Below are 115,343 nucleotides of genomic sequence, written 5' to 3'. Positions count from 1 at the left end.
ATGGAACCTGTGGTTGAAAAAGACGAACATGGCGAGGTAGTACGAGCGGGTATTTATACCTATGGCGAAACCGTACATATGTTTGTTGAACGCAAAAACTACAATGGTGCATTTTTACCAGGGTTTCGTGAGTGGAAATCAGATTACAACCCAACACAAGTAGGATTGAAATATATAGACCACATGGTTGGCAATGTAGGTTGGGGACAAATGAATGTTTGGGTAAAATGGTATGAAGATGTTATGGGGTTTGAAAATTTCTTATCGTTTGATGATAAGCAAATCCATACCGAATACTCCGCATTAATGAGTAAAGTAATGAGTAATGGTAATGGGCGAATTAAATTCCCAATAAACGAACCAGCCAAAGGAAAAAAACGTTCTCAAATTGAAGAATATCTCGATTTTTATGAAGGCGCTGGCGTACAACATATAGCCGTAGCCACCGATAATATTATAAAAGCAGTAAGTGAATTAAAATCGCGAGGTGTAGAGTTTTTGTCAACACCCCCTGAAGCATATTATAAAGCAGTTCCCGAAAGATTGCACGAACACCATCACGAGTTACGTGAAGACATAGAAACGCTAAAAAGTTTAGGTATTATGATTGATGCCGATGAAGAAGGCTATTTATTGCAAATTTTCACAAAGCCTGTTGAAGACAGGCCAACCTTATTCTTTGAAATTATTCAGCGCATGGGAGCTCGTGGTTTTGGAGCAGGAAATTTTAAAGCACTTTTCGAATCTATAGAAAGAGAACAAGCTAATAGAGGCACCCTTTAATAAATACTTGAAATTTGAAAAATCGGTCATATTTTTTGTAGCATCTTATATTCAGATTAAAAGTAAATTAATATTAAGGTTTTCTTATAATTACAAACAGTACAAGTTATTTTTATATTTTTGGAACAGTAATTGCCAATTCCTATTTACAATAAAACATGTAAACACAAGAAGTTAGTTCCAATTACCCAAATAAAATGAAAAAGACACTACTTATAATATCGGCAATAATAATCACACAAATAACTTTTGCGCAACAAGAATCGTCATTTGGCGATGGTGAATGGTTTCAGTTTAAAATGAGCTATAGTGGTTTTTTAAAAGCAGGAAATGCCACACTTAATGTAAAAGAAACAAAGCTTGACAATAAAGATGTTTACCACGTAATTGGAAAAGGATGGACATCTGGCATGATAAAATGGTTTTTTAAAGTAAAAGACCGCTATGAAAGCTATTTTGACAAAAACACATTATTGCCTTATAAATTTATCAGAAACATAGACGAAGGTGGGCATACCAAAGACCTTGAAGTGGAATTTGATCAAAAAAACAACAAAGCCTACGTTAACGATAAAAAACACAAAACAAAAACGGAGTTTACTACCAAACCAAATGTTCAAGACATGGTATCAACGTACTATTATTTGCGTAATAAAATTAATGTAAGTACTTTAAAAGTAGGTGATGAAATACGTACCGATATGTTTTTTGATGAAGAAAATTACGGATTCAAATTACAATATTTAGGAACAGAAATTATAGAAACCGATTTTGGTAAAATAGAGTCTTTAAAATTCAGGCCTTATGTAATGGCTGGTCGCGTTTTTAAAGAAGAAGAAAGTTTAACACTTTGGGTGTCAAAAGATAAAAATAAAATACCTTTGCGTATTAAGGCCGATTTAAGAGTGGGTTCTCTACGTGCCGATTTAGAAGCTTTTAAAGGATTAAAGCACCCTTTTAAAATAGTTGTTGATAATTAAAAGACGTTTTGAAATCAAAAATAAACAATCAACTTAGAGAAAAATACAAGGCAATAAACCAAGATTTAGAAGATTATTTAGAAGGCTTATTACATAGTAAACCTATAAATTATTGGGATTATATCCAAACAGATGCCTTGTTAAATCTCCAGATACAGCGTACCGTTTTTCCAGATGAAATGGTATTCATTATGTATCATCAAATAACCGAGTTGTTGTTTAAAATGGTACTTGTTGAAATTGACCAAGTGGCAAAAAGCAAAGAGTTAACTTCTGAATTATTTACTTCCAAATTAATGCGTATTAGCCGCTATTTCGATATCCTCACATCTTCATTTACTATTATGAAAGACGGTATGGACGTCGATCAATACAATAAATTCAGAACAACTTTAACGCCTGCCAGCGGATTTCAAAGTGCCCAATACAGAAAAATTGAATTTGCATCAACCGAACTTATAAATCTTATAGACAAACGATTTAGAGATACTATAGATAGAAATTCTTCCTATGAAAACGCTTTCGAGCATTTATATTGGCAAGCTGCTGGGAAGAATTATAAAACTGGCAAAAAAAGTTACACATTAACAGTTTTTGAGGAAAAATATAAAGACGAATTTATTAGATTTGCCCAGTTTTATAGCACAAATAATTTATACTCCAAATTTAAAGAACTTCCTAAGGAGGCCAAGGAGAACAAAGAGTTAATTAATGCCATGCGCCATTTTGACTATACAGTTAATATAAAATGGGTGATGGCACATTATAATACTGCAAATCATTATTTAAATATAGGCGGAAAAACTGCCGAAGCAACAGGAGGAAGTGAATGGGTAAAATACATGCATCCAAAGTATCAAAAAAGAATATTTTTTCCGAACTTATGGACAAAGCAAGAAATAGAAGAATGGGGAATAAATATTTAGTAATCGTATTAGCATTAATAAGTATAATTTCGTGCAAAGAAAAAGAGCAACCCATAGAAGAAGTTGCCGTAATAGAAAAACCTGCCGATATCTACGAATTTGGTTTTAATTTAAGCAATTTTGTTGTAAAAAGAGACACCGTAAGAAGTGGAGATAGTTTTGGCGTTATTTTAGAGCGAAACAAAATAGGCTATCCAAGAATTTTTTCAATTGCTGAAAAAGCTAGAGATACTTTTGATATTAGACGCCTTCAAATAGGAAAACCATATACACTGCTGTGTTCCAAAGATTCTTTAGAAACGCCTAAATGCTTTATTTATCAACCAAACCAAGAAGAATTTGTGGTGATAAGTTTTCAAGATTCCATCCATGCATATACAAGCAGAAAACCTATTAAATATGTTGAAAAAACAGTAACAGGTGTTTTAAACAGCAGTATATCCCAAGCCTTAGATAAAAAGGGCATTAGTCCTATTTTAACAAATAAGTTAGCAGAACAAATTTATGCTTGGACCATCGATTTTACTCGACTTCAAAAAGGCGATACTTTTAAAGTTATTTATACCGATAAATATATTGATGATACTATTTATGCGGGCATACATAATGTGAAGGCGGTTGTTTTTAATCACAAAAACACACCGTATTATGCCTTTAGATACCGGACTGATTCTATAAAAAACATATACGAATATTATAATGAAGCTGCTAAAGATTTACGTCGTGCCTTCTTAAAAGCACCCGTACAGTTCAGTAGAATTTCTTCTAAATATAATTTAAACAGACGTATTGCGTATTACGGTTTTGCATTACGTCCACACAGAGGTACCGATTTTGCAGCACCAATAGGAACCCCTATTTTAGCAACTGCTAATGGAACGGTTACTGCATCGCAATACAAGGGTGGTAACGGGAATTATGTAAAAATAAGACATAATTCAACTTACGAAACTCAATATTTGCATATGCAAAAGCGTAAAGTTAATGTTGGGCAGCATGTAAAGCAAGGTGATGTGATTGGTTGGATAGGGATGACCGGAAACACAGGAGGGCCACACGTGTGCTATCGTTTTTGGAAAAACGGAAAAGAAGTCGATCCGTTCAAAGAAAAACTATCAAATTCAGAGCCAATTGCAGAATCTTTAAAAGGTGATTATTTAAATTTTATTAGACCGATAAAGGTTAAATTAGATGCGCTACCTATTTTCGATGATTCAAAGAAAGAACAGGCTAAAACTACTATAACTCAAAAAGAATAGATTATGGCACTACCAACTATCAACCCAACAACAACAAATGCTTGGAAAAAACTTCAAGAGCATTTTAATAAAGTTAGTAACAATCATATGAAAGATTTGTTTGCTCAAGATAAAGACAGGGCAAATAAGTTTACGATTAATTGGGATGATTTTTATGTAGATTTTTCCAAAAACAGAATTACAGAAGAAACCTTAAAGCATCTATTGGAATTAGCCGATGAGGTGAAGTTGAAAGATGCTATTAAAAGTCAGTTTTCTGGTGAAATAATAAATGAAACCGAAGGTCGTGCCGTTTTACACACGGCACTACGCGCACCGAAAGATGCTAATTTTAAGGTAGATAGCGTGAACGTAATGCCAGAAGTATATGCCGTAAAACAAAAAATAGAAGCGTTTACAAATCAAGTTGTGAATGGCGAACTTAAAGGCTTTACTGGAAAAGCATTTACCGATGTCGTAAATATTGGTATTGGTGGATCCGATTTAGGGCCAGCTATGGTTGTAGATGCCCTTCAATATTACAAAAACCACTTAACAACTCATTTTGTGAGCAATGTAGATGGCGACCATGTAAATGAAGTTATTAAAAAACTAAATCCCGAAACTACGTTGTTTGTAATCGTTTCAAAAACGTTTACAACGCAAGAAACACTTTCTAACGCTAACACGCTGAAAGCTTGGTTTTTAAAATCGGCGAATGAAGAAGCTATTGCAAAACAATTCGTAGCGGTATCAACCAACATCCAAAATGTAAAAGCTTTTGGTATTGATGAAAATAACATTTTCCCAATGTGGGATTGGGTTGGAGGCCGTTTTTCATTATGGAGCGCCGTTGGTTTAACCATAAGTTTAGCTGTTGGATATAAAAATTTTGATAGCTTATTGCACGGTGCTAACAAAATGGACGAGCACTTTAAAAATGAAGATTTTAAAACCAATATCCCTGTTGTTTTAGCATTAATCAGTGTTTGGTATAATAACTTTTTTAAAGCTGAAAGTGAAGCTATTATACCATATTCTCAATACCTAAACCAATTTGCTACCTACCTTCAACAAGGTATTATGGAAAGTAATGGCAAAAGCGTTGATAGAAACGGAAACCCAATAGATTACCAAACAGGCACTATAATTTGGGGAGAACCAGGAACCAATTCGCAACACGCATTCTTCCAATTAATACACCAAGGAACAAAATTGATTCCTGCTGATTTTATAGGTTTTACAAAATCATTACACGGAAATCAAGATCATCAAGACAAATTGATGTCTAACTTTTTAGCGCAAACTGAAGCGCTATTAAATGGAAAAACCGAAAAAGAAGTTTTAGCCGAAGGAGCTTCGGAAGCATTAAAACCTTTTAAAGTTTTTCAAGGAAATAAACCAACCAATACCATTTTTATTAACAAACTAACCCCAGAAAGTTTAGGGAAATTAATAGCGATGTACGAACATAAAATATTTGTACAAGGTATTATTTGGAATATATTTAGTTACGACCAATTTGGTGTCGAGTTAGGCAAGCAATTAGCTAGTAAAATTTTACAAGAATTTAACAATAGTACTAGCAATTCGCATGATTCATCTACTCAAAATTTATTGAATCATTATAAGAAAATGTCTTAAAAACACGTTGTAATTCTCATCAAAAATCTTAAAGCATTCATATAAAAAATATGGATGCTTTTTTGTTTTTTTAATTATAAGTGTTTAATATGTTAACAATTACATAATAATCGTACGATATTAATACGTATTTTTGCCTCGACTAATTCAATTAATTAATCTTTATTATGAAAAAAACTACTCAATTATTATTGATGGCTGTAGCGTTTTTGTTCTCTACAGTTATAATGGCTCAAAGTACCGTAACAGGTACTATTGTGGATGCCGAAATTAATTCGCCACTACCAGGTGCGAATGTTGTCGAAAAAGGAACTACCAATGGTGTTTCTTCAGATTTTGACGGTAAGTTTAAATTAGAAACTACTGCAACTACCGGTCAAATTGTTATTTCTTTTGTTGGTTACGGTTCAGTTACTTTAAAATTTACTGGAAGTGCTAATTTGGGAAATATTAAATTAACACCAGACAATTCACTAGACGAGATAGTGATTATTGGATCTGGGGTTATCGATTTGGCTGAAGGAAGGAAAACACCAATTGCGGTGTCTACAATTAAGGCAAATCAAATTCAAGAAAAAACAGGAACTTCAGATTTGCCAGAAATTTTGAAATCAACACCATCTGTACAATCTATACAAGGTGGAGGTTTTGGAGAAGGGCAAATGTTTTTAAGAGGCTTTGACCAAGTTAATACGGCATTTTTATTAAACGGTCAACCAATAAATAGTCCTGAAGACGGAAGAATGTTTTGGTCTAACTGGTCGGGGGTATTAGATGTGGCACAAGCAGTACAAGTACAGCGTGGTTTGGGGTCTTCTAAATTGGCAATATCTTCTGTTGGAGGTACCGTAAACATTGTGACTAAAACAATTGACAGGAAAGAAGGCGGCTTTGTACAACAAATGATTGCTAATGATAATTACACAAAAACAACTGCATCATATTCAACAGGATTAATGGAAAGTGGTTGGGCATTTTCCGCATTATTAGGTCACTGGCAAGGTGAAGGTTATGTTGAAGATACCGATGGGCAAGGACAAACCTATTTTATATCTTTAGGTTACAAGGCTAATGATAATAATATATTCAATTTCATGATAACAGGTGCACCTCAGTGGCATGCAACTTCTGGATTTTATGATTTGGAGACACTTTTAGATAATGGCAGAAAATATAATACGGCATATTCAGGTGTAGATAGTCCAAATTTATTGCAAAGTGGCAATTATCCAACTGGTAGAAATGTTTACCATAAACCCGTTGCTAATTTAAGCTGGGATTTAACTATTAATGATCAATCGTCATTATCAACGGTCTTATATGCATCTGCCGGAAGAGGTACTTTTGCATCCACCAGAACAGGAGGCACGCCCAGAGTTCCGCAATATGCTAGAGGTTCAAACAACAATCATAATTGGTATGGTTTAATAACTAACTATAATAACGATTTAAACGAAAACTTAAGTCTTAATTTTGGTGCAGATGTACGATTATATAATGGAATTCATTTTAGAAGTGTTAATGAATTTTTATCAATAGATTCATTAGGAGCATCGAGTACTTACAATGGAGGTTCTTATCAGGTTACTGAAGTTTTTGGAGGTATTAACCCATGGAATGTGTTCTTTAATACCAATGATGATCACGCCCAACGTTTACACGGTTCTGGAAATTATGATTACGAAGAGGATATTAATTATGCTGGATTTTTTGGACAACTAGAATATTCAAAAGATAATTTTTCAGCCTTTTTTCAAGGGTCTGCCTCCACACAATCTCATGTAAGAACAGAGTATGCTAACGCATCAACTTTAGGGCAATCTGAAGAATCTGAAAAAGTGGATAAGCCAGGTTTTAATGTAAAAGCAGGCGCTTCTTATAATCTTAATAATAGCAATATAGTTTTTGCTAATGTTGGGTATTATTCTCGTCAACCATTTCATAGTGATTTGTTTGTAGATGATAGATCTTCTAATCAGTTAAACCCTTTAGTTGAAGGAAATCAAAAAATTACGGGCTTAGAAGCTGGTTATAAGTTTTTAGGCGATTTAGTATCAGCTAATTTCAATATTTACCATACTACTTGGGATAACAAAATTGATTATAGTTCTAGAGACACAAATGGTGATAATTTTAATGATGAATTTACTACAACAAGCCCATTAAAGCAAGTTCATATGGGTGTGGAATTAGAAGTTTTCACTCGTTTTACTGATAGGTTAAGCATAAATGGATTTGTATCTGTTGGTAATTGGGAATATAATGGAAATATTACGACGAGAATAACTGATGATAACGGAAATGTTGTAGCTACTGGAGATACTAGCTATATTGATGGTGTTAAAATTGGACAAGCAGCTCAATTTACTGCTGGTATTACTGCAGATTATGAAATCTTACCACGTTTAAAAGTTGGTGCTAACTGGAATCAATATGATAATTTATATGGGAATTCTGATTTTTCTGGTGCAGAATTTGCAACCCAAGATAACAGAGGCGCCATTAAATTACCATCTTATGATACGGTTGATACGGGATTATCATATAAAATGCTATTAGGAAAAAATGACGATAAGTCATTACAAATCCGAGTGAATATCAATAATGTTTTTGATGAAGTTTATATAGAAAACTCAAGAGATAATATTCATATAGATTCTGGCGATATTGCTTGGAAAGGTGTTAATGTTGATAATGGCGTAAGATTCGGTTACGGAAGAACTTGGAACTTTAGCATGCGTTACAATTTCTAATCAAATTAAAAGCTGAAAAAACAAAAACGCGAAGCACCCTAGCTTCGCGTTTTTTTATGCTATTTTTTTCCAATTCTTAACTAATAAAAAACAACAAATACATGTTAAAATACACAACCCTAAAGCTGAAAGTGTTTTGCCATAAATAAAATACCCCGTAGCGAATAAAAAGCTGTAAGTCCCAATAATTCCTAAAAAGAATGCTAATATTTTATAACCTATATTTTTAAACTTGCTCTCATTACCATAAACCAAGCTTTCAAACGTTGCTAAGGTTTCAACATCCGATTGTTTTGTTAAAAGCGTTACAACAACCCATCCAACAGTTGTTAAAACAACACCTAAAACTAATTGCATATACCCCGCCATTGTAAACCATGGCACATCTAATTTACCATTTATAAAAAAGACAATAGCTATTATAAAAGAGATAACCATGGCCGCTATTTCGCTAAATGGATTGATTCGTTTCCAAAACCAACGCATAATAAACAACAAGCCTGTTCCCGCCCCTATTTGTAACAGCAAATCGAACACATCTTTAGCCGATTTAATATAAAACGAAAAAAGTGCAGCACAAACCATAAGTAAAACGGTAGAAATTCTTCCAACTAAAACCTTTTGGTTTTCTGAAGCCTTTTTATTTATAAATCTGCCATAAAAATCGTTGACAATATAGGAACTGCCCCAGTTTAACTGTGTTGAAATGGTACTCATAAACGCCGCTATTAACGATGTTAAAACTATCCCTATTAAACCCGCTGGCAAATACGTCATCATAGCAGCATAGGCAACATCATGCCCTTGCATATCTACATTTAAATTAGGGAATGCCGTATTGATACTTTCTAAGGTTGGAAAAATAACCAAAGATGCCAAACCAACTAAAATCCATGGCCACGGACGTAAAGCATAGTGCGCGAAATTAAAAAACAAGGTTGCCCACGTAGCATTTTTTTCATCTTTAGCAGCTAACATACGTTGAGCTATATAACCCCCACCACCAGGTTCGGCACCAGGGTACCAAGTACTCCACCACTGAACAGCAAACGGAATTATGAATAAAGTTATTAACGCTTCAGTATTTGAAAAATCTGGCAGAATGTTTAATTTACTACTTACGTTTGCGTGAGAAAGCAACGTACCCATCCCTCCTATTTCAGGAAGATTTACAATATAAATGGTTGCCCAAACAGAACCCACCATTGCAATAATAAATTGAATGAAATCGGTTATTAACACCCCTTTTAAACCACCTAAAGACGAATAAATTACAACTATAATTGAAGAATACAATAAGGTTTCTACTTGTGAAATTCCTAATAAAATACTAGCAATTTTAGCACCTGCCAAACAAACACCAGCCATGGTAATGACATTAAAAATAACTCCCAAATAAATAGCGCGAAAACCTCTTAAAAAACCAGCCGATTTACCTGAATACCGCAATTCATAAAACTCCAAATCGGTTGAAATTCCCGATTTACGCCATAATTTGGCATAAAAAAAAACGGTTAACATGCCCGTAAGTAACATAGCCCACCAAACCCAGTTACCAGATACGCCATTTTTTCTAACCAGTTCGGTTACCAATCCGGGTGTATCGGCAGCAAAGGTGGTTGCTACCATAGAAACCCCTAGCAGCCACCAAGGCATATTGCGCCCCGATAAAAAAAACTCGGTAGAATCTTTCCCTGCTTGTCGTGATACCCAAACCCCAACAAAAAGAGATAATAGAAAAAAGATAATGATGATTGCAATGTCTAAAACAGAAAGGTTTACCATATAATTTTACATTTTTGCGACTACACTTTTTTAATCACATTTGTAACAATGCCCCAAATTATAAAATTGTTTTCACTTGTAATTTTTATAATGGGATAATTTGGGTTTTCTGGTTGTAACCAAACCCCATCTCTGTCTACTTTTAAACGTTTTACGGTAAATTCACCATCTAAAAAACAAACCGCAATTTTGTTATTTTCGGGTTCTAAACTTCTGTCTATAACCAATAAATCGTTATCGTCTAATCCTGCGCCAATCATAGATTGTCCGCTTACACGTGCAAAAAAAGTGGCTTCTTTGTTTTTTATAAGTTCTCTATCAAGTGATAAGCGCTTTTCTTTAAAATCTTCAGCCGGAGAAGGAAACCCTGCCGAAATACCTGTTTCGAAAAATAAGGCGCCTAAACTATTCGACGCTTCTGGAGTGAAAAAGTTTAGATTATTAGATTGATGTAATATCATTTTATATAATGTTTCTTTTTTGCGTTAGGGATTGAAGCAAGCTACCGTGTAGTGCGTAAAGCCCGACCCTCCCGACGCTTCGGGATGGTAACGCCCTATTAAAATTATTTATTCTGTTTTTAAATTTAGTTCTAATTTTTGAAACCTTAATCTTTGAATAGAAATTATTTCACTTTAATAATATCTTTAATATTAGTGGTGTATCGTGGTGATAAGCGTTCTTGTCGCATTTTCCAGGTACGTTTTAAATCTTGATTACCTATTTTAATTTTATAATCGGCATACTTAGCATTTAAACCATCGATGGCACGCATAAGCGGTTTATGTTTTGGGTTTTCGTGATCAAACAACTGCAATTGATGGTTGGTAGTTGGCACTAAGCCCATAACCACAACGCCTGCACGTTTATATTTTATACCTGTTTTAAAAATACCCGCAACAGCCTTTACCGCTTCTTGACTGATAATTAAACTGGAATCGGTGGGATAGGTTAAACTTACTAGCCTACTGGCACGGTGCTGCTCTAAATCCTTTTTATGCCTATCACTACTTAATACCACATAAATAACATGGCAACTAGAACCTTGTTTGCGTAGTTTTTCGGCACAACTTGTTGCAAAGGTTGAAATGCGCTCTTTTATATTATCGATATCTGAAAAAGTATATTCAAAACTTCGGGTGGTGGCAATGGCCTGTTTCGTTTTAACTTCATCTAACTGCAAGGTAGGAATCCCTTCTAAGTCTTTTTTAAGTTTCCATTCGGTAATCGAGAAGTTTTTACGCACCCAATCGTCTGGAAGTAATACAAAATCTAATGCCGTGTTACATCCTTTTGCTTTCAATCGCTTTGTTAAGCCACGACCAATGCCCCAAACATCTTCAATTTTAATCCATTTTAAAGCTTTAATGCGCTTTTCTTCAGAATCAATAACATAAACACCTTTGGTTTGGTCTGGAAATTTACGAGCTATTTTATTGGCCACTTTACTTAATGCTTTTGTTGGCGCTACACCAACACAGGTTGGGATGCCTGTCCATTTTAAAATACGGGTTCTTATCTCGCTTCCATAATCATTAAAATTATAATTTTCAAAACCTTTAAATTGAATAAAAGCTTCGTCTATACTATATACCTCAACATCGGGCGTGAATTGTTCTAGAATAGCCATAACACGACTGCTCATATCGCCATACAACGGATAGTTGGATGAAAACACTTGTATGTTGTTTTCTTTACAGAAACCTTCCCACTTAAAAATAGGTGCTCCCATGGGCAAGCCAACAGTTTTAGCTTCATCACTACGCGAGATAACACAGCCATCATTATTACTTAAAATAGCAATGGGTTTGTTGCGTAAATTGGGGTTAAAAGTGCGTTCGCAAGACGCATAAAAATTGTTACAATCTACTAGGGCGTACATAAAAGCAAAGATACAATTTTTGCTTACCTTTTTATTTCTTCTAGACCTCACAAGTTTTAAAAACCCGTGAGGTCGTCTTTCATCACTTAAAATAACTTCCCGCTTTCTATAATAGCATGTCCATTTCGTTTATAAGTAACCTTGGTGCCGTTTGCACAAAAATGATACACGGCTTTTACTTTTTGTTCGGAAACTGACAGCAAAATAACATCTTCTACATTACAATCGTAATCTTTTGCTACTTTCTTTTTTACATCATCCATCATGGCCCGCCCTTTTTTTAATTGCGATTGAATTTTGCTATTAAGTGCTGGCTCCACAAAATCTTGTGCTAGGTTACATCTTTTATCGGTGGCTGCTACAAGCTTTTCCTCATCAATATATTCCCAAGTAAAATCTGCTTTTAACCAAACGCGTCTACCTTCTTCGGTTTTTACAATATGGTTGTTTTGGGAAAAACTTATATATGAGATAAAAAACAATAGAAGTAAAAAAAGGGTTTTCATAATATTTAAGAATAGCATGTTATATATTCCAAAAGTACAAATTTTGCATACATTTGTTTTATGAAAGATGAACATATCATTATTTCTGAAAGAAATAGACCTTATTGGCAAATACCTATTGCTTCTTTAATCTTTACATCAGCAATCGGTCTTTTAATATTTTATCTTTACAAAACTGATTGGAGTGATGATCATCTTTTAGACTTAGGTCACAATATTAAATCAGTAATTTATTTATTTGCTTTTGGTGTCGTTTTTTGTTACCAAAAAAGTGTTTATATAGACACTAAAAAATCAAAATTTAGACAAACCTTTGAAGTAGGCCCTATTAAATTAGGCGAATGGAAAACCATTACCAATTTAGAATATGTTTCGCTTTTTCATGAACCTCTCGCTGATGGTAACAAAATTTATGAAATTAATTTATGGTATGAAAAGAACAAGCATTGGGAACTTTACGAAGAGTACGACTATGCTGAAGCTTTTAAAATAGGTTTCAAACTTTCTGAACAACTAAATATTGATTTTTTAGATGCAACAGTACCTAATAATTATAAATGGATAGACAAAAAAGCCTCTAAAGAATCTGGCAAAGTTAAATACTTCGATTAACTTTATGAAACTCCCTAAAAAACTTCAACAAAAACTCGAAAACCGAAAAGAAACCAATGCTTTACGAAAACTTGGAACTGTTTCTAATTTAGTTGATTTTTCATCGAACGACTATTTAGGTTTTTCTAAAAACGACACTATTTTTAATAATGCTCATGATTTTTTAATAGGTCATAATATAAAGCAAAATGGGGCAACAGGTTCTCGATTATTATCGGGAAACCATCCGTTATTCAATACTGTTGAAACTGCTTTGTCAGAATTCCACAACAGTGAATCTGCCTTAATTTTCAATTCGGGGTACGATGCTAATGTTGGGTTCTTTTCTAGTGTACCGCAACGCGGTAATGTTATATTATATGATGAATATATTCACGCCTCTATTAGAGATGGGGTACAATTATCTAATTCTAAGGCTTATAAGTTTAAACATAATGATTTAGACGATTTGAAAAGTCACCTCGAGCGCGGTCGAGAGGTCTCAAAAGATATTGATATATATATCGTTACCGAATCTGTTTTCTCTATGGATGGCACTTCTCCCAATTTGGTTAAACTAGCTCAAATCTGTAAAAAGCACAATGCTTATTTAATTGTAGACGAAGCACATGCCGTTGGTGTTTTTGGTGAACGTGGTGTTGGACTTGTTCAAGAATTAAATTTAGAAAAAGACGTGTTTGCGCGTTTAGTAACCTTTGGAAAAGCCATGGGTTGCCACGGTGCCGCTATTTTAGGAAGCGACCATTTAAAACAATATTTAGTGAATTTTGCTAGAAGTTTTATTTATACTACCGCACTATCCCCTCATTCTTTAGCCACTATTCAAGCTAGTTATAACGAATTATTTATCTCTAAAAGCAAACAAAAACTTCATCAAAACATTCTGCTTTTCAAAGAAGAAATAAAAAACAATAACCTTCAAAATTTATTTATTGAAAGTAATTCCCCAATTCATTGTTGTTTGGTTTCAGGTAATGAACGTGTGAAAGAAGTTGCACAAAAACTTCAAGTCCAAGGTTATGATGTAAAACCCATTTTATCGCCAACAGTTCCGGCAGGACAAGAGCGCTTACGTTTTTGTTTGCATGCCTTCAATTGTGAAGAAGAAATAACAAAAGTGTTAAAACTACTTGCTACTTTTGTAAAATGACAACATACTTCATAACAGGAATATCCACCGATGTTGGTAAAACCGTAGCTTCTGCTATTTTAGTTGAAGCTTTAGAAGCCGATTATTGGAAACCCATTCAAGCAGGCGAATTAGATAATTGCGACACTAAAAAAGTTAAAAGTTTAGTTTCAAATTCTAAATCAAAATTTCACCCGAATGCGTTTGCCCTAAAAACGCCTATGAGTCCGCATGCAGCAGCAGATATTGATGGTATTTCCATAGATATCAAAGAAATTAAAGCTCCAAAAACCAAAAATAATTTGGTGATAGAAGGAGCTGGCGGGTTGTTAGTGCCTATAAATAACACACAAACAGTTTTTGATTTAATACAACCCGATTATAAAGTTATTGTAGTGTCTAGACATTATTTAGGAAGCATTAACCATACACTTTTAACGATAAATCTATTAAAAGAAAAAGGTTTTGATGTTGCCATAATTTTTAGTGGTAATGAGCATAAAACCACCGAAACGATTATCAAAAAAATGACAAACATTCCCGTTATTTACAGAATTGATGAAGAGCCTTATTTTGATAAAAATGTGATTATGGCGTATGCTGAGGAATTCCTGCAAAAGCAGGAATCTCATAATTTCTTTAAAGATTAAATTTGGAACATTAAAAACGAGATTTCCGCTTTTGTGGAAATAAAAAATATGACATTAAAAGACCGCGATAAAAAACACCTTTGGCACCCATTAACGCAACACAAATTGCATCCAGACACCATTGCCATAACCAAAGCTAAAGGTTGTGTTTTAACAGACGAAAACGGTAACGAATACATAGACGCCATTGCCTCTTGGTACACCTGCATGTACGGACATTGTAACGACAATATTACCAGCAAAGTTTCAGCCCAAATGCAGCAACTAGACCAAGTAGTATTTAGCGGATTTACCCACAAACCTGCCATAGAATTATCAGAAGCGCTTATTAAAATTCTTCCACAAAACCAGAATAAAATATTCTTTAGCGATAATGGTTCTACATCGGTTGAAATTGGAATTAAAATGGCATTGCAGTATCATTTTAATAAAGGTGAAAAACGTAACACTTTAATTGCTTTTGAAGATGGATTTCATGGTGACACGTTTGGTGCTATGAGTGTTTCAGGGTTATCGGTTTATAATGGCCCGTTTGAAGATTTTTTTTTAGATGTAAAACGGATTCCCACACCTAATAGCGAAAACCTTGAGGCTATTTTAAACACATTAAAATCAATTGTTGAAACCAATAAAGTAGCCGGATTTGTTTACGAACCTTTGGTACAAGGTGCTGCCGCCATGAAAATGCACAACCCTGATGGTTTAAATGCAATACTCAAATTTTGTAAAGCCCATAATATCATCACCGTTGCCGATGAAGTTATGACTGGTTTTGGTAAAACCGGAAAACATTTCGCGTCACTTCACATAGAAACCAACCCCGATATTATTTGCTTAAGCAAAGCCTTAACCGGTGGTTTGCTGCCAATGGCAATAACTAGTTGTTCACAAAATATTTACGACGCTTTTTATAGCGACGATATAAGCAAAGGTTTATTTCATGGGCATACCTATTCGGCAAATCCGTTGGCATGTACTGCTGCTTTAGCAAGTATTGAATTATTGCTATCAGCAGACATACAAAACAACATACAACGTGTTATAGCTTCACACGAAGTATTCAACCAACATATTAAAAATCACCCCAAAGTAAAAGCAACCCGTCAAACAGGCGTTATTTTTGCACTCGATTTAAATACAGAAATGGCGCGTTACGGTAATCTTCGCGACAAACTATTCAAGTTTTTTATGGATAATGGTGTATTTTTACGTCCACTTGGAAACACCATTTACATTCAAGCACCATATGTTATTACAAAAAAACAGCTAGAAAAAGTTTATAAAACTATTGAAGACGCTTTAAAAATTATTTAGGGCGTTACCACAAGGGTCGCGCTTTCGCAAGTCGCACTCTGCGAGGTGCTCCAACAATTGCTCTATCGCTAACGCAAAAGTGCCAAACAAAGTATGAAATAAAAACAAGAACACGTACTTTTGCCTATAAACCAACAAACTTGCACAAACCAATCTCCATAACGGCTATCGCTTCTATTTCACCACTTGGCACATCACTAAGTGAGGCATGGAACAGTTATAAAAATCCACAGCATCATATTTCAGAAAAAACGTTTCAAAATATAACAGCCTTGGTATCACAAATCCCTGTATCGGCAAAACAAGCTATTGAAACTTTAAAACAATCTGATAATAAATACAAATCGTTAGACGACACCGTTTTATACGCCATTTATGCCTCCAGACAAGCTGTTAAAAATGCAGGTTGGAAGGGTTCAGATAATTTTGGCATCAACATAGGTTCCTCACGTGGTGCTACCCAACTTTTTGAATCCTATTACGACGATTTTTTAAAAAATAATAAAGCACAAACCTTAAGTTCACCCACTACAACGCTGGGAAATATTTCTTCTTGGGTCGCTCACGATTTGCAAACCGAAGGGCCTGAAATAAGTCATTCCATAACCTGCTCCACCGCTTTACACGCCATGTTAAATGGCATTGCATGGATTAATTCTGGTATGTGTACTAAATTTTTGGTTGGTGGTAGCGAAGCACCTTTAACAGCATTTACCATTGCCCAAATGAAAGCTTTAAAAGTTTATGCTAAAACGCCAAGTCTCCTCGAGCGCAATCGAGAGGTCTCAAAAGGTCTCGACTACGCTCGACCTGACAACAGTAATTACTTCCCATGTCGGGCTTTAGACCTTGACAAAACCAAAAACTCCATGGTTTTAGGCGAAGGTGCCTCCATGGCTTGTTTAGAAACTGGAGAAACAAAAAATGCCCTTGCCACTATTAAAGGCTTTGGATATGCAACCGAAATTTTAGAGCATAATATTTCCATTTCCAGTGATGCTGTTTGTTTTCAAAAATCGATGCAAATGGCATTAAAAAATACAAATCCAGACGATGTTGATGTTATTGTTATGCACGCTCCTGGTACTATAAAAGGCGATTTATCTGAATATAATGCGATAAATAAAATATTCAGCAACAAAACACCTGCACTCACTACTAATAAATGGAAAGTAGGACATAGTTTTGGTGCTTCTGGTATGCTAAGTATTGAAATGGCTGTTTTAATGCTTAAACACCAAGAGTTTATTGGAGTTCCTTATTTAGAAAAATATAAAACACCACACCAAATTAAAAACATCCTTATCAATGCCGTGGGGTTTGGCGGTAATGCGGTGTCGATTTTACTTTCAAAATAATGTTGTAAAATCATAAAAAGGTTTTATATTTCATAAATTTCTAAACGTTTTAATTATGACCGATTGGTTTTTTAATTTGGAATTATTTCCAAAAATATATTGGAGCATTGCGCTTTTAGGCTCTTTAATTTTTATCATCATGATGGCTTTAACCTTTCTAGGTGGTGAAACAGACAACCTAGATACCGATACCGAAATAGAATCGGATACAGGCATGGGCTTTCAATTTATAACCTTTAAAAATCTTATTGGTTTCTTTACCTTATTTGGTTGGAGTGGCGTAGCTTGTATTGATGCTGGTTTATCAAAACCGTTAACTATTGTCATTTCTTTGGTTTGTGGATTAATTATGATGACCATTATGGCAGCTATGTTTTACTACATGCGAAAACTTAACGACAGCGGTACTTTAAATTTTAAAAATGCTGTTGGATCTGTAGGTGAAGTGTACTTAACTATAGGTGCAAACAGATCTTCCATGGGAAAAGTACATATTAAAATACAAGGTGCTTTACGCGAATTGGAAGCACTAACCGATGCTGATACCAACTTAAAATCATCAGCTGTTATTAAAGTAAAAGACGTTACAGAAAACGGAATATTAATTGTTGAACTATTAACCAAATAACCATGACCTTATTAATAACTCAAGCCTCTAATTTTGGCTTACCAGTAGCAATTATTTTTGCTGTATTATTTGTTTTTATATTTTTTATTGTTTTAGTAAGGCGCTACAAACGTTGTCCTTCCGATAGGATTTTAGTGGTGTATGGTAAAGTTGGCGGTGGGCAATCGGCAAAATGTATTCATGGTGGTGCTGCCTTTATTGTACCTGTTATTCAAGATTATCAGTTTTTAGATTTAACGCCTATTTCAATAGAGGTTAATTTGGTTAACGCCTTAAGTAAGCAAAACATTCGTGTAAATGTACCCTCTCGTTTTACTATTGGTATTTCAACCGAACCTGGCATCATGCAAAATGCTGCCGAAAGGTTGTTAGGTTTGGGGCAAAACGAAATTCAAGAATTGGCGCAAGAAATCATATTTGGTCAGTTGCGTTTAGTGGTGGCTTCTATGGATATTGAGGAAATCAATTCCGATCGCGATAAATTTTTAACCAATATTTCTGAAAGCGTAGAATCGGAGCTTAAAAAAGTAGGTTTAAAACTAATCAACGTTAATATTACAGATATTGTTGACGAATCTGGATACATTCAAGCATTAGGAAAAGAAGCGGCGGCTCATGCTATCAATGCAGCCAGAAAATCGGTGGCTGAAAAAACCAGAGATGGTTCTATTGGTGAAGCCAATGCGGTACAAGATGAACGCACACAGGTAGCAGAATTACATGCTAAAGCAAAGATTGGTGAAGCCAATGCGATGCAAAATGAAAGAACTCAAATTGCTGCAGCAAATGCATTAGCCATGATTGGTGAAGCTAACGCAAGCCAAAATGAACGCGTACAAACAGCAAGTGCCATTGCCAAAGCTAAAATTGGTGAAGCTGAGGCTTTAAAGGAAGAAAGAATTAAAACATCTGAAGCCAATGCACGCGCTATTGATGGAGAAAATATAGCTAAAATTTCGATTGCAGAATCGGATGCTTTAAGAAGAGAGCGCGAAGCAGAAGCAGAAAAAAGAGCTATCGCTTCTGAAAAAGTACAAGCTGCAAAAGCATTGGAAGAAGCCTATGCTGCTGAAAAAATGGCGGAAATTGCCAGAGCTGAACGTGTACGTTCTACACAATTAGCAGATATTGTTGTTCCTGCTGAAATTGACAAAAGAAAAGTAGAGATTGATGCAGAAGCCGAAGCTGAAAATATTAGAAGAATAGCAAAAGGACAAGCCGATGCTATTTTATTGAAAGCACAAGCAGAAGCACAAGGTTTATATGAAGTATTAACCAAACAAGCTGCTGGTTTAGACCAAATTGTTAAGGCGGCAGGAAACAATTCTAAAGATGCAGTGTTATTATTAATCGCCGATAAATTACCTGAACTGGTAAGAATACAGGCTGAAGCCATTAAAAACATTAAAATTGATAAAGTAACTGTTTGGGAAAATGGTAGTGGAAAAGATGGAAAATCATCTACAGCTAATTTCCTTTCGGGCATGTACCAATCGGTACCACCACTACAGGAAATGTTTAATATGGCGGGAATGGAATTACCTGAATACTTAAAAGGTAAAGATTTAAAAGACAAAAATACCGAAATTATAAAGCCAACACCTAAAAAAGATGTTGATAAACCTGAGGATAAAAAATAAGATAAAATTCCACCGCAAGGTGGAATTTTTTACTTTTACATATATTTGCATCATATGAGCGAGACAAGACACAACTGGACTAAAGAACAAATTTTAGAAATATACAATAAGCCGTTAATGGAACTGCTTTACGAAGCCGCCACCATTCACCGTTTACACCACGACCCAAATACAGTACAAGTTTCTACTTTATTATCTATTAAAACAGGCGGATGTCCTGAGGATTGTGGCTATTGCCCACAAGCAGCACGTTACCATACCAATGTTGAAGGAAACGATTTAATGAGTGTACAGCAAGTAAAAGCACAAGCATTGCGTGCTAAATCTAGCGGAAGCTCACGTGTGTGTATGGGTGCTGCTTGGCGTAATGTAAAAGATGGTGAAGAGTTTGACCAAGTGTTAGAAATGGTACGTACCATTAACAAGTTAGACATGGAAGTGTGTTGTACTTTGGGCATGATTACCGAAAACCAAGCACAACGTTTAGCCGAAGCTGGTTTATATGCCTACAACCATAATTTAGATTCATCTGAAGAATATTATAAAGAAGTCATTTCTACCCGTGGTTTTGAAGACCGCTTGCAGACTATCGATAACGTTCGAAAAACCAATGTAACCGTTTGTAGTGGTGGTATTATTGGTATGGGCGAAAAAATTGAAGACAGAGCTGGTATGCTGGTGGCGCTTTCTACATTAAATCCGCAACCAGAATCGGTGCCAATCAATGCATTGGTAGCTGTTGAAGGCACGCCACTTGAAGACCAAGAACCTATTTCCATTTGGGACATGATTCGTATGGTAGCCACTACCCGTATTGTAATGCCAGAAACCCAAGTACGTTTAAGTGCCGGTAGAACACAAATGACTCGTGAAGGGCAAGCCATGTGCTTTTTTGCTGGTGCAAACTCTATTTTTGCTGGCGATAAGTTATTAACTACACCAAACCCCGATGTAAACGAAGACATGAAAATGTTTGAATTATTAGGGTTGAATCCGCAAAAGCCATTTATTAAAAAAATGCAGCCGCAAACGGTAGAAGCATCAGAATCTCAATACCAAGCATTGGGAGAAAAACCAAAATGGAGCAGACCAGAACATAAAATTGAGCGAAACGAAGTTGCAAAAGCGAAAGCTACTAAGTAACCGTTATTCCATTAAAAGGCAACTAACACTATTATACTTAAAAAAACAAAACCCCTTACTATTTGTTTAGTAAGGGGTTATTAATTTAATTAATTCAAGTTATTGAAATTATATGTAAATTGAAGCAATGAAAAAAATCAAAATTTAATTTGTAACTAATATGAAATGGAAAGGCAAAAGGCAAAGTTCCAATGTAGAAGATCGCAGAGGGCAAAGTAGTCCTAGACAAGGAATAGGAGGATTTAACCCTGCTTTGTTAACACCTTTAATTAGAATTCTTTTTTCTAAAGTTGGACTTTTTATTGTAGGTGCATTTTTGGTGATTTCTTTAATTATGGGTAAAAACCCATTAAGTTTAATAAGTCAGTTGTTAAGTGGTGGGTCTTTAACCGAATCTTCTGCACCTTATACACCAAGTGCTAAAGATGAAGAATTAGCACAATTTTCTTCAACCATTTTAGCGAACACAGAAGATGTTTGGAAAAAACTTTTAAAGAATTATAGAGAGCCTACATTAGTGTTATTCAACGGTTCGGTGTCTTCGGCTTGTGGGTCGGCTTCAAGTGCTACTGGCCCCTTTTATTGCCCAGGTGATGAAAAATTGTATTTAGATTTAAGTTTTTTTGATGATATGGCACGCCGTATGAATGCTCCAGGAGATTTTGCTCAAGCCTACGTCATTGCTCATGAAGTTGGGCATCATATACAAAGAATTACGGGTGTTACCGATAAGATGAACCGTTTAAGAGGACAAGTAAGCGAGGTAGAATATAATAAATACTCGGTGCGATTAGAACTTCAGGCAGATTTTTTAGCGGGCGTGTGGGCGCACCATTCGCAAGCCATGGCAGGTATGATGGAATCTGGCGATCTTGAAGAAGCTTTAAATGCAGCCAATGCCATAGGTGATGATAGACTGCAAAAACAATCTACAGGTAGGGTAGTTCCCGATTCGTTTACGCATGGCACTTCGGCACAGCGTATGCGATGGTTTAAAAAAGGTTTTGAAACGGGCGATTTATCGCAAGGTGATACGTTTAGTGCTACTTCGTTGTAACAATTATTTCTTGAAATATTTAGATTTACTCTGTTTTCTAATACTTACGATTAAGTTGGAGCTTAGCGTATCCGGTGGAAAAAATGCTTCTATAACAGGTAATAAATTATGGCAATAGTTTAATAAAAATTGATTATGGATTTAGGTAAAAAGATGTTTTTTTGTATGTTTTCTGGGCAAGAATCTAAAGAGATAATTTTAAAATCTAATTTTAATGACGATTTTTTCGATGTAAAACTGGGTATTGTTGATTATGATCACCCTATTAAAACAAATGTTAAATTTGGTAATAGATTTTATGATGTTTTGTTTTTTGATGATGGGGTAAATATTGTAGTTTCAAAGAGATTATTTACATTATTAAAAACAAATGAAATAACAGGGTGGAAAACCTATCCGTTGAATATTAAAAATGTTCACGAAAATTATTATGGTTTTCAAATTGTTGGTAGGTGCGGAAAGTTAATGGAGCCAAAAAACGAAGGATTTTATAAAGGATATAAATTTGATGTTGAAACATGGGATTTTTCAGATTTTTTTTCACCTAAAGATACAAGTCTAGTATTTGTTAATCAAAAGTTAAAAGAATTATTTGTTGAAAATGAGATTACAAATATCCATTTGGTTAATATAAAAGATGTTGAAGCTTATACAGATGGCTTATAATCCGCGTTAGGGATAGCAGTGAAAAGCCCATAGCGAGGTACGAGCGAGGACTTGTAACGAATAGCCCGACCCCTTTTTGGGGTAACGCCCAATTAAGTATAAAAAGAGTTGTTGTTCGAATGAGATTGCCACAACTTAAAGGTTTCGCAATGACGTATAAAAACAAAAAAAGCCTCACTAAACAAATAGTAAGGCTTTTTCGAATTATTTAATTTGATTACCATCTTTATCAAAAAAATGATATTCTAAATACGTGTAAGCATCTCTTGGTAAAACTTTAACCCATTTTTTGTGTTCAAAAAACCATTTTGAACGTGTTGATGGAAAACCTTTTGTTAAAAAGGCTGCTATAAAAGGATGTGTGTTTAAAGTCAGCTTTTTATAGTCTTTTTTTAATAGTTGTTCTAGGTCGTGGTTTATTTTTTGCACGATTCCTATAGGGGCTTCAACCTCAGAACCATTACTTATATCATCCGGATTTTCTTCCTTAGTTTTAATGTTCATTTCTGGGCGAACGCGTTGTCTTGTAATTTGTATCAAACCAAATTTACTTGGTGGCAATATTTTGTGTTTAGCGCGATCATCGCTCATTTCGTCGCGAAGATGGTTAAACAGCTGCTGCCTATGTTCAGCACTTTTCATGTCAATAAAATCTACTACGATGATGCCGCCCATATCACGTAATCGTAATTGGCGCGCCATTTCGGTAGCAGCTATTAAATTAACTTCTAATGCTGTATCCTCTTGGTTATTGGCTTTGTTAGACCGGTTTCCACTGTTTACGTCTATAACGTGAAGTGCTTCGGTGTGCTCTATAATTAGATATGCACCTTTTGACATAGAAACGGTTTTACCAAAGGAGGTTTTTATTTGTCTTTCAATCCCGTATTTTTCAAAAATGGGAACGTTAGACTGATACAATTTTACTATTGATTCTTTGTTTGGTGCAATTTCTTGCACATAATCTTTAATTTGAATGTAAAGCGCTTCATCATCTACATGAATAGCAGTAAAGGTATCATTAAATATGTCTCGTAAAATTGACGAGGCTTTATTCATTTCTCCTAATACTTTGCTTGGATGATGTGCTTTGTGTAGCTTTTTACACATTGCCGTCCAACGACTAAGCAAATTTTGTAAATCTCTATCTAGTTCAGCTACTTTTTTGCCTTGTGCTACAGTGCGTACAATAATGCCAAACCCCGGTGGCGTAATGCTTTTCACCAATCGTTTTAGTCGGTCTTTTTCATCTTTGTCTTCTATTTTTTGAGAAATAGAAATACGGTTAGAAAAAGGTACTAAAACAATATATCTACCAGCAATAGAAAGCTCTGAGCTTATTCTAGGGCCTTTGGTTGATATGGGTTCTTTTACTATTTGTACCAATAGCGATTGATTTGATTTTAAGGCGTCAATAATTTTGCCGTCTTTATCAATATCTTTTTCAAATGGGAAATTTTTTAAAGTAAAATCTTTTAGTTTACCTGTGCTTACACTTTTTGTGAATTTTAAAAGGGAAGGTAGTTTTGGTCCTAAATCTTGATAATGCAAAAATGCATCTTTTTCATACCCTACATTAACAAATGCAGCATTTAGTCCAGGAACAGCTTTTCTTATTTTGGCTATAAACACATCACCAACCGAAAAGTTATTACCATCTTCGTCTTTCTGTAATTCAATAAGTTTTCCATCTTTTAATAAGGCAAAATCAACGTGCTCGGAACTAGATCGAATAATCAATTCTTTATCCATTAAGTTAATTTTTATCCATACGTCTAAGTTGTAAAGTTGAAAGTTGTAAAGTTGTAAAGTTGTAAGAGCGTTAAGATAAAATACTTAACAAAAAAACAACCAACGACTAACAACTAACAGCTAACGACTTAACTGTACAGATGGATTAAACAATATTTTTTCACAGGATTTTAATATCCGTGGAGTTCAGAAACACTAAAAGTGTCTAAAAATTTAATGAACTCATTTCAAAGAACTTTGTTGTTTTAAACCGAAAAAAGTAGTTTATATAACTACTTTTTAAGGCTTATTTTTTCTTTTTGTGACGGTTAGCACGTGCACGTTTTTTTCTTTTGTGCGTTGCTACCTTATGTCTCTTACGTTTTTTACCACTTGGCATAAATAGTGTTTTTTTTTGATTAATAATTTATCTAATGCTGAAACAAGTTCCAGCCAATGCGTTTTATTTAACGTCTACATTTGTTTTAACGCCTTCAACAAAAACTTTTGCTGGCTTAAATGCAGGGATATTGTGAGATGGTATTTTTATGGTAGTATTTTTTGAAATGTTTCTACCAGTTTTTTCAGCTCTTGTTTTAATAATAAAGCTACCAAAACCTCTTAAGTAAACATTATCACCACTTTCTAAAGAAGATTTTACTTCTTCCATAAATGTTTCAACAGTTGCTTGAACATCACCTTTTTCAATTCCTAATTTGTCAGAAATTTTTGCTACTATATCAGCCTTAGTCATTTTAATATATTTTTTTAAGTTACTATAAATTTTAAAAGGGATGCAAATATAGGAATTTAAAATTCAATATTTCAAACCTAATTCATTAAAATTTAAGATTATAAACGTTTATTTTTGTTCGAAGCATTTATTTAATTAATGATATTTTCAAAAACTTTAAACAACTGGTATTCAACTAATAAGCGAGATCTCCCTTGGAGACAAACAAAAGACCCTTATTCCATTTGGCTATCAGAAATTATATTACAGCAAACACAAGTGGCTCAAGGCTTGCCATATTACAGCAAATTTGTAGAAGAATTTCCTTCGATTTTTCATTTAGCTAACGCTGAAGAAAGTAGCGTTTTAAAATTATGGCAAGGGTTGGGCTATTATTCAAGAGCCAGAAATTTGCATACCACTGCAAAATATATTGCCCAAGAGCTAAATGGAGAATTCCCCAATACTTATAAGGACTTATTAAAACTAAAAGGTATTGGCGATTATACTGCAAGTGCTATCGCATCTATTTGCTTTAATAAAGTTGAGGCTGTGGTAGATGGTAATGTATATAGGGTTTTGTCGCGTTATTTTGCTATTGATACACCTATTAACTCATCAAAAGGCGCAAAAGAATTTAAACAATTAGCCCAAGAGTTAATTGATAAAAATAATCCGGCCGAGTTTAATCAGGCTATTATGGAATTTGGCGCTACACAATGCAAACCACAAAGCCCTGATTGTTCTGTTTGCCCTTTTAATAAAAGTTGCATGGCTTTTAATACCAATAGAATTAACGAGTTGCCGGTTAAAATTAAATCCGCGAAAGCCAAAAAAAAGTATTTTAATTTTTTGGTGATTATATCTAACAATGAAAGAACCATTTTAGAAAAACGCGAGGGCAAAGGTATTTGGCAAAACTTATATCAATTCCCTTTAATTGAAACAGCGAAAAGTTTAGAGTTTGAAGATTTTAATAAATCCGTTCAAAATCATCATTTATTAAAAGAATCTTCGTTTGAGTTGTCTCTTTATAATGATGATGTTATTATTCATAAATTATCGCATCAACATTTATACACCAAGTTTTGGATTGTAAAAGTTAATGGTTCTTTGAATAACGGAATTCCAATAAATAAAATACACTCATATGCGGTACCTATTTTAATTGGTAATTTTATTGAACGTTTTAATTTTGATTAGTTAATGGTAACAATCAAAATTTTTATTAATTTTAAAAAAACGGAAAGCAAGTATTTAAAATGCAAAGCAATTCAGTAATTTTGCTCTCCTATTAAAAATAGTAATTATGTCTGGAACATTAAATAAAGTGATGCTAATTGGGCATTTGGGCGATGAAGTAAAAATGCATTATTTTGAAGGCGGTGGCTGTATTGGGAGGTTCCCTTTGGCAACAAACGAAACTTACACCAGTAAACAAACCAACGAGCGTGTTTCCAATACCGAATGGCATAACATTGTGGTTAGAAATAAAGGCGCCGAAATTTGCGAAAAGTATTTAAGCAAAGGCGATAAAGTATATATTGAAGGTAGGTTGAAAACCAGAAAATGGCAAGATGAAAGTGGTAACGAACGCTATTCTACTGAAATTCAATGTACAGATTTCACCTTTTTATCTACCAAAAAAGAGAGTGAAGGTAATGCGTCAAATGTTGCAACACCAGCAGCACAAAAACCTGTTGCAAAACAACCTGAAGCTCCGGAACCCATTGGAGGAGAAGAAGATGATGATTTACCATTTTAATAATAAATACCTCAAGATAACGAGGTACTTTGTGTAACTAAAACCATACTACTTGGATCCTGACCCCACGAGTTTTAAAAGTTTGATGATTTCAGTTGATTTTTCAATTGTTTTTGGCGTCGTGTTATTGTTTTTTCTTCTGTTCTGTTCTGCACTTATTTCTGGTGCCGAAGTGGCTCTTTTTTCACTTTCAAGAACTGATATAGAAAAAGGGCTGGAAGCAAAATCGAAACGAATTCAAATAATCACAAGGTTATTAGAGCGCCCTAAAAAGTTATTGGCCACTATATTAGTAGCAAATAACTTTATAAATATTGGCATTGTTATTTTGTTTGCCTATTTAAGTAGCGATTTGTTTTCAGGCGTATCATCACCACTAATCAAATTTGTAATTGAAGTTGTTGTTGTTACCTTCTTAATTTTATTGTTTGGTGAAATTTTACCTAAAATTTACGCCAGCCGTAACAATTTAAAGTTCGCCACCTTTATGGCGTACCCATTAAAAGTTTTAGATGTCTTGCTGTCCCCTTTAAGTTTGCCCATGCGCAGTGTTACCATAGCTATTCATAATAAATTAGGAAAACAAAAATCCAATTTAAGCGTCGATCAGCTATCACAGGCTTTAGAACTTACAAGTGAAGAAGACACCACCAAAGAAGAGCATAAAATACTGCAAGGCATCGTCTCTTTTGGCAACACCGATACTAAACAAGTGATGCGCCCTCGTATCGATATTTTTGCATTAAATATAGAACAGAAATACATCGAAATTTTACCAGAAATAACAAAAAATGGCTATTCGCGTATTCCAGTTTATAAAGACAGTATAGATACTATAAAAGGCATTCTTTATGTGAAAGATTTGCTACCTTACATAGACCGAAAACAATTTGATTGGACCACCTTAATGCGAGAACCCTTTTTTGTGCCCGAAAACAAAAAGCTTGATGATCTAATGGCTGAATTTCAAGAGAAAAAAGTGCATTTAGCAGTTGTGGTTGATGAATATGGCGGAACTTCCGGACTCATTTCTTTAGAAGATATCATTGAGGAAATTGTAGGCGATATAAGTGATGAGTTTGATGATGAAGATTTAACCTATTCTAAATTAGACGACAATAATTTTGTGTTTGAAGGCAAAACGGCCTTAAAAGATTTTTATAAAATTATTAAACTTGAAGACGAAACCATTTTTGAGGGCAATAAAGGTGAAGCCGAAACCATTGCAGGATTTGTTTTAGAAATATCGGGCAGTTTCCCAAAATTAAACAGTAAAATAAATTTTGAAAATTACGTTTTTAAAATTGAATCCTTAGATAAAAAACGGATAAAGCTCGTAAAATTCACTATAACTTAATGAAGCACCATTTTTATTTAGCAGCTATAATTATCATGTGTTTTTCATGTGGTCAAGATTACATTCCAAAACCTAAGGCTTATTTAAGGTTAGATTATCCTAAAGCACAGTATAAAAAAATTAATATAGAAGTCCCTTTTTATTTTGAAACAAACAGCTTAGCCTCTAAAATTAAATATAAAAAGTTAAGAGCAGCGAAAGAAAGTTATGGTATTAATATAGAATATCCAACGCTAAAAGGCACTATTTTTTTAACCTATAAGGCTATAGATGGCGACTCGAAAACCTTAACCGAATATCTTAGAGACGCTCAAAAATTTACTTTAGAGCATACCATTAAAGCAGATGAGATTCCTGTGTTTCCCTATGAAAATAAAGAAAGAAAAGTATACGGTGTGTTTTCTGAAGTAAAAGGGAATGTGGCATCGCCAGCACAATTTTATATTACTGATAGTGTTCAACATTTCTTAGTTGGCTCACTTTATTTTTATGCCAAACCTAATTACGATTCTATTTTACCCGCAGCAAATTATTTGCAAAAAGACATGGTTCAAATTATGGAATCACTTCATTGGAAATAAAAAAGCTCCTTAATTTTTAAACTAAGAAGCTTTTTCTGAAAATGTATTTTATTTCGTTTTTATGCGCTAGCCTTTGTTGCACAACAAGCTTTTTTACATTCACCTGAACAAGCTGTTTTTTCAGCTTCGGTTTTGTTCGTACAACAAGCTTTAGTACAATCTTTATCGCAACTTGTTTTAGTAGAATTAGCACTTTTCATGTTGCTCACTTTGTAAGTGTCAGAAACTTTGGTAACAGTTTTCTCCAATAAAGCAGGCGTTACTTTTGCTTCATCATACTCAACCATGGCTAATTTTTTATCAAAATCAACGGTAGCATATTTCACGCCATCCATTTTAGCAATTTTATTTTCAATAGTTTTTGCACAACCCATAGCACAAGTCATTCCATCAATGGTAAACTCAGCTTTAGCATACGTAGCGTTTGGGTCTATGGTGTTAGCCGTTTCGGTAGCGACGTCAACAGTTTTAACCTCTGGTTTGGTTTCGTTTTTACAATTCATAGCAAACAAAGCTATAACCCCAACCATCAGTATATTTTTTATATATGTCATCATTTCTAGGTATTTAAATTCAAGCAAATTTACTAAATAAAGCCGTTTACTAATTATAAATCTATATTAAAAACACAATAAAATTATTTTTTTACCAAAATTTTCACGAAATTTAATAGCATAAAAACATCAATAGAATAAAATAAACCTATCAAAGCTTATTGATTATAATGATGGATTTATCAACTGAATGTTATTTTCTTAAAAAAACTAAATTTTAACACATGAAAAAAATATCGCTTCCCATTAGGTTTGGATTTGTTACAAGTGCCGTATTAATTGCCTATTTTTTAATTTTAGCATTATTTCATAAGCACATAAACCCGGTATTTAGCTTTTTTAATGCCATTATAACTACTTTTGGAGTTTATGAGGCCATTAGATTAAGCAAACTTGAGAGTCCCGGAACATTTTCTTATGGCGAGGGCTTTAAAACAGGGCTTATTACAGGTTTTGTTGCAACCATACTTTTTACCATTTTCTTCTTATTTTATGCTACAGAATTTAGCCCAGGTTTTTTACCAGAATTACTTAAAGAAATGCATGGTGGTTTAGGGGCCGATGTTGGCTTGGTAACCTTTGTGGTAGCCATTATGGGACTTGCAACTACGGTAGTTGCAACACTTACTGTTATGCAGCTTTTTAAAAACAGTAAAAATCTTGCCTAAAAAAAACAAAACGTTTGCAGATTAATTAATTAGCAGTATATTTGCACCCGCCTTCCGTACAGGTAGGTATATTTTTGAACAAATTAATTAATAAAACGTTACGCTATGTACGCAATTGTAGAGATAGCAGGGCAACAATTTAAAGTTGTTAAAGACCAAAAGGTTTTTGTACACCGTTTACAAACAGAAGAAGGAAAGCAAGTAGCTTTCGATAATGTACTTCTTATTGGTGATGGTGACAATGTAACTGTAGGCGCCCCAGCTATAGACGGAGCTCAAGTAGGAGCAAAAGTCTTAAAGCACCTTAAAGGTGATAAAGTTATAGTTTTCAAAAAGAAAAGACGTAAAGGTTACCGCAAGAAAAACGGTCACCGTCAATCTTTAACTGAAATTGTAATTGAAAGTATTGCTGCTTCTGGAGCTAAAAAAGCCGCCCCAGCTAAAGCAGAGAAAAAAGTTGAAGCTAAAGTTGAAGTTGCTGCACCAAAGGCAGTAAAAACTGAAGCAACTCAAGATTTAAACAGTTTAACTGTTGCTGAATTAAAAGAGATGGCAAAAGCTAAAAATATTGAAGGAATTTCTTCAATGAAAAAAGCTGATTTAATTGCTGCTTTAAGTTAATTTTAAAATATAAAATCGAAATAAAATGGCACATAAAAAAGGAGTCGGAAGTTCGAAAAACGGTAGAGAATCAGAATCAAAACGTTTAGGCGTTAAGATATTTGGTGGTCAAGCTGCAATAGCTGGAAACATTATCGTAAGACAAAGAGGAAACACGCATCACCCAGGTGAAAACGTATATTCTTCAAAAGATCATACATTACACGCCTATGTTGATGGCGTTGTAAAATTCACAAAGAAAAAAGATAACAAATCTTATGTTTCTATTGAGCCTTTCGAGGTTTAAGAACTAATTTTCTTTTAAAAATTTAAACCCTTTCTGGAAACAGAGAGGGTTTTTTATTGGCTTTAATGGAATAATTTACTAACTTAGAGTATTGCATATATAATGCTATATTGTTTCACTTAAATTTGTTGTTATGTTACTCCCATTTAGATCTGAAATTAGAAATTCGCCAACAAGGCAAACCATTAAGATATTTTTGAATGATGAATCTTTAGATGAAAAAATTAAAAATCATCTAGAACATTTTACTGAAATAGAACTTATAGAGATAAATGAGACTGTAGAGCAAAACCATGCCGACGAAAACCTAACCATTTTTTTAAAAGAGGCAGTTGATATTAATCGAATGAAAGCCTCTATCGATTCTAGTTTGTGGTGGTATTTTGAAAAAGATATGGTAGATGAGTAATTAATTATTTTCGCCTACATCTATATAAACCAAAATATCGTTAACACACTTATCCAGTTCAGTTTTAATATCCTTTGCCCAAAACCTAAATACGGTATAGCCCATTTCAATAAGCTGCTGGTTAACCTCATTATCACGCTGCATGTTGCGTTCAATTTTTGGTATCCAAAAACCACGATTGCTTTGTATGGTTTCCTTGCGTTCGTTCCAATTATAACCATGCCAAAATTCGCCGTCAATAAAAACAGCTAACTTGTATTTTTTAATGGAAATATCGGGCTTTCCGGGAAGTGTTTTGTTACTTACCCTGTACCTAACCCCTTTTTTCCAAAGTGCTTTTCTAAAAAGCAGCTCTGGCTTGGTGTTTTTGCCACCAATTTTGCTCATTATTTTTGAGCGCTTTTTAGTGGTGTAAAAACCCGATTCCTCATTAAACCGAGGGACTTTTATTTTATCTTCATTATAAACCATAAAATTTAACAATAAAGAGCGCAGGTTGTAAAATGTGCGGTATCATACAGAAAAACGAAGCTTTAAAAAATTTAACCTTCTAATTGACTGACTTTCAATAAATACTGTTATTTTATAAGTTCGTTAGCCTTATCGTACACCAAATGGGGCTCCCACCCACGGTATAAAAAGTAATCTGTAAACTTCTTTTTTTTCTTAAATTTATTAGGCTCCCTAAGTAAATTCGCTCTTTTTTCGGCTAAGTCATTAAAAAAGTCGATATACTCCCCTTCCGAAATCGTCGCAAGTGCTTGATTTATATTAACTTTGCTTATGTCCTTTTTCTTTAGTTCAAAAGTTAAACGGCGTCGCCCCCAATTCTTAAATTTAAACTTACCGCTTACAAATGTTTTGGCAAAACGTTCTTCGTTTAGAAAGTTATGCTGTAACAGGTGTACCACAATTACATCTATAGCTTCGGGTATCATATACATATCTGTAAGTTTTTGCACTACTTCTTTATGACAACGTTCTTGGTACGCGCAATAATGCTCCAGTTTTTTGGTAGCCTCTTGTACAGTATATGTTTTTTTGGTTTGCTGCATGGTACACCAAAAATAACAATAGAAACAGAAACAATTAGTATAAAAAAATTATAAAAACCAAATCTGCTATACAGCGCTTAGGCTAAGTATAGATTTTAAACTTACAATTATGAAAAAAACTACCCTCGTAAAATCCCTTTCTTTTTTTATAATGCTATTTTGTGCAGTGAACTTTGGGTTTGGGCAATGTGGTACAGAAACAGCAACTTGGAATGGAACCGATTGGAATTGGACAGGTGGTGTTGCTCAGAACACTGTTCCAACAATTGCAACTACTAGTAATGTCATTATTAATGGAGATTACGATACTAGTGCTGGAGGTAGCCAAATTAGTTTTAGTGCCTGTAGTTTAACTGTCACCAATTTAGGGTTATTAAATATTGCCGATAACACATTTGTAGAGGTACAAAACAATATAACTGTTGATGCTGGAGGTTCTTTTATTGTACAGCCATATGGTACAGTTGTTCAAATAGATGATTCTGGAATAGTAACGAATAATGGCAGCATGTCTGTCACTAAAAAAACTGCGCCATTAGCTGTTGCTCTTGAATATACTTATTGGAGTTCGCCTGTTTTTGGTGAAACTATTGGCAACGGGCTTTTTGAAGCAAATGTGAGCAGAAGATATAAGTTTATTGCTCAAAACTTTTTAGACGAAACTGCTGAAACGGGAAATAATAATGCGATAGTTACAGGACAAGATGATATAGATGATAATGGAAATGATTGGCAATGGGTCAATGGTGCTACAGTAATGCAACCTGGAGTAGGTTATGCTTCTACGCACGACCCTAACGTTTTTGTTTTCCCAGGAGTAGGTTATGATTATACTTTTGATGGCCGTTTTAATACAGGTATAATCTATGTACCTGTTTATAGAAATGATGGTTCGACAGCAGATAACAATTGGAATTTTATTGGTAATCCTTACCCTTCTGCAATAAGTGCCTCCGCATTTCTTACTCAAAACAATTACAATGCCTCAACTAATACTGCTGGCACACTAGCTGGCGCTATCTATTATTGGTCTCAAAACACACCTCCTTCGGGTTCTTCTAACGGAAATCAAGCACTCAATTTTGCAACTTCAGATTATGCTATTGAAAATGGCACTGGTGGTAGTGCAGGTGGCGATGGCATCCTTCCTAATGGCTTTATTCCTTCAGGTCAAGGGTTTTTCGTGTCTTTTTCACAAGCTAGACCATCAAGCACCGGTTCAGTAGTTTTTAATAATTCTATGCGTGTTAAAGGTTCTACCGATAATAGTCTTTTCTTTAAAAACTCTAACACAAAAGTTAAAACTAGCAGTATAGCAAATAAAATATGGGTAAATTTAACTTCGGATAATGGTGTATTTAATCAAATACTAGTGGGCTATGTAAATGGTGCAACCAACAATGATGACGATATGTTTTATGACGCTCCAAAAAATTTATCTTCGGGAACTACTGCCCATTTATATACAACCATTGTAGGCTCTAACAAAAAATTTGCCATTCAAGGTAAAGATGTCAACAGCATTAATGAAAATGAAATTATTAAACTTGGGTTTAAAACATCTATTACTGTTGCCACTTTATACACCTTATCTATAGACCAATTAGAAGGCGACTTTTTAAACAGCAATGCTATTTATTTAAAAGACAACTTGCTTAATAAAGTGCATTGTTTATCAACGTCTGATTATACGTTTACATCAGCAAAAGGTGAGTTTAACAACCGTTTTGAAATTGCGTTTAGCAACCAAGCTTTAGCTATTGAAGATGTGCTTTTAAACAAAAATTCACTTAAAATTGTTGAACTAGAAAATGATTATGTGCAGTTTAATACCTCAAACAATTTAAGTATTAAAACGGTTCAAATTTTCGATTTATTAGGAAGAGCATTATACCAATTTAAAGGTGAAACTACTTCTGAAACTTACAGACTTTCAAACTTAAACAACAGTGTTTTTATAGCTAAAGTAACCCTATCTAACGGAGGCGTTATTACTAAAAAGGTGTTTAAAAAATAAGGTCATTGCAAACGCAGTGAAGCAATCTGTTTATTGGTTACGTCATACTCAATGAACGAAGCATTTTTTTTTAATTGGAGAATTAAATAAACTTTGAAATTAACATCATGAGATTGCTTCGCTCCTCGCAATGACATTACAAACTATACTTTAAAGACAAAATAAAGTTTCTACCTGCGGCGGCAATACCAGACGAGTAGGTTTTATAACGTTGGTCTGTTATGTTTTCTAAACTGGCGGTTATGGTAGTCGATTTACTTATTTGGTATTGGCTTCTAAAATTAAGCGTGTACCACGATGGACTGTACGGATTGCCCTTAATATCTTTAGCGTATATATAATCTTTTTCAATTTCTGAAGGTGCTAATTGGTAAAAAGACAACTCGTTGTTGTAAACCGCAAAAGCATCTAGTTTTAGGTTGTTATGTTCCCAAACTATATGGGAATTCCCAAAGTTAGGTGCTGCATGCCTAACCGGTACCTCAATAGCGCCTTCCACTTCAGTGCCACCAACCACACTGTATTGTGAAGTTAATTTTAATTGATTGGTTAAAACTAATTTTAAGCCCATTTCAAACCCATAAATCCATGCTTTTGAAGCATTTTGTATGGCTTGCACATTACTTAATGTGCCATCGTACATTATTTGGGTTTCGCCGTTTAAGGCAAAATCGCGTCGTACTAAAGCATTATCCAAATAGGTATAATAGCTACTTAAATCTAAAACAAATTTTTCGCTAAAATTAAGTTTCAAACCCAGTTCGCCACCATAGGCATACTCCGATTTTAAGTTATTGTTCGGCACGACTACAGAACCCGGTTCGGAATCGAACACTTTGCCAATATCGTCTATATTTGGTGCTCTAAAGGCTGATGAGGCGTTTAATTTCCATTGCAAAATGGCATTGGGCGACCAACGGATGCCCGCTGTTCCTGTAAGCGCGGATGATTCGTTATTAGAGGTATTAAAAGGCAAATTTAAGTACAGGTTGTTTTCTGAAAAATCGGCTTTAGAAATGATGTGGTTAAAACGCAACCCCGATTGAAATACAAACTTTAAATTGGGTTTGTATTTAATACTTGTATAAACCGCGCCCGATTGCCAACTAGACCCGTTAGGGTATCTTGAAACGGTTGGAACTATTGTGTTAGTGCTTATATTTTCTTCTTCACCATGAGACATCACATTGTTGTAAACGTATTCCACCCCATAAAAAAGTTGGGTTTTAAGCGCTAGGTTTTTTTCAAAATCTAAATTAAAAGAATATGCATCCACCGCTTCATCTCGTAAATTTCTGGTGGCAGATTGAAAATCTCTATCTGCCCTACTCTCTTGAAAATTTTGATAGGCTACTGTAGCTTTTATTTTATCGTATAAATTGGAATTACTACTTAATTTAGTTATTTGAAGGTTAGACATAAACCAGTTTTGTGGACCATAATTCCATTCTGCCGACCGTAATGTACCGTTTCTATAACGAATCAATCGGTCGTATCTGGAATAATCGGAAGTGGTGGTGTAATACAATCCCAAATCAAAACTTAAATTGTTTTGAGGTTTAAAATGTACTTTTTGTAATACGTTTAATTGCTGGTAACCTGTTACCTTTTGCACTAAAGGATTGTTGTTTTGTATAATAACATCGCCACTATTGGTTGCTAGGGCAAATTCGGGTCGTAAATACTCGGTAGGACCGTGTTTTCCCATGCGTAAATCGCCAAAATCGTTATAACTGATGTTGGTTAAAAATGCCCATTTTTTGTAGCCCAAATTAAAATCGATATGTGCCGTTTTTTCATCACTAGCTGTGGCGTATCTTAGGATGGTATTGGCTTTAAAAAACAACGAATCGGTTAACGATGTTTGTGGTTGCTGGGTATAAAAACTCATAACGCCACCAATGGCATCACTTCCATAAATGACCGAACCTGAGCCTAAAGTAACTTCGGTATTTTGTATTGAAAAAGGATCAATAGAAATAACGTTTTGTAAATTACCGCCTCTAAAAATGGCATTGTTCATTCTAACGCCATCTATAGTAATTAACAATCGGTTGGTTGAAAACCCCCTAATCATGGGGCTTCCACCTCCTAACTGACTTTTTTGTACATATACTTGCCCTGTACTTTCTAATAAATCGGCGCTGGTTTGTGGATTTACAAATTGAATGGCCTCTGCATTGATATTGATTATTTTTTGCGGAATATCGCGCTTGTTTTGTTCGAACTTGGATGCTGATATAACAATCTCGTCTAAACCTTGTGTATTAGACACTAAATATACCCTGTTTAATTGCCCTAACTCACTTTTGGTTATTTCTTTAAGCACATGCGATAAGTGTTTGAAGTAAATGGTTTCAGAAACTGAAAATTCACTTAAAGATGCTTCACCCAAAAAATTGGTGACCGTACTTTTAGACTTGTCTATATTATAAACGGCTACCCCAAAAATAGGTTCTCTTGTAAGGCTATTTAAAACCTTAATGTTTTGAGCCTTTAGTTGTATGGACACAAATAAAAAGAATGAAATAGCACAAAAAAACTTCATGGTTTAATTAAAAACTTGATTAAATATTTGCAGTGATTTGGGCGGTTTAAAACTCCCCAAATGTAATTCAAAATAGAGCAACATCATACTTAAAAACGATTGTCTTTGTTTTGAATTTATCTTCACTGCTGGTAAGGCATCAAATGTTGTGCCCAACAATTGTTTTAAAAGTATTAAATTTTCACCTGAAATAGTGTAATTATCATGCTGATTGGTTTCAAACTTGCCTTCTTTCAAACTGAAATAAGCATAATCCAAATGGGTGGTGTCTGGGTAAAAACCTAAGTATTTAGATAAATTTAGTAGAAACAATAAATGAAAATTTGAATAATCGGCTTGTTCATCCAACCATAACAACGTAGTTTCTATAAAGCTGAATAACGTTTCGTTGGGTTCTTCTTCTTTTAAAGTACTTGATAATACTTCAGACAAAAACATAACAATAGCGCTTTTTAAAACATGGGTGTGCAAACTGCTATATACATGATTCATTTTAGTGTCGCCAATACCTTGCAACGACCTGTTTTCTTTATAATTAATGCTTAATTGTAATTGTGAAAGCGGTTGAAAGTAAGCCAATTTGGTATTCGATTTTTTGTTTTTTAAAATGCCCCGTAATAAAAAGCTAACAACGCCCAGGTGTTGGGTATAACATTTTACAATTAAATCGTGGTCTTTATATTTTAATTTTGAAAGTACAATAGCATTTGTAGTAATAAGCATTATCTAACCACCATTATTTTTAAAACTTTTGTTTCGAACGAATCTAAATCTGATAACATCACCAAATAAACACCTGATGCCACCACGTTATTAGCCAAATTTTTACCGTTCCAGTAGGCGGTTCCGCCATCAATTTCAAGATTATAACCACCATAACGCTGGTTGGTTCTAGATTGAGCTTCGGCTACCAAATTACCTTCAATATCGGTTATTTTTATATTAACATTTTCTGAAATGTCTTTAATTTTCACCTTTTGATCTACAATATTAAAATTTGGTCTTACAGGGTTTGGATATGCATAAGCATTAACTAAAGTTTCAAAAGGACTTGAACCTCCTGAACGAAAAGACACCAATCCTTTGCTAGTGGCTATGTAAACAATCCCATTAATATCATCTATGGATACATCTGTAATGGTATTTGATGGCAAAGGTGCGTTGTCTTTTGTAAAATGATAGATGGTTTTTTGCCCGTCTGAAGACAAATAAAAGATGCCAGAATCGGCAGTTCCGATCCATTTATTATTAGAACCATCCACTTCAATATCTGTAATAAGTTGTTGGAACAACAATTCTTTAGCAATACCATCTTCTAAAATAATAACCTCATCTACGCTAACGTTATCTTCAAAAAAATTAGAGGTGTTATATAAAACCCGCAATCCGCTAAAAGTACCAATCCAAAGTTGGTTTCTTTTGTCTAGCGCTAAAGCTGTAGCAAACTCGACCGGCATGTTTTCACTTTCTTTATAAACACTTTTTATTTTGGGGCTGCCACCATTTTCATTAAATCCAATAAGTCCGTATTTATAACTTGCTACCCATTTAGTATTATCATTTCCTACTTCGAGGTCTGCAAAACCTAAATTAGAGCCATATTCTGCCGGTATAACGTCTGTAAAACTATATGATTTCCACTGGTTGTTAGAGGGGTTATAAGATTTTAATGGTTTATTTATAAAACTTGTTATAGTCCATAAAAGCCCATTATTGTCAAACGAAGATTCACCCACTCTAATATCTACATAAGAAGGGTCATTCGGTTCTACTAAAGATTCTAAACCACTATTTGTTTGATTATACAAGTTGGTAGGAATTTCATCGTTAACCTCCAACAACCCGCTAAAAAACGAACTTATAAACGCTTGGTTGCTTTTTGAAGGATTTACAGAAATAGCATTTAAACATTGGGCATTAAAAACCTCACTAAAAGGAGTGTTAATCCATTTATCATTTTTTAAATGACTAATTCCTCTACTATTTAATGGGTATGGGTTAAAAAATACCGTGTATTCGCCAAAAGTAACCCAAACGCCATCAGGTTGTGCCTGTACAGAAAATGGGTTGTTTAATATTGGCCCATCCGGATGTACTTCTTCAAAACTTGTTGGAATCGCAAGAGGTGTTTTTAAAACTCCAAAATGGGTGGTACCTATATAAATATAATTAGCATCTGTTGTGGCAGAAGTATATTGTGTTGTAAATTCGGTATTTGTTGAAACCTGTGAAATGGTGTTAAAACTAGCATCATAAACAAACACATTATCATTGGTTGTAACCACCAAATTACTACCAACACTTTTAACATCCGAAGGAAGCGTATTGTATTGAAATACTTGATTGAAAACATCGTTTACTACCTGAAATATTTGTCTATTTGAATTTACAACATAAAGCTTATCTTCAACAGCTTCAACGGCAGTAAAATCTCCTGTAGCAACTGTTTGCCAGTTTTGGTAATCTATTAAATTTGGGCTTGTAACCTGTGCTTTTCTCAAGCCATTTCCGCCAGTACATGCTACATAAATGAAATCTCCAAAAACAGTGGTTTGTTTTATTTGTATTTGACTGCCCCCATTACCAATAAAATAGGTATCACCAAACTCTAATCGCTCTAAATTAAAAACCGAAATGCCATAATTTGTAGATATATACACTAAATTTCCGTAAGGATTCATGTGGTTAATTCTTTTTTGTACGGCAGGAATGGTTGGCTTTTCAATAATATCAACTATGGTTAGAATTTCATCATCATTATCAAACGCAATTTCAATAAGTCCGCTTTCATAACCAATAATTAATAATTCATAAAGGTCGCTATAATAGATTGTTGAAATTGTTTCACCAGATAGTCCATTAACAGTATTTAATTCTTTTATCTCGTTTGAAAGCACATCTACACTAAAAACAGCATTTTCGGCAGCAGCGTACACTTTATTATTGCCTTGGGCAACTTGCTTTATATTGTAATATGAGAAATGTCCTTTCCAAAGAGCAGAAAAATCTTGTGCATTTTGAAGTAATGGCACTAAACAAATTATAAATACAATGAGTCTTTTAATCATTTTTAAATTTTCAATATTCAAAGATATTTATAACTAACGAGTTTTGCTTTAAAATAATATATAATAAAGCAAAAAGCTTCCTGTTTACACTAGGAAGCTTTTTGTTTTTAAACTTTAGTTTCTATAAAATCCCTTGAGCCAACATAGCGTCTGCTACTTTAACGAATCCTGCAATATTAGCACCTTTAACGTAGTCGATGTAGCCATCTTCCTGTTTGCCATATTTAGTACAAGAATCATGAATATTAGCCATAATGTCCTTTAGTTTTAAATCGACTTCTTCTCTAGTCCAATGAAGGCGCAATGAATTTTGAGTCATTTCTAAACCAGAGGTAGCAACACCACCTGCATTAGATGCTTTTCCTGGTGCGTATAAAATTTGTGCCTTATGAAATTCGCGAACAGCATTGATGGTAGATGGCATATTAGCGCCTTCGCTAACACATATACAGCCGTTTTTTAAAAGCGTTTTTGCATCTTCATCATTCAATTCGTTTTGGGTTGCACAAGGCAAAGCTACATCGCATTTTACTTCCCAAGGCGTTTTACCTTTAACAAATTTGGCATTGGGATATGTTTCTAAATAGACATCTATTCTTGCTCTTTTAACATTTTTAAGTTCCATGATAAGCGCTAATTTTTCAGCATTTATCCCTTCAGCATCGTGAATATATCCTGATGAATCGGACATTGTTAATACTTTAGCACCTAATTGAATACATTTTTCAGTAGCATATTGTGCCACATTACCAGAGCCTGAAACAACTACTTGTTTGCCTTTTAAATCCTGCCCTTTTGTTTCAAGCATTTTCTGAGCAAAATACACGGTTCCGTAACCTGTTGCTTCTGGTCTTATTAAAGAGCCTCCCCAAGACAATCCTTTACCTGTTAAAACACCTGTAAATTCATTTTTTAATTTTTTGTACATCCCAAAAAGAAAGCCGACTTCTCTGGCTCCGACACCAATATCGCCCGCAGGTACATCGGTATTCGGACCAATGTGCCGGAATAATTCACTCATAAAAGCATGGCAAAAGCGCATAATTTCGCCATCGCTTTTTTCTTTAGGGTCAAAATCGCTACCCCCTTTTCCACCACCCATTGGCAAAGTGGTTAAGCTATTTTTAAACACCTGCTCGAAGGCTAAAAATTTTAAAATGCTCAAATTAACAGTAGGATGAAAACGCAAACCGCCTTTATAGGGGCCGATAGCCGAATTCATTTGAATCCTGTATCCTCTATTTACCTGAATTTCACCAGCATCGTCTACCCAACAAACACGAAACGTTATAACGCGTTCTGGTTCTACCATTCTTAGTAAAATGTTTTTTCCATAATATATATCGTGTTCAACGATGTAAGGAATTACAGTTTCTGCAACTTCCTCTACTGCCTGCAAAAACTCTGGTTCATTTCCATTTCGTTCTTTCACAAGATCTAAAAAAGCTTCAATATTACTTTTCATTGGTTCTATTTTATTATTTTTAATTTAAGGTTTATATCGAAACAATCATTCACCAATAATTGAAAGATAATTATTAGTATCTCATATATTTAATAATTGTTTTCTTATTAAATATACGCATTTAGATTAGTACGATTATTCTTTATTGCAATTAAATAACATATGTAAAAATGTGTCAATTTTATTAAATTTACAATTTACAGGTGCAAATATACGTTATCTTTAAAAATAATGGTATTTTTTTTTGAAATTCGCAATAAAAAATTTCACGTTTAAAGTGTCAAATTATAATTATTTGTTTCTTTATTGAGTTTTTATATATTTGTTATTATTAATGCCTCAAAAAACGGAATCTTATTATGCTTAACTTTAAACGTTTAGCTTTTTTTTTATGTTTGCTAGTCTTCTATCAAACAGCGTTCTCTCAACTAGGTTTTTCCCATGAAATAGGCGTTATTACTGGTCCTGTACAATTTAGGGCAGATTACGGAATTAGGGAAAATGAACCTACAAATTTTGGTAATACAGGAATTGGCATAGGAATTATACATTATATAAACTTTTCATACAGAGCAGATTGTAACTGCTACACAACCGACACCTATTTTAACGACCATTTTAAGTTACGAAATGAAGTTTCGTGGAATAAAACCAAACTAGATCATTTTGGCAAATGGGTAGACCCTAGCAGAACCACAGAAGAAGCTAATCAGCTTAGAGCACATACGGGTTTTGCTAAAAATTTAGATATAGGTACCCAGCTAGAATACTTTCCTTTAAGTATCCGTTCATTTCAATCTTTTGGTTATAGAGTTGCTCCTTTTGTAAGCTTGGGTGTTCATTACACTTCTTTTAATCCGGAAGTAAGCACCACCTATGCAAATCCAGACCCAACTGCAGTTGGTGATGTTACAGACCCAAGTAATTTTTATTCATTTTGGGAACCAGGATCTGTAGACGCCTCTGGAGGAAGCACTTGGTCTGTAGTAAGCAGTGTTGGTGCTAGATACAAAGTAAGCAAGCTTGCCGATTTAATGCTGGATTTAAGATGGCAATATTACTTCAACGATTGGGTTGACGGATTAAACCATCAATTGCCCACTAATAAATATAACGATTGGCTATTATGGCTAAATGTTGGTTATATCTATTATTTAAATTAAAATAAACAAAAACCTTTCTTTTCGTTCGGTGTATCCAAATGCAATAATTACCTTTAAGCAAGGTTAATAATTTACATATGCATTATAGAAAAACCCTTTTAACTATATGTTTAGCATGCTTCATTTTTTCTTGTAATGAAGATTTGAAAACAACATTTTCAGACACTAAAATTACTACTTTAAACAATAAATTAGTTGAGGTAAACATACCAAAGGCCATTGGAAACAATTTAGTTGCAAACCAAATAAATGCCGAAATAAGCAAACTAATAATGACTGTACTGCAAATAGGAGAACAAGACTCCATTGCATCTAAAACTGTTGAAGAAAGCATTTCGTTGTTTAATGATGAATATAATGCCTTTAATATCGATTTTCCTAATGTTTTACACACTTGGGAAGCACAAATTGATGGTGAGGTTATGTCTCAATCACCAGAAATTATAAGTATCGCCATCACTTCATATGTTAATACTGGAGGCGCTCACGGCAATACAAATATTTCTTTTTTAAATTTTGATGCAGGAACCGGAAAGCGTATTCAAAACAGCGACTTAATTAAGAATAAAGATGCCTTTAGAACCATTGCGGAATCTTATTTTAAAGATGCCATTAAAGAAGACGATGTACTTTTTGAACCTGATACTTTTCAATTACCTGCCAATATTGGCTTTAACGAAGAAGGTGTTATTCTGCTATACAACACGTATGAAATAGCGCCTTATTCAACAGGAATTATAGACTTTACAATCCCTATTGAAAAAGTGAGCGATTATTTAGCTTTTAATGGCTCTGAGTAAAGCCATCACATAACCCAAATGCATACCTTCATGAAACATGATAAACTGAAAGGCTTCATCTATATTTGTTAATGTGTTTCCTGTAGTTGAAACGGTGTATTCTTGATAATTTTCAAACAGTCCTTTACTATAATCTTCTTTTGTTTTTTCAATAGTAGAAAACAGTAATGCTTTTATATTGTTCACATCTTCTTGTGATACATCACCTTCTGGTTTTGTGTCTTTCCTATATTTTCCAACCAACTCATTACCTATCATCATTGGTAAACCCGATAACTTATATGCTAATAATTGTTGTGTAACAACTATGTGACCAATATTCCAGATTATGTTGTTATTAAATCCGTTTGGCACTTTGTTTAAATCTTCCAAAGAAGTTTTTTCAATAATTCTATTAAATGCTTTTCTGGTATTTGGCAAAACGTCTAGGGTAAAATGCATCGTGATTTTTTTTTAAATATATCTTTACTTATTTTGGTTATAAATATATAATAAATATGAAATTGTCCATAACAATAATGATACTAACTAAGATATTTAATGGCGAATTGCATCCAACCATTAAAAAACAAATACAATAAACAGATGAAAAAGATATACTATTTAAAAACATGTAGTACGTGTGTTAGAATTTTAAAGGAATTAAACCTACCGTCAGACTTTGTGCTTCAGGATATAAAAACTGAAGAAATAACTGTAAAGCAGTTGGAAGAAATGAAGGCGCTTACAGGAAGCTACGAAGCGCTTTTTAGCAAGCGCTCTAAACTTTACAAGGAAATGGATTTAAAAAACCAAAAACTTGAAGAGCGGGATTACAAACAGTATATATTGGAACATTATACCTTTTTAAGCAGACCCGTAATTATTATATGTGATAAGGTTTTTGTTGGGAATTCTAAAGCGGTTGTAGAAGCAGCTAAAGCTATTATACATACAAAATAAACTTACTTAAAAGCAAAGGCATACCTTATAGTATGTCTTTTTTATAGAAAAAACTCGGCAAGTTGCCGTTTATAAGAAAATACAATTAATGTAGATAATGTCTTAAAACCCTTGTAAATACTGAATAAAACCAAAAAAGACCTTACATTTCTGTAAAGTCTTTTTCTTGTTTTTGCTCCCCCTCTTGGGCTCGAACCAAGGACCCTTTGATTAACAGTCAAATGCTCTAACCAACTGAGCTAAGGAGGAGTGTTATGTTTTCGCCTAAGCGAGCGCAAATATATATATCTTTTTAATTACTGCAAACATTTTTTAAAAAAAAATTAATTAAAAATTGCTTTAAAAATATCGTTACCATTGGCGAATAAAACTAAGGCTATTAATATAAAGAAACCTACCATTTGTGCGTACTCCATAAACTTATCTCCTGGTTTTCTACCTGAAACCATTTCGTATAGTAAAAACATAACGTGTCCGCCATCTAATGCAGGAATAGGTAATAAGTTTAATACCGCTAACATAATAGACAAAAAGGCTGTTAAATACCAAAAGGCTTGCCAGTTCCATTCTGCTGGGAACATGTTACCAATGGCAGCAAAACCACCTATTTGTGAAGCTCCTTTTTTGGTAAAGATGTATTTAAACTGTGCTAAGTAATCTTTAACTTCCCAATAACCTTTACTTACTCCTCCAGAAATACTTTCCGTCAAACTATAGTCTCTCTTATTTAACTTAATATAATCTAAATCAGCTACTGTTGAAAGTATACCAATCGTTTTGTCTTCACCTTGAGTGATACTTAAGTTTTTAATTTCACGCTCACGCTCAACTTCTACATTCAAGGTTTTCTCTGTATTATTCTTTATTTGATATGTTAAATCGGAATAATATTCAATAGGTTGACCGTTTACTGCAACAATCTTGTCTTTAGCTTTCAATCCTGCTTTATCTGCTGGTGAATCTTTAACCACTGAATCTAACTGAAATGGATAACGAGGCGCTATAGCTGGAATATCCCCCGCTTCAAAAAGTTTTGTACCAATATCTTCTGGAAGTTGAATATCTGCAACAGTGCCATCAGGATGTTCTACTTTAATAGTCCCAACTTCTCTAAACATAATGTATTTATTAATGTCTATGGTAAGTTCTTCATAAGGTTTTCCATCAACCGATATAATTTTATCTCCTTGCTGAAAACCATAAGACTCCAAAGTTTTTGCTATTCCAAAACCATATTTAATATCATCTTTTGTAGTGTAATTAGTACCCCAAACAAAAAGCATCATTATAAATAAAAAGAACGCCAATATAAAATTTACCGAAACACCACCAAGCATTATAATTAAGCGTTGCCATGCCGGTTTAGAACGAAATTCCCAAGGTTGTGGTGGTAAAGCCATCTGCTCGGTATCCATGCTTTCGTCTATCATTCCAGATATTTTCACATAGCCACCTAAGGGCAACCAACCAATACCGTAAACCGTATCGCCTATTTTCTTTTTAAATAGTGAAAACTTAACATCAAAAAATAAATAGAATTTTTCTACTCTGGTTTTAAACAATTTTGCTGGGATAAAATGACCCAACTCGTGTAAAACTACTAATATGGAAAGGCTTAATAATAATTGAGCCGCTTTTATTAAAAATACAGACATGTATTACGTTTTTTTTATAATCGGACAAAAGTAAGCTTTTAAGACCATTTAGAAAACATAATACGAAGTATTGCTAATTTTTTAACACCGTTTTATTAATTACGCCTTCTTTAGTTTGAAACTGAACAAAAAGCATCCCTCTGGCAAATGATGATACATTGATAATGGGCGACCAATTAGTTTTATACAATAGTTGACCTAGTGCATTAGATATTCGAACCTCATTTACCTCAACCTTTTCAGGTTTTACAACATAAAACTCATTAGTTGATGGATTTGGGTAAATAATGAATTTTGATTGAACGTCTATTTGATTAAACCCTAACGAAACACTGTTATTTTTTGAAATTAAATCGGATTCTGGGTCAAATTGAATAGAAGCCACTGTAAAATTAACCGAACTTAAAAAATCTTCATTATTAACGGTGTTGTTAAGCGTGATATCTAGCGTTTCACCTAAAGTTCCTATGAGTCGCAAGGGCAATGGAGCTTCAAAAAAGGTTACGGATGCATCACTTTGTGTTTGTGAAATATTAATTGATACTTGATTAGATGCTGGTTGATTCCACTTTACTGTGTACGACGGATGCCCTTGATTATACAGCCAATCGTTAAAAAACTCAGCTAAATTTTCACCACTTGCAGCTTCCATAATACTTATAAAATCTGGCGTTTTGGCATAAGCATATGCATGGTTTGGATTGTTTAAATAGTTTTTTACCCCTTGAAAAAAGTTAACATCACCCAATTTTTTCCTTAGCATATGCAATACCATCGCGCCTTTGTTGTAGGTTAATCGACCATTAAAAATTCTATTTACATTTGTTGTATCGGCATCTGTTAAATACACCGCTCCGTTAGTTTCTGATGTAATAGATGTGTTTCGTTCTTGTTTCCAAGTTGTAAAAGAGGTATTGCCATCAAGATTTTCAATAGTTAGCCCCGACAGATAAGTAGCAAACCCTTCATTCAACCAAATATCTTTCCAACTACCGCAAGTAATTTTATCTCCAAACCATTGATGTGCTAATTCATGAGCTATTAAATTTCGGTCAAAACGCCCCATAAAAGAGACCGTTGTATGTTCCATTCCTCCACCCCAACCAAATTGAGCATGTCCATATTTTTCGTTTGCAAATGGGTATTCTTCAAACAAATTAGTAAATAGGTTCATAATATCTACCGTTACGGGTGTGTTGGCTTGCGCATAACTTAGGCTTTCAGGATACACATAATTCACAATATCAAAAGGGCTACCGTTATTTGGCACGGAATGCGAATACACTTCATAATTGGTTACGGCTATTGCTATTAAATAAGCTGGAATTGGGTATCGATGCTTAAAATGTGTGGTTTTATTGCTTCCGTTAATTATTTGACTTTGTTCTAAACCATTTGAAACAGCAACATACACTTCGTTTGAAGGATTCAACTGAGGCGTGGTAATAAATACATCCAATGAATCTGCCTTATCATTCAAATCTTGTTTACATGGCCACCAACCTTTGGCACCATAAGGCTCCGAAAGCGTCCAGATTATGGGATCGCCATCATGTTGGTTTTGTTCAAAAGAGCCAAAACCTGAACTTACCGGATTTCCAGAATAGCTTATGGTTAACGAATCCAAAACACCTGCATTTTGAATTGTTGGCAATGCAATAACCAATTCGTCATCGCTGTTTTGTGTAAAGGAAAGCGAGCTACCACGTTGTGTTACTTGCGAAACAGTCATGTTATTTGCCAAATCGAAAGTAATTTGGTTTAAGTTTGTTTTAGCTTCAAAATACGTTGTTACATCTCCCGAAATAAACGCTACCGAAGGATTTAAACCAAACTCTAAACGGTGGTATTTTATATCGTAACCTCCTGTATTTAAGTTGACTCTTTGAAGCATTTTTTTCATGGCAGATCTAGCTTCAGCAACTCTAATAGACTTTAATGTTTCATTAAAATCTTGTCCAAAAAAAGGGAATGAAAATAAACAGAATATAAATAACAGCCATATTTTCATTTTTATAATTTTTTTAAAGCATTTAAGTAGTGTTAAAAATACCAATTTATTATTTATGTGTCGTATTTTTGCCACCTATACTTACTAAAGCCTTAAATTATAATTAAATGCTTTCTTTTTTTAAAGACTATAAAACCTTTGGAATTGTATTTTTGATTTTATCTATCATTATCGTTTCCATTATTTACAATACTTTAAATGTGTATCAACCACTCCCTATATACCAACCTGCCATGGTAAGTACTGAGTTGGTGGATAGCACGATTCAATACCAAAAAAAATATCATAAAATAGCCAATTTTAAACTTATCAATCAAAACGGAAAGACCATTACCCAAAATGATTACAAGGATAAAATTTACATTGCCGATTTCTTTTTTACTACATGCCAAAGTATTTGCCCAATTATGACTACCCATATGGCGCAAATACAAGATAAAATTAAGAATGATGATGAAGTAATGCTATTATCACATAGCGTAACTCCTGAAATTGATACCGTAGCACAACTAAAGCGTTATGCTTTGGAAAAAGGTGTGATTGATGCCAAATGGAATTTAGTTACTGGCGATAAAAAACAAATTTATGAATTGGCAAGAAAAAGCTATTTAGCAGTTAAAGATTTTGGCGATGGCGGTCCGTTTGATATGATACATACCGAAAATTTTATGCTTATTGATAAAAAATGCCAAATTAGAGGGTTTTATGACGGTACTAATGTTGGCGATATTGATAAGTTACTGGAAGATATTGAAATTCTTAAAAAGGAAAAGTAGGTTTTTTTGTTTAGTTGTTAGTTGTTAAGTCTGTTTACAACGTAACAACAAACAACTAATTTTATTAAATAGAAACTTACAAAAAACGCTAACAGCAAATGCAACTTTTTTACTTTGGAACTTTGCCTCTTTGAAACTTTGCTACTCTAAAACTTTTCCCTTACTTTTGCTTCTTTAAAATCAATCTAAATAAGTTTGCAAAATACATTAGCTGAATTAAAACGAGGAGAACGCGCCATTATCATAGACGTTTCTTCCATCCACATTCCTTTAAAACTTTTAGAAATGGGCTGTTTACCCGGTAATTTGGTTGAACTTGTTCAGTTGGCTCCATTTAAAGATCCTATGTATTTAAATATTAATGGCACCCATTTAGCGATTAGAAAAGAAACAGCTACTCATATCATAATTGAAAAAGAAATATGAGTAAACAAATAAATGTTGCCTTAATAGGAAACCCAAATACAGGCAAAACCTCTGTTTTCAACGCACTTACTGGTTTAAACCAAAAAGTGGGGAATTATCCTGGTATTACTGTTGAGAAAAAAGAAGGAATTTGTAAGTTACCTCGTGGTGTTAAGGCACATATTATAGATTTACCCGGGACGTATAGTTTAAATGCATCTTCGCTTGATGAAAATGTTGTTATTGAATTGCTTTTAAATAAAAACGATAAGGATTTTCCAGATATTGCCGTTGTAGTAACCGATGTTGAAAATTTAAAACGCAATCTGTTACTTTTTACACAAATTAAAGATTTAGAAATTCCAACCTTATTAGTTATTAATATGGCAGATAGAATGCGCTATAAAGGAATTTCTTTAGATATAGATTATTTAGAATTACAACTTCAAACAAAAATAGCCTTAATTAGCACCAGAAAAAATGAAGGCATTGATAATTTAAAACAGCTTATTGCTAACTACAAAGAAGTTTCTATTACACCATGTATTAATGCTTCAGACATTGATAAAGAATACTTTGATAATTTACAAAAAGCGTTTCCAAATCAGCTATTATATAAATTATGGCTTGTAATAACCCAAGATGTAAATTTTGGGAAAACGGATAGAAAAGAAATTGATGCTGTTGCCAATTTTAAAACTAAAAGTAAAGCCGATTTAAAACGATTACAGCAAAAAGAGACCATAAAACGTTATCAGTTTATAAACAATGTACTTAAAGAGGGACAAACAATTGATGTATCGCAAGCCAAAGACTTACGTTCAAAATTGGATCGTGTCTTAACCCATAAAGTTTGGGGCTATGTTATTTTCTTTGTTATTTTATTAACCATTTTTCAAGCTATTTACGATTGGTCTAGTGTCCCAATGGACTTTATAGATAGTGCTTTTGCTTCTTTAAGCGAATGGACAAAAACCCAATTGCCACAAGGGGCTTTTACTAGTTTATTAGCCGAAGGTATTATTCCGGGTCTTGGTGGTATTGTTATTTTCATTCCTCAGATTGCTTTTTTATTCCTGTTTATTTCGGTGCTTGAGGAAAGTGGCTATATGAGCAGGGTGGTGTTTTTAATGGATAGGGTGATGCGCCGTTTTGGGTTGAGCGGAAAAAGTGTGGTGCCTTTAATTTCTGGTACTGCCTGTGCTATTCCCGCTATTATGGCAACTAGAAATATTGAAAGTTGGAAAGAACGTTTAATAACTATTTTGGTAACCCCTTTTACAACCTGTTCTGCTAGATTACCTGTGTATTTAATCATAATAGCATTAATCATTCCCGAAGGGCGCTTTTTAGGATTAGGCTATCAAGCTTTAACCCTTATGCTTTTATATTTTATTGGGTTTGCCATAGCTGTTCTTTCTGCCTATATTTTAAACAAGGTCTTGAAAATAAGAAGCAAAACTTTTTTTGTGGTTGAAATGCCTAACTATAAGCTACCCATGTTTAAAAATGTGGCACTAACAGTGTTAGAAAAAACTAAATCATTTGTATTTGGTGCAGGAAAAATTATTCTAGCTATTTCAATTATTTTATGGTTTTTAGCATCATATGGTCCTGGTGATGATTTTAATAATGCTGAAACAATTATTAAAACCGAATATGCATCACAACAATTATCAGAAGATGAAATAAGCCAACATATTGCTTCGTACAAATTAGAGCATTCATACATAGGTATTACAGGTCGTGCAATTGAACCTGCAATTAGACCGTTGGGTTACGACTGGAAAATAGGCATTGCCATAGTAAGTAGTTTTGCTGCCCGTGAGGTATTTGTTGGAACACTTGCCACTATTTATAGTGTTGGAAATGACGATGAAGCCACCATAAAAAATAGAATGGCCGCCGAAGTGAATCCCATTCTTGGAGGCCCTTTATTTAATTTTGCATCAGGTATTTCATTACTACTTTTTTATGCATTTGCTATGCAATGCATGAGTACACTGGCTATTGTTAAAAAAGAAACCAATAGCTGGAAATGGCCCACATTGCAGTTATTCATAATGAGTGGCTTTGCATACATTGTTGCATTAATAGCCTATCAATTTTTGAAATAACAAATTCCTGCAAAAACAGGAATCTTTTGAAATGAAACTTAAGCAACCTCGACAAACCAAACATGAACACCATCATTCAAAATATATTAGTTTTTACGGCAATTGGATTTGCCCTAATCTTTTTGATTAAAAAATTTGTTTTGAAAAAATCGAAATCCAAAAAATCTTGTGGTGACGGTGATGGCTGTGGTTGCCATTAAATTCAATTCCTTCTCTAAAAAATTTATTTATACTTTTTTCACAAACAAATTACTAGCTACAGTTTGAGATATACTCATTGAAGTATCTCCAATTTTAATAACCATCGAATCATCAAAATCTTCTCTTGACAAAATTGTAATTTCTGAGCCCAGTGCTATTTTTTGTTTATCTAAATATTTTAAAAAAATAGAGGATGTGTCTTTTACACCCACACAAACTCCTTTAGTGTTATTTTCTAAATTAAAAAGTAATATTTTATCTGTTTTTTCTATATCTCCAAATTTATCTGGAATGGGATCACCATGAGGGTCATGTGTAGGGTAATCAAGTAATTTATCCAATTCATTAATAAGTTTCTCAGATTTTATATGCTCAAGTTGTTCTGCAATCTCATGTACTTCATCCCAAAAAAAATTAAGTTTTTCAACTAAAAAAACTTCCCACAAGCGGTGTTTTCTAACTATTTCGGCAGCAGTTTTTTTTCCTTTTATAGATAGATTTACTCCTTGATACTTTTTATAGTTAACATACCCCTTTTCAGCCAACTTCTTCATCATATCTGTAACCGATGATGCTTTAGTCTCTAATGCATCTGCAATACTATTTGTACTTACAGTCTGGATCCCATATTTTCCTAATTGATATATGGTTTTTATATAGTTTTCTTCAGTTAGGGTAATCATAAATATCTAATTAAACCGTAAATATAGTTTATTATTATTTTAAATTTTATTTTTAGATTAATCTAAATTATTATTTATATTTGCAAAAAATTAATTTATGAAATATGTTTTTTTATTTTTAAGCACTCTCTCAATAACATTAAATGCACAACAAATAACAGGACATGTATTTTCTGATGGTGAGCCATTACCTTATGTTAATGTTTACCTTAAGGGCACATCCAAGGGCACTACAACAGATGAAAACGGATTTTACAAAATTAATGCTGTTGAAACTGGAAACTATACCCTTTTAGCGTCTTTTACGGGATTTCAAACCCAAAGAAAAAACATAACTGTTCCATCAAATTCAGTAATAAACTTCGATTTATTAGAATCTGAATTGCTTGAAGAAGTAGTCGTTACCGGCACCCTAAAAGCAGTTTCTCGATTGGAAAGCCCAGTGCCAGTTGAAGTATATGCTCCTGTCTTTTTTAAAAAAAATCCAACACCAAATATTTTTGAAGCTCTGCAAAACGTTAATGGAGTTCGTCCTCAAATTAATTGTAATGTGTGCAATACGGGAGATATTCATATTAACGGTCTAGAAGGCCCATACACACTTGTTCTTATTGATGGAATGCCTATAGTAAGTGGTTTATCAACGGTTTATGGATTATCTGGAATTCCTAACTCGTTAATAGAACAAATTGAAATAGTAAAAGGTCCTGCATCTTCACTTTATGGGAGTGAAGCTGTTGGAGGCCTCATAAATATAATTACCAAACGTCCAGAAAACGCACCGCTTTTCTTTGCTGATAGTTATACGACAGGATGGGGAGAAGTAAATCTGGATTTGGGTTTTAAAGCCAAAGTAGGCTCAAAAGCAAATCTTCTTACAGGCATCAATTATTTTAATTATAGCAACCCAATTGATAACAACAATGACAATTTTACTGATCTAACGCTTCAAAATAGAATTTCCTTGTTTCAAAAGTGGGATTTTAACCGATCAAACCAAAGAGCTTTATCTATTGCTGGACGATACTTTTATGAAGATCGTTGGGGTGGAGAAATGCAGTGGAACCCATCATTTAGAGGTGGAGATGAAATTTATGGAGAAAGTATTTACACATCACGTTTTGAAATTTTAGGAAAATATCAACTGCCAATTGATGAAAAAGTATTATTTCAGTTTTCATATACAGATCATGACCAAAACTCGGTATACGGCAATGTACCCTATATGGCTCAACAGCGTATTGGTTTTGGTCAATTTACATGGGATAAAACCTTGAAAAATCATGATCTTTTATTGGGAACGGCATTGCGTTATAATTTTTACAATGACAATACTCCTGCTACTTTAGTAGCAGACAATGTTGTAATTCCCTCTGTGTTTTTACAAGATGAAATAAAATTTAACAACAAACATACGATGTTGCTAGGAACACGATATGATTTTGACAAAAGGCATGGCAATATATTCACCCCCAGAATAGCATACAAATTTAAACCCACAGCAAATGATATATTTAGATTAAATGCAGGAACAGGTTTTAGGGTTGTTAATATCTTTACAGAAGAACATGCTGCATTAACAGGAGCTAGAGACGTTATAATTGCAGAAGCATTAAAGCCCGAGCGTTCTTATAATGTTAATATTAATTACCTAAAAAAGTTTTATACTAAAAGTGGTATGATAATGGGGTTAGACGTTTCCGCTTGGTATACGCATTTCACCAATTTAATTCTTCCAGATTACGACACCAATCCTAATGAAATAATATATGATAACCTAAATGGAAAAGCTGTTACAAAAGGCATAAGCGTTAATTATGATGCAATTATTACAAGTGGTATAAAAATACTAATTGGCGGAACTTATCAGGACGTATCTCAAACAGAAAATAATATCACAAAACGACAAATTTTAACGGAACGCTTTACTGGAACTTGGGCGGCATCCTATAAAAATTATAAATACCATTTAACTTTAGATTACACAGGTAATATTTATGGCCCTATGCGTTTACCCTTACTAGGGGAACTAGACCCACGACAAGAAAATTCTCCTGTTTGGAGTATACAAAATATTCAATTAACCTTTGATGGTTTAAATAATTTAGAAATATATGGCGGTGTTAAAAACTTGCTAAATTGGACACCTAATAAAGGAAACCCTTTTATTATTGCAAGAGCAAATGATCCTTTTGATAAGGACGTTACATTTGATAATGATGGAAATGCTATTGCAACAGCAGATAATCCACATGCACTTACGTTCGATCCGTCTTATGTATATGCTCCAAATCAGGGAGTACGCTTATTTTTTGGATTACGTTATTCTCTTAAATAATAATTCTCCAAATTTGTGCTACTAAAAAGGTAACGATAAAACCTAAAATTACGGGCATTACCGAAGCAAAAGCAGTCCATTTAGCACTTTTAGTTTCTTTATATATGGTGTAAATAGTGGTACTACACGGGTTATGTAATAAGCTAAAAAGCATTAGGTTAATAGCTGTTAATAGCGTCCAACCTCCAGCTCTTAAAATATCGCCGGTAGCATTAACAGAATCAAGTTCGAACATAACGCCGGCGCCGGCGCCTCCAGCCATTCCTGTGACTGAAACAGTAAGCATTAATATGGTAGGGATTACTATTTCATTAGCTGGAATCGCTACGATATATGCTAACAGAATAACACCATTTAAACCTAAAAGAAACCCAAAACCATCTAAAGAATGTATGGTCCAAGCAGCCACACTTTCGTTACCAACATAAATATTAGAAATAAGCCAAATTACGGCTCCTGCTGGTGCTGCAAATACGATGGCTCTCCATAAAACTATCATCGTTCTGTCAATTAACGACGTATATAAAGTTTTCCAAAAACGGGGTGGCCTATACGGAGGCAATTCCAAATTAAAGGTTGAAACCTGCCCTTTTAATACTGTTTTTGATAATGCCCACGATACACCAAACATAAAAGCCATACCTAAAACCGCAATGCCAATAACCGCCAATAACGAAATTAAGCTAGAAAATGCAGATGGCACCACAGCTCCAATAAAAATAGTTGCAATTAAAATTTGAGTAGGCCAACGCCCATTACAAAGCGAAAAGTTATTGGTAATAATGGCAATTAAGCGTTCTCTAGGGCTATCTATAATACGGGTTGCCACAACACCTGCGGCATTACAGCCAAAACCCATGGTCATGGTTAGGGCTTGTTTACCATGTGCACCTGATTTTTTAAATAGGCTATCCAAATTAAAAGCCACACGTGGTAAATAGCCAAAATCTTCCAAAAGCGTAAACATGGGAAAAAATATCGCCATGGGTGGCAACATAACTGCAATAACCCAAGCTACAGCTAAATACACACCGTCTATTAAAAAGCCATCAAGCCACCAGGGCATATTGATTGCTAATGCGCCACTTTTTAACATGGGATGAACGGTATCTAACAATAGCTCTGCCAATAATGATGATGGGTAATTGGCACCAATAATTGTTAACCAAAGCACGGTGGCTAAGATTAAAAACATAATAGGAAACCCAAAGGTTTTACTGGTTACAATTTTGTCGATTTGCCTATCTAACCGGAAACGTTTTTTTGAATTATCAACCTGCACGGTGTCTGCAACTATTTGAGCAGCATCCGCATAAATACCTTCGGTTAAATTATCATGAAAATCGTCTCCAATTTGCCAACGCAATTCGTTAGATAATTCTATAATATGTTCTATTTTTTTATTTCCCATTTACTTAAAATTTCGCAAATCATTAATAACTAAATTTCTGCGATTGCTGTAATTTTGGATGCTAAACACCCATTAAGGTTAAACTAGTTCACCAGTTTGTAAAGCGTTAATAATTTGGGTATCCCCTTCCAATAATCTAAAGGCAATCCATCTGCTGTTTGGTATAGTTGGGAATTCTTTTTCAATTTCTATTGAAAGCGTTTTAACAGCATTTTCAATATTACTTGGTACATTTTTAATACGGTGTGGTTTACAAACAATATTCCCATTGGCAATTTCACTAATCGTATGTATTAACTCTGGGATACCTTTGCCAAATCTGGCACTTGTGCCAACCACAGGAATACCCAAATCACGCGACAAAGTTCTTTCATCAATAGTAATATGATTTCTTTTAGCTTCATCCATTAAATTCAAACATAGTACAGCTCTGTCTGTAATTTCTAAAATTTGAAGTACCAAATTTAAGTTACGTTCCAATCGATTCGCATCGGCAACTATAACAGTAACGTCGGGTTTTCCAAAAAGGATAAAATCTCTTGCTGCTGCTTCATCATCGGATGTAGAAAGTAATGAATATGTGCCTGGTAAATCTACCAATTTGAACTTTTGACTGTTATATTCAAAACCGCCTTCGGCTCTTGTAACCGTTTTTCCTGGCCAATTACCTGTATGTTGACGCAGTCCTGTCAATGCATTAAAAACGGTACTTTTTCCTGTATTCGGATTACCAGCCAATGCCACCACAAAATCTACATTTTTGGTATTTATCCCTAGTTTTTTTAAACCATCTGCATTAAAATGAGCACAGGTTTCGCAAGCACTTTTTACTTCAGTTTTCATCTGGTTATATTTATTTTTTCATTTGTCAAATGCAATTCGCAATTAATCATCTTCGTTAATTTCAAGAATTACAATAGCTCATTCCATATTTAATCTTTTTTAATAAGAATTTTTGCCGCTTGGTCTTTTCGTAAGGCAATTGAAGTTCCCTTAATTAAATAAGCGTTCGGTTCTCCTAACGGATTCGTTAAATCTATTTTTATATTGGCTCCTTTTACAAAACCTAAATCCAACAAGCGCCGTCTGCTTTCTCCCCTACTTTCTTTTGAAATACCTATTATTTTAGCTGTTTCAGCTTCTTTTAAATTTGATAACCTGGCAATATTATCTTCCATAACTATTTCTTTTTCAAAAGGTGCTACGGTTAAATTTGCAGCTACTATGGGCGCCAGTACAAACTCCTCTCCCTCCGATTGAAAAACGATCCGGGTTGAATTATTTTCAATGATACGTATAAGCGATCCTATATGAATATTTTCAGCCAAAATCTGCTTATAAATAATTTCCGGTTCATCTTCAATATGTGTAATTCTTCCAATAGTATTTACGGGCAATAAGGGTAATTCAACCCCATTAACTTTTGCCATTTTACCCGTTTTTGTTGGGATAGGATCGCCATGTGGATCAAACTTTGGGTTTCCTAAATGGGCCGCCAAAGTATTGGTTTCATCATGACTTAATTTATGTTCCATCATTTCAGCTCTATCATGCCATTCTTCTTTACTAAATCCTGTTTTATCAGCTAAATAACGCTCCCAAAGCCTATGAATACGTACTATTCGAAGTGCATAATCTCTGCCTGCATTGGTTAATTTTAAAACATCCGATTCAAAATATATTAAATCATTAATGGTCATTTTTTTTAGGACTTCAATAATTTGATTGTTATTGAATTTTAGCACTTGAACCAATGTTTTTGTATCCACTTTATTACCAGAGTTTTCAAAGTGATACAATTGTTTTAAAATGTCTTCAATAACTACTTTTTCGTTGCTTTTAAAGTTGTTTTTTATAATCCAAAACCAACCTTTAATAGGCCTAAACAACACATATAAAATACCAACTGTTATAAAAAACAAAACAAGTGCGTATGTAGGGTTGTAATTCATTTTATTGATTTAAGTATAAATTTTTGGCAACTTCTTTTGAAATGATAATTTGCTTGTTTTTAGTTTGAATGGTTACCGAATCATCAAAAGGTTCAAACTCTAAGATTTTGATGACATCACCCAAAGCCAAATTGTTTTTGTTTAAATATTTTAAAAACACATCCGATGAGTCTTTAACAAGAGTTAAAACCCCTTCACTTCCAGTTTCCATTTCTAGCACATTAACACTTTTGATAGGGGCATAATTACCGTCTTTATCAGGAATGGGGTCTCCATGAGGGTCGTGAGTTGGAAATCCTAAAAAAGCATCCAATTCGTTTACCAATTTTAAAGATTTAATGTGCTCTAACTGTTCTGCCACATCATGCACTTCATCCCAAGAAAAATTGAGTTTTTCTACTAGAAACACTTCCCAAAGACGGTGTTTCCTAACTACCAAAGCTGCTGCCAAACGCCCGTTGTTAGTTAAACTTACTCCTTGATATTTAACATAATGAGCCAAACTTTTATCAGCTAATTTTTTTACCATATCGGTAACAGAAGATGCCTTAGATTCAATCTTTTCAGCTATAGCATTCGTGCTTACAGCTTCTTCACCTTGCCTACCCAAATGATAAATGGCTTTTAAATAATTTTCTTCAGATAATGTGGTCATACTATAGCTTTAGACTACAAATATAATAAATTTTACTTAAAAGTAAATATATTTTTAGACAAGACTAAAAACAAAAATACGCTATATTTTATGTACTTTAGTTTTTAATAAAGTATTCCAATATTCACAGGAAGAAAAACTATGGCACAACACAACGAACTTGGTAAAAAAGGCGAACAATTAGCAGTCGATTTTCTGTTGAAAAACAACTACGAAATTATAGAGCGCAACTACCGCTTTGAGAAAGCTGAGGTTGACATCATTGCCCAAAAAGACACTATTTTAGCCATTGTAGAAGTAAAAACCCGCTCAAATGTCGATTTTGGAAACCCTCAAGATTTTGTAAAACCCGGGCAAATACAGCGTTTGGTAAAAGCGGTTGATGAATATGTAACTGTAAACGGATTAAATGTTGAAGTACGTTTTGATATTATTGCGATTGTAAAAGAAGGAAAAGCATTTAATATTGAACATTTAGAAAATGCTTTTTATCATTTTTAATTCCAGCTAAATCGAAGATTAGCGAATACATTAATTTAAAATAAGAAATAATGAGTAAAGCAGAAATAGAATGAAAAGAAGTTTAAAAACAACGGGGCAATATGACGGTGGCACTATTTACTTAAAACTGACTTTAATCCTTCAAAACCATCCGGTTTCTCAAGAATAATTTTGTTCTTATCAATTACAAAATAGGTTGGTGTTTCTGTTACACCATAATCATTTCCAATTTTATTATCCCATTTACCCAAACCAAGTACATGAATAAATTCTGGATAGCTTTTAATTTTTTCTTTCCATGCTTTATTGTCGTCTTCTAAGGCGATGGCGATAACTTTAAGTTTATCTTTAAAACGCGATTTAATAAATTTTTGTAACTGTGGAATTTCATCAAGGCAGTGCGAACAGGTACTGCTCCAAAAAACAAGGATATACTTTTCTGCACTATTTAATTCACTTAACTTTTTGGTTGTTTTCTGGCCGTCTTTTCCAGTAACAATAGAAAAATTGGGTGCTTTATGCCCAACAGATAGGTTACTGTAACGTGTTAAAGCATCAACAAGTTCATTGTCTTTTAAAAGCTTTGCAATCTCTAATAAATAGTTTTTTGAAATATGATTTGCAACGGGCTCTAATTTTAAATCTACCATTTCTTGCCACAAATCAACCAGTAAAATACGCTTAATGCTAGCTGGGATAGTTTTTATAACATGCCAAAACACATCAATATTGTTTTTGTAATTGGCAATATTGTCTTTACCCTCAGCCGATATACCAAACACATAATTAAGCATGCGTTCCTGTAAAAAACTAGAGCTTTGCAGTGTTTTATTATTAAAATCTATGTTGTCAAAATAATGGGTTTTTAAATTCTTAGCATAGGTTTTAACATCTTCATACTTTTTAGGTATATAAGGTTTATTAGCTTTTATAAAATGTAATGCAATAGTATTTTCAGCCTGTTTTTCGTAACGAATTTGCGCTTCTCGTTGTGTTCTAAAAATAGTTTTTAACGCCAAAGTGTCTTTCCTGTTTTCTCTAAAATAATTACTGATACTTTGGGTTATAGCAGACATGCTACTTGTATAAGATGCCAATAATTTATTTTCAACGGAAGACTTAAACAAAATACCAGTTTCAGTATTAAAAGTAAGCGCAACATCTTCTTTTCCGTTATAAATAACATCAAAATTAAAGTCTTCTTGAGGAACCGCATAAACCACCCGGTATATACCCGTTGTAGCTGAAGCGTCTAATTGAAACAGAAAACTCCCGTCTTTTTGAACTTCGGCATTAGCAATATATTCAGATACGGTTGGTGTTACCTTATATAATAAAACTACCTTATAATCTTTTGCTGGAGAGAACACACCTTTTATAGCATGTTGTGCTAAAAGTATATTAGGCAATAGTATTAATAAAGCAACAATTCTAAATAACATGATTTTTTAAGTTTCAAGGTTTCAGAGCTTCAAAGATTCAAAGCTTTGAGGTTTCATTTATTTAAACACAATAATTACACCATGATAGGTTGTAATACATTTAAGGCTTGTTTTACTGATTTAATATTTTCAAAAGTTAGCATGAGACGCAACCCGTTTCGGGTTTGTTTCTCTTTCATTTTACAGGTATTTGAGTTTGATTGCACAAACTGTAATACACGTGTAAAGTTACTACTTTGGTAAAAACTACTTTGTTGGTCATTTATAAAATATCCGATTAGTTTCCCTTGCTTCATTACTATTTTCTCAAACCCTGCTTTAGTAGCAATCCATTTTATTTGAACACTATTAAGTAAATCGGCTACTTGTTTTGGTAATTCTCCAAAACGGTCTATTAATTCTGCTTCAAACTTTTGTAATTCTGCTTCGGTTTTTACGTCATTAAGTTTTGTATATAAACTTAAACGTTCTGCAATGTTATTTACGTAATCATCTGGAAATAGCAATTCAAAATCCGAATCAATGGTAACGTCTTTTACATATACTTTTTCAATAGCATTGTCTTCATATAAATCTTTAAACTCGTTTTCTTTAAGTTCTTCAATGGCTTCATTTAATATTTTTTGATAGGTATCGAAACCAATTTCATTTATAAAACCACTTTGTTCACCCCCTAATAAATCGCCAGCACCACGAATTTCTAAATCTTTCATTGCGATATTAAAACCACTACCTAATTCTGTAAACTGTTCTAGAGCGGTGATACGTTTTCGGGCATCATCGGTCATTGCCGAATATTCTGGGGTGATGAAATAACAAAATGCCTTTTTATTGCTTCGCCCAACACGACCACGCATTTGATGCAAATCACTCAATCCAAAATTATTGGCGTTGTTAATAAAAATGGTGTTGGCATTGGGTACGTCCAAGCCACTTTCAACAATGGTGGTACTAACCAATACATCAAAAGCACCATTCATAAAAGACAGCATGAGTTCTTCTAACTTTTTACCATCCAATTGCCCGTGTCCAACACCAACTTTGGCATCGGGCACCAAACGCTGAATTAAACCTGCAACTTCTTTAATGTTTTCAATACGATTATGAATGAAGAAAATTTGTCCGCCACGTTCAATTTCATAACTTACTGCATCACGAATGGTTTCTTCACTAAAACGAATGACATGACTTTCAATAGGGTAGCGGTTTGGTGGTGGTGTGGTAATAACCGATAAATCGCGCGCCGCCATCAAGCTAAACTGAAGTGTTCTGGGTATGGGCGTTGCCGTTAAAGTCAACACATCCACATTATCTTTTAAAGTTTTCAGTTTCTCTTTTACTGCGACACCGAATTTTTGCTCCTCATCTACAATAAGCAAACCTAAATCTTTAAATTTTACAGATTTATTTACCAATTGATGCGTACCAATAATAATATCGACTTTACCGTTTTCTAAATTTTCGAGGGTTTCACGTTTTTCTGTGGCGGTTCTAAAGCGATTTACATAATCTACCGTTACCGGGAAATCTTTTAAACGTTCAGCGAAGGTTCTGGAATGTTGATATGCCAAAATCGTAGTTGGCACTAAAACGGCGACCTGTTTACCATTATCTACCGCTTTAAATGCAGCTCGAATAGCAACCTCCGTTTTACCAAAACCTACGTCACCACAAACGAGTCTATCCATGGGGCGTTCACTTTCCATATCGGCTTTAATATCGGCAGTTGCGGTACTTTGGTCGGGTGTATCTTCATAAATAAAAGAGGCTTCCAACTCGTGTTGCATATAGCTATCGGGGTTGTATTGATAGCCTTTTTCTGTTTTACGTTTAGCGTAAAGTTTTATAAGATTAAAAGCAATATGTTTAACCCTAGTTTTTGTTTTCTCTTTAAGGGTTTTCCATGCGGTACTACCAAGTTTGTAAATTTTTGGTGGCTTACCGTCTTTACCATTAAACTTGGTGATTTTATGAAGGGAATGAATGCTTAAATACAGCACATCGCGCTCACCATAAACCAATTTAATGGCTTCTTGTTTTTTACCTTCAACATCAATTTTTTGAAGTCCGCCAAAACGCCCAATACCATGGTCGATATGCGTAACATAATCACCAATATCTAAATTGGTAAGCTCTTTTAAAGTGATGGCTTGCTTTTTTGCATAGCCATTTTTCACATGAAACTTATGGTAACGTTCAAAAATTTGGTGGTCGGTATAGCAAACAATTTGGTTGTCGTGGTCTATAAACCCTTGATGTAAGGAAAGCACAATGGTTTTATAAGGCTTCACTTCTAGATGCGAATCATCAAAAATATCGTGAAATCGTTTAGCTTGCTGTTCACTAACGCAGGCTATATAATTGGTATATCCTTTATCGTAATTGGTATTTAAATCTTCAATTAACAAATCGAATTGTTTGTTAAAAGATGGTTGTGGGGTGGTATGAAATTCAATAACATGCAATGTCTCAACTGCGCTCGACATGACAGCAGAACTTCCAAATTCAACAATTGAAAAATCTAATAATTGCCTTTTTAATTGGGTTGAATTACAGAATAATTCTTCGGGTTGTGCATGTTTAATTTCTGAGGATAAAATTTTAAAAGCGTCTTCAGCTTTTGCATAGAAATCGTCTATTCTTGCAAAAAACAAATCGACATTTTTAAAACACACTACCGTTTTTTGCGCCATGTATTGCAAAAAACTTTGTCTGCTATCTTGCAGCAATTTATTAGCAACATTGGGGATGATGTTAATTTTTTTGATTTGCTCTATGGAAAGTTGTGTTTCCACATCAAACGTTCTAATACTATCAACCTCATCTCCAAAAAACTCGATACGATAAGGCTCATCGTTTGAAAACGAAAATACATCTACGATACCACCGCGTACTGAAAATTCACCAGGTTCGGTTACAAAATCAACACGTTTGAATTGGTATTCGAACAGTACTTCGTTTACAAAATCGATAGATAGTTTATCGTTTATTGATACTTTTAAGGTGTTTCGTTCCAGCTCTTTTCTGGTAACTACTTGCTCAAAAAGTGCATCGGGATACGTAACAATGATGGCTGGTTTTTTTCGGGAATTGATACGGTTTAAAACCTCGGATCGCAATAACACATTGGCGTTATCGGTTTCCTCAATTTGGTAAGGCCTGCGGTAACTACCTGGGTAAAACAACACATCTTTATCGCTACAAAGTTGTTCTAAATCGTTTAAATAAAAAGCAGCTTCTTCTTTGTCGTTAAAAACGAGTAAAAAAGGTAATTCATTTTGATTAAAAATACTCGATATTACAAATGAAAATGAGGAACCCGTAAGTCCTTTTAAATATGTTCTACTCTTGGTTTGGGCAATAGCATTTTTCAGATTTTGCGTTTGCAAAGTCTGTGTGTAGGTTTGAGAAAGGATCATTTTACTCACCTAATAATAGGGTTTTTAAAAGTGCAAAGATACTGTTTAGAATTATTTTTGAAATGATTTACCTTAAATTCGTCAATGTTTTTTTTTATTAACTTATTGGTTGATGCCCTGTTCGGTATTTGCATTAGCGATTGCAATGGAAATCCTTTTTAAAATACAGACTCTTTTACCTTGGGTTTTTGGTGCATTTTAATTATTGCACACCCTGCATATTGAAAATGCCACATTTTAAAAAGATTGAAATGGAAAGCGTGACCACGCCTAAGGGGGAATGCACAAAAAAGGGTTTTAATAGATTTTTAAAAATGATTTTTATTGACTAACTTAGATAAAAGGAATTATTTTAATGTTTTTTTCACTTTGTCAAGTATAAAAAAAACGAAAAAAATATGTAGGTTTGCACACTTAAAACAAAAAAGATATGTCGTTTTCAGATTTATTTGATAGTGGATTTAAAAAGCGTAATGAAGATCATTTTGCAGCTATTGTACGTGTAGCGATGGATGATGGTGTTATTTCAGAGGAAGAAAAAGCTTTTTTAGACCGATTAGCTCGTAATTTAGATATTAGTGAAGGAGATTATAAAATAATTTTACAAGATTATAAATCGCATCCTATTAACCCGCCACACGATTACGAAAGACGTTTGGAACGTTTGTATGATTTGGCCCGTATGGTTTATGTAGACCATATTAAAGGCGATAATGAAGAAATTTTACTTAGAAAAATTAGTATTGGTTTAGGGTTTCATCCTGAAAATGTAAAATACGTTGTTGATAAAGCTTTAACTTTGGTAAGTAATGGTGTTGATTTAGACACTTTTATTGAAGAAATGAAAAACATGAACAAGTGATTCACACTTGTTTTTCCATATAAAATGCGAGCTAAAAGGTTCGCATTTTTTGTTTTTAAAATTTATTGTTTTTTAACAGGCTTTATTTATACATTTACACTTTGTAATTTTAATTAAAATGCTAAAGTTTAACAGTTTGCTTTTAACGCTTGCGTTAAGTTTATTCACCTTGTTTCTTTCCAAACCGGAAGGTGATTTAGCTTTAAAAAAAATTACGCCTACACATGAGGTTAAAATTGATCACTCTTTCAATGCCCTAGCCATCACTACCGATAATTCTTTTCAAGAATTAGTTCGTTTTGACAAGGAAAAAGAGCCAACCAAACCAAATCATTTTTACGCTAAAAACTTTTTAAATGAAACGGTTTATGAAAGTGATTTACACTATTTAAAGGTTTGCGATTTTCTAGATTTAAATTTAACCACACGAAGTATTATTTATCCATTTCATTCATTCTTGTAGCTATTAATTTTTTTATTGTATTTAACTAAAACAGCCATTAAAAAAGCTTAATGGTGAGTTTATCTATTCAGAAAAAATTAATTAAAAAAACATACAAGATGAAAACTTCATTAATAATTATTTCTACGCTTTTGGTTTTAAGCGTATTCGTTCCATTTATGCTATTTATTTATAATGGCGTAAAAAATACCGTTAGCATAAAAAAACAAGCCAATGCTTTAATAAAAAGCAAAGGATTGGTTTACGACCCTCAAGAGATTTGGCGCAAAAATTTCATTGGCATTACTAATAACAATACAATTTTAACATACATAAAATTTAGCTCAGAGAAACCCAGTGTTGTTAGCGATATTAACTTAAACGAAATTAAACAGTGCAGTATTATTAAAAACCATAATAATGGTGCGAATAAATCGCTGTTCTTAAAAAGTTTAGATTTGGAATTTGTTTACAAGTCATCGGCTCGACCCAACCTAATTATTGCCTTTTTTAATATTGATGATGATTTAACCGAAGATTTTGAATTACAACGTATTGAAAAATGGCACAAACTAATTGTTAATGCTATCTCAGTACAGCAGGCGTTGAAAATAGCTTCTTAAGTTTTTCTTGTTAAGCATGACAATTTTTATTTTAAACGACTCATCCATTAGTAAATAAAAAGTCTACAAGTTTTATAATTTTGAAAAATCACGTGTAACCTATAAGTCTTATTAACATGCTTTTCTCTGCTTTTTTTGTGCTACTAGGTTTTGTACTCTTAATTAAGGGAGCTGATTGGCTAGTAAATGGAGCATCTATTCTTGCCAAAAGGAACAATATTCCAGATTTAGCCATCGGATTAACGATTGTTGCTTTTGGCACTTCGGCTCCAGAGCTTATAGTGAATTCAGTGGCTTCTTATGAAAATCATTCTGATATAGTTTTGGGTAACATTATTGGAAGCAATAATTTCAATTTATTTATGATTTTAGGGCTTGTAGGCTTTATCTTTCCCATTACAGTGCAATCTTCAACTGTATGGAAAGAAATTCCCATTTCGCTTTTTGGCACATGTATATTACTTATTCTATCTAATGATTTCTTTTTAAGTGAAAGCCTTAAAATTACCAGATGGGATGGTTTCGTGTTATTTTCCCTATTTATTGGATTTCTTGCTTATATATACATGCAATTGAGCAAAGTAAAACCTGAAGAGCAAACTAAATACGTTCAAGAAATTTCAACATTAAAAATTTGGGCATTTATTTTAGTCGGTCTCACGGGTCTTGTATTAGGTGGCAAATTGGTTGTAGATAACGCTATTAGCATTGCCACAAATTTAGGTATAAGCGAAAAAGTTATTGGATTAACCATTATAGCTGCAGGCACATCTTTACCAGAATTAATAACTTCAGTAGTAGCTGCCGTAAAAAAGAACAGTGATATTGCCATAGGAAATATAATTGGCTCTAACATATTCAATATTTTTTTAATTCTCTCAATGAGTGCTTTTGTTAGACCAATTCAATATTCTAAGGCTTTTAATACAGATTTATATTTATTAATAGCTGGCACAATTTTTTTATTTATAGCTATGTTTACCGGAAAAATAAAAAAACTTGATAGATGGGAAGCAGCCATTTTGTTAATCACATTTATAATTTACACAAGTTATCTTATAAGTAATGAGGTTTGATTAATTTATTTATGCAACTTCAATTGAATACGCTTTCGCGGAATATCAACCTCCAATACTTTTACTATAATTTGCTGGTGAAGGCTTACATGCTCATTCACATCTGAAACAAAAGAATCGGACAAATTAGATACATGTATCAATCCACTTTCCTTAATTCCAACATCAACAAAACAACCAAAATTGGTAATGTTGTTTACAATCCCAGGAAGTAATTGCCCTTCGTGCAAATCGTTAATGGTTTTTATATTTTGATTAAAAGTAAATACTTTTGCTTGCTCTCGAATATCTAAACCCGGCTTTTCCAATTCGCTTACAATGTCTTGAAGTGTAGGCAAACCCACCGAATCGGTACAATATTTTTTTAAATCTATTTTTTGAAGTTGGTCTTTGTTTCCAATTAAATCGGACACATGCTTGCTTAAGTCTTTCGCCATTTTTTCAACAATGGTGTAACTTTCAGGATGCACTGCAGAATCGTCTAAGGGATTTATAGGGTCTTTAATTCTTAGAAAACCCGCTCCTTGCTCAAAAGCTTTTCCTCCTAACCGTGGCACTTTTTTAATATCGCTTCTAAAAGTAAATGCTCCATTTTCATCACGGAAAGCTACAATATTTTCTGCTAGTTTTGGTCCAATACCAGACACATAGCTTAACAAGCTTGTACTAGCTGTATTCAGGTTTACACCAACGGCATTTACACAACTTTCAACCACCACATCCAATTCTTTTTTAAGTTTGGTTTGATCCACGTCGTGTTGATACTGCCCTACACCAATAGATTTGGCATCAATTTTTACCAATTCTGCCAAGGGGTCTTGCAGCCTTCTACCAATAGACACCGAACCGCGCACAGTTACATCGTAATTAGGAAATTCATCGCGTGCAATTTTTGATGCCGAATAAATACTAGCACCGGCTTCGCTCACCACAAATACTTGCACATTGTTTTTAAAATGAATTCTTCTAATAACAGCTTCGGTTTCTCTTGATGCTGTGCCGTTTCCAATAGCAATCGCTTCAATTTGATATGCTTCAGTTAACGAACTTATTTTTTTCATCGCGCCAATTGTATCGCTTTTTGGTGGATGTGGATAGATGGTTTCATTATATAACAAACCACCTTGCGCATCTAGACACACAATTTTACAACCGGTTCTAAAACCAGGATCGATAGCGAGTACCCGTTTTTCTCCTAAAGGTGAGCCTAAAAGCAACTGTTTTAAATTTTTTGCAAATACTGAAATCGCAGCTTTATCGGCTTTTGCTTTTGTATTTTGCAACGCTTCGTTACTTAATGATGGTAGCAACAAGCGTTTATAAGCATCCTGAACAGCTAATTGAATTTGTTCTGAACACTCATTGTTTGAACGAATAATTCTGTCTTCAATTTTCATTATTGCTTTGTTATCATCAATATCAATTTTAAATTTTATAAACCCTTCGCTTTCACCTCTTAAAATGGCAAGCAATCTATGAGAAGGAATGCGACTTAAAGACTCTTCCCATTCAAAATAGTCTCTAAATTTTTGGGCGTTTTCATCGTCTTGTTTTGATTTTACCACTTTCGTGGAAATCATTGCAAAACGTTCCAATTGCTGGCGGAGGTTGTTCCGAATATCGGTACGCTCATTTATCCATTCCGAAATGATGTGGCGTGCGCCTTCTAAGGCATCTTCAACCGACTTTACTTCACCTTGTGCATATTTATATGCTACCGATTCTATATTGTTTACATTTTGACTCATTATAATTTTTGCCAATGGTTCCAAACCATTTTGTCTGGCAACTTCGGCTTTAGTTTTTCGGCTTTTCTTAAATGGTAGGTATAAATCTTCAAGAGTTGTTAAGTCTTGGGTCGTCTCCATTTTTTGTTTTAATTCTGGAGTTAAAACGTCTTGGTCTTCCAAAGCTTTTAAAATAGCCGTTTTTCGTTTTTCTAAAGCTTCAAATTGTTCTTTAAATTTTACAATATCGCCTATTTGAACTTCATCTAAATTACCTGTACGCTCTTTTCTATAACGAGAAATGAACGGAATGGTGCAGTCTTCATTTAATAATTCAACCGTGTTTTTAATAGAAACTTCAGAAAGTTGGGTGTGGGAAACTATGTAATTTAATAATGGATTCATTAAGTTAGTTTATATTAAATGAAAAATCTCGTTTTCAAATTAACATTGAAAACGAGATTTACACAAATTTATATAGATAAATAATTAATTTCCTGCTTGATTTTTTGCGTCTTGAATCATTTTCTCATTTGGCAAAATAGCTACGTTTACACGTCTGTTTTTAGCACGTCCTGCTGCTGTAGCATTGTCGTGAATTGGTTGAGTTTCACCAAACCAATTGGTTGTAAGTCTTCCGCTAGAAATACCTTTTTGGGTTAAATAATTGGTTACTGCATAAGCTCTATTTTTAGAAAGCGTCATGTTATAATCCTCAGCTCCTTGGCTATCGGTGTGCCCTACAACAAGCAAATTAGTATCTGGATACTCTTTAAAAACTGCAATTAGCTTATTCAAAGTGGTTTGTGATGCTGTATTAATATTGTATTTGGCAGTATCAAAATACACGCCACTGCCTTCATCAAAAGTTACTACAATACCATCATCAACACGCTCTACTTGTGCACCAGGTATTTCTTCTTCAATTTTTTGAGCCTGTTTATCCATTTTATTACCAATAAGTACTCCTGCAGTACCCCCAACAACACCGCCAATAACAGCACCTAATTCACCATTACCACCTTTGCCTACATTATTACCGATAATGGCTCCTAAAATAGCTCCGCCTGTAGCTCCAATTACCGCTCCTTTTTGTTTGTTATTTGCATTTTGAACTGCTTTACAGTTGGTTAAACTTAAAGTTAAAACGACTGTAAAAAGTAAAATTCCTGTTTTATTTATAATTGTTTTCATTTGATTAATTTTAGTACTTAGAAAAATTCATATTTATAGTAAGTGAGCTACCGCTTACATTTACGGTTTGTTGCCACTGCATGGCAGTATCTGAAAGTGCAGAAAGTTTTAATCTGAATCCTTGATTGGTATCCGATTTTTGTTTTTCGTTGGTAGGCTTAAGCAAAAAATCATACAAACCTGTTTCAGCGTCTACTTCTTGAATAGTGAATACAAAATGTCTTTCTCCTGTAGCACAACTAGCATCATTAATAGTATAAACCCCTGTGTTGTTATTAGGAATGAATTGCCATGTACTCCCTTCAAAACAAGCTTTAGAAGCATCGTTAAGCAAGGTGGTGTTAAAAGTTCCTGACTTATTATATGTAATTGAGTTTAATACCCAATCGCCTTTAATAACCTTTTTTGAAATCCTTACGGTTTTAGAAGCTCCGCAACTTAACAAACTTACTGCAACGAACAATATAATTAACTTTTTCATAAATTTTAAATTTAATAACAATACAAAGGTGCAACTCTATTTTTATATTTTTATTATAAAATTATCAATTTTGATTATAAAATTACCATTTATCGTAGCTTGTAGATTAGGGAACCTGTTTCAATAAACCTCTTAACTACTTAGCTAGTTTCACCATAAAAAAAATTAAATCTTAATCTATTTCGACTGCTTCAAAAATAGCCAAAGGTACCATTCTTGCTTTATTTAAAGTCATGGTATTTCCGTTAAGCGAATAGTTGTCTACGTTCTCTAAAACTTCCATAAATTGGCTTTCAACTTCCATATCAGCACATGCCATTAAAGTGGTTGCCATTTTAGACAGTTTTATTTGGTAGCCTTCTTTAAGTTGGTAAATCCCATTAAATTTATTACATCTCCCTTTCCCAAAAACCTCATTATCTTTAGAAGAAAATGTGACGAATGCGTTTTCACCCCTAACATCATTCGCCATCAGTGTTACTAATTTCCATTTAGTATTTTCGATGGAAACAGGTTCTTTTGTTATATTCATTTCGGGTGATTGGTCATTAGAATTTTTATGGGTCATTTTTTTAGAAGTATTACAACTTCTAAATAGCACAAGTATTGTAAAAACATCTAAGACAAATGATTTCATTATTTTTTTTAATTAATTTTTTTGAAAAAAGCAAAAAGCAGACCATTTTTGAAATGAAATCTGCTTTTATAAAATTGTTAAGATTGAGGTTTTTCTTAAGGAAACTAAGCCACTTTTTTAAGCAAATCGAAGCAAGGACATTTACCACAGCGCTTATTTTCACTTTTCTTATATTTTTCACAACAGCTACTTTTTACTTTACTTGGAAGTTTAATTCCAGCCTTTTCAAGTTTTTTAAGCGCCTTTTTTTGTTTCTTCTTACCCAAGAGACTTGTTTATAAATAAATGACCGGGCAAAAATAATTATTTTTATTGAATCTAAATAAAATTAATTGTTAAAATTATTGAGAACTTGTAGTTGATGCTGAATTTACTGTTAAGTTAACAATGTCTCTGTCAAACAAATACAAGCCACCTTTATCGTCGCCAATCAAGTTTATCTTATCTAAAATAGTACGCGCCATAGCTTCTTCTTCTATTTGTTCAGCAACATACCATTGTAAAAAGTTATGCGTTGAATAATCCTTTTCCTGTAGACTTATATGTACTAATTCGTTTATGCTGTCTGAAACAAAAACTTCGTGCTTATAAAGTTCTTCAAACATTTCTTTAAACGATTTGAAGGTTACGTTTGGTGCTGCAAGTGCTGAAACCTGTGCATGCCCACCACGTTCGTTAACATATTTTACCAATTTTAACATGTGATCGCGTTCTTCTTGAGATTGCTTGTACATAAAACCCGCAACACCTTCTAAACCTTTTACTTCTGCCCAACATGCCATTGCTAAATAAATTTGAGACGATTCCGCCTCTATTTTAATCTGACCGTTAAGTGTTTTTTCTATATTTTTTGATAACATAATTTTAGGTTTTTTGTAAAGTTAAGAAATAACTAACTTATCTGCAATCCATTTGGAACAGTTGCATCATCAGGATTTACAAACACTAATTTTCCTTCCGCAGTTTCGGTCATTAATATCATGCCTTGACTTTCAACCCCTCGTAAATCTCTAGGAGCAAGATTGGCTAAAACGGTTACACGTTTACCAACAACTTCTTCTGGCGTAAAACTTTCAGCTATGCCAGAAACTATGGTGCGTACATCAATACCTGTATCCACTTTTAAAACCAATAACTTCTTCGCTTTTGGCATTTTTTCGGCTTCTAAAATAGTCCCAACACGAATGTCTAATTTGGTAAAATCATCAAAAGTAATCGTGTCTTTTAGTGGTTCTACTACTTTATTAGCAGCTTCGTTTGCTTTTTTACTGGCTTTCAACTTATCTAACTGAAATTGAATGGTTTCATCTTCAATTTTAGAAAATAATAATTCGGCTTTTACAATTTGATGACCAATTGGAAGCAATACTTTTTTAATTGAAACATCACACCACTGAGATGCTTCGACAAGCTCGGCATGACTAGCGTTTCCATTATTTTGTTTCGGTTTCAAATTAAGAATACCTTTAAGCTTTGTTGAAGTAAACGGCAAAAACGGTTCGGTTAATGTTGCCAAAGCTGAAGCTATTTGTAACGCCACATACATAATGGTTTGGGTACGTGGTTCATCATATTTTACCACTTTCCAAGGTTCTTCATCAGCTAAATATTTGTTTCCAAGACGTGCAAGATTCATTAATTCTTGTTGAGCTTCTCTAAATCGATAGCGCTCAATAGAACTTGAAATAACTTCTGGATATGCTTTAATTGCTGCCAATGTTTCTTCATCTACTTGAGAAAAAGCATTGGGAGCAGGAACAATTCCTTCATAAAATTTATGAGTTAATACTACAACACGATTTATGAAATTACCAAAAATAGCAACCAATTCGTTATTATTTCTTGCTTGAAAATCTTTCCAAGTAAAATCATTATCCTTAGTTTCGGGTGCGTTGGCTGTTAATGCGTAACGCAACACATCTTGCTGATTTGGAAATTCTTTCAAGTATTCTGGTAACCAAACCGCCCAATTTTTTGAAGTTGACAACTTATTGCCTTCTAAATTTAAAAATTCGTTTGCTGGCACATTATCTGGTAAAATATAAGAGCCTTCCGCTTTTAACATCGCAGGGAAAATAATGCAGTGGAATACAATATTATCTTTTCCTATGAAATGAACTAATTTGGTATCGTCGCTTTTCCAATAAGGTTCCCAATCTTTTCCTTCACGCTGCGCCCATTCTTTCGTTGATGAAATATAACCAATTGGCGCATCAAACCACACATATAGTACTTTACCTTCACCACCTTTAACCGGCACTGGTATACCCCAATCTAAATCACGGGTTACTGCTCGAGGGCGCAAACCATCGTCTATCCAAGATTTTACTTGTCCATAAACATTCGGTTTCCAATCTTTCTTATGACCTTCTAAAATCCATTCACGTAAAAAAGCTTCGTGCTTATCTAAAGGCAAAAACCAGTGTTTGGTTTCTTTTAAAGTAGGCACATTTCCTGTTAACGCCGATTTTGGGTTAATTAAATCCGTAGCACTTAAACTTACTCCACATTTTTCACATTGGTCGCCATAAGCTTCTTCATTGCCACATTTAGGACAAGTTCCTGTAACAAATCTATCCGCCAAAAACTGATTAGCTTTTTTGTCGTATAATTGTTCGGTAGTTTCTTCAATAAAATCGCCTTTATCATATAAAGTTTTAAAAAATTCCGAAGCCGTTTCATGATGAATTTTAGCCGAAGTACGTGAGTAATTGTCAAACGAAATACCAAATTCCTCAAACGATTGCTTAATAATAGCATGGTATTTATCTACCACATCTTGCGGAGAAACACCCTCGTTTTTTGCTTTTATAGTAATAGGCACACCATGTTCGTCGCTACCTCCAATAAAAACCACATCGTTCCCTGTTAAACGCAAATAGCGTGCATAAATATCAGCTGGCACATAAACACCTGCTAAATGCCCAATGTGAATAGGCCCATTGGTATAAGGTAATGCAGAGGTTATGGTGTATCTTTTTGGTTTATTCATCTTTTTTTAACTATTGTCAGGTCGAGCGCAGTCGAGACCTAATTTAATATTCGTGCTTTAAAACCTCTCAAGAACTGCGTTCGTATCTTCAATCAAAATATATTTTGATTTCAATAATGCTCGAGGAGACAAAAAACATATAACTTTTATAAGCCGCAAAAGTACACAATTTGACTGCGATTTAGAAAAAAAATGTACATTTACATTATGTCTAGAATCTCATTAATTACAATCCTACTTTGTGCTATTTTTTTCTCCGGTAATACAACAATATCGGCTCAAAACACAACCTTTAACAAAACTACTACATTGATACGTCCACCTTATTTAAAAACCGGCGATACTGTTGCTATTGTTGCCCCATCTGGCATTTTAAGAAACCGAACTACCGAAGTTGAACAAGCTAAAAACCTACTTAAAAGTTGGGGCTTGCATGTGGTGCTTGGGAAAAACGTATTTAACCAAAATAACCACTTTGCTGGAACCGATGATGAACGTAGAGAGGATTTTCAAAAAGCGATGGACGACCCAAAAATTAGTGCCATTTGGTGTGCCAGAGGTGGCTATGGAGCGGTGCGTATTTTAGATAAACTTGACTATTCTAAGTTTAAAAAATACCCTAAATGGGTTATTGGGTATTCTGATATTACGGCTATCCACAACCAAGTCCATAATGAAGGTTTTGAGAGTTTGCATGCCATGATGTGTACCAGTTTACAAGACAACAATGAAACTATAAAAGAAACTATTTCCACCTTTAAAGATGCGCTTTTTGGAACCCAAATAACCTATACTTTAGAAGGATTGGAGTACAATAAAGCAGGTACTGCATCTGGGCAATTGGTTGGAGGTAATTTAACTATTTTACATACCATGTTGGGTTCTAAAACCAGTATTAATACAGCTGGAAAAATTTTATTTATTGAAGAAATTGGCGAATATGAATACCATATAGACCGTATGCTTCAAAGCTTAAAACGCGCAGGATATTTTGATGATTGCAAAGGTGTTTTGGTAGGTAACATTACTAAAGTAAGGCGAAACACAACTGCTTGGGGTGTATCTGTAGAGCAACTTATTTTAGATGCTTTGGCTGAATACAGCTTTCCAATTGCTTTTAATATGCCTGCTGGTCATGAAAAAGATAATAGGGCTTTGATTTTGGGAAGAACTGTTGAAATGACAGTTGAAAAGGAAAAATCTAAAATATTATTCCGCAATTAAATAATGTACAAATCCATTATACTAGTTTGTATTTTTATATTATTTAGTTGTAATTCTTCAAAAACATCTATTGAAAAAACATATTATGATACAGGAGAGTTAAAATTTGAAATACAAAAATTTAAAAATCAATATCATGGAATTACAAATGAGTATTCAAAAAATGGTAAGTTAAAATATATTTGGAATTACAAACTAAATAAATTAGAAGGCGAAACAACAGAATATAACACAGATGGAACAAAATCCATATGGATTTATAATTCAAATATATTAACAGGCAGAAAAACTTATTCTCTAAATGAAATATTATTTCAAACTTTTAATTATTCTAACGATTTAAGAAGTGGTAAAGCTTTTCAATTTTATGATACTGGTGAAATTGAAATGGAATGGATTTATGAGGAAGACAAAGTAACAAGTGGTAAAGCTTATTATAAAACTGGTGAACTTAAAAACGATTTTAGCTACCTAGATGGAATGCCAGAAGGAATTTCTTTAGAATACTATCAAAGTGGTGAAATTAGGTATGAATGGCTTTATTTAGATGAAAAACTAAATGGTATTACTAAGGAGTACTACAAAAGTGGTGAAATTAAATACGAATGGAATTATAAGAATGGTGTTTTAGATGGTAAATCTGTATCCTATGATTCTGCTTCAAATATTATAAATAACATACATTACGACAACGGTAAATTTATCATCCAAATAAAACCATATTAACTTTTTTAAAATTAATATTTAAAATTTAGCATATGAATCAACCAGTAAAATTACTTTTAATAGTATTACTTGTATATAATTGTTCTACAAGTCGTTATGTTCTTAATGACCAGAATAAAGCTGATAAAAATTTCTTAATTAGTAAAATAAATGAGTCTAAGGCAAAAGGTGAAATTTCATCAAATAAGCCTATTATAGTGGTAGATGGAAAACCTTTTAGATATAATTTTGAATTAAAAGAAAACAAACTAGAATTAGTAAAATCTGACATTAAAAAAATAGATGTTTTAAAAAAAGAAGTTGGAATGCGTATTTATGGTGATTTTGCTGAAGGTGGTGTTATGTTAATAACAACGACACCAGAAGTTGCTAGCAAGGACACAAATTCTGAAAATTCTGATATAGATAATAAAAATATTTTGTTTTTAGTTGATGGGAAACAAGTTACTTCTGAAGTAATTAAATCAATAAATCCAAATGATATAGATAGTGTTGACGTACTTAAAGATGAAGCCTCTAAAAAACTATACCCAGATAAAAGCTATGATGGAATTATTCATGTAAAAATGAAAAAGAAATAAGCAAATATTATTTTAACCCATCAACCGTAACACTTATGGTTCCCTTAACCTTTAAAAATGCCAAAATAGCATTGTTGGTTAATTCTATTTTTTGAAAATCGATATCTTCCATGTTTCCATTTACAAAAACACCCGGAATTGGCGAATAATTACCAAGATAACTTAACATGGTTTTTTTACCTTCATCTAAATTAGATTGAATGGAGTATCTACAATTTTCTTGAATTCTTTTAAGTATCAATCCTTTTGCCAACCAATTGGCAGTACGCAACAATTTGCTTTTGGTATCTAAAACATAATCCAAATCGTTAAAATAAATTTCTTTCTTTAAAGCGTCGTATTGCGGCATACCTGTTAGATACATAGTCCCATTTACAGAGCCCTGCACATCTAAAGCAATGACCATTTTACCCTCTTTATGCCAAATATCCACTTTTTTTACCGTTACTTTTTTTGAGCCAGAACCAAACTCTTGACCAGAGAAATTTTTGGTCATGATTTTTGACGCATCTTGGTAAGCTGATATGCCTATAATGTTTGAAGTAATATGGTTCGGCATTTTAGCTACTGGCTTTAAGACAATGTTTTTAGCATCGAATTTTGACACGGGTTGTTGCCCAATTACGGTCTCCATGTTACATTTCATACCCATTTGAAGCAGCACTTTGTCGTTTTTTAATTGGGCATCGGTACTGTAAATTTCAATGGGTACAATTCTAAGCCAGCTTTCGTAATTGTCGTTCATCTTAAATGGCACCGTTAATTTTTCGATAGCAGTTAGCACATTTGGTTTAAAATCCATAGATGCTTCAATAGCATCGTCAATGCTCTTTTCAATATCCCCTCTAAATATTTTTATGGCAGGGTTAACCAAATAGGTTACGGGTATATTTTTGCCATAAACAACCATAGATGGGCTTTCTTTCCACTCTAAATTAGTTATGCGTGTTTTAGATTTTAATTTCCAGTTAGATAGCCCAATATCGCTAATTAATGTCACAACCCCATTCAAATTAAATTCGCTGGTTTTATACAAATTAACTCCCATGGTTTGTGTACCGATCCGGTATTTTATAACTGCTTTTAGAGGGAGCACTGTTTTAATGCGTTCGTTGGCTGAAATACGATCGTTTTGAATGCTAATAGGCGCTTGTTTCCAGACTTTTATTTCAATATTATCGTCTTCAATAGTTTTGTCTTCATAAATCAAACCTTTCAAAATGGCATTGATTTGGTTCTCAATGTCTTTTAACTTCACACTAACTGGAACATTTATAAACGACGGCACATGCTCTAACACCAAGGGCGTAGACTCTTCGGGTTCTGGTTTTAGTGTCATAAGCTGTTGTTTTGAAGCGCATGAAGTGTTAATAATGAGGTACATAAATACGAAAAAACACAACACAAATTTAACCATTTTTCAATCCTTTTTTGGCGGCTAATGTAATTAAAGAGATTGAATTTATGTTATAAAATATTTTTGCATTAAAAAGTTCTTTTATTTGTGCTCATAAAGCAGGATTTATATATTGTTGTTATTAACATTATAGATTGTGAAAAATATTGATTATACCTCTATCTTTTTAAAAACGATAAACACAACGATTAATAGCCATCAATCGTCTATTATTTTAAAGTTTTATTAAATAATGCTTTATCCTTGCGATTAAATTTAAAATAATCCCTTAAAAGACTCCAAATGAAGAAAAAATTACAATTATTAGCTGCAGCAATGATGATTTTACTATCTATAAACGTGAATGCCGACACTATTATCAATTCAGATTTAAATCTTTACAATCCAGACGTACGTAAATGCCTATTAGAGGCTTCAAAAAGTGAAGGTTGGGAATTAAAATCAGTTTACATGAACGCTGACAAAAAAATTGTTTACGTTTTTTCAAAAGATAGTAACGATAAAGTATATATAAGCAAGTAGTATATTGACTTATAAACTATTTTAAAACCATCCAATATTATTTTGGGTGGTTTTTTTATACGCCGAATTGAGATAAATGATAATCTAAATGTTTGTAAAACATGTTATTCCATTGTGTCTTGGTGAGTTTTCCAAAAGAATGAGATTCACGGTTATGAAAATAATCTTCCCCCAAACTTATTGTTTTCAGAATATAGTTGATGAGTCTTACTTTCTCCAATTCAAAATTTCTCTCATCGGTTATTAAAAATTCTGGAGCTGTTCTGCTATTTCGTTTATATGGTTTATTACCTACAACAATAGGCTTTACAAATAATTTTAGCATAATTTTTTTAAACCCAGTTGGTTTAGTATGCACATCTTCTAATGCCATTTCGTAAGCCACATTACAATGTGCCAACATTTTATCAACGCTCATTTTACCCCATAATGGCAATGCATCTGGTTTTAGGCTGTTAATTCTTATGATAACCGCATTGGTTTCGTTAATGTCGAAGATGTTTATCATGGTGTTTCAATACTTTTATATTTAACAGCTATAAATATAAAAAAATAACCTTAAAACAAACGTTCCTTTTGCAATTGCTCATAGGCGTCCTGCACTTGTTTAAATTTTTCTTCTGCACCTTTTTGGTGCTCTTCCCCTAAATGAATAACTTTATCGGGGTGGTATTTTTTAGCCATGGCACGGTAGGCCTTTTTAATCTCGTCGTTAGTCGCCGCTTTATCAATCTCCAATATTTTATAAGCACTATCGGTGCTTTTAAAAAACATGGCTTTGATACTTTCATAATCATTATGGCTAATACCTAAATACCCCGCTATGGTAAAAATTTGATGCGCTTCATCATTGGTTACTTTCACATCAGCATTAGCAATACCAAATAAAAAATGAATGAGTTGCAAGCGTGAAGGATGTTGCATCATCTGTTTAATTTGAAAACACACTTGCTTCGTAGAGATATTTTGCTGTTTATTTATTTCCTTAAACAACTTAAAAGCATGGTTTGCGCGCTCTTTACCATACATATTCACAAATTGAAGGCGAACAAAATCCAGTTCGCGTTGGTCTTGTTTGCCATCGGCTTTTATTACGATGGATGCTAAAATGAGTAAACTCACTTCAAAATCACCTGGTTGCGTTTGCGGGCGTTCTTGTGGGTTATTTGTATAAACGGCACTTCCATTACCGTTAGATATGCCATCAACCAAACTTCCTAAGGCTAATCCTAATATAGCACCAATAGGTCCACCAAACGACCATCCTAATGCAGCACCAATCCATTTTGAAAAACTCATGTATCTTTTTTTGTTTTTACAGGCCTCAAATATACCAATGTTAGTTGAGTTTTATTGTGATTTGTTACTTTGATGTGTATTGCTAAGCATATGTTGTTGATTTGACAGTTAATTTGAAAAATTTCAAGAATCATTTGTAAACTGTGATTATAAACTGCGACTACTAACTAAATACTTTTCTGTATCTTTGCAATCTAAAATTGTTAATTATTAAAATTTAAAAAATATGTATCCAGCAGAATTAGTAAAACCAATGCGAGAAGATTTAACCAAAGTTGGTTTTGAAGAATTACATACTGCCGAGGCTGTTGATGCTGCTTTAGCTAAAGAAGGAACTACATTGGTTGTGGTTAATTCGGTTTGTGGTTGTGCGGCGGCTAATGCACGCCCAGGTGCTAGAATGAGTTTACAAAATGCAAAACGCCCAGACCACATTGTTACAGTTTTTGCAGGTGTTGATAAAGCAGCTGTTGATGCTGCTCGTGGTTATATGGTACCATTTCCTCCAAGTTCGCCAAGTATGGCTTTATTTAAAGATGGCGAATTGGTACACATGTTAGAGCGTCACCACATTGAAGGCAGACCTGCAGAATTAATTGCAGAAAACCTTACCGATGCTTATAATGAGTATTGCTAAAAAATATAGATGACGGGAGATCGAAGACTGAAACATAAAACTAACCCATGATATAATCGTGGGTTTTTTGGTTTATTACGCAACCTTTTAGATAAACGTTCATCTAACAATAAAATAAACAGATGAAAAAGTTACTCCCATTTCTATTTATAATATGCTTGCTTTTTATGGCGTTTCAATGTGAAGATGATGAGGCTTCAACCCAAGAAATAGAACAACAAGCTTTAAATACATCTAAAAAAGCGATTGAAGATTTGGCTGCTACTTCAATTTGTAACGAAACTTTTGAATGCAAATTTATTGCCTTGGGCAGTAAACCTTGTGGTGGTCCATGGAGTTATCTCGTGTATTCAACTTCTATAAATACAGAAAAACTTGAAAAAATGGTTGAGTCACACAATAAAAAAGAGTCTGATTTCAATAAAAAATGGGGTGTTTTTTCCGATTGCGCCTACGCCTCACCACCAACAAGTTTAAATTGCGAAAATAACACCTGCATCCCTATTTATTAAAACCTGTTTTTGTTTATTTTTGGGATATGCAAAAATTAGTATCATATCCCATAAGTGTTCTTTACTATCTGTGTTTTTTTTTAACACTGGTCATATTTCATCCCATTCAGTGGTTTTGTTTTAATGTATTAGGTTATCAGGCACATAAAAAAAGTGTTGATGCTTTACAATTTTGCCTCATGCGCTGTGCTAATATATTAGGCACGCGTTTTACGTTTAGCAATCCTCATAATATAGACACCAACCAACCTTTAATAATTGTTGCCAACCACCAAAGTTTACACGATATATACCCCATTACCTGGTACATGCGCAAACACCACCCTAAATTTATTAGCAAAATAGAATTAGGAAGAGGCATTCCTAGCGTTTCTTATAATTTAAGACATGGAGGTGCTGCTTTAATTGACAGAAAAAACCCAAGACAATCGCTACCTGCCCTCATGAAATTTGGCGAATATATTGAAGCCAACAAGCGTTCAGCCGTTATTTTCCCAGAAGGAACCCGAAGTAAAAACGGAGAACCTAAACCTTTTCAAACCAAAGGCTTAGAAGTACTATTTAAAAAAATTCCATCGGCACTTGTGGTTCCAATTACCATAAACAATTCTTGGAAAATGTTAAAATATGGCAAATTCCCCATGGGAATAGGCACACATATAACTTTTACCGTGCATAAGCCTTTAAAAGTTAGTACCTTTGTAAACAAAGAAGAACTTATTAATAGCGTAGAAACGACTATTAAACTCAGTATAAATCATTAAAAAAACATAAAGATGTCGTTAAAAAATGTAAGATTAGAAGTAATGCAGTTTTTGGAAAAAGACGTAGAATCTTTAATACAGAAGTATTTAATTCCTATTGATACCATATGGCAACCAACAGATTTTTTACCAAATTCTGAAAGTGATTCTTTTTTTGAAGAAGTACGTGAAATAAGAGAACTTTCTAAAGAATTACCCTATGATTTTTGGGTGGTTTTAGTAGGTGATATGATTACCGAAGAAGCCTTACCTACTTACGAATCGTGGTTAATGGATGTTGAAGGTGTTGGACAAATAGAACGCAATGGATGGTCCAAATGGGTGCGCCATTGGACAGGTGAAGAAAATCGTCATGGTGATGTACTTAACAAGTACCTATACCTTTCTGGGCGTGTAAACATGAAGGAAATTGAAAAAACAACCCAGTATTTAATTGCTGATGGTTTTGATATTGGAACAGACAGAGACCCTTATAAAAACTTTGTTTATACCAGTTTCCAAGAATTGGCAACCTATATTTCGCATAACCGTGTTGCCAAAATTGCTAAAAAAAGTGGTAATAAGCAGTTAGCTAAAATGTGTCAAATTATTTCTGGAGACGAAATGAGACACCACCATGCCTATTCAGAGTTTGTTGAGCGTATTTTTAAAGTAGATCCTAGCCAAATGATGATGGCCTTTCATGATATGATGAAACTTAAAATAACCATGCCAGCGCATTTTTTAAGAGAATCGGGTAACCAAATTAGCTCTGCTTTTGAAGAGTTTTCTAATACTGCACAGCGTATTGGCGTTTACACCTCTACAGATTATGTTGATATTTTAGATAAACTAATTAAGCGTTGGGAAATAGATAAAGTTACAGGACTTACCGATGAAGCCGAAAAAGCCAGAGATTATTTAATGAAACTGCCATCAAGAATGTATCGTTTATCTGAACGCATGAAAATTCCTGAAAACTCATTTCAATTTAAGTGGGTGGAGCCTGCCGTAGCTAAATAAACATATAATTTAGAATATTTAACTAATTCCTTTCTACACCGAAAGGAATTTTTATTTTTATACCTTTATGAATTCAGAAGAAATAATAAATAAAACCATCGGGTTTGTAAAAGAAACCCTTGCAGGCGCTGAAGGTGGGCACGATTGGTTCCATATTGAGAGGGTTTATAATAACGCGCTACTAATCTCTAAAAACGAGCCTGTAGATGTATTTACTGTCAAGCTAGGGGCACTACTTCATGATATTGCCGATAGTAAATTTTATAGCGGCGACGAAACTGTTGGCCCAAAAATTGCCCGCCAATTTTTATTCAGCCTCAATGTAGACTCCAAAGTAATTGAGCATGTTGTAAATATTATTGAAAACATCTCTTTTAAAGGCGGAAACGAAACCCAGAAGTTCAAATCGGCAGAACTGGATGTAATTCAAGATGCAGATAGATTGGATGCTATTGGTGCCATTGGTATTGCACGCTGTTTTAATTACGGCGGCTTTAAAAACAGGGAGCTTTACAATCCTGAAATAAAGCCCAATCTTAATATGAGTAAGGAAGAATACAAAGCATCTACAGCGCCTACAATTAATCATTTTTACGAAAAACTACTTCTGCTAAAAGATAAAATAAACACAAAAACGGGAAGAAAAATTGCTTTAGATAGACACAAATATATGGAACAGTTTTTAGAGCAGTTTTATGCTGAATGGAAAGGCAGAAAATAATTATAACACTGGTTTCACAAATTAAAACAAATGAATCCATGTAAATTTTTGAAATCCGTATTAAAAAAAATTATTTATTGAATAATAAGCTTTATTTCCTTTCTATAATTAGAGGCACTTTTGCCAGTAACCTCATTAAATTGTTTATTGAAATGCGAAAAATTATTAAATCCGCATTCAAAACAAATGTCTGCAATACTTTTTTGGCTTTCGTTAAGCAATTTAGTAGCATGTACTACCCTATATTCGTTTACTAATTGTGTAAATGTTTTGCCTGTTGCTTTTTTAAAATATCTACAAAATGCTGGTACCGTCATACTTACCTCATCTGCTATCTCATCTAAAGTTATATGATTTTGAAAATTTTTATTGACATATTTAAATATAATATCAATTTTACCGCTGTCCTGTGGCTCAGTCTCAAAAGCAAAACCATCGGCGTTTAATAAGCTATAATCTTCGGTAGTTGCCAAATAGTTTAAAATATCTAAAAATTTTAAAACACGCTTTAAGCCATGATGTTCTAACAATTTATCAATTTTTGGTCCAATAATTTTTTTGGTTTCAACTTTAAATCGGATGCCTTGTTTGGCCCTTTCAAACAACGACACAATGGCTGTCATTTCTGGAACATTCAAAAAATCATCACCTAAAAAATTAGATTTAAACTGTACCGTAGTTTCGGTTCCATTAGCAGTTAACCTATCGGTAAAGCCATTATGGGGCAAATTAGACCCAATAAGTATTAATTGACTATTATTAAAATAGGATAAATGGTTCCCTATGTGTGTTTTACCTTGCCCTTTGTTTATATAAATAAGCTCTAATTCTGGGTGAAAATGCCAGTAAGCGCCGTCTTTATCTATGGTTTCTACATGTTGTTTAACTAATATAGAACTTCCGAAACTTGGGGTGAGTTTCCTAAAAGTTGGTTTTTTATTAATCATCACAAATTTATTTAAAAACAAAATTACAACATATTATTATGCAAACATAGCTTTAATTAACTCTATTATATGTTATTTTAACTTTACATTCATTTAACATTTAATTAACAGTTAATATAGCATATAAATTGATTAAATTAGATGTTTTGTTGACTACGCTTTTGCCATATTTTTGTACTGTTGAAATTTAGTAAGTAAATAACATTACTAATACTTCAACCATAAAATAGAAAAGTTAAGTACTATATAATATAACTCTAATAAAGGAGTATACAAAATTCATTAATAATTAGTTTAATGTCTTATTTAGTTTAGTTGGTAAAGTGAGCTGTGGTGGCTCACTTTTTTTTTTGCTCAACAAAAAAGGATTTCTACAACAACCATTTACTCTAAAAAGCATATTCATTATAATATTAAATTTTAAATATGCCTAAGTGCTATTTTTATCAATTATAGATATTTAACTTTATTATATGCTATTTTAACTTAACAAAAAGTTAATATTATAATAACAGATAAAATAGCATATAAATTAGCCAATACACGTGTTTTATTACCTTAAGATCTGTACTACATTTGTCTTGTGAAACGTTAAAAAAACCAAATCATGAAAAACGTATTAAACAACTCAAAAAAAGGAATCTTAATGGTAACTATGTGTGCTACCTTGTTAAGTTTCGCAAATGAAGCATCATTTTCTACTATCAAAGATGATGCAAAAAGAACTGCTCTAACTTTAACCGATGTGAAGGTTGGCAACCAATTGTCTATAAAAGATGTTAACGGTTTTGTACTTTATACAGAACGTATTCAGAAATCTGGCATATACACTAAAGGTTTCGATTTAACCTCGCTTCCCAATGGTAATTACGTTCTTGAATTAGAAAAAGATGTAGAAATTAAAACGATACCGTTTACTATTAGCTTTAAAAATATTGTAGTTGATAAAAACAATGAAACTACAAGTTTCAAACCTCATATGAGACAAAAAGACAACTTATTGTTCATTACTAAATTGTCTCCTAATCTTGAAGCTATAAAAATTAGTGTTTATACAGACAATAATAGTGAATACGAACTATTGCACTCAGAAAAAATTGCAGGTGTTCTAGCTATTGAAAGAGTTTACAAATTAGAAAAAGGAAATTATAAAGTAGTAATTAGCTCTGATAACAAAGAGTTCACAAAATTCATTAATAATTAGTTTTAATGTCTTATTTAGTTTAGTTGGTAAAGTGAGCTGTGGTGGCTCACTTTTTTTTTGCACCATTTTAAAGTTAAGCCTTTTGTAGACATTTTTTCAATTCTTACAAATAACTAACCAATTGTACACAATTAACTACTATATATTGTATTTTAATTTAACATAAAGTTGATGTAAAAATAACAGATAAAATAGCACATAAATACATCAATATCAGTGTTTTATAAATAGAAAAACGATTCTATATTTGTATTGTAAAACGTTAAAAAATCCAAATCATGAAAAACGTATTAAACAACTCAAAAAAAGGAATCTTAATGGTAACTATGTTTGTTACCTTGTTAAGTTTCGCCAATGAAGTATCATTATTTAAAATTGAAAATGATGCTGAAAGAACCTCTCTTACTTTAAACAATGTAAAGCAAGGAAACCTATTATCTATTAAAGATGATAATGGTATTATATTATATAAAGAGCTCATTCTACAATCCGGAATCTACACCAAAGGTTTCGATTTAACGTCGCTACCAAACGGTGGTTACATTTTTGAACTTGATAAAGATGTAGAGATACAAACCATCCCTTTTACTGTATTATCAAACACGGTTACTTTTAAAAAAGAAATGGAAACTACCATTTTTAAACCTGTAACACGCGTAAAAGGAGATGTTGTTTATGTTTCAAGACTGTCTTTAAACAAAGCGCCTATGGAAATAGCAATTTATTTTATTAATACTGAAAGTGTATTTAGCAAACCAGAACTAATGTATTCTGAAAAAATTAAAGACACCGAAAACGCTAATAGAATTTATAAACTAACAGGTAAAAACAAAGGTAATTACAAAATTGTTTTTACTACCGAAGGACGCATTTTTACAAAGGAAATTAATAACTAACCAACCTTAATTATTTTTTGAAAAGAGTGGGCTATTTGCCCGCTCTTTTTTTGTTAAAACAATTTTAATTGCCCGTCTTTAAACTGTTCGTGCAACTTCGTATTTAATTTTGGCATCTGCTTATCTTTAAAATACTTATGTCTTGCTAGTTTTACCAAGTTATTAATCTGTTCGGCAATTTTGCCTTCACCCCGCATTCTAGTACCGTAACGTGAATCGTTTAAACTACCGCCGTGGCAACTTTCAATTTGATGCAATACTTTTTCAGCTTTATCCGGCATGGCTTTATGTATCCAATCGGTAAAAATTTCCCCAATAGCGCCGTTAAGTCTCACAATAGTATGTGCTATCCCTAAAGCACCGTGATCTGAAGCAGCTTTTGCTAACTGTAATATTTCATGACTGTTTATAGACGGAATAATAGGCGCCAACATCACATTTACAGGAATTCCGTGTTCGCTTAATGTTTTAACGGTTTCTAATCGGCGTTTTATAGTAGCGGTTCTGGGTTCTAAAACACGTCTTGTTTCTTCTGATAACGATGTAATTGATACATTAACACCTATTAAATTATCTTTTGAAAGTTCTTTTAAAACATCCAAATCTCTAAGAATTAAAGCATTTTTTGTAATAATGGCAACAGGATGTTTGTATTTTAAAAATATTTCCAAGCATTTTCTGGTAATCTCGAAGTGTTTTTCGGCAGGTTGGTAGCAATCGGTATTACCAGACATCACGATGGGGTGGGCTTTCCAACCTTTCTTTTTTAATAATGCTTCTAAAAGTTTTGGGGCATCTTTTTTCACCATAATACGGCGTTCAAAATCCAATCCAGCACTGTAACCCCAAAATTCGTGACTGTTGCGAGCATAACAATAAATACACCCATGTTCGCAACCTTGGTAAGCATTCATGGAATAAGACATACCAATATCTGGACTCTCTACTTTATTTACAATGGTTTTAGGAAACACCTCTAAGTAAAGTGTTCTGTTTTTATCACTTTCCTCACCTTCTATATGGCAGAATTCTAAAAAATCATCACGTATTTCGTGGCTTAATTCGAAGAATTTATTGGGTACATTAAGCTGGGCGCCACGGCCCTTTATTGTAGATTTTGGATCCATTTTTAAATAAAAATAAAGATTGTATGCAGAAGTAGCACTTTAAAATTACTCATAAATTTTACTGAAAACTGTTAAAATTAAAATGGATTATTAACATAATATTTTTTGTGAAAGACATTTTTTCATACCATGAAAAAACCATCACATTAATTTATAAGCACAAACTACATATTAAAACATATTTAATAATCTTTTATTAAATATGATATGAATTGTATATGGAGTTGAAAAAATGCATATTTTAGTCTTGTTTAAGTTATTAAACTTTATTAAAGGATTTAAAAAAATCATACCATTATGAAAAAGCTTTATATATTATGTTTCGTTTTAATTACCAGCACTTTAACCGCTCAAAATAGCGCGATGTTCTCGCATAAATTAGATGAGTTGGTTAGTTTGGATGTTCCAGAAAATTTCGTGGAATCGGACACACTTGTAGATGGTGTACAAATTCATCAAATTAGATTTAAAACCGAAACTTACAACTTTATTGTCCAAAAAGTCCTTTTTGAAAATGAAGATCAAAAGACAAGTCTTTCAAGATTACCATATAACTATACCAGTTTAATTGACGAATACAATCGTGTAATAGCTAGAATGCGCTATAGAGTTCCTTATTATTTAAAAACCACTACAATTGTTGAAAAAGATGGCTTTACGGGTTATAATTTGAAATTTGAAAACGATTTAGGAACCCCTACTTACGAAGCAGAATTTTATTTACTAAATAAAAATTTATACACGTTTTTCTATGCCAGTGATACACAGTTTAACGCCGATATTAAAACCGAACTGTTTAATTCCGTTAAAATAAATACCGAAAAAGATATCAGTCAATACTTAGGAAAAGCACCTAAATATAGATATGGCTACGTACTAGCTACTTACTTCTTTTTAAGCTTATTAGTAATTTGGGTTATAATTATTTCGATTAAAATATACCGAAAGAAAAAAGGGAAGTCTAGTATTTTTCATGAGTAGTGACATTGTTATTTCTTGTTGGCTGCAATAGTATGAAACAGAAAATCTACATAATTTTACTTGCTATAACTTTAACATCTTGCTTTGGTAAAAAACAAGAACCAAGAAATAATATTTACAGACCTGAATTTGATATTTCAATTGACAATAGAAATATTATCTGCTCATTCTACGAAAACAACAAAGCGTCTATCTATCAAATCGATATTACTAATAATCAAAAAACTAAGATATCACCGGCAACTGACTACTCTTTAATAAAACCATTATACTCTCCAGACAACAAGAAAATTGCCTGCTTGTCTGAATCCTTAACAGATAATTTAAAAAGTAAAATTTCTTTAATTGACATACAATCAAAAACCTTAATGGACTTAACAAATGACTCTTTGTTAATCCTTGAATTTGTGTTTGCCCCAAGTGGACAGTCAATATACTTTACAGCAGCAGAACATTATGGAAATTACTCACCAGTAGCAAGAAAAGCACCTCGCGAAATTGACATCTATACTATTGACATTCACACAAAACATATTCAAAAAATCACTGATTTCGATTCTTATGATTTACATGGGCTTTCTATCAATAATAGTGGCGATAGCTTACTCTTTCGATTGACAACAAAGAGAAATAATGGATTGTTTTTAATGGATATTAATAATAAAGAATTGTTGAATATATCCGCGGCTAACGATTTAAGAGCAGAAAAAAAACTCACAGCATACGAGTATTATACTCCAGTTTTATCTAAGGACAATTCAAAAATAGCGTTTACTGAACCTTACGAACTCTACATAATGGATAGAAAAACAAGGATTTCAAAACTCATTTTTAGAAATGAAACCAATCTTGTAAATATCGGTAACGCTAAATTTTTCAACTCATATAATTACTTAATAGTTAGTTTACCAACAAATAGTAAGATTCAGAATAGTAAAGGTTACAATTTTGGTTTTTATACTTTAAATCCTGAAAATAACGAACTAAAAATACTTGATTTAAAAAAATAAAGCTGCAAACAAAGGTGCCTAGAAAATAGGGTGTTCGTTGATTTCTTGTCCTTAAATATGGCTACCGATTAAAATCGAATTTTAAACCTACTTCCCCGGAAAATCAGCCTTTCTTTTTTGTAGAAAAGCAGTAGTCCCCTCGGTAAAATCATCGGTACCAAAACAGTTCCCGAATTCTTCTATTTCAACATCAAAGCCATTAACACCATCTTCAAAATTGGCATTAATAGCTCGAATAGCAGAACTTATAGCTACCAATGAATTGTTAGAAATTTTATTGGCTATTTTTTCGCAAAGCGGAAGTAATTCTTCCTGTGGTACTACATGGTTTACCAACCCATAATTTAAGGCTTGGTTAGCGTCAATCATACTGGCAGTCATAATCATTTCCATAGCGCGTCCTTTACCTACTAACTGTGGCAAACGTTGTGTACCACCATATCCAGGAATAACCCCAAGCGATACTTCGGGCAAACCCATTTTTGCATTATCACTCGCTACTCTAAAATGGCATGCCATGGCTAATTCCAAACCGCCACCAAGCGCAAAACCGTTTATAGCAGCAATAACTGGTTTTGAAAAATTTTCGACAAAATCAAAAAGCATTTCTTGGCCTTTTGCGGCTAGTTTTGTGCCTTCGTTTACATTAAAATCGGCAAATTCACTAATATCAGCTCCAGCAACAAAAGCCTTTTCACCACTTCCTGTTAAAATAATAACTTTAGTGTCCTCATCGTCTTCTTCTTCTTTAAATGCTTCATGCAATTCTTCAATCGTCTCTTTGTTTAAAGCGTTTAATTTGTTGGGGCGGTTAATGGTAATTGTGGTTATACCATTGTTTTCTTCTACTAAAATGTTATTGTATGCCATGGTTGTAAATTTTTTTTGAGAATACTCTTCGACAAGCTCAGAGCGACAACTCGTTTTAATTTTGCTTTGTTATTCTTTAGGAAACGTCACCCTAAACACGGTGCCTTTATCTTTTTCTGAGTTAAATGTAATAGTGCCTTTATAGGTTTCTACAATATTTTTAACCATTGCCAACCCAAGCCCCATACCACTGGTTTTGGTGGTGAACTTTGGTTCGAAAACCTTATCCGCATTTTCCTCTAAAATGCCAGAGCCATTGTCTGAAACTAGAATAACCACCTCGCCATTATAGGTAGACACATTAATACTAATTTTTGGCGCCTGATTTTCCGGCATCGCTTGAATAGCATTTTTTACCAAATTGGTAACTACACGTATTAATTGGGTTCTATCTAGTTTTGCTATAATTTCTTCCTTTTCAGCCGAAAAATCAATATAATCTTCATTAAAAATTTCTAAAGCAAGCCTTACAATATTAACCACATTTAAGGTTTCGTTTTGTTGCGCGGGCATTTTAGCAAAGTTTGAAAATGCCGACGCAATAGAACTCATGGTGTCTATTTGCTGTATTAAAGTTTTGCTGTATTCATCTAATTTGGAATGAATATTTTCATCTTCAGGATTGAATTTACGCTGAAAATTTTGAACCGTTAGGCGCATGGGGGTTAAAGGGTTTTTAATTTCGTGCGCTACCTGTTTTGCCATTTCCCTCCAAGCTTGTTCACGTTCACTTCTTGCCAATTGTATGGCACTTTCTTCCAACTCATCAATCATACTATTATACGAATTAACCAGAATGGAAATCTCCTCACTATTATCGTCTACCACAATTTTTTGATTGCGCTTTTCCAAACGTGTGGTATTAATTTTATCGCTAATGGTTTTTAATGATTTTGTTATGTATTTTGATAATAAAAATGCAATAATTATCGCCGTAAGCAACACAAACATAAAGGCATAACCAATTCGAGTTAAAAACTCTTGAAGCTCTTTAGTTAGAAAATCATCTTTCTCTAAATACGGCAAATTTAATATGGCTATGGCTTTAGATTTTTGATCAACTAAGTAAGTATAAGAAGACTGGAACGTTTCTCCATTTTCAACTCGTTTATCAACATACCTATGTACAGCTGTGTTAGAAATCGCATTTAAAATTTCGACATTGATGCATTGGTCTGATGTGTTATTCTGCAGGACTGCTTTAGAAGAAATTAATAAAGACCCTTCTAAATCGTATAAATTAATTTGAAGTTTATGGATATCGGCAATGTTGTAAACCTCTTCCTTAAATATAATGGGAATGTTTTCTGTTTTAACTTCCCATGTATTTTGTCTACCGTTTAAAACACGTTTTAAATGCGTTTGAATGTTTTCTTCTTTGCGTTCTAAGCGTTCTTTATGATAATCTTCACTCTGCTCTTTATACTGATAAATAGCAACTGCTGAAATAAGAACCGATGCCAATAATACCAAGAGTATCATGGCAAGAAAAATGCGGGTTCTTAAAGAGAGCTTTTTTAGTTTCATGTGACTAAATTATTGCTTTTTTAATGGACACATGCAGTTCGCTATTATCATTTCTATAAGTCGTAAAATTGTAATAAGCTCGTTTCATCTAGTTAAATGATGCATTAAATATAGCAATAATCAAACCAAAACATACTTGTAAAATTCCAAAAAAATAAAATTCTAAATCATGCTTTTAAAATTTTAGGAATTTGACACCTGGGCTTTGATACTTGAAATTTGAATTTTTCAATTAAGATTCAGGGTTTCTCTCTCTAATGTTTTTATAAACTTTAAAACCTAACATGATTAAAACACCTAAAATAAGGATACCTACAACGCCCCAAACCCAATTAATGGCGCTTTTTAAAACAACTAAAAACACCACTGCAAATAGGATAAACGTGGCGCCTTCGTTCCAGATGCGCATAAAACTGGAGGTTTTCTTTACGATATCATTTTGAAGTTCTTTGTAGTATTGATGCGTTTTTAGGTGATAAATGATTAGCAATAAAACGAAGGCTAATTTTACGTGCATCCAAGGTTGTTGTAACCAAAACGGTTGTAAAATGAGAAGCCAAATGGCGAAAATAGTGGCTAAAATGGCCGATGGCCAAGTAATGATGAACCACAAACGTTTTGCCATGATTTTGAGTTGCTTACCTAAAATTTCTTTGTCGGGTGATGATTTGTGGAACGCTTCAATTTGATATACAAAAAGTCTTGGAATGTAAAACAACCCTGCAAACCAAGTAATTACAAAAATAAGATGGAACGATTTTATGTAATTGTAATATTCCATAACTAAGCGGGTTTATTGATTAAAGTGGCTTTTATTTCCCTATTTAAAAAATAGGCGGTTACGATGGTTGAAAGCACATCGGAAATGGGGAATGATATCCAAACCCCTAATTCGCCATAAAAATTTGGCAAAATTAATATTAACGGAATAAAGAAAAAACCTTGGCGTGTTAAGGTTAACAATAAGGCTGGTATGGCTTTTCCTATAGACTGGAAATAGGCTGCACCAATAAGCTGAACAGCAATTATGGGAGTTGCGGCAAACACCCAACGCATATCGTTTGGCGTTTGTTGAATAACATCTAAATCGGTGGTAAACATACGCGTAATAGCTTCGGGAAACAGCATTAAAACAATAAAAATACAGGTTGATAATATGGTTGCATATTTTATAGCAATATTGATACTTTGTCGCACCCTATGGTAATTTTGAGCACCATAATTAAACCCAGCTATAGGTAAAAAACCTTGTGTAATACCCAAAACCGGAAACATAGCAAACATAAGCATACGCCCAACAATGGCATAAGCTGTAACCGATATTTCGCCACCTAAATCGAATAAAATATTATTCATGAACAAATATGTAACACTTACTACGGCTTGTCGTGCCAAGGTAACAAAACCTAAAGAACCCATTTCTGAAACTATCGATGTGTTTAGCCCAAAATGTGAAGCGTTTATTTTTAATTCGGAATTTTTAGAAAGGAAAAACCAAAAAATAAAGATGAAACAAATGATATACGAAATAGAGGTTGCCCATGCAGCGCCTTCCATTCCAAAATCTAATACATTTATTAAAATATAATCTAAAAGTAAGTTACTTACCGATGGAATCATCATCGCATACATGGCAAATTTTGGCTTACCTTCTGCCCTAATTACCGTATTTCCCATCATACTCAACGCCAAAAATGGTACGCCGTACAAAACAATGGTATAATAAATTTTAGCAGGTTCGAAAATAGCACCTTTTCCTCCAAACGATATAATAATGGCATCAGTAAAAAACAATCCAATAACTACTAAAGTAATGGTAAGTAATAAGGTGAGCGTAATTTGATTGCCAAAGGTTTTAAGCGCTTTATCTTTACTATCAGAACCTAGCGCTCTAGAAATTATAGAAGAGCCTCCAACACCAATTGCCATCCCTAAAGCCGCAATAAAAAACGACACCGGTAACACAACATTTATGGCTGCAATGGCTGTAGAACCTATCCAATGCCCAACAAAAATGGTATCGACCAAAATATTTAGAGACATCACTAAAATACCAATAGACGCCGGAACCGCTTGTTTTATTAAAATTTTCCCAATGGGTTGCGAGCCTAAATCTTGTGATGATACTTTTGCCATTATACTACTATAGTTTCATCAATTGCCCAATTATTAATCCATTTTGAAAGTAATGCTACCCATTCATCATCATCATTTAAACAAGGAACGGTTGTAAAATCCTTTCCGCCCATTTCATGGAAAATTTCCTGACCTTCCATAGCTATTTCCTCTAGAGTTTCCAGACAGTCGCTCACAAATGCTGGTGTAACAATGGCCATATTTTTGATGCCTTTTTTTCCTAAGCGTTCAATGGTTCGGTCCGTATAAGGTAATAACCAGGGGTCAAAACCTAAACGCGATTGAAACGATGTTGAGTATGTACCTTCTTTAAGTTCAAGTTTTTCAGCGACCAATCGGGTAACTTCCAAACACTGATGTCTATAACAAAACTCGTGTGCTTTACTTGGCGTTGTACAACAACTACCGTCTATTTTACAATGTGATTTTGTGACATCACTTTTTCTAATATGACGTTCTGGAACACCGTGATATGAAAACAATAAATGTTCAAAATTTTTACCTTCTAAATGATTTTTAATAGCGTTTGAAAGCACTTCAATATAATCGGGTTTGTTGTAAAAAGCTGGCACCGATTCAATTTTCAAATTTGGAAAAAATTGTTGACGAAGTTCTTCGGCTAAGACCGTAATGGTTTCAGTAGTTGCCATAGCAAATTGCGGATACAGCGGAAACAACAATACCTCATCAACACCTTTATCAACCAATTCTTGAAGTCCTTTTTTAATGGTCATGCTGCCATAGCGCATTGCTAAAGCTACGGGCATTTCAACCTGTTCTTGTATTTTTTTCTGAAGCCTTTCGGAAAGAACAATTAAAGGCGAACCTTCTTCCCACCATATTTTTTTATAAGCTGCTGCCGATTGCTTGGGGCGTGTTTTTAATATAATACCTTTTACAAGTGCTGTTCTAGCCACCAACGGAATATCGATAACGCGCTCGTCCATTAAAAACTCGCCTAAATATTTTTTTACGTCTTTGGGTGTAGGGCTATCAGGAGAACCGAGGTTTACTAGTAAAATTCCTTTTTTCATTTATAATTTTATTGTTTCTCAGGCCTCACAGATTTTAAAATCTGTGAGGCCTGGTTTTAAAATCAACCTTTCTTATTTTTCAATTTTTTGTTGATGATATAATTTAGGGCGTTCTTCCGTATAATCACAATCTTGAAAAATACCGCAAGATGTGTTGGAACGCACTAAAGATTTTGTGTTTGCGCTTTTAGACAATGCTTCAATTTCTGGGGTTAAATACTTCATAACTTAAAATTCTGTTACTATAAAATTACCGCTTTAAACAATACAAAATACCCCCTAATAAGTGTTGTTTAAATTCTGGCACTTCATAAGATTCATTAGTATGCCCTAATCCTGTGTAAAACGAGCGCCCACCATCAAACTCATGATACCACGCAATGGGGTGAAAATCGCCATTTTTACCGCCTTCATAAGTAGATTCATCTAAATTCAACAACACGTTTATATCTTGGTTGATGGATTTAAAGTTATACCATTCGTCGTAATGAACCCACTTTTCTTGCAAATGTTTTGTAGAGGTATGCGTGCTGTTTATACGCGTTATAGTAGCGCCAGATTGTTTCGGATGGCTTAAAAAATAAGCTCCTACCAATTTTCCATACCAAGCCCAATCATATTCTGTATCGGTAGCTGAATGCACACCCATAAAACTTCCACCGTTTCGAATAAATGCTTCAAAAGCTTTTTCTTCCTCTGCATTTAAGACATCGCCTGTGGTATTAAGAAAAATAACCAATTGGTATTGTTTTAAGTTTTCAGCGGTAAACATGGTGGCATCCTCTGTATGTGTCATTTCAAAATTATTATTCTTGCTTAATTCTTCAATGGTTTTAACACCCGTTTCAATGGATTTGTGGCGGAAACCACTTGTCTTTGTAAAAATAAGAACTTTTTCTGGTCTAGTTGGAGTATCTGTACTTTTGCACGACAGTGTTAAAAACACAACAAAGGCTATTAAAATATTTTTCATGAAATCTAATTTAAAGACATAATGTATTTTTTTGGGGTGGTCCCATATTTCTTTTTAAAAGCAGCAATAAAATGGCTAGCGGTACTGTAACCTACTTTAAGTCCAACCTCATTAACATTATTATCGCCAGATTCTAAGAGTTTTCTAGCGACCTCCATTTTATAATCAAATAGAAAACTATAAACCGAATCGCCATAAATTTGTTTAAAACCTTCTTTTAACTTTTTAAGTGGTAAGCCAATTTCGTCAGCAAGCTCCTGTAAACTTGGCGGCTCTGCCATACGAACAATAATAATATCTTTGGCTTTCCTAATTTTTATAACGTTTGTTTCATCAACTAAAAACGGGCATTGCTCAATATTAGCATCTTCACTTCTATTAAAATACAAACTTAAGAGCTCGTATGCTTTTCCCTTAAAATATAAACCTTTAATAGATTGATTGAGGTTGTAATTAATTAATTGGTTTAAAACAATAGCCATTGAAGGTGTAATACCTCCATCTTTATAATATTTTTTATCCCTATTGTCTTCGTTTAAAAATGAAATATAATCGGCCTCTTGAGAAAACAATCCATGAAATTTTTTAATGGAGATCAACACAGATACCATCCAGGAATTTGGGCTAACCTGAAGATTTATTGGTAAATCCCGTTGCGGATTATACAATAACAACGAGTTTTCCTCTAGAATATTCAGCACATAACGGCCTTCATTAAAAACAAATTTACTCGAGCCTTTAACACAAAAATGAAATTGGATATATTCACTATGTATTTCTTTAAGAAGACTTTGCGTTTCATTTCCATCATTTTTATAAACCAAAACCAAAAAACCGTCTTCCACTTTAGTTTCTTCAAAAGAACTTACAGCGTTATTTTTATCTGGGGTTTTATCACTATTTGCAGTCATTCTATTTAGATTTGTTCTAAATTATTTTTTTAAAACCTCTTTATTTACAGACAAAAATATGATAAAAATCATATAATTATCAATTTTATTCCCAAAAAACCACAAACGACACTAAAAGTTCTTTTAGCGTTATTTTTTTATCAATCATAGATATACATTTGCTTACGGAATTACAAAAACAACAATGCACCAATACAACATATCTAAAAGCAAATACTTTTATGCCACTGGTCTAAGCTATAAAAAAGCCGATGCCGACATAAGAGGCCACTTTAGTTTGGATGAAGCTGCTAAATTAACGCTGCTTAACCAGGCTAAAGAGAATGCTATTGAAAGTTTGGTGGTAACTTCTACCTGCAACCGTACCGAAATTTACGGGTTTGCAGAACATCCTTTTCAGCTTATTCAATTGCTTTGCGATAACACCAGAGGAACTGTTGAAGAGTTTCAAAAAGTAGCTTACATTTACAAAAATAATGATGCCATTGCACACATGTTTCGTGTAGGTTCTGGTTTGGACAGTCAAATTCTTGGTGATTTCGAAATTATCAGTCAGCTAAAAATAAGTGCACGTATTTCTAAAAAACTTGGCTTGTTAAACCATTTTACCGAGCGTTTGGTAAATGCGGTAATACAAGCGAGTAAGCGTATTAAAAATGAAACCGAAATTTCATCGGGTGCCACTTCCGTGTCTTTTGCTTCTGTTCAATATATTCTTAATACGGTTGAAAATGTTTCAAACAAAAATATTTTGCTTTTTGGAACAGGAAAGATAGGCAGAAATACTTGTGAAAATTTAGTAAAACACACTAAAAACGAGCACATTACTTTAATAAACAGAACGAAAGATAAAGCAGAACAAATTGCTGGAAAATTCAATTTAGTGGTTAAAGATTATGCCAATTTGCAAGAAGAAATTCAAACGTCCGATATTATAATTGTTGCCACTGGCGCACAACGCCCTACTATTGATAAACACATTATTCAAACGCATAAACCACTGTTGATTTTAGATTTATCGATTCCAAAAAATGTGGATGCCAATGTTGAAGAATTGGACAACGTGACTTTGGTTCATTTAGATCATTTATCTCAAATTACCGATAAAACTTTAGAGGCTAGAAGAGCACATATTCCTTTAGCTGAAGCTATTATTGAAGAGGTAAAAGCCGAGTTTAATAATTGGTTGGAAACACGAAAATTTGCACCAACCATAAAAGCCTTAAAAGATAAATTACAAGATTTTGCTACGGCAGAATTAGATACACAACGCAAAAAAAATACTGATTTTAACGAAGCGCAAGCAGAGTTAATTAGCAACAATATCATACAAAAAATAACGAATCACTTTGCGCATCATTTAAAAGACGATGGCATTCCTACCGATGAGAGTCTAGAGCTCATAAAAAAAGTGTTTCAGTTAGAACCAACAACACATGTCTAAAATTATAAGAATTGGTACCCGCGATAGCGAATTAGCGTTATGGCAAGCCAAAATAGTACAAAGTCTACTTGAAAATTTAGGTTATAAAACGCAATTGGTCCCTGTAAAATCTACAGGCGATTTAGTTTTAGACAAACCCCTTTATGAATTGGGCATCACTGGTATTTTTACCCGAACACTCGATATCGCCATGTTAAACCATGATATTGATATTGCAGTGCATTCGTTAAAAGATGTGCCAACTGTTTTACCAAACGGCATTGTACAAGCCGCTGTTTTAAAACGTGGCAATGTAAACGACACCTTGGTTTTTAAAAATAACGAAGAGTTTTTAGGCTCAAAAGAAGCCGTTATTGCTACAGGAAGTTTACGCAGGCGTGCTCAATGGCTTAACCGTTTCCCAACGCATACCGTTGTAGATTTACGCGGAAATGTGAATTTACGTTTACAAAAATTGGAAAATAATGAGAATTGGAACGGTGCTATTTTTGCAGCCGCAGGTATTGGCAGAATTGGTTTAAGACCCGAAGAAGCCATCAATCTAGATTGGATGATTCCTGCACCAGCGCAAGGCGCAATTATGATTACCGCTTTGGATGAAGATGAATTTGTACTTAACGCATGTAAAGAACTGAACCACGAAGAAACCGAAATTTGTACTACAATAGAACGTGAATTTTTAAATAAACTGGAAGGCGGTTGTACCGCTCCAATTGGTGCTTTGGCTTACATTAAAGATGAAGAAGTAAACTTTAAAGGTGTTTTACTAAGTGTTGACGGTTCTAAAAGAATAGATGTAACACGTGTTAAAAAATTAGGCGAACACCATGATATCGCTAATTTTTGCGCCAATTTCGTGATTGAACGCGGTGGCAAACGTTTGATGGACACCATTAAAAATGCTTCTAAAAAAACAAATGTATATTCTACCAAATCATTTACAGAAGCCCAACGTTTGTTGTTTCATGAAAAGGTAACGATTGAAAGTAGCGATTTCATTAAAATAAGTTTGAACAGAATCCATCCGCGTTTCGTAAAAAATGAAATTCAAAACGTCATCATTACCAGTAAAAATGCTGTAGAGGCGTTACTTACTAATTTTTCACCTATCGAACTTCAGTTTAAAAATATTTACTGTGTGGGGCGTCGAACCAAACGATTGGTGGAGCAAAAAATTGGCAAAGTTACCCACTTTGAAAACAATGCCAAAAAGCTTGCTAATTATTTGGTTGATTACATGGAAGGGTCTGAGGTTACTTACTTTTGTAGCGATTTAAGGCTAGACGATTTACCTACTATTTTAGAAAAAAACAATATAAAAGTAACCGAATTGGAAGCTTACCAAACCAAATATGATGGCTTGAAAGTTGAAAATAGCGTTGAAGGCGTTATGTTTTACAGTCCTTCAACGGTTGAAAGTTTTGTTCAAAAAAACAAAGTAGAGGTTATTGCATTTTGTATTGGCGAAACAACTGCTAATGAAGCAAAAAAACATTTTAACGATGTAAGAATTGCCAAAGTACCAACGGTTGAAAGTGTTATTGAATTAGTAAACGAGCATTATATTTAAATTAACTTTTTATTTAGATATTTGTTATAAGTTCTAAATAAAGTTTTTAAAATCTTCAACCTAAACTTTATTTTTTACTTAAAGTGAAAGAAACCATAATAATGAAAGGAGAATCGTTACTCAACTATCTATATCGCTTTTTCGATATTATTGTTCTTTTCTTCATTGTATTCGATTTTGGTTACGATTTCGACAAAAATTTCACAACACCTCATGTTGTTGGTCTTTTAATCCTTTTAGGGTTTTTACTATTTTTTAATATATTCAAGTTTTTAAGATATAAATACAAGCGCTTTAAAAACATAGCATTTGTTAACATCATTATCATATCGGTTCTGCTCGTTTTGTCATTAATCGTTTCCTTAACTAACATAGGCGAACCTTATGAAAACATTTTACAAAAAATCAAACCCATTCTAGAAGGTGGTTTAATTCTGTACTTTCTATTGCGGTTATTTGTTTTGGTAAGGCATATTTATGATGTGTATTTTAATCCTGCCATTGTTTTTGTTGGCAGTTTTTTAATCTTGGCTTTGGCTGGCGCCTTTTTACTTATGCTACCAAGTGCCACAACCAACAGCATTAGTTTTACAAACGCTTTATTTACAGCCACTAGTAGTGTATGTGTTACAGGTTTAACAGTAGTTGATACCAGTACAGATTTTACCGTAATGGGACAATCCATCATACTCGTTTTAATACAATTAGGAGGCATCGGTATCTTAACCTTCACATCGTTCTTTGCGTTTTTCTTTAGAGGTAGTTCTTCTTTTAAAGAAGGCTTAAATACCAAAGATTTTTTGGCACATGAAGGGTTGAAGGATGTATTTAGAGTGGCATTAAACGTGGTGGTTTTTACATTGGGTATCGAAATTATTGGGGCGCTATTCATCTATTTTTCAATAACTGAAAACAGCGCCATAAGCAACAAGTTCTTCTTTTCATTATTTCATTCTATTTCTGCGTTTTGTAATGCAGGATTTTCTATATTTTCATCTGGCTTGTTCGATCAAAGTATCCGTTTTAATTATATTTTTCAATGGATTATTATGGTTCTTATTATTTTTGGAGGCCTGGGGCATCACATCATTTCAAATTTCTACAAGTTTATAAAAACTTATATTTTAGAATTGTTCAAGAAAAAAATCATACATAAACGTATTCCTATTATCACGCTTAATTCTAAAATAGTTATTTACACAACCATTATCTTGCTGTTTGTTGGATGGATTTTCTTGTTCATTTCAGAATACAGCAACACACTTTTAGAACACACAACCGTTTTTGGAAAAATTACCAATGCCGCTTTCAACTCGGTAACACCAAGAACAGCAGGTTTTAACGTGGTAGATTATACGCAAATGACAGTGCCTTCCTTATTATTCATCATATTTTTAATGTGGATAGGAGCATCACCCGCATCAACTGGTGGTGGCATAAAAACAAGTACCTTTGCATTGGCTACTTTAAACATATTTGCCATTGCAAGAGGAAAAAGTAGAATAGAAATTTTTGGAAGACGCTTTTCGGCAGAATCAACCTCCAGAGCCTTTGCTATTTTATGTATTTCCTTAATTGTAATTGGTATAGCAATAATGGCTTTACTAATTTTAGAACCCAAAGACACACCATTGTTAACGGTTGTTTTTGAGTGCTTTTCGGCATACAGTACCGTTGGTTTAAGCTTAAATTTTACACCAACACTTACTGAAGCCAGCAAATATGTTATTATAGCCGTTATGTTTATAGGCAGAATAGGAATGCTCAATTTAATGATTGGTTTACTACGACAAATAAACCACCAGTTTTATGAGTATCCAAAGGAAAATATTTTAATTAACTAATAAGCTTTACCAGATGAAAATAATTGTTTTCGGACTTGGGAATTTTGGAATGTCGTTATGTTTTAGTCTTACTGAAACTGGCAACGAGGTTATAGCCATCGATAAACAAATGGACAAAATTAATCTTGTAAAAGATAAAATTTCGCATGCCATTTGTATGGATTCCACAAACGAATTGGCTTACGAAGCGGTGCCTTTAAAAGATGCCGATAAAGTTATTGTTGCCATTGGCGAAAACGAAGGTGCTGCTATTATTACCGCTGCTATTATTAAAAAACTGTGCGATGTTAAAATTATCAGTCGCGCCCTTTCACCTATACACGATACCGTTTTGGAAGCTATGGGCATACACAGTATTGTTCACCCAGAGCAAGATTCAGCCGATAGACTTACCAAGCAAATCAACTTTAAATCTACTTTAGAAAACTATCAGTTGGATAATAATTATACCATTTCCGAAGTAAAAGCAAAACCCGAGTTTTTTGGTAAAACGTTGCAAGAATTAGATTCTATAGACAAATATCACCTCACTTTAATTACCATTATTCGAGAAATTGAAAAGAAAAATTTAATAGGAAAGAAAACCATTATTAAAGAAACCATTGGTCGTACATCACCCGATACCGTAATTTTAAACAACGATATTTTAGTTGTTTACGGCAATAATAAAGACATTGAAAACTATTGTATGGGTGAAGAAGAATACGATTTAAGAAATAAAAATATTTAAAATGATTAAAAACGATTTATTTTTAAGAGCACTAAAAGGCGAAACTGTACAACGTCCACCCGTTTGGATGATGCGTCAAGCAGGTCGCTATTTACCAGAATTTATTGCACTTCGTGAGAAATACGATTTCTTCACCCGTTGCCAAACGCCCGAAATTGCCAGCGAAATTACCGTACAACCCATCCGCCGTTATGGCATGGATGCCGCCATTTTATTTAGCGATATTTTGGTAATACCACAGGCCATGAATATTGAGGTGCAAATGAAACCAAATTTTGGTCCTTATTTACCTAACCCAATTCGTACATCAAAAGATGTCGAAAATGTTATTGTGCCTGATGTTAAAGAAGCTCTTGATTACGTGTACCAAGCCATAAAAGCCACAAAAGAATTATTGAATGATGACATTCCATTAATTGGTTTTGCAGGTTCACCATGGACAATTTTGTGCTATTGTGTACAAGGTCAAGGCAGCAAAACCTTCGATAAAGCCAAAGAATTTTGCTTTACAAACCCCGTAGCGGCACACACTTTATTGCAAAAAATAACCGACACTACCATTGCTTACTTAAAAGAAAAAGTAAAAGCAGGTTGTAATGCGGTACAGGTTTTCGATTCATGGGGAGGTATGCTTTCACCCGTAGATTATCAAGAGTTTTCATGGCAATATATCCAACAAATTATTGATGCGTTAAAAGACGATGCACCCGTAATTGCTTTTGGAAAAGGTTGCTGGTTTGCGCTAAACGATATGGCTAAATCTGGCGCTTCTGCTTTAGGAGTAGATTGGACCTGTTCTGCAAGAAATGCACGCTATTTAACTGGTGGGAACATCACGCTTCAAGGCAATTTCGATCCTGCTCGTTTGTTATCGCCACCTTCAGAAATCAAGAAAATGGTACACCAAATGATTAATGAGTTTGGCAAAGACAAATACATTGTAAACCTTGGCCACGGTATTTTACCTAACATTCCGTTAGAAAATGCGCAAGCCTTTATAGATGCTGTGAAAGAGTATAATGCTTAAAAACATAGCCTTAGGAATAAAAGCATATTTTGGAGCGTTTAGTTTAATTTCAGAACTAAAACTCTGGAAATTCTTTGCTATTCCTATGTTAATTAGTTTTGTTATTGCGCTTTTAATTGGCATTTCAGCATATGGTCTTTCAGATAATATAGGTTTTTACATTTCCAAATTATGGATTTGGGATTGGGGAAAAGAAACATTCACAACTATTGGAAATTTTATAGGAGGTTTTTTTATAATTCTCCTCGGATTAATACTATATAAACACATCATAATGGCGCTATCGGCACCGTTTATGAGTCCCGTTTCAGAAAAAATTGAAGCACATTTAACTACCGATTTAGAACATAACCATAGAACAACAAGCTTTACAGAACAACTTTGGCGAGGTATTAGAATTAACGTTAGAAATTTATGCTTAGAATTACTGTTAACCATTCCTGTTTTACTTTTAGGTTTTATCCCCGTAATTGGCATCATTTCTACGGTTCTATTGTTTTTAGTACAAGCCTATTATGCCGGGTTTGGAAATATGGATTACGCACTAGAGCGCCATTTTAAATACCATGAAAGTATTCAATTCGTTAAAAGAAATCGTGGTTTAGCTATTGGAAACGGTATTGTTTTCATGTTGTTTTTATTAATTCCTGTAATTGGTGTAATTTTAGTGCTGCCGCTTTCGGTTACAGCGGCTTCAACAGAAACAATAAAAAAACTATTAAAAACAACTTAAAATACAACCCAAAATATCACAAATAACCTGCAAAGTCTCAAAGACCTTGTAGTTTTAAAAACTCCAGACCCACAAGATTATAAAAACCTTGCAGGTCAACCACCGTTATCTATGAAAAATAAATTCTATCAATACATACAAACTTTACAAGACACCATCACTTCAAAATTAGAAACTGTTGATGGTAAAGCACAATTTAAAGAAGATATTTGGGAAAGAACAGAAGGTGGCGGCGGACGTACACGTGTTATTGAAAATGGCCATGTTTTTGAAAAAGGTGGGGTTAATATTTCCGGGGTTAATGGTAAATTACCAAAATCAATGCAAACTTATTTTAATGTGGGCGATGTCGATTTTTTTGCCTGTGGACTGAGTTTGGTATTGCACCCAAGAAATCCCATGGTGCCAACGGTTCATGCCAATTGGCGTTACTTCGAAATGTATGATAAACAAGGTAACATTATTGATAGTTGGTTTGGCGGCGGACAGGATTTAACACCATATTACCTGTTTGAAGAAGATGCGATTCACTTTCACAAAATTTGTAAAACCGCTTGCGACAAACACAATCCTGAATTCTATAAAACATACAAAGCAAAATGCGATGAGTATTTTTGGAATGCTCATAGAAATGAAGCGCGTGGTGTTGGCGGTTTATTTTTCGATTATTGTAAAGCTTCCGAAACGATGACCATGGAAAATTGGTACAACTTTGTAACCGAAGTAGGTAATAGTTTTCTAGAATGCTACATCCCTATTATTGAGAAACGAAAAAATTTACCCTTTTCAAAAGAACAAAGAGATTGGCAAGAAATTCGTCGTGGACGCTATGTAGAATTTAATTTAGTGCATGATAAAGGCACGTTGTTTGGACTTAAAACAAACGGGCGTATAGAAAGTATTTTAATGAGTTTACCACCGTACGTGCAATGGGTTTACGACCATCAACCAGAAACTGGAAGTGATGAAGAAAAGCTTTTAGAGGTATTGAAAAAACCAAAAGATTGGGTGTAATATGAATTGCTACTGCGGAAATAAAGAACCATATTCAGAATGTTGCGAAAAAATTCATAACGACATTAATCAAGCCTTAACTGCAGAACAGTTAATGCGTTCCAGATATTCTGGTTTTGTGTTAGCAAATGGCGATTATTTAATGCAAAGTCATCATTCATCAACAAGACCAATAAAAGATAAAAAGGGTATAATTGAATGGGCAAAATCGGTACAATGGATTAAATTGGAAGTTTTAGAAACTTCAAAAGGAAAACCACAAGATACCGAAGGAACTGTAACATTTAATGCTTATTTTTATGAAAACGGAATCGTAGAAGTGATTCATGAAAAATCAGCTTTTCTTAAAGAAAACAATTATTGGACCTATTTAGGGTTAAGTAAATAACATCGCATTTCCAATTAATTTATAAGTGGCTTAACTTAATTCCAAATGACTGCCTTTTTAGTTGTTTCATTAAACGAATTTGACAGATGAAACATTCTTGCCTTTAATAATCTTTTGCGTCCTTCCAGATGTCTTGTGTAAAAAACTTCTGAATCTCCTACTTGATTTTTCCAGTTTTTAAGAAATACTTCGCACCGCTTCTTTTTATCGCCAAACATTTCTGGAACTGAATAATAATTTTGAATTTCAAAGTTTTTTCGAAACCAATTCGTTTTAACAATTAAGTATCTTGGGTTTTTAATAGGTTCAATAATTTCTTGAAGGGAATTTATAAAAAGTGCACTTTCCATTTCACTTGCACCCTTAATTGCACATACAACTTCTCCCTTTGGCTGAATATCTGTACTCAGAAAAATTTCATCTTTATTGGTTGAAACCAAATTTAAATCATACATCGTATCTAAAAGTGCTTTTGAAATCTTATTCAAATCTTTGTGCAACAAACCAAATTGGATATAATTTTTTATGGATTTATATGTTTTCCATCCAAAAGACAAACCCAAAGCTGTTAATAAGGAATATATGAAAGCCATAACACCATTGGTTAATAAAACATTGAGGTTTTTCACTAAAAACTGAGGTAAAAAAAACGAAAGTGCCACCGATAATTCTAAAAAGCTATAACGTACCACATCATTAAAAACTTGATTTTTCTCAATGTTGTACGGTTCTTTTCCTGGATAATATTGTTTTATTTCTCTGGAAATACCTGTGCCTTTTCCTATGGCATGTTTCCACTTATTTTTCAAATTTTCACGTTTTTTAGATTGACTTAACGTTTTTTCATTTAAATATTCGATAGTTACATCCTTATAAATATTGGGTAAATTCAATCTACCAATGCCGCTTTCAATATAATTTTCTTCAGAGATTGAGACTCCTACAAAGGCATCAAACCTTCTAGTTAAAACTTCTATATCCCTTCCTCCTTTAGAATCTGTTGGGTCCAAACACACCAAATGCCAAATATTTCCTGTTTTATGTAAATTTCCTTTTTGCGTTCTAATAGCACGCCCACGCATTTGGTTGGAAGACACATAGGAACCAACAAACGACGCCAATACCAATGTATTTATGGAAGGTGCATCCCAACCTTCACCTAAAAGTGATTTAGTGCCAATTAGAATTTTAATTTCACCCAATTCAAACAATTTAGTAATGGTATTCACTAAATGATTTGCACCAACTTTTGGAACTATTTCTACATATTCTGAATCGGTTTCAAAAGAAATAAAACTATATTTTTCAATAGGTTCAAACTGCTCGAATGTTTGAATGGTACTTTTATGAATAATAACCAAAGTTCCAGTCAAAACAGCAATTTCTTTTTTAGGAATTGAATTTGTTCTTAGATGTTGAAAAATGGGAACAACCCCAAGTCTATCAATTAAACTAACCTCTTTATCTTCTGTTGTTTTAAACTCTTTTTTTATATAATCGGTTAAAACTACAGCTCGTAAATCGGATTTTAAATTTTTATATTCATTTGAAATAATAGCAACAATACTTTTGAGCTTACTTGGGCTATTGGATAATGAACGGTACAATTGATAATTTCCAACTAAATCAACTTTCTTGTTTTCAAATATATTTAATCGTCTTAATTTCGTTTCCAAATCATTTAAAAACGGCTCATTTTCTATTAAATTTAACCTGTCTGAAACAATTAAATTTTGAAATAAAACCTCAGCCCAATCATTAGTGAAAACGGGGAACTCCACTTTGTCCTTTTTTTCAAAACCTAGAATGTATAATTTCTCTTTTGGAATTTCTTGATAAATGGCATTCAAAAAAATTAATATAGCTGAAAAATACTCTGGGTTGCTATAAATTTCATTAAGGCAGGTTTCAGTTGATTTTAAAAATCGATGGTTGTTTAAAAATGTTATAAACGCTGTATTTTGCTTCAATTCATCTAGAAAATCTGAGATTCTCATTCTATACTCAAAAATGAAATTAATCTCTTTGTCTTCTGGTTTTGAAAAATAAACAAAGTCTTGGTGGGGACACAAATCGCCTTCCTTTACAAGTTCAGGAACTGCAATTTCTTCATCAATTTCACCACATAAACTAAAATATTTTGAAACTTCTAAAGCATCACTATCATAAGGTGGTGTTGCCGTTAATGCCACAATAGTTAAATTATTTATTCTTTTTAATTCAATCAAACATTTCCACCATTCATTTTTTAAATGGTGAGCTTCGTCTAAAACAATAGCTTCTATATTTTCACTTTCAAAAAAAGCATAATAATCTGCTTTGTCTTCAAATTTTTTAAAAAAGGAATGTAACGATTGATATGTGGAAAAAGTGACTCCTTTTGGGTTATTTATATCAAAGGAAAAGTCGTTATATAATCCATCTTTTATAAAAAATGTTTGTAATCTGTTTTCCCATTGGTTTCTAACGGTAAGGGTTGGAGCCAAAACCAATGTCTTCTTACCAACTTGTCTTATAATTTCAATACCTAAAATTGTTTTTCCAGAACCAGGTGGCGCAACAACGTGCAAATGATTGTCATCAATATGCTTATTAATATTATTTATGAATTTTTCTTGATAACTTCGCCAAGGAAAAATAAATTCTAGTTTTTTAAAGGGCATATAAAGAATTAGTATTTTTATCTTTTAATCAAATATAGAAAAACAATGTATCCTTTTAGAAGAAACAGACGATTAAGAACCAACGAAACTATAAGAAGTTTAGTTAGAGAAACCATCATCTCTCCAAACGATTTTTTAGTACCTCTTTTTGTAGTAGAAGGAAAAGGCGTGAAAGATGAAATTCTATCGATGCCAAATTACTTTCGTTACAGTTTAGATTTACTGGAAAAAGAAGTAAAAGAACTTTGGAACATGGGTTTAAAATCGGTGTTGCTTTTTGTGAAAGTGCCAGACAACTTAAAAGATAATAAAGGTAAGGAAGCCTTAAACCCTAACGGATTGATGCAACGCGCCATAAAAACGGTAAAAAATGTATGCCCTGATATGTTGGTAATGACTGATGTAGCACTGGATCCTTATTCTGCTTACGGACATGATGGCATTATTGAAAATGGCATCATAGTAAACGATAAAACTGTTGATTTTCTTGCAGAAATGAGCATTTCGCATGCACAAGCTGGTGCCGATTTTGTAGCACCTAGTGATATGATGGATGGCCGTATTTTAACCATTCGTGAAGCTTTGGAAGACGAAGGCTTCATCAATACGGGTATTATGAGTTACTCGGCTAAATACGCCTCAGCTTTTTATGGGCCGTTTCGTGATGCGTTGGATTCTGCTCCTGTAGATATGGTTGACATTCCAAAAGACAAAAAAACATATCAAATGGATTATGCCAACCGTTTTGAAGCCATTCGGGAAACCGAAATGGATATAGACGAAGGCGCCGATATTGTTATGGTAAAACCAGGCTTATGCTATTTAGATATTGTTCGCGACATTAAAAATGCGGTTGATGTTCCTGTTGCTGTATATCAAGTTTCTGGTGAATACGCCATGCTTAAAGCAGCTGCCGAAAAAGGTTGGCTAGATCATGATGCCGTAGTAATGGAACAAATTACAGCCATTAAACGTGCCGGAGCCGATGTAATTGCAAGTTATTTTGCTAAAGATGTTGTGAAATTAATTTCGTAATTTCACATTTAAATCTATTTTAATGAACACTTTAATCTTTTGGGCAACCATTTCCGTTTTCTTTTCCTTTTTGTGTTCCATTCTTGAGGCTGTTTTATTAAGCGTTACACCAACCTTTTTAAACCTAAAAAAACAAGAAGGCAAAATCTACGCGCATACACTGGAAACACTAAAAAAAGATATAGATAAGCCGTTAATTACAATTCTTACATTAAATACCATTGCACATACCTTAGGCGCCATGATGGTAGGTATTGAAGCAGAAAAACTACCATATAAAATAGAATTTTTTGGCATAAATACGGTTGGAGTTGTTTCGGCCATTATGACATTTTTAATACTAATTGCTTCGGAGATTATACCAAAAACCATTGGAGCTACTTATTGGGAAAATTTAGTAAACTTTACAGCTAAGGCTTTAACGGTTTTAATATTTCCTTTAAAATGGACAGGGGTTTTGTGGCTACTTCAATTAACAACGAAGCTTATAGGCGGTAAAGGACACGGCAGCGTTTTAAATAGGGAAAACTTCATCTTGATGACCGATATAGCTCAACAAGAAGGTGTTTTTCAAGAAAACGAAAGCAAAATAATTAAAAACTTGCTCACATTTAAAGACATCTACGCAAAAGATGTCATGACGCCCCGTACCGTTATACAAACAGAGAATCAAAATACAACCGTAGAAGATTTTTTTAACAGAAACCTTAATCTTCGCTTTTCAAGAATTCCTATTTATGAAGAAAATGAAGATAATATAAAAGGACTTGTACTAAAGGATGAAATTTTTAAAGAAATGGCGCTTGATAATGGCCATAAAAAATTATCCGAACTTATGCGAAATATTATTGTGGTCCATAGAAAGTTACCCATTCCAAGTCTTTTCGAAAAATTGGTTGAAAGCCGAAACCATATGGCTTTAGTGGTTGATGAATACGGATCTGTTAGCGGTATTGTTACTATGGAAGACGTTATTGAGACCCTGTTAGGCTTAGAAATTATGGACGAAAGCGACAACGTATCAGACCTTCAGCTTTTAGCACGAAAAAGCTGGGAAATACGCGCTAAACGCCTAGGTATCATTGACGATAAAAACAGAACCAACTAAAATGGAAGCCTGCATCATCAAATCACCATTAGGTTTTATCAAAATTGTTGGTGATGCTGAAGGAATATCCTCAGTAATTATTCTTAATTCTGAAGAAAAAACAACCGATATTATTCCTGCCGAATTAGAAGATTGCGTGTTTCAACTCAACGAGTATTTTGAAGGGTCGCGTAAGCAATTCGACCTAAAATTAAATCCAGAAGGCACCAATTTTCAAAAAATAGTTTGGAAACACCTCGAGCAAATTTCGTATGGAAAAACCATTTCATATTTAGATTTATCAAAACAGTTAGGTGATGTAAATGCCATTCGTGCGGTTGCTAATGCCAATGGCAAAAATCCGTTATGGATAATAGTCCCTTGTCACCGTGTTATTGGTAGTGATGGCAGTTTAACAGGATATGCAGGAGGTTTGCACCGTAAACAATGGTTACTGGAACACGAAAGCCCATACAAACAGCAATCGCTTTTTTAGGTTTATCAATCAAAAGTACAAATACATAAAATATTTCCTATATTTATTTCAACTAAACGTACTCAAATGAAATACCTTAAAAACCTCTTTAAATGGATTCTTATTCTATTCGGATTAATAATTATTACACTTTACATTACCGACACCGATTACTTAATTAAAGCCGTAAGAACAATATATTTACAAGGGTACACAACCGCATATCTAGAGGACTACAAAAAGTTTGAAAACAGAACCGTTGAAAACGGAACACCCAAACCTTGGTCAAAGCATAAAGATTATAATACCGCAAAAGAAACAGGGGCACTTAATCAGATAAATAAAGCAAACGGTACCATAGCTTACGTTATTATAAAAAATGATAGTATTTGGTTTGAAAACTATTATGATGGTTTTGGTGAAGACTCAAAAAGTAATTCGTTTTCTATGGCAAAAAGCTATGTCTCTGGACTTATGTTTAAAGCCATTCAAGAAGGTTACATAAAAAGTTTAGATCAGCCTGTTAGCGATTTCTTACCAACTTTTAATGAAGGCTTTGCAGCAAAAATGACTGTTGGCGATTTGTCAAGCATGGCATCTGGTACCACATGGGATGAAAAGTATTATTCACCATTTTCAATTGTTACACGTGCTTACTTTGATGATGATTTAGAAAAAGTAATGCTTGGATTAAAAGTTGAAGAAGAACCAGGAAAAAAATTCAAATATTCTAGTGGCGATACCCAAATGCTTGCTATGGTTATTGAAAAAGCAACCGGCAAAAAAATGTATAAGTATTTAGAAGAATCATTTTGGAAGCCTTTAGAATGCGAAAACGAAACCCTTTGGCAGGTAGATAGTGAAAATCATGATTTAGTAAAAGCATATTGTTGTATTGCCAGTAATGCCAAAGATTTTGCGCGTTTTGGAAAACTTTATAAAGACTTTGGTAAATGGGATGGTAAACAAATTTTAGATTCTGCTTTTGTAGCAAAATCCATTAAACCCCGTTTTCCTGAAAGTCCACAATACGGCTATGGCTGGTGGTTAAAACAACAAAACGGCAAGAACTTTTTTTTGATGCGCGGGCATCTTGGGCAGTATGTTATTGTAGAGCCTAATGACAATATTATTATAGTAAGGTTAGGTCATTCAAAAGGAAATAATAAAGAAGTTGGCTCGTTTACACAAGATATCCCCGTTTATATTGAAGAAGCCTATAAAATGCTTGAAAAATGATATCAAAACTCCATTTAGAAAACATACTATTTTTAGATATTGAAACCGTTCCGGAAGTTCAATATTTTTCTGAATTGGATGTCACCAAACAAGCACTGTGGGAACATAAATCGAAATACCAAAGAAAGGAAGATGAGACTGCGGAAGATTTTTACGAACGTGCAGGTATTTGGGCTGAATTTGGTAAAATAGTATGCATATCGGTTGGTTATTTCACGTTTAAAGGAGACATTAGGCAATTTAGAGTGACCTCTTTTTATGGTAATGAAATTAAAATTTTAAAAGATTTTAAAAATTTGCTATCCTCACATTATAATGAAACAAAACATTTACTTTGTGCACATAATGGAAAGGAATTCGACTTTCCGTACATAGCACGTCGCATGATCATTAATAATATAGAACTCCCCAGCAAGCTGAATCTATTTGGTAAAAAACCATGGGAAGTACCACATTTAGATACTCTAGAATTGTGGAAATTTGGCGATTACAAAACCTATACATCACTAAAACTACTAACCAATGTTTTAGGCATTCCATCACCAAAAGATGATATTGATGGCAGTGAGGTTTATAGGGTTTTTTATGAAGAAAATGAAATTGACCGTATTGTGATTTATTGCGAAAAAGACACCATTGCCGTGGCCCAAATATTTTTACGTTTACGTGGAGATGACATTCTTAACGAAAACGAAATTATTCATATATAATAAGATTTCACGGGTTTTGAAAACCTGTGAGGTCTTTTCAAAATAAAAAAGTAACTATACCATTTAATACAGAATGCCTCAAAACACCATTTTATCAATTAACAATCTTTCTATTTCATTTGGTAAAAATGAAGTAATCCATAATATTTCCTATCAATTAAACCAAAATGAAATTTTAGGTATTGTGGGCGAATCGGGTTCTGGCAAATCGGTATCTTCATTGGCCATTTTAGGTTTGCTTCCAAAGAAAATATCAAAAATAACATCTGGAAACATTTTTTATAATAATGAAGACTTAACAACATTGTCGCCAAAAGCATTTCAAAACATACGTGGAAAAAAGATAGCGATGATTTTTCAAGAACCTATGAGTTCTTTAAATCCATCTATGACTTGTGGGAAACAGGTACAAGAAATTTTATTACAGCACACTAATTTATCAAAACAAGAAGTAAAAACCGAAACACTTTTGCTTTTTGAAAAAGTAAAATTACCGAATCCCGAACGTGTTTATAACGTCTACCCACATGAAATTTCGGGTGGGCAAAAACAACGGGTTATGATAGCTATGGCCATTAGCTGCAAACCTGACATTCTGATTGCAGATGAACCTACAACCGCCTTGGATGTTACCGTACAAAAAAACATCATACAGTTGTTAAAGGAGCTACAAGTCGAAACAAAAATGAGCATCATTTTTATTACGCACGATTTGTCTTTAATCTCTGAAATAGCAAACCGAGTTTTAGTAATGTACAAGGGCGATATTGTTGAACAAGGTGAGGTTTACACCATTTTTAAAAACCCTAAACACCTGTATACAAAAGCACTTATTAATTCGCGCCCTTCTTTAAATACACGGTTAAAAACGTTGCCAACTATTAAAGATTATTTAAATAATATTACTAAAACTGATATTATAACTTCAGAAGATCGCCAACTAAAACACGAAAAACTATACAGTAAACCTCCTTTATTGGAAGTAATTAATGTTGAAAAGGAATATTTATCAAAATCGGGTTGGTTTTCCAAACCACAATCTTTTAAAGCTGTAAATAACATTAGTTTTAAATTGTTCCAAGGAGAAACTTTAGGATTGGTTGGAGAATCTGGCTGCGGAAAATCGACTTTAGGAAATGCCATTCTTCAATTGGATAAAGCCACAGCAGGACAAATTTTGTACAACGGCATTGATATTACAAAACTATCAAATCATGAGATAAAAAAACTTCGAAAGGACATTCAGATTATTTTTCAAGATCCATATTCCTCACTAAACCCCAGAATACCAGTGGGCGAAGCTATTATGGAGCCTATGATTGTTCATAAATTGTACAATTCAGATGAAGAACGTAAAGAAAAAACAATTGAGATTTTAAATAAAGTAGGCTTGTCTGAAGAGTATTTTAATCGCTATCCTCATGAATTTTCTGGCGGACAAAGACAACGTATTGGCATTGCTAGAACTATTGCCCTACAACCAAAGCTTATTGTATGTGATGAGTCTGTTTCTGCTTTAGATATATCGGTTCAAGCACAAGTTTTAAACTTGTTAAATAATCTTAAAGAAAGTTTTGGCTTTACCTATATTTTTATATCGCACGATTTGGCTGTGGTAAAATATATGAGTGACCAATTACTAGTAATGAACCAAGGAAAAATAGAAGAATTGGACGATGCTGATATTATTTACAGCTCGCCCAAAACTGTCTATACTAAAAAACTAATTGACGCTATTCCTAAAGGATTATAGCATAAATAATTTTTTAGTTAAATACATTAAACTTTTGATAAAACGTAAATTCTCACGAACTGTTTCTTTGAATTTACTCTCGTTAAACGTAGGTTCTTCAGGTAGATTTGTTGCAAAATTCATAGGCTTCAAGTTTATGGTAGATTTGGGGAAATCTATTTATTTTGTTTGGTTTCATTGGGGACTGCTAATATGAAATAATTTTTCATTAAATCGGTTAAAAAACATAAAAAATCGATGTAATACATTTATTTTTAACATTTAATCGATTCTAAACTGAATTTAGCTTTTGTTTAGCCAATTCATATAAGCATTTCAGGAATATCACCTTCTATAATTAAAGTACCTTCAGTAGCTTTTTTAATGTCTTCTACCGAAATTCCTGGAGCGCGTTCTAAAAGTTTAAACCCGTTTTGTGTTACTTCTAAAACAGCTAAATTTGTAACAATTTTTTTTACACAACCAATTCCGGTTAATGGTAGGGTACATTGCTTTAATAATTTTGATTCCCCTGCTTTATTAGTGTGCATCATAGCCACAATAATATTCTCGG

108 protein-coding genes and 1 tRNA gene (2 of these 109 running past the window's edge) are annotated in these 115,343 nt (G+C 33.6%); 64 read left to right on the top strand and 45 right to left on the bottom strand.

The features are described from left to right. From hppD to VP395_RS09560, 6 genes are all read left to right on the top strand, one after another. Positions 1 to 783: the 3' portion of a 4-hydroxyphenylpyruvate dioxygenase gene (gene hppD / locus VP395_RS09585; protein WP_346241765.1), read on the top strand. It extends 354 nt beyond the left edge of the window; the window shows 783 of its 1,137 coding nt (coding positions 355-1,137); its start codon lies off the left edge, out of view; it ends in the stop codon at positions 781 to 783. Positions 784 to 980: 197 nt separating this feature from the next. Continuing rightward, on the top strand, positions 981 to 1,763 hold the full coding sequence (locus tag VP395_RS09580; RefSeq protein WP_346241764.1) for a DUF3108 domain-containing protein: 783 nt from the start codon (positions 981 to 983) through the stop codon (positions 1,761 to 1,763). Positions 1,764 to 1,771: 8 nt separating this feature from the next. Beyond that, a complete protein-coding gene (locus VP395_RS09575; protein WP_346241763.1) occupies positions 1,772 to 2,689 on the top strand; it encodes a tryptophan 2,3-dioxygenase family protein in 918 nt (305 codons plus the stop codon). After that, positions 2,647 to 3,948: a peptidoglycan DD-metalloendopeptidase family protein gene (locus VP395_RS09570; protein ID WP_346241762.1), complete on the top strand. Its 1,302-nt coding sequence runs from the start codon at positions 2,647 to 2,649 to the stop codon at positions 3,946 to 3,948. The genes VP395_RS09575 and VP395_RS09570 overlap by 43 nt, the downstream gene beginning before the upstream one ends. 3 nt (positions 3,949 to 3,951) lie before the next feature. Next, positions 3,952 to 5,571 carry a glucose-6-phosphate isomerase gene (gene pgi / locus VP395_RS09565; protein WP_346241761.1) on the top strand — a complete coding sequence of 540 codons (1,620 nt, stop codon included), beginning with the start codon at positions 3,952 to 3,954 and terminating at the stop codon, positions 5,569 to 5,571. A 167-nt stretch (positions 5,572 to 5,738) separates the two neighbouring features. Continuing rightward, positions 5,739 to 8,324 (top strand): TonB-dependent receptor, encoded by a 2,586-nt coding sequence (locus VP395_RS09560; RefSeq protein WP_346241760.1) that lies wholly within the window; start codon positions 5,739 to 5,741, stop codon positions 8,322 to 8,324. A gap of 54 nt (positions 8,325 to 8,378) precedes the next feature. On the opposite strand, the gene VP395_RS09555 is transcribed toward VP395_RS09560, so the two are convergent. From VP395_RS09555 to VP395_RS09540, 4 genes are all read right to left on the bottom strand, one after another. After that, on the bottom strand, positions 8,379 to 10,109 hold the full coding sequence (locus tag VP395_RS09555; protein ID WP_346241759.1) for a sodium:solute symporter family protein: 1,731 nt from the start codon (positions 10,107 to 10,109) through the stop codon (positions 8,379 to 8,381). A 20-nt stretch (positions 10,110 to 10,129) separates the two neighbouring features. Beyond that, on the bottom strand, positions 10,130 to 10,570 hold the full coding sequence (locus tag VP395_RS09550; protein ID WP_346241758.1) for a LexA family protein: 441 nt from the start codon (positions 10,568 to 10,570) through the stop codon (positions 10,130 to 10,132). A 164-nt stretch (positions 10,571 to 10,734) separates the two neighbouring features. After that, positions 10,735 to 11,991 (bottom strand): Y-family DNA polymerase, encoded by a 1,257-nt coding sequence (locus VP395_RS09545; RefSeq protein WP_346241757.1) that lies wholly within the window; start codon positions 11,989 to 11,991, stop codon positions 10,735 to 10,737. 86 nt (positions 11,992 to 12,077) lie between these two features. Continuing rightward, the gene (locus tag VP395_RS09540; RefSeq protein WP_346241756.1) at positions 12,078 to 12,497 is read right to left on the bottom strand and encodes a DUF3157 family protein; all 420 of its coding nucleotides are present in this window, start codon (positions 12,495 to 12,497) and stop codon (positions 12,078 to 12,080) included. A 60-nt stretch (positions 12,498 to 12,557) separates the two neighbouring features. Between VP395_RS09540 and VP395_RS09535 the strand changes: the two genes are divergently transcribed. The 10 genes from VP395_RS09535 to VP395_RS09490 all read left to right on the top strand — a co-directional run bounded on the left by VP395_RS09535 (position 12,558) and on the right by VP395_RS09490 (position 22,694). Beyond that, positions 12,558 to 13,109, top strand: a complete 552-nt coding sequence (locus VP395_RS09535; protein ID WP_346241755.1) for a hypothetical protein — start codon at positions 12,558 to 12,560, stop codon at positions 13,107 to 13,109. Between the two features lie 4 nt (positions 13,110 to 13,113). Then, entirely contained in the window at positions 13,114 to 14,259 is a 1,146-nt protein-coding gene (locus VP395_RS09530) for an aminotransferase class I/II-fold pyridoxal phosphate-dependent enzyme (protein ID WP_346241754.1), read from the top strand. Then, positions 14,256 to 14,888, top strand: coding sequence for a dethiobiotin synthase (bioD, locus tag VP395_RS09525; protein ID WP_346241753.1), 633 nt, complete (start codon positions 14,256 to 14,258; stop codon positions 14,886 to 14,888). The genes VP395_RS09530 and bioD overlap by 4 nt, the downstream gene beginning before the upstream one ends. A gap of 48 nt (positions 14,889 to 14,936) precedes the next feature. Next, a complete protein-coding gene (gene bioA, locus VP395_RS09520; protein WP_346241752.1) occupies positions 14,937 to 16,202 on the top strand; it encodes an adenosylmethionine--8-amino-7-oxononanoate transaminase in 1,266 nt (421 codons plus the stop codon). A gap of 140 nt (positions 16,203 to 16,342) precedes the next feature. Beyond that, complete coding sequence (locus tag VP395_RS09515) at positions 16,343 to 17,560, top strand: beta-ketoacyl synthase N-terminal-like domain-containing protein (RefSeq protein WP_346241751.1); 1,218 nt, start codon at positions 16,343 to 16,345, stop codon at positions 17,558 to 17,560. Between the two features lie 55 nt (positions 17,561 to 17,615). After that, a complete protein-coding gene (locus VP395_RS09510; protein WP_346241750.1) occupies positions 17,616 to 18,188 on the top strand; it encodes a hypothetical protein in 573 nt (190 codons plus the stop codon). A gap of 2 nt (positions 18,189 to 18,190) precedes the next feature. Beyond that, a complete protein-coding gene (locus VP395_RS09505) occupies positions 18,191 to 19,828 on the top strand; it encodes a flotillin family protein (RefSeq protein WP_346241749.1) in 1,638 nt (545 codons plus the stop codon). Positions 19,829 to 19,882: 54 nt separating this feature from the next. After that, a complete protein-coding gene (gene bioB, locus VP395_RS09500) occupies positions 19,883 to 20,971 on the top strand; it encodes a biotin synthase BioB (protein WP_346241748.1) in 1,089 nt (362 codons plus the stop codon). A gap of 160 nt (positions 20,972 to 21,131) precedes the next feature. Further along, a complete protein-coding gene (ypfJ, locus tag VP395_RS09495; protein WP_346241747.1) occupies positions 21,132 to 22,028 on the top strand; it encodes a KPN_02809 family neutral zinc metallopeptidase in 897 nt (298 codons plus the stop codon). Between the two features lie 135 nt (positions 22,029 to 22,163). Beyond that, the gene (locus tag VP395_RS09490; RefSeq protein ID WP_346241746.1) at positions 22,164 to 22,694 is read left to right on the top strand and encodes a hypothetical protein; all 531 of its coding nucleotides are present in this window, start codon (positions 22,164 to 22,166) and stop codon (positions 22,692 to 22,694) included. Between the two features lie 204 nt (positions 22,695 to 22,898). Here VP395_RS09490 and VP395_RS09485 read toward each other — a convergent pair whose 3' ends face one another. After that, positions 22,899 to 24,446 (bottom strand): Rne/Rng family ribonuclease, encoded by a 1,548-nt coding sequence (locus VP395_RS09485; RefSeq protein ID WP_346241745.1) that lies wholly within the window; start codon positions 24,444 to 24,446, stop codon positions 22,899 to 22,901. Between the two features lie 442 nt (positions 24,447 to 24,888). Beyond that, entirely contained in the window at positions 24,889 to 25,209 is a 321-nt protein-coding gene (locus tag VP395_RS09480) for an HU family DNA-binding protein (RefSeq protein WP_262711322.1), read from the bottom strand. A gap of 108 nt (positions 25,210 to 25,317) precedes the next feature. Here VP395_RS09480 and mutY point away from each other — a divergent pair, with 108 nt between their 5' ends. The 4 genes from mutY to gldD all read left to right on the top strand — a co-directional run bounded on the left by mutY (position 25,318) and on the right by gldD (position 28,861). Continuing rightward, the gene (gene mutY / locus VP395_RS09475) at positions 25,318 to 26,361 is read left to right on the top strand and encodes an A/G-specific adenine glycosylase (RefSeq protein ID WP_346241744.1); all 1,044 of its coding nucleotides are present in this window, start codon (positions 25,318 to 25,320) and stop codon (positions 26,359 to 26,361) included. Positions 26,362 to 26,467: 106 nt separating this feature from the next. Beyond that, positions 26,468 to 26,923: a single-stranded DNA-binding protein gene (locus VP395_RS09470; RefSeq protein WP_346241743.1), complete on the top strand. Its 456-nt coding sequence runs from the start codon at positions 26,468 to 26,470 to the stop codon at positions 26,921 to 26,923. A 52-nt stretch (positions 26,924 to 26,975) separates the two neighbouring features. Then, entirely contained in the window at positions 26,976 to 28,280 is a 1,305-nt protein-coding gene (locus VP395_RS09465; protein WP_346241742.1) for a gliding motility-associated protein GldE, read from the top strand. Beyond that, positions 28,280 to 28,861 carry a gliding motility lipoprotein GldD gene (gene gldD / locus VP395_RS09460; protein WP_346241741.1) on the top strand — a complete coding sequence of 194 codons (582 nt, stop codon included), beginning with the start codon at positions 28,280 to 28,282 and terminating at the stop codon, positions 28,859 to 28,861. The genes VP395_RS09465 and gldD overlap by 1 nt, the downstream gene beginning before the upstream one ends. Before the next feature lie 59 nt (positions 28,862 to 28,920). Here gldD and VP395_RS09455 read toward each other — a convergent pair whose 3' ends face one another. Beyond that, positions 28,921 to 29,418: a heavy-metal-associated domain-containing protein gene (locus VP395_RS09455; RefSeq protein WP_346241740.1), complete on the bottom strand. Its 498-nt coding sequence runs from the start codon at positions 29,416 to 29,418 to the stop codon at positions 28,921 to 28,923. 221 nt (positions 29,419 to 29,639) lie between these two features. On the opposite strand from VP395_RS09455, the gene VP395_RS09450 reads away from it, so the two are divergent. From VP395_RS09450 to VP395_RS09435, 4 genes are all read left to right on the top strand, one after another. Continuing rightward, a complete protein-coding gene (locus VP395_RS09450) occupies positions 29,640 to 30,083 on the top strand; it encodes a DUF4199 domain-containing protein (protein ID WP_346241739.1) in 444 nt (147 codons plus the stop codon). A 105-nt stretch (positions 30,084 to 30,188) separates the two neighbouring features. Next, on the top strand, positions 30,189 to 30,704 hold the full coding sequence (gene rplU / locus VP395_RS09445; protein WP_346241738.1) for a 50S ribosomal protein L21: 516 nt from the start codon (positions 30,189 to 30,191) through the stop codon (positions 30,702 to 30,704). A gap of 25 nt (positions 30,705 to 30,729) precedes the next feature. Next, positions 30,730 to 30,990 (top strand): 50S ribosomal protein L27, encoded by a 261-nt coding sequence (gene rpmA, locus VP395_RS09440; RefSeq protein WP_106660099.1) that lies wholly within the window; start codon positions 30,730 to 30,732, stop codon positions 30,988 to 30,990. Positions 30,991 to 31,123: 133 nt separating this feature from the next. Then, complete coding sequence (locus VP395_RS09435; RefSeq protein WP_346241737.1) at positions 31,124 to 31,399, top strand: hypothetical protein; 276 nt, start codon at positions 31,124 to 31,126, stop codon at positions 31,397 to 31,399. Here the strand turns inward: VP395_RS09435 and VP395_RS09430 are convergent, their stop codons facing one another. Together VP395_RS09430 and VP395_RS09425 are read right to left on the bottom strand one after the other, a co-directional pair. Continuing rightward, complete coding sequence (locus VP395_RS09430; RefSeq protein WP_346241736.1) at positions 31,400 to 31,870, bottom strand: very short patch repair endonuclease; 471 nt, start codon at positions 31,868 to 31,870, stop codon at positions 31,400 to 31,402. 107 nt (positions 31,871 to 31,977) lie between these two features. Beyond that, complete coding sequence (locus VP395_RS09425) at positions 31,978 to 32,454, bottom strand: regulatory protein RecX (RefSeq protein WP_346241735.1); 477 nt, start codon at positions 32,452 to 32,454, stop codon at positions 31,978 to 31,980. 109 nt (positions 32,455 to 32,563) lie between these two features. Between VP395_RS09425 and VP395_RS09420 the strand changes: the two genes are divergently transcribed. Continuing rightward, positions 32,564 to 34,471: a T9SS type A sorting domain-containing protein gene (locus VP395_RS09420; protein ID WP_346241734.1), complete on the top strand. Its 1,908-nt coding sequence runs from the start codon at positions 32,564 to 32,566 to the stop codon at positions 34,469 to 34,471. 136 nt (positions 34,472 to 34,607) lie between these two features. Here the strand turns inward: VP395_RS09420 and VP395_RS09415 are convergent, their stop codons facing one another. The 4 genes from VP395_RS09415 to gdhA all read right to left on the bottom strand — a co-directional run bounded on the left by VP395_RS09415 (position 34,608) and on the right by gdhA (position 41,552). Next, complete coding sequence (locus VP395_RS09415) at positions 34,608 to 37,019, bottom strand: TonB-dependent receptor plug domain-containing protein (protein WP_346241733.1); 2,412 nt, start codon at positions 37,017 to 37,019, stop codon at positions 34,608 to 34,610. A gap of 3 nt (positions 37,020 to 37,022) precedes the next feature. Continuing rightward, positions 37,023 to 37,742: a DNA repair protein RecO gene (gene recO / locus VP395_RS09410; protein ID WP_346241732.1), complete on the bottom strand. Its 720-nt coding sequence runs from the start codon at positions 37,740 to 37,742 to the stop codon at positions 37,023 to 37,025. Continuing rightward, entirely contained in the window at positions 37,742 to 40,087 is a 2,346-nt protein-coding gene (gene porZ / locus VP395_RS09405; RefSeq protein ID WP_346241731.1) for a type IX secretion system anionic LPS delivery protein PorZ, read from the bottom strand. The genes recO and porZ overlap by 1 nt, the downstream gene beginning before the upstream one ends. Positions 40,088 to 40,208: 121 nt before the next feature. Continuing rightward, a complete protein-coding gene (gene gdhA, locus VP395_RS09400) occupies positions 40,209 to 41,552 on the bottom strand; it encodes an NADP-specific glutamate dehydrogenase (protein ID WP_346241730.1) in 1,344 nt (447 codons plus the stop codon). 359 nt (positions 41,553 to 41,911) lie between these two features. Here gdhA and VP395_RS09395 point away from each other — a divergent pair, with 359 nt between their 5' ends. Together VP395_RS09395 and VP395_RS09390 are read left to right on the top strand one after the other, a co-directional pair. Then, positions 41,912 to 42,715, top strand: coding sequence for a THC0290_0291 family protein (locus VP395_RS09395; RefSeq protein WP_346241729.1), 804 nt, complete (start codon positions 41,912 to 41,914; stop codon positions 42,713 to 42,715). 77 nt (positions 42,716 to 42,792) lie between these two features. After that, positions 42,793 to 43,515: a DUF3298 and DUF4163 domain-containing protein gene (locus VP395_RS09390; RefSeq protein ID WP_346241728.1), complete on the top strand. Its 723-nt coding sequence runs from the start codon at positions 42,793 to 42,795 to the stop codon at positions 43,513 to 43,515. On the opposite strand, the gene VP395_RS09385 is transcribed toward VP395_RS09390, so the two are convergent. Continuing rightward, positions 43,492 to 43,956, bottom strand: a complete 465-nt coding sequence (locus VP395_RS09385; RefSeq protein WP_346241727.1) for a DinB family protein — start codon at positions 43,954 to 43,956, stop codon at positions 43,492 to 43,494. The genes VP395_RS09390 and VP395_RS09385 overlap by 24 nt on opposite strands. 144 nt (positions 43,957 to 44,100) lie before the next feature. Here VP395_RS09385 and VP395_RS09380 point away from each other — a divergent pair, with 144 nt between their 5' ends. Then, positions 44,101 to 44,457 carry an arsenate reductase family protein gene (locus VP395_RS09380; RefSeq protein WP_346241726.1) on the top strand — a complete coding sequence of 119 codons (357 nt, stop codon included), beginning with the start codon at positions 44,101 to 44,103 and terminating at the stop codon, positions 44,455 to 44,457. Between the two features lie 175 nt (positions 44,458 to 44,632). Here the strand turns inward: VP395_RS09380 and VP395_RS09375 are convergent. The 3 genes from VP395_RS09375 to VP395_RS09365 all read right to left on the bottom strand — a co-directional run bounded on the left by VP395_RS09375 (position 44,633) and on the right by VP395_RS09365 (position 48,123). Continuing rightward, positions 44,633 to 44,706 (bottom strand) — tRNA-Asn (locus VP395_RS09375). Positions 44,707 to 44,780: 74 nt separating this feature from the next. Further along, a complete protein-coding gene (gene rseP / locus VP395_RS09370) occupies positions 44,781 to 46,112 on the bottom strand; it encodes an RIP metalloprotease RseP (protein WP_346241725.1) in 1,332 nt (443 codons plus the stop codon). A gap of 73 nt (positions 46,113 to 46,185) precedes the next feature. Continuing rightward, a complete protein-coding gene (locus tag VP395_RS09365) occupies positions 46,186 to 48,123 on the bottom strand; it encodes a M1 family metallopeptidase (RefSeq protein WP_346241724.1) in 1,938 nt (645 codons plus the stop codon). 107 nt (positions 48,124 to 48,230) lie between these two features. On the opposite strand from VP395_RS09365, the gene VP395_RS09360 reads away from it, so the two are divergent. From VP395_RS09360 to feoB, 3 genes are all read left to right on the top strand, one after another. After that, the gene (locus tag VP395_RS09360; RefSeq protein WP_346241723.1) at positions 48,231 to 48,899 is read left to right on the top strand and encodes an SCO family protein; all 669 of its coding nucleotides are present in this window, start codon (positions 48,231 to 48,233) and stop codon (positions 48,897 to 48,899) included. A gap of 195 nt (positions 48,900 to 49,094) precedes the next feature. Further along, entirely contained in the window at positions 49,095 to 49,325 is a 231-nt protein-coding gene (locus VP395_RS09355; RefSeq protein WP_346241722.1) for a FeoA family protein, read from the top strand. Continuing rightward, positions 49,322 to 51,421, top strand: coding sequence for a ferrous iron transport protein B (gene feoB / locus VP395_RS09350; protein WP_346241721.1), 2,100 nt, complete (start codon positions 49,322 to 49,324; stop codon positions 51,419 to 51,421). Before VP395_RS09355 ends, feoB begins: the two co-directional genes overlap by 4 nt. A gap of 227 nt (positions 51,422 to 51,648) precedes the next feature. Here feoB and VP395_RS09345 read toward each other — a convergent pair whose 3' ends face one another. After that, positions 51,649 to 52,302 (bottom strand): metal-dependent transcriptional regulator, encoded by a 654-nt coding sequence (locus VP395_RS09345; protein ID WP_346241795.1) that lies wholly within the window; start codon positions 52,300 to 52,302, stop codon positions 51,649 to 51,651. A 100-nt stretch (positions 52,303 to 52,402) separates the two neighbouring features. Here VP395_RS09345 and VP395_RS09340 point away from each other — a divergent pair, with 100 nt between their 5' ends. Further along, entirely contained in the window at positions 52,403 to 54,643 is a 2,241-nt protein-coding gene (locus VP395_RS09340; protein ID WP_346241720.1) for a TonB-dependent receptor, read from the top strand. Here the strand turns inward: VP395_RS09340 and VP395_RS15825 are convergent. The 4 genes from VP395_RS15825 to VP395_RS09325 form a co-directional block, all read right to left on the bottom strand. Beyond that, positions 54,636 to 56,054: a nucleoside recognition domain-containing protein gene (locus VP395_RS15825; RefSeq protein ID WP_379884286.1), complete on the bottom strand. Its 1,419-nt coding sequence runs from the start codon at positions 56,052 to 56,054 to the stop codon at positions 54,636 to 54,638. The genes VP395_RS09340 and VP395_RS15825 overlap by 8 nt on opposite strands. Before the next feature lie 78 nt (positions 56,055 to 56,132). After that, positions 56,133 to 56,897, bottom strand: a complete 765-nt coding sequence (locus tag VP395_RS15820; protein ID WP_379884285.1) for a FeoB small GTPase domain-containing protein — start codon at positions 56,895 to 56,897, stop codon at positions 56,133 to 56,135. An 89-nt stretch (positions 56,898 to 56,986) separates the two neighbouring features. Then, on the bottom strand, positions 56,987 to 58,006 hold the full coding sequence (locus VP395_RS09330) for a metal-dependent transcriptional regulator (protein ID WP_346241719.1): 1,020 nt from the start codon (positions 58,004 to 58,006) through the stop codon (positions 56,987 to 56,989). A 1-nt stretch (position 58,007) separates the two neighbouring features. Then, on the bottom strand, positions 58,008 to 58,661 hold the full coding sequence (locus tag VP395_RS09325; RefSeq protein ID WP_346241718.1) for a metal-dependent transcriptional regulator: 654 nt from the start codon (positions 58,659 to 58,661) through the stop codon (positions 58,008 to 58,010). A gap of 141 nt (positions 58,662 to 58,802) precedes the next feature. On the opposite strand from VP395_RS09325, the gene VP395_RS09320 reads away from it, so the two are divergent. Then, complete coding sequence (locus VP395_RS09320; protein WP_346241717.1) at positions 58,803 to 59,162, top strand: YraN family protein; 360 nt, start codon at positions 58,803 to 58,805, stop codon at positions 59,160 to 59,162. 113 nt (positions 59,163 to 59,275) lie between these two features. Here VP395_RS09320 and VP395_RS09315 read toward each other — a convergent pair whose 3' ends face one another. Together VP395_RS09315 and mfd are read right to left on the bottom strand one after the other, a co-directional pair. Beyond that, positions 59,276 to 60,604: a TlpA disulfide reductase family protein gene (locus tag VP395_RS09315; RefSeq protein WP_346241716.1), complete on the bottom strand. Its 1,329-nt coding sequence runs from the start codon at positions 60,602 to 60,604 to the stop codon at positions 59,276 to 59,278. Positions 60,605 to 60,678: 74 nt separating this feature from the next. Further along, a complete protein-coding gene (gene mfd / locus VP395_RS09310; protein ID WP_346241715.1) occupies positions 60,679 to 64,032 on the bottom strand; it encodes a transcription-repair coupling factor in 3,354 nt (1,117 codons plus the stop codon). A 421-nt stretch (positions 64,033 to 64,453) separates the two neighbouring features. Here mfd and VP395_RS09305 point away from each other — a divergent pair, with 421 nt between their 5' ends. The 4 genes from VP395_RS09305 to VP395_RS09290 all read left to right on the top strand — a co-directional run bounded on the left by VP395_RS09305 (position 64,454) and on the right by VP395_RS09290 (position 67,026). After that, positions 64,454 to 64,885 carry a tellurite resistance TerB family protein gene (locus VP395_RS09305; RefSeq protein ID WP_346241714.1) on the top strand — a complete coding sequence of 144 codons (432 nt, stop codon included), beginning with the start codon at positions 64,454 to 64,456 and terminating at the stop codon, positions 64,883 to 64,885. A gap of 118 nt (positions 64,886 to 65,003) precedes the next feature. After that, complete coding sequence (locus tag VP395_RS09300; RefSeq protein ID WP_346241713.1) at positions 65,004 to 65,348, top strand: hypothetical protein; 345 nt, start codon at positions 65,004 to 65,006, stop codon at positions 65,346 to 65,348. A gap of 98 nt (positions 65,349 to 65,446) precedes the next feature. Continuing rightward, positions 65,447 to 65,950, top strand: coding sequence for a hypothetical protein (locus tag VP395_RS09295; protein WP_346241712.1), 504 nt, complete (start codon positions 65,447 to 65,449; stop codon positions 65,948 to 65,950). Between the two features lie 116 nt (positions 65,951 to 66,066). Then, complete coding sequence (locus VP395_RS09290; protein ID WP_346241711.1) at positions 66,067 to 67,026, top strand: calcium/sodium antiporter; 960 nt, start codon at positions 66,067 to 66,069, stop codon at positions 67,024 to 67,026. A gap of 5 nt (positions 67,027 to 67,031) precedes the next feature. On the opposite strand, the gene VP395_RS09285 is transcribed toward VP395_RS09290, so the two are convergent. The 6 genes from VP395_RS09285 to metG form a co-directional block, all read right to left on the bottom strand. Beyond that, positions 67,032 to 69,158, bottom strand: coding sequence for a Tex family protein (locus VP395_RS09285; RefSeq protein WP_346241710.1), 2,127 nt, complete (start codon positions 69,156 to 69,158; stop codon positions 67,032 to 67,034). Positions 69,159 to 69,242: 84 nt separating this feature from the next. Continuing rightward, positions 69,243 to 69,947 (bottom strand): YiaD family glycine zipper/OmpA-like lipoprotein, encoded by a 705-nt coding sequence (locus tag VP395_RS09280; RefSeq protein ID WP_346241709.1) that lies wholly within the window; start codon positions 69,945 to 69,947, stop codon positions 69,243 to 69,245. 10 nt (positions 69,948 to 69,957) lie between these two features. Further along, positions 69,958 to 70,428: a lipocalin family protein gene (locus tag VP395_RS09275; protein WP_346241708.1), complete on the bottom strand. Its 471-nt coding sequence runs from the start codon at positions 70,426 to 70,428 to the stop codon at positions 69,958 to 69,960. Positions 70,429 to 70,600: 172 nt separating this feature from the next. Beyond that, positions 70,601 to 71,065, bottom strand: a complete 465-nt coding sequence (locus tag VP395_RS09270) for an META domain-containing protein (protein ID WP_346241707.1) — start codon at positions 71,063 to 71,065, stop codon at positions 70,601 to 70,603. A gap of 341 nt (positions 71,066 to 71,406) precedes the next feature. Next, the gene (locus VP395_RS09265) at positions 71,407 to 71,925 is read right to left on the bottom strand and encodes a ferritin (protein WP_346241706.1); all 519 of its coding nucleotides are present in this window, start codon (positions 71,923 to 71,925) and stop codon (positions 71,407 to 71,409) included. 32 nt (positions 71,926 to 71,957) lie between these two features. Continuing rightward, positions 71,958 to 74,057, bottom strand: coding sequence for a methionine--tRNA ligase (metG, locus tag VP395_RS09260; protein ID WP_346241705.1), 2,100 nt, complete (start codon positions 74,055 to 74,057; stop codon positions 71,958 to 71,960). Between the two features lie 192 nt (positions 74,058 to 74,249). Between metG and VP395_RS09255 the strand changes: the two genes are divergently transcribed. From VP395_RS09255 to VP395_RS09245, 3 genes are read left to right on the top strand one after another with little or no spacing between them, the layout of a single operon-like run. Then, entirely contained in the window at positions 74,250 to 75,281 is a 1,032-nt protein-coding gene (locus VP395_RS09255) for a S66 peptidase family protein (protein WP_346241704.1), read from the top strand. 3 nt (positions 75,282 to 75,284) lie between these two features. Continuing rightward, entirely contained in the window at positions 75,285 to 76,007 is a 723-nt protein-coding gene (locus tag VP395_RS09250) for a toxin-antitoxin system YwqK family antitoxin (protein ID WP_346241703.1), read from the top strand. Positions 76,008 to 76,039: 32 nt separating this feature from the next. Then, a complete protein-coding gene (locus tag VP395_RS09245; RefSeq protein WP_346241702.1) occupies positions 76,040 to 76,588 on the top strand; it encodes a hypothetical protein in 549 nt (182 codons plus the stop codon). A gap of 7 nt (positions 76,589 to 76,595) precedes the next feature. On the opposite strand, the gene VP395_RS09240 is transcribed toward VP395_RS09245, so the two are convergent. Then, complete coding sequence (locus tag VP395_RS09240) at positions 76,596 to 77,927, bottom strand: DUF4403 family protein (RefSeq protein WP_346241701.1); 1,332 nt, start codon at positions 77,925 to 77,927, stop codon at positions 76,596 to 76,598. A gap of 360 nt (positions 77,928 to 78,287) precedes the next feature. Between VP395_RS09240 and VP395_RS09235 the strand changes: the two genes are divergently transcribed. Continuing rightward, complete coding sequence (locus VP395_RS09235) at positions 78,288 to 78,527, top strand: hypothetical protein (protein WP_346241700.1); 240 nt, start codon at positions 78,288 to 78,290, stop codon at positions 78,525 to 78,527. A gap of 55 nt (positions 78,528 to 78,582) precedes the next feature. On the opposite strand, the gene VP395_RS09230 is transcribed toward VP395_RS09235, so the two are convergent. Together VP395_RS09230 and VP395_RS09225 are read right to left on the bottom strand one after the other, a co-directional pair. Further along, complete coding sequence (locus VP395_RS09230; RefSeq protein WP_346241699.1) at positions 78,583 to 79,035, bottom strand: DUF1569 domain-containing protein; 453 nt, start codon at positions 79,033 to 79,035, stop codon at positions 78,583 to 78,585. 50 nt (positions 79,036 to 79,085) lie between these two features. After that, positions 79,086 to 79,826, bottom strand: a complete 741-nt coding sequence (locus VP395_RS09225; RefSeq protein WP_346241698.1) for a TerB family tellurite resistance protein — start codon at positions 79,824 to 79,826, stop codon at positions 79,086 to 79,088. Positions 79,827 to 80,052: 226 nt separating this feature from the next. Here VP395_RS09225 and VP395_RS09220 point away from each other — a divergent pair, with 226 nt between their 5' ends. The 5 genes from VP395_RS09220 (at position 80,053) to VP395_RS09200 (ending at position 83,462) form a co-directional block, all read left to right on the top strand. Then, positions 80,053 to 80,463, top strand: a complete 411-nt coding sequence (locus tag VP395_RS09220) for a BrxA/BrxB family bacilliredoxin (RefSeq protein ID WP_346241697.1) — start codon at positions 80,053 to 80,055, stop codon at positions 80,461 to 80,463. A 122-nt stretch (positions 80,464 to 80,585) separates the two neighbouring features. After that, positions 80,586 to 80,975, top strand: coding sequence for a hypothetical protein (locus VP395_RS09215; RefSeq protein ID WP_346241696.1), 390 nt, complete (start codon positions 80,586 to 80,588; stop codon positions 80,973 to 80,975). A 26-nt stretch (positions 80,976 to 81,001) separates the two neighbouring features. After that, on the top strand, positions 81,002 to 81,739 hold the full coding sequence (locus VP395_RS09210) for a lysophospholipid acyltransferase family protein (RefSeq protein ID WP_346241695.1): 738 nt from the start codon (positions 81,002 to 81,004) through the stop codon (positions 81,737 to 81,739). A gap of 12 nt (positions 81,740 to 81,751) precedes the next feature. Further along, positions 81,752 to 82,741, top strand: coding sequence for an acyl-ACP desaturase (locus VP395_RS09205; RefSeq protein ID WP_346241694.1), 990 nt, complete (start codon positions 81,752 to 81,754; stop codon positions 82,739 to 82,741). Positions 82,742 to 82,808: 67 nt separating this feature from the next. Next, positions 82,809 to 83,462, top strand: coding sequence for an HD domain-containing protein (locus VP395_RS09200; protein ID WP_346241693.1), 654 nt, complete (start codon positions 82,809 to 82,811; stop codon positions 83,460 to 83,462). A gap of 74 nt (positions 83,463 to 83,536) precedes the next feature. Here VP395_RS09200 and VP395_RS09195 read toward each other — a convergent pair whose 3' ends face one another. Next, entirely contained in the window at positions 83,537 to 84,409 is an 873-nt protein-coding gene (locus VP395_RS09195) for an AraC family transcriptional regulator (protein WP_346241692.1), read from the bottom strand. 607 nt (positions 84,410 to 85,016) lie between these two features. Between VP395_RS09195 and VP395_RS09190 the strand changes: the two genes are divergently transcribed. Further along, the gene (locus tag VP395_RS09190) at positions 85,017 to 85,613 is read left to right on the top strand and encodes a hypothetical protein (RefSeq protein WP_346241691.1); all 597 of its coding nucleotides are present in this window, start codon (positions 85,017 to 85,019) and stop codon (positions 85,611 to 85,613) included. 278 nt (positions 85,614 to 85,891) lie between these two features. Continuing rightward, complete coding sequence (locus VP395_RS09185; protein WP_346241690.1) at positions 85,892 to 86,509, top strand: hypothetical protein; 618 nt, start codon at positions 85,892 to 85,894, stop codon at positions 86,507 to 86,509. A gap of 53 nt (positions 86,510 to 86,562) precedes the next feature. Here VP395_RS09185 and VP395_RS09180 read toward each other — a convergent pair whose 3' ends face one another. Further along, entirely contained in the window at positions 86,563 to 87,636 is a 1,074-nt protein-coding gene (locus VP395_RS09180) for a PA0069 family radical SAM protein (RefSeq protein ID WP_346241689.1), read from the bottom strand. Positions 87,637 to 87,933: 297 nt separating this feature from the next. Between VP395_RS09180 and VP395_RS09175 the strand changes: the two genes are divergently transcribed. Together VP395_RS09175 and VP395_RS09170 are read left to right on the top strand one after the other, a co-directional pair. After that, positions 87,934 to 88,617, top strand: a complete 684-nt coding sequence (locus VP395_RS09175; RefSeq protein ID WP_346241688.1) for a hypothetical protein — start codon at positions 87,934 to 87,936, stop codon at positions 88,615 to 88,617. A 32-nt stretch (positions 88,618 to 88,649) separates the two neighbouring features. Further along, positions 88,650 to 89,627: a TolB family protein gene (locus VP395_RS09170; protein WP_346241687.1), complete on the top strand. Its 978-nt coding sequence runs from the start codon at positions 88,650 to 88,652 to the stop codon at positions 89,625 to 89,627. An 87-nt stretch (positions 89,628 to 89,714) separates the two neighbouring features. Here VP395_RS09170 and VP395_RS09165 read toward each other — a convergent pair whose 3' ends face one another. The 8 genes from VP395_RS09165 to VP395_RS09130 form a co-directional block, all read right to left on the bottom strand. Continuing rightward, entirely contained in the window at positions 89,715 to 90,497 is a 783-nt protein-coding gene (locus tag VP395_RS09165) for an enoyl-CoA hydratase/isomerase family protein (RefSeq protein ID WP_346241686.1), read from the bottom strand. Positions 90,498 to 90,566: 69 nt separating this feature from the next. Further along, positions 90,567 to 92,024, bottom strand: a complete 1,458-nt coding sequence (locus tag VP395_RS09160; RefSeq protein WP_346241685.1) for a sensor histidine kinase — start codon at positions 92,022 to 92,024, stop codon at positions 90,567 to 90,569. A gap of 232 nt (positions 92,025 to 92,256) precedes the next feature. Then, positions 92,257 to 92,805 carry a CopD family protein gene (locus VP395_RS09155; protein ID WP_346241684.1) on the bottom strand — a complete coding sequence of 183 codons (549 nt, stop codon included), beginning with the start codon at positions 92,803 to 92,805 and terminating at the stop codon, positions 92,257 to 92,259. A 2-nt stretch (positions 92,806 to 92,807) separates the two neighbouring features. Beyond that, positions 92,808 to 94,160, bottom strand: a complete 1,353-nt coding sequence (locus VP395_RS09150) for an MATE family efflux transporter (RefSeq protein ID WP_346241683.1) — start codon at positions 94,158 to 94,160, stop codon at positions 92,808 to 92,810. Beyond that, positions 94,160 to 95,194, bottom strand: a complete 1,035-nt coding sequence (gene hemH / locus VP395_RS09145; RefSeq protein ID WP_346241682.1) for a ferrochelatase — start codon at positions 95,192 to 95,194, stop codon at positions 94,160 to 94,162. Before hemH ends, VP395_RS09150 begins: the two co-directional genes overlap by 1 nt. 72 nt (positions 95,195 to 95,266) lie before the next feature. Next, positions 95,267 to 95,419: a hypothetical protein gene (locus VP395_RS09140; protein WP_346241681.1), complete on the bottom strand. Its 153-nt coding sequence runs from the start codon at positions 95,417 to 95,419 to the stop codon at positions 95,267 to 95,269. Positions 95,420 to 95,444: 25 nt separating this feature from the next. Then, positions 95,445 to 96,167 (bottom strand): ThuA domain-containing protein, encoded by a 723-nt coding sequence (locus VP395_RS09135; protein ID WP_346241680.1) that lies wholly within the window; start codon positions 96,165 to 96,167, stop codon positions 95,445 to 95,447. A gap of 5 nt (positions 96,168 to 96,172) precedes the next feature. After that, positions 96,173 to 97,078, bottom strand: coding sequence for a helix-turn-helix transcriptional regulator (locus VP395_RS09130; protein WP_346241679.1), 906 nt, complete (start codon positions 97,076 to 97,078; stop codon positions 96,173 to 96,175). Positions 97,079 to 97,262: 184 nt separating this feature from the next. Between VP395_RS09130 and hemA the strand changes: the two genes are divergently transcribed. From hemA to VP395_RS09090, 8 genes are all read left to right on the top strand, one after another. Further along, complete coding sequence (hemA, locus tag VP395_RS09125; RefSeq protein ID WP_346241678.1) at positions 97,263 to 98,522, top strand: glutamyl-tRNA reductase; 1,260 nt, start codon at positions 97,263 to 97,265, stop codon at positions 98,520 to 98,522. Beyond that, positions 98,515 to 100,092, top strand: a complete 1,578-nt coding sequence (gene hemC, locus VP395_RS09120; RefSeq protein ID WP_346241677.1) for a hydroxymethylbilane synthase — start codon at positions 98,515 to 98,517, stop codon at positions 100,090 to 100,092. The genes hemA and hemC overlap by 8 nt, the downstream gene beginning before the upstream one ends. A gap of 101 nt (positions 100,093 to 100,193) precedes the next feature. Next, a complete protein-coding gene (locus VP395_RS09115) occupies positions 100,194 to 101,936 on the top strand; it encodes a TrkH family potassium uptake protein (protein ID WP_346241676.1) in 1,743 nt (580 codons plus the stop codon). A 13-nt stretch (positions 101,937 to 101,949) separates the two neighbouring features. Continuing rightward, positions 101,950 to 102,666, top strand: coding sequence for a potassium channel family protein (locus VP395_RS09110; RefSeq protein ID WP_346241675.1), 717 nt, complete (start codon positions 101,950 to 101,952; stop codon positions 102,664 to 102,666). Between the two features lies 1 nt (position 102,667). After that, positions 102,668 to 103,693, top strand: a complete 1,026-nt coding sequence (gene hemE / locus VP395_RS09105) for a uroporphyrinogen decarboxylase (RefSeq protein WP_346241674.1) — start codon at positions 102,668 to 102,670, stop codon at positions 103,691 to 103,693. Further along, on the top strand, positions 103,686 to 104,426 hold the full coding sequence (locus tag VP395_RS09100) for an EI24 domain-containing protein (RefSeq protein WP_346241673.1): 741 nt from the start codon (positions 103,686 to 103,688) through the stop codon (positions 104,424 to 104,426). Before hemE ends, VP395_RS09100 begins: the two co-directional genes overlap by 8 nt. Before the next feature lie 111 nt (positions 104,427 to 104,537). Beyond that, a complete protein-coding gene (gene hemF / locus VP395_RS09095) occupies positions 104,538 to 105,440 on the top strand; it encodes an oxygen-dependent coproporphyrinogen oxidase (protein ID WP_346241672.1) in 903 nt (300 codons plus the stop codon). Between the two features lies 1 nt (position 105,441). After that, on the top strand, positions 105,442 to 105,828 hold the full coding sequence (locus VP395_RS09090; RefSeq protein WP_346241671.1) for a YchJ family protein: 387 nt from the start codon (positions 105,442 to 105,444) through the stop codon (positions 105,826 to 105,828). 35 nt (positions 105,829 to 105,863) lie between these two features. Here VP395_RS09090 and VP395_RS09085 read toward each other — a convergent pair whose 3' ends face one another. Next, on the bottom strand, positions 105,864 to 108,491 hold the full coding sequence (locus VP395_RS09085) for a DEAD/DEAH box helicase family protein (RefSeq protein WP_346241670.1): 2,628 nt from the start codon (positions 108,489 to 108,491) through the stop codon (positions 105,864 to 105,866). A gap of 45 nt (positions 108,492 to 108,536) precedes the next feature. Here VP395_RS09085 and hemB point away from each other — a divergent pair, with 45 nt between their 5' ends. The 6 genes from hemB to VP395_RS09055 all read left to right on the top strand — a co-directional run bounded on the left by hemB (position 108,537) and on the right by VP395_RS09055 (position 114,790). Further along, on the top strand, positions 108,537 to 109,526 hold the full coding sequence (gene hemB, locus VP395_RS09080; protein WP_346241669.1) for a porphobilinogen synthase: 990 nt from the start codon (positions 108,537 to 108,539) through the stop codon (positions 109,524 to 109,526). Between the two features lie 22 nt (positions 109,527 to 109,548). Next, positions 109,549 to 110,634, top strand: a complete 1,086-nt coding sequence (locus VP395_RS09075) for a CNNM domain-containing protein (RefSeq protein WP_346241668.1) — start codon at positions 109,549 to 109,551, stop codon at positions 110,632 to 110,634. Position 110,635: 1 nt separating this feature from the next. Beyond that, on the top strand, positions 110,636 to 111,109 hold the full coding sequence (locus VP395_RS09070) for a methylated-DNA--[protein]-cysteine S-methyltransferase (protein WP_346241794.1): 474 nt from the start codon (positions 110,636 to 110,638) through the stop codon (positions 111,107 to 111,109). Positions 111,110 to 111,175: 66 nt separating this feature from the next. Continuing rightward, entirely contained in the window at positions 111,176 to 112,327 is a 1,152-nt protein-coding gene (locus VP395_RS09065) for a serine hydrolase domain-containing protein (RefSeq protein WP_346241667.1), read from the top strand. Next, entirely contained in the window at positions 112,324 to 113,037 is a 714-nt protein-coding gene (locus VP395_RS09060) for a 3'-5' exonuclease (RefSeq protein ID WP_346241666.1), read from the top strand. Before VP395_RS09065 ends, VP395_RS09060 begins: the two co-directional genes overlap by 4 nt. A 73-nt stretch (positions 113,038 to 113,110) precedes the next feature. Then, entirely contained in the window at positions 113,111 to 114,790 is a 1,680-nt protein-coding gene (locus VP395_RS09055; protein WP_346241665.1) for an ABC transporter ATP-binding protein, read from the top strand. A 302-nt stretch (positions 114,791 to 115,092) separates the two neighbouring features. Here VP395_RS09055 and VP395_RS09050 read toward each other — a convergent pair whose 3' ends face one another. After that, positions 115,093 to 115,343 carry the end of a 3-oxoacid CoA-transferase subunit B gene (locus VP395_RS09050; protein ID WP_346241664.1) on the bottom strand. The gene runs 403 nt beyond the window's last position, so 251 of the gene's 654 nt are visible here — the last part of the coding sequence; the start codon falls outside the window, past its right edge — the gene reads right to left on this strand; its stop codon occupies positions 115,093 to 115,095.

This window comes from Mariniflexile soesokkakense (assembly GCF_039650365.1).
Classification (GTDB): domain Bacteria; phylum Bacteroidota; class Bacteroidia; order Flavobacteriales; family Flavobacteriaceae; genus Mariniflexile; species Mariniflexile soesokkakense.
The sequence above is the reverse complement of the archived record's forward strand: the minus strand, read 5'-3'. Positions and strand labels throughout refer to the sequence as shown.

Excerpts from the sequence above, each read along its gene's own strand:
- VP395_RS09580 (WP_346241764.1), top strand. The coding sequence starts at position 981 with ATGAAAAAGACACTACTTATAATATCGGCAATAATAATCACACAAATA.
- VP395_RS09570 (WP_346241762.1), top strand. The coding sequence starts at position 2,647 with ATGGACAAAGCAAGAAATAGAAGAATGGGGAATAAATATTTAGTAATC.
- pgi (WP_346241761.1), top strand. The coding sequence starts at position 3,952 with ATGGCACTACCAACTATCAACCCAACAACAACAAATGCTTGGAAAAAA.
- VP395_RS09560 (WP_346241760.1), top strand. The coding sequence starts at position 5,739 with ATGAAAAAAACTACTCAATTATTATTGATGGCTGTAGCGTTTTTGTTC.
- VP395_RS09555 (WP_346241759.1), bottom strand. The coding sequence starts at position 10,109 with ATGGTAAACCTTTCTGTTTTAGACATTGCAATCATCATTATCTTTTTT.
- VP395_RS09550 (WP_346241758.1), bottom strand. The coding sequence starts at position 10,570 with ATGATATTACATCAATCTAATAATCTAAACTTTTTCACTCCAGAAGCG.
- VP395_RS09545 (WP_346241757.1), bottom strand. The coding sequence starts at position 11,991 with ATGTACGCCCTAGTAGATTGTAACAATTTTTATGCGTCTTGCGAACGC.
- VP395_RS09540 (WP_346241756.1), bottom strand. The coding sequence starts at position 12,497 with ATGAAAACCCTTTTTTTACTTCTATTGTTTTTTATCTCATATATAAGT.
- VP395_RS09535 (WP_346241755.1), top strand. The coding sequence starts at position 12,558 with ATGAAAGATGAACATATCATTATTTCTGAAAGAAATAGACCTTATTGG.
- VP395_RS09530 (WP_346241754.1), top strand. The coding sequence starts at position 13,114 with ATGAAACTCCCTAAAAAACTTCAACAAAAACTCGAAAACCGAAAAGAA.
- bioD (WP_346241753.1), top strand. The coding sequence starts at position 14,256 with ATGACAACATACTTCATAACAGGAATATCCACCGATGTTGGTAAAACC.
- bioA (WP_346241752.1), top strand. The coding sequence starts at position 14,937 with ATGACATTAAAAGACCGCGATAAAAAACACCTTTGGCACCCATTAACG.
- VP395_RS09510 (WP_346241750.1), top strand. The coding sequence starts at position 17,616 with ATGACCGATTGGTTTTTTAATTTGGAATTATTTCCAAAAATATATTGG.
- VP395_RS09505 (WP_346241749.1), top strand. The coding sequence starts at position 18,191 with ATGACCTTATTAATAACTCAAGCCTCTAATTTTGGCTTACCAGTAGCA.
- bioB (WP_346241748.1), top strand. The coding sequence starts at position 19,883 with ATGAGCGAGACAAGACACAACTGGACTAAAGAACAAATTTTAGAAATA.
- ypfJ (WP_346241747.1), top strand. The coding sequence starts at position 21,132 with ATGAAATGGAAAGGCAAAAGGCAAAGTTCCAATGTAGAAGATCGCAGA.
- VP395_RS09490 (WP_346241746.1), top strand. The coding sequence starts at position 22,164 with ATGGATTTAGGTAAAAAGATGTTTTTTTGTATGTTTTCTGGGCAAGAA.
- VP395_RS09485 (WP_346241745.1), bottom strand. The coding sequence starts at position 24,446 with ATGGATAAAGAATTGATTATTCGATCTAGTTCCGAGCACGTTGATTTT.
- mutY (WP_346241744.1), top strand. The coding sequence starts at position 25,318 with ATGATATTTTCAAAAACTTTAAACAACTGGTATTCAACTAATAAGCGA.
- VP395_RS09470 (WP_346241743.1), top strand. The coding sequence starts at position 26,468 with ATGTCTGGAACATTAAATAAAGTGATGCTAATTGGGCATTTGGGCGAT.
- gldD (WP_346241741.1), top strand. The coding sequence starts at position 28,280 with ATGAAGCACCATTTTTATTTAGCAGCTATAATTATCATGTGTTTTTCA.
- VP395_RS09455 (WP_346241740.1), bottom strand. The coding sequence starts at position 29,418 with ATGATGACATATATAAAAAATATACTGATGGTTGGGGTTATAGCTTTG.
- VP395_RS09450 (WP_346241739.1), top strand. The coding sequence starts at position 29,640 with ATGAAAAAAATATCGCTTCCCATTAGGTTTGGATTTGTTACAAGTGCC.
- rplU (WP_346241738.1), top strand. The coding sequence starts at position 30,189 with ATGTACGCAATTGTAGAGATAGCAGGGCAACAATTTAAAGTTGTTAAA.
- rpmA (WP_106660099.1), top strand. The coding sequence starts at position 30,730 with ATGGCACATAAAAAAGGAGTCGGAAGTTCGAAAAACGGTAGAGAATCA.
- VP395_RS09435 (WP_346241737.1), top strand. The coding sequence starts at position 31,124 with ATGTTACTCCCATTTAGATCTGAAATTAGAAATTCGCCAACAAGGCAA.
- VP395_RS09430 (WP_346241736.1), bottom strand. The coding sequence starts at position 31,870 with ATGGTTTATAATGAAGATAAAATAAAAGTCCCTCGGTTTAATGAGGAA.
- VP395_RS09425 (WP_346241735.1), bottom strand. The coding sequence starts at position 32,454 with ATGCAGCAAACCAAAAAAACATATACTGTACAAGAGGCTACCAAAAAA.
- VP395_RS09420 (WP_346241734.1), top strand. The coding sequence starts at position 32,564 with ATGAAAAAAACTACCCTCGTAAAATCCCTTTCTTTTTTTATAATGCTA.
- VP395_RS09415 (WP_346241733.1), bottom strand. The coding sequence starts at position 37,019 with ATGAAGTTTTTTTGTGCTATTTCATTCTTTTTATTTGTGTCCATACAA.
- recO (WP_346241732.1), bottom strand. The coding sequence starts at position 37,742 with ATGCTTATTACTACAAATGCTATTGTACTTTCAAAATTAAAATATAAA.
- porZ (WP_346241731.1), bottom strand. The coding sequence starts at position 40,087 with ATGATTAAAAGACTCATTGTATTTATAATTTGTTTAGTGCCATTACTT.
- gdhA (WP_346241730.1), bottom strand. The coding sequence starts at position 41,552 with ATGAAAAGTAATATTGAAGCTTTTTTAGATCTTGTGAAAGAACGAAAT.
- VP395_RS09395 (WP_346241729.1), top strand. The coding sequence starts at position 41,912 with ATGCTTAACTTTAAACGTTTAGCTTTTTTTTTATGTTTGCTAGTCTTC.
- VP395_RS09390 (WP_346241728.1), top strand. The coding sequence starts at position 42,793 with ATGCATTATAGAAAAACCCTTTTAACTATATGTTTAGCATGCTTCATT.
- VP395_RS09385 (WP_346241727.1), bottom strand. The coding sequence starts at position 43,956 with ATGCATTTTACCCTAGACGTTTTGCCAAATACCAGAAAAGCATTTAAT.
- VP395_RS09380 (WP_346241726.1), top strand. The coding sequence starts at position 44,101 with ATGAAAAAGATATACTATTTAAAAACATGTAGTACGTGTGTTAGAATT.
- rseP (WP_346241725.1), bottom strand. The coding sequence starts at position 46,112 with ATGTCTGTATTTTTAATAAAAGCGGCTCAATTATTATTAAGCCTTTCC.
- VP395_RS09365 (WP_346241724.1), bottom strand. The coding sequence starts at position 48,123 with ATGAAAATATGGCTGTTATTTATATTCTGTTTATTTTCATTCCCTTTT.
- VP395_RS09360 (WP_346241723.1), top strand. The coding sequence starts at position 48,231 with ATGCTTTCTTTTTTTAAAGACTATAAAACCTTTGGAATTGTATTTTTG.
- feoB (WP_346241721.1), top strand. The coding sequence starts at position 49,322 with ATGAGTAAACAAATAAATGTTGCCTTAATAGGAAACCCAAATACAGGC.
- VP395_RS09340 (WP_346241720.1), top strand. The coding sequence starts at position 52,403 with ATGAAATATGTTTTTTTATTTTTAAGCACTCTCTCAATAACATTAAAT.
- VP395_RS15825 (WP_379884286.1), bottom strand. The coding sequence starts at position 56,054 with ATGGGAAATAAAAAAATAGAACATATTATAGAATTATCTAACGAATTG.
- VP395_RS15820 (WP_379884285.1), bottom strand. The coding sequence starts at position 56,897 with ATGAAAACTGAAGTAAAAAGTGCTTGCGAAACCTGTGCTCATTTTAAT.
- VP395_RS09330 (WP_346241719.1), bottom strand. The coding sequence starts at position 58,006 with ATGAATTACAACCCTACATACGCACTTGTTTTGTTTTTTATAACAGTT.
- VP395_RS09325 (WP_346241718.1), bottom strand. The coding sequence starts at position 58,661 with ATGACCACATTATCTGAAGAAAATTATTTAAAAGCCATTTATCATTTG.
- VP395_RS09320 (WP_346241717.1), top strand. The coding sequence starts at position 58,803 with ATGGCACAACACAACGAACTTGGTAAAAAAGGCGAACAATTAGCAGTC.
- VP395_RS09315 (WP_346241716.1), bottom strand. The coding sequence starts at position 60,604 with ATGTTATTTAGAATTGTTGCTTTATTAATACTATTGCCTAATATACTT.
- VP395_RS09305 (WP_346241714.1), top strand. The coding sequence starts at position 64,454 with ATGTCGTTTTCAGATTTATTTGATAGTGGATTTAAAAAGCGTAATGAA.
- VP395_RS09300 (WP_346241713.1), top strand. The coding sequence starts at position 65,004 with ATGCTAAAGTTTAACAGTTTGCTTTTAACGCTTGCGTTAAGTTTATTC.
- VP395_RS09295 (WP_346241712.1), top strand. The coding sequence starts at position 65,447 with ATGAAAACTTCATTAATAATTATTTCTACGCTTTTGGTTTTAAGCGTA.
- VP395_RS09290 (WP_346241711.1), top strand. The coding sequence starts at position 66,067 with ATGCTTTTCTCTGCTTTTTTTGTGCTACTAGGTTTTGTACTCTTAATT.
- VP395_RS09285 (WP_346241710.1), bottom strand. The coding sequence starts at position 69,158 with ATGAATCCATTATTAAATTACATAGTTTCCCACACCCAACTTTCTGAA.
- VP395_RS09280 (WP_346241709.1), bottom strand. The coding sequence starts at position 69,947 with ATGAAAACAATTATAAATAAAACAGGAATTTTACTTTTTACAGTCGTT.
- VP395_RS09275 (WP_346241708.1), bottom strand. The coding sequence starts at position 70,428 with ATGAAAAAGTTAATTATATTGTTCGTTGCAGTAAGTTTGTTAAGTTGC.
- VP395_RS09270 (WP_346241707.1), bottom strand. The coding sequence starts at position 71,065 with ATGAAATCATTTGTCTTAGATGTTTTTACAATACTTGTGCTATTTAGA.
- VP395_RS09265 (WP_346241706.1), bottom strand. The coding sequence starts at position 71,925 with ATGTTATCAAAAAATATAGAAAAAACACTTAACGGTCAGATTAAAATA.
- metG (WP_346241705.1), bottom strand. The coding sequence starts at position 74,057 with ATGAATAAACCAAAAAGATACACCATAACCTCTGCATTACCTTATACC.
- VP395_RS09255 (WP_346241704.1), top strand. The coding sequence starts at position 74,250 with ATGTACATTTACATTATGTCTAGAATCTCATTAATTACAATCCTACTT.
- VP395_RS09250 (WP_346241703.1), top strand. The coding sequence starts at position 75,285 with ATGTACAAATCCATTATACTAGTTTGTATTTTTATATTATTTAGTTGT.
- VP395_RS09245 (WP_346241702.1), top strand. The coding sequence starts at position 76,040 with ATGAATCAACCAGTAAAATTACTTTTAATAGTATTACTTGTATATAAT.
- VP395_RS09240 (WP_346241701.1), bottom strand. The coding sequence starts at position 77,927 with ATGACACTAAAACCAGAACCCGAAGAGTCTACGCCCTTGGTGTTAGAG.
- VP395_RS09235 (WP_346241700.1), top strand. The coding sequence starts at position 78,288 with ATGAAGAAAAAATTACAATTATTAGCTGCAGCAATGATGATTTTACTA.
- VP395_RS09230 (WP_346241699.1), bottom strand. The coding sequence starts at position 79,035 with ATGATAAACATCTTCGACATTAACGAAACCAATGCGGTTATCATAAGA.
- VP395_RS09225 (WP_346241698.1), bottom strand. The coding sequence starts at position 79,826 with ATGAGTTTTTCAAAATGGATTGGTGCTGCATTAGGATGGTCGTTTGGT.
- VP395_RS09220 (WP_346241697.1), top strand. The coding sequence starts at position 80,053 with ATGTATCCAGCAGAATTAGTAAAACCAATGCGAGAAGATTTAACCAAA.
- VP395_RS09215 (WP_346241696.1), top strand. The coding sequence starts at position 80,586 with ATGAAAAAGTTACTCCCATTTCTATTTATAATATGCTTGCTTTTTATG.
- VP395_RS09210 (WP_346241695.1), top strand. The coding sequence starts at position 81,002 with ATGCAAAAATTAGTATCATATCCCATAAGTGTTCTTTACTATCTGTGT.
- VP395_RS09205 (WP_346241694.1), top strand. The coding sequence starts at position 81,752 with ATGTCGTTAAAAAATGTAAGATTAGAAGTAATGCAGTTTTTGGAAAAA.
- VP395_RS09200 (WP_346241693.1), top strand. The coding sequence starts at position 82,809 with ATGAATTCAGAAGAAATAATAAATAAAACCATCGGGTTTGTAAAAGAA.
- VP395_RS09195 (WP_346241692.1), bottom strand. The coding sequence starts at position 84,409 with ATGATTAATAAAAAACCAACTTTTAGGAAACTCACCCCAAGTTTCGGA.
- VP395_RS09190 (WP_346241691.1), top strand. The coding sequence starts at position 85,017 with ATGAAAAACGTATTAAACAACTCAAAAAAAGGAATCTTAATGGTAACT.
- VP395_RS09185 (WP_346241690.1), top strand. The coding sequence starts at position 85,892 with ATGAAAAACGTATTAAACAACTCAAAAAAAGGAATCTTAATGGTAACT.
- VP395_RS09180 (WP_346241689.1), bottom strand. The coding sequence starts at position 87,636 with ATGGATCCAAAATCTACAATAAAGGGCCGTGGCGCCCAGCTTAATGTA.
- VP395_RS09175 (WP_346241688.1), top strand. The coding sequence starts at position 87,934 with ATGAAAAAGCTTTATATATTATGTTTCGTTTTAATTACCAGCACTTTA.
- VP395_RS09170 (WP_346241687.1), top strand. The coding sequence starts at position 88,650 with ATGAAACAGAAAATCTACATAATTTTACTTGCTATAACTTTAACATCT.
- VP395_RS09165 (WP_346241686.1), bottom strand. The coding sequence starts at position 90,497 with ATGGCATACAATAACATTTTAGTAGAAGAAAACAATGGTATAACCACA.
- VP395_RS09160 (WP_346241685.1), bottom strand. The coding sequence starts at position 92,024 with ATGAAACTAAAAAAGCTCTCTTTAAGAACCCGCATTTTTCTTGCCATG.
- VP395_RS09155 (WP_346241684.1), bottom strand. The coding sequence starts at position 92,805 with ATGGAATATTACAATTACATAAAATCGTTCCATCTTATTTTTGTAATT.
- VP395_RS09150 (WP_346241683.1), bottom strand. The coding sequence starts at position 94,160 with ATGGCAAAAGTATCATCACAAGATTTAGGCTCGCAACCCATTGGGAAA.
- hemH (WP_346241682.1), bottom strand. The coding sequence starts at position 95,194 with ATGAAAAAAGGAATTTTACTAGTAAACCTCGGTTCTCCTGATAGCCCT.
- VP395_RS09140 (WP_346241681.1), bottom strand. The coding sequence starts at position 95,419 with ATGAAGTATTTAACCCCAGAAATTGAAGCATTGTCTAAAAGCGCAAAC.
- VP395_RS09135 (WP_346241680.1), bottom strand. The coding sequence starts at position 96,167 with ATGAAAAATATTTTAATAGCCTTTGTTGTGTTTTTAACACTGTCGTGC.
- VP395_RS09130 (WP_346241679.1), bottom strand. The coding sequence starts at position 97,078 with ATGACTGCAAATAGTGATAAAACCCCAGATAAAAATAACGCTGTAAGT.
- hemA (WP_346241678.1), top strand. The coding sequence starts at position 97,263 with ATGCACCAATACAACATATCTAAAAGCAAATACTTTTATGCCACTGGT.
- hemC (WP_346241677.1), top strand. The coding sequence starts at position 98,515 with ATGTCTAAAATTATAAGAATTGGTACCCGCGATAGCGAATTAGCGTTA.
- VP395_RS09115 (WP_346241676.1), top strand. The coding sequence starts at position 100,194 with ATGAAAGGAGAATCGTTACTCAACTATCTATATCGCTTTTTCGATATT.
- VP395_RS09110 (WP_346241675.1), top strand. The coding sequence starts at position 101,950 with ATGAAAATAATTGTTTTCGGACTTGGGAATTTTGGAATGTCGTTATGT.
- hemE (WP_346241674.1), top strand. The coding sequence starts at position 102,668 with ATGATTAAAAACGATTTATTTTTAAGAGCACTAAAAGGCGAAACTGTA.
- VP395_RS09100 (WP_346241673.1), top strand. The coding sequence starts at position 103,686 with ATGCTTAAAAACATAGCCTTAGGAATAAAAGCATATTTTGGAGCGTTT.
- hemF (WP_346241672.1), top strand. The coding sequence starts at position 104,538 with ATGAAAAATAAATTCTATCAATACATACAAACTTTACAAGACACCATC.
- VP395_RS09090 (WP_346241671.1), top strand. The coding sequence starts at position 105,442 with ATGAATTGCTACTGCGGAAATAAAGAACCATATTCAGAATGTTGCGAA.
- VP395_RS09085 (WP_346241670.1), bottom strand. The coding sequence starts at position 108,491 with ATGCCCTTTAAAAAACTAGAATTTATTTTTCCTTGGCGAAGTTATCAA.
- hemB (WP_346241669.1), top strand. The coding sequence starts at position 108,537 with ATGTATCCTTTTAGAAGAAACAGACGATTAAGAACCAACGAAACTATA.
- VP395_RS09075 (WP_346241668.1), top strand. The coding sequence starts at position 109,549 with ATGAACACTTTAATCTTTTGGGCAACCATTTCCGTTTTCTTTTCCTTT.
- VP395_RS09070 (WP_346241794.1), top strand. The coding sequence starts at position 110,636 with ATGGAAGCCTGCATCATCAAATCACCATTAGGTTTTATCAAAATTGTT.
- VP395_RS09065 (WP_346241667.1), top strand. The coding sequence starts at position 111,176 with ATGAAATACCTTAAAAACCTCTTTAAATGGATTCTTATTCTATTCGGA.
- VP395_RS09060 (WP_346241666.1), top strand. The coding sequence starts at position 112,324 with ATGATATCAAAACTCCATTTAGAAAACATACTATTTTTAGATATTGAA.
- VP395_RS09055 (WP_346241665.1), top strand. The coding sequence starts at position 113,111 with ATGCCTCAAAACACCATTTTATCAATTAACAATCTTTCTATTTCATTT.